Origin of the sequence: Sphaerisporangium album (assembly GCF_003323745.1) — a bacterium.
GTDB classification, from domain to species: domain Bacteria; phylum Actinomycetota; class Actinomycetes; order Streptosporangiales; family Streptosporangiaceae; genus Sphaerisporangium; species Sphaerisporangium album.
The window spans coordinates 1-115,343 of sequence record NZ_QOIL01000009.1 but is presented as its reverse complement, the minus strand read 5'-3'; the positions used below and the strand labels follow the sequence as shown (position 1 = coordinate 115,343).

99 protein-coding genes (1 of these 99 running past the window's edge) are annotated in these 115,343 nt (G+C 70.9%); 47 read left to right on the top strand and 52 right to left on the bottom strand.

What is annotated here, in order from left to right; all coding sequences use genetic code 11:
• The 3 genes in view from DQ384_RS17410 to DQ384_RS17400 are tightly spaced (at most 36 nt apart) and all read right to left on the bottom strand, a layout consistent with a single transcriptional unit that may run on beyond the window.
• On the bottom strand, nucleotides 1–181 hold the start of the coding sequence (locus DQ384_RS17410; RefSeq protein ID WP_147268811.1) for a hypothetical protein. Its footprint begins 1,163 nt before the window's first position; 181 of the gene's 1,344 nt are visible here — the first part of the coding sequence; its start codon is at nucleotides 179–181; its stop codon lies off the left edge, out of view.
• Nucleotides 182–217: 36 nt separating this feature from the next.
• Nucleotides 218–1,144 carry a hypothetical protein gene (locus DQ384_RS17405; protein WP_114029885.1) on the bottom strand — a complete coding sequence of 309 codons (927 nt, stop codon included), beginning with the start codon at nucleotides 1,142–1,144 and terminating at the stop codon, nucleotides 218–220.
• Entirely contained in the window at nucleotides 1,144–1,725 is a 582-nt protein-coding gene (locus tag DQ384_RS17400) for a hypothetical protein (RefSeq protein ID WP_147268810.1), read from the bottom strand. Before DQ384_RS17400 ends, DQ384_RS17405 begins: the two co-directional genes overlap by 1 nt.
• A 465-nt stretch (nucleotides 1,726–2,190) precedes the next feature.
• Here DQ384_RS17400 and DQ384_RS17395 point away from each other — a divergent pair, with 465 nt between their 5' ends.
• Nucleotides 2,191–2,628, top strand: a complete 438-nt coding sequence (locus DQ384_RS17395; protein WP_114029883.1) for a hypothetical protein — start codon at nucleotides 2,191–2,193, stop codon at nucleotides 2,626–2,628.
• Between the two features lie 3 nt (nucleotides 2,629–2,631).
• Here DQ384_RS17395 and DQ384_RS17390 read toward each other — a convergent pair whose 3' ends face one another.
• The 4 genes from DQ384_RS17390 to DQ384_RS17375 form a co-directional block, all read right to left on the bottom strand.
• Nucleotides 2,632–3,015: an Ada metal-binding domain-containing protein gene (locus DQ384_RS17390; protein WP_114029882.1), complete on the bottom strand. Its 384-nt coding sequence runs from the start codon at nucleotides 3,013–3,015 to the stop codon at nucleotides 2,632–2,634.
• 84 nt (nucleotides 3,016–3,099) lie between these two features.
• Nucleotides 3,100–3,714: a methylated-DNA--[protein]-cysteine S-methyltransferase gene (locus DQ384_RS17385; RefSeq protein ID WP_114029881.1), complete on the bottom strand. Its 615-nt coding sequence runs from the start codon at nucleotides 3,712–3,714 to the stop codon at nucleotides 3,100–3,102.
• Entirely contained in the window at nucleotides 3,711–4,214 is a 504-nt protein-coding gene (locus DQ384_RS17380) for an RNA polymerase sigma factor (RefSeq protein ID WP_114029880.1), read from the bottom strand. Before DQ384_RS17380 ends, DQ384_RS17385 begins: the two co-directional genes overlap by 4 nt.
• 40 nt (nucleotides 4,215–4,254) lie before the next feature.
• Nucleotides 4,255–4,755, bottom strand: coding sequence for a methylated-DNA--[protein]-cysteine S-methyltransferase (locus DQ384_RS17375; RefSeq protein ID WP_114029879.1), 501 nt, complete (start codon nucleotides 4,753–4,755; stop codon nucleotides 4,255–4,257).
• A 192-nt stretch (nucleotides 4,756–4,947) separates the two neighbouring features.
• Here DQ384_RS17375 and DQ384_RS17370 point away from each other — a divergent pair, with 192 nt between their 5' ends.
• Both DQ384_RS17370 and DQ384_RS17365 read left to right on the top strand, forming a co-directional pair.
• A complete protein-coding gene (locus tag DQ384_RS17370) occupies nucleotides 4,948–6,141 on the top strand; it encodes a cytochrome P450 (RefSeq protein ID WP_114029878.1) in 1,194 nt (397 codons plus the stop codon).
• Nucleotides 6,142–6,241: 100 nt separating this feature from the next.
• Entirely contained in the window at nucleotides 6,242–7,438 is a 1,197-nt protein-coding gene (locus tag DQ384_RS17365) for a Gfo/Idh/MocA family protein (RefSeq protein WP_181871263.1), read from the top strand.
• A gap of 56 nt (nucleotides 7,439–7,494) precedes the next feature.
• Here the strand turns inward: DQ384_RS17365 and DQ384_RS17360 are convergent, their stop codons facing one another.
• Nucleotides 7,495–8,901, bottom strand: a complete 1,407-nt coding sequence (locus DQ384_RS17360; protein ID WP_114029876.1) for a M1 family metallopeptidase — start codon at nucleotides 8,899–8,901, stop codon at nucleotides 7,495–7,497.
• A 199-nt stretch (nucleotides 8,902–9,100) separates the two neighbouring features.
• Nucleotides 9,101–9,535, bottom strand: a complete 435-nt coding sequence (locus DQ384_RS17355; RefSeq protein WP_114029875.1) for a response regulator — start codon at nucleotides 9,533–9,535, stop codon at nucleotides 9,101–9,103.
• A 143-nt stretch (nucleotides 9,536–9,678) separates the two neighbouring features.
• Between DQ384_RS17355 and DQ384_RS17350 the strand changes: the two genes are divergently transcribed.
• The 4 genes from DQ384_RS17350 to DQ384_RS17335 all read left to right on the top strand — a co-directional run bounded on the left by DQ384_RS17350 (nucleotide 9,679) and on the right by DQ384_RS17335 (nucleotide 13,161).
• Nucleotides 9,679–10,020, top strand: a complete 342-nt coding sequence (locus DQ384_RS17350; protein WP_114029874.1) for a helix-turn-helix transcriptional regulator — start codon at nucleotides 9,679–9,681, stop codon at nucleotides 10,018–10,020.
• Nucleotides 10,021–10,170: 150 nt separating this feature from the next.
• On the top strand, nucleotides 10,171–11,031 hold the full coding sequence (locus DQ384_RS17345) for a glycosyltransferase family 2 protein (protein WP_245966554.1): 861 nt from the start codon (nucleotides 10,171–10,173) through the stop codon (nucleotides 11,029–11,031).
• Nucleotides 11,028–11,933 (top strand): glycosyltransferase family 2 protein, encoded by a 906-nt coding sequence (locus DQ384_RS17340; RefSeq protein ID WP_114029872.1) that lies wholly within the window; start codon nucleotides 11,028–11,030, stop codon nucleotides 11,931–11,933. Before DQ384_RS17345 ends, DQ384_RS17340 begins: the two co-directional genes overlap by 4 nt.
• Before the next feature lie 229 nt (nucleotides 11,934–12,162).
• The gene (locus DQ384_RS17335) at nucleotides 12,163–13,161 is read left to right on the top strand and encodes a Ppx/GppA phosphatase family protein (protein WP_114030067.1); all 999 of its coding nucleotides are present in this window, start codon (nucleotides 12,163–12,165) and stop codon (nucleotides 13,159–13,161) included.
• 125 nt (nucleotides 13,162–13,286) lie between these two features.
• Here DQ384_RS17335 and DQ384_RS17330 read toward each other — a convergent pair whose 3' ends face one another.
• The 5 genes from DQ384_RS17330 to DQ384_RS17305 all read right to left on the bottom strand — a co-directional run bounded on the left by DQ384_RS17330 (nucleotide 13,287) and on the right by DQ384_RS17305 (nucleotide 21,400).
• Nucleotides 13,287–14,009 carry a class I SAM-dependent methyltransferase gene (locus tag DQ384_RS17330; protein ID WP_114029871.1) on the bottom strand — a complete coding sequence of 241 codons (723 nt, stop codon included), beginning with the start codon at nucleotides 14,007–14,009 and terminating at the stop codon, nucleotides 13,287–13,289.
• Nucleotides 14,009–14,959, bottom strand: a complete 951-nt coding sequence (locus DQ384_RS17325; RefSeq protein WP_114029870.1) for a TauD/TfdA family dioxygenase — start codon at nucleotides 14,957–14,959, stop codon at nucleotides 14,009–14,011. The genes DQ384_RS17330 and DQ384_RS17325 overlap by 1 nt, the downstream gene beginning before the upstream one ends.
• A gap of 3 nt (nucleotides 14,960–14,962) precedes the next feature.
• Nucleotides 14,963–16,549 carry an AMP-binding protein gene (locus DQ384_RS17320; RefSeq protein ID WP_114029869.1) on the bottom strand — a complete coding sequence of 529 codons (1,587 nt, stop codon included), beginning with the start codon at nucleotides 16,547–16,549 and terminating at the stop codon, nucleotides 14,963–14,965.
• Between the two features lie 51 nt (nucleotides 16,550–16,600).
• The gene (locus tag DQ384_RS17315) at nucleotides 16,601–17,281 is read right to left on the bottom strand and encodes a thermostable hemolysin (protein ID WP_114029868.1); all 681 of its coding nucleotides are present in this window, start codon (nucleotides 17,279–17,281) and stop codon (nucleotides 16,601–16,603) included.
• 765 nt (nucleotides 17,282–18,046) lie between these two features.
• Nucleotides 18,047–21,400: a glycosyl hydrolase family 95 catalytic domain-containing protein gene (locus tag DQ384_RS17305; protein ID WP_245966553.1), complete on the bottom strand. Its 3,354-nt coding sequence runs from the start codon at nucleotides 21,398–21,400 to the stop codon at nucleotides 18,047–18,049.
• Between the two features lie 516 nt (nucleotides 21,401–21,916).
• Here DQ384_RS17305 and DQ384_RS17300 point away from each other — a divergent pair.
• From DQ384_RS17300 to DQ384_RS41295, 7 genes are all read left to right on the top strand, one after another.
• Nucleotides 21,917–22,429: an ester cyclase gene (locus DQ384_RS17300; protein WP_114029866.1), complete on the top strand. Its 513-nt coding sequence runs from the start codon at nucleotides 21,917–21,919 to the stop codon at nucleotides 22,427–22,429.
• A gap of 156 nt (nucleotides 22,430–22,585) precedes the next feature.
• Nucleotides 22,586–23,614, top strand: coding sequence for a LacI family DNA-binding transcriptional regulator (locus DQ384_RS17295; protein WP_114029865.1), 1,029 nt, complete (start codon nucleotides 22,586–22,588; stop codon nucleotides 23,612–23,614).
• Nucleotides 23,615–23,680: 66 nt separating this feature from the next.
• Nucleotides 23,681–24,916 carry a sugar ABC transporter substrate-binding protein gene (locus tag DQ384_RS17290; protein WP_114029864.1) on the top strand — a complete coding sequence of 412 codons (1,236 nt, stop codon included), beginning with the start codon at nucleotides 23,681–23,683 and terminating at the stop codon, nucleotides 24,914–24,916.
• Nucleotides 24,916–25,848 (top strand): carbohydrate ABC transporter permease, encoded by a 933-nt coding sequence (locus tag DQ384_RS17285; protein ID WP_114029863.1) that lies wholly within the window; start codon nucleotides 24,916–24,918, stop codon nucleotides 25,846–25,848. Before DQ384_RS17290 ends, DQ384_RS17285 begins: the two co-directional genes overlap by 1 nt.
• Nucleotides 25,845–26,660 (top strand): carbohydrate ABC transporter permease, encoded by an 816-nt coding sequence (locus tag DQ384_RS17280; RefSeq protein ID WP_114029862.1) that lies wholly within the window; start codon nucleotides 25,845–25,847, stop codon nucleotides 26,658–26,660. The genes DQ384_RS17285 and DQ384_RS17280 overlap by 4 nt, the downstream gene beginning before the upstream one ends.
• Nucleotides 26,661–26,691: 31 nt before the next feature.
• Nucleotides 26,692–28,791 (top strand): glycoside hydrolase family 31 protein, encoded by a 2,100-nt coding sequence (locus DQ384_RS17275; protein WP_245966552.1) that lies wholly within the window; start codon nucleotides 26,692–26,694, stop codon nucleotides 28,789–28,791.
• Complete coding sequence (locus DQ384_RS41295) at nucleotides 28,788–30,971, top strand: hypothetical protein (RefSeq protein ID WP_181871262.1); 2,184 nt, start codon at nucleotides 28,788–28,790, stop codon at nucleotides 30,969–30,971. The genes DQ384_RS17275 and DQ384_RS41295 overlap by 4 nt, the downstream gene beginning before the upstream one ends.
• 158 nt (nucleotides 30,972–31,129) lie before the next feature.
• Here the strand turns inward: DQ384_RS41295 and DQ384_RS17265 are convergent, their stop codons facing one another.
• Nucleotides 31,130–32,242 (bottom strand): ricin-type beta-trefoil lectin domain protein, encoded by a 1,113-nt coding sequence (locus DQ384_RS17265; RefSeq protein WP_114029861.1) that lies wholly within the window; start codon nucleotides 32,240–32,242, stop codon nucleotides 31,130–31,132.
• 680 nt (nucleotides 32,243–32,922) lie between these two features.
• Between DQ384_RS17265 and DQ384_RS17260 the strand changes: the two genes are divergently transcribed.
• Nucleotides 32,923–34,041 (top strand): glutathione-independent formaldehyde dehydrogenase, encoded by a 1,119-nt coding sequence (locus tag DQ384_RS17260; protein WP_342769411.1) that lies wholly within the window; start codon nucleotides 32,923–32,925, stop codon nucleotides 34,039–34,041.
• 1 nt (nucleotide 34,042) lies between these two features.
• Here DQ384_RS17260 and DQ384_RS17255 read toward each other — a convergent pair whose 3' ends face one another.
• A complete protein-coding gene (locus DQ384_RS17255) occupies nucleotides 34,043–34,585 on the bottom strand; it encodes a phosphate-starvation-inducible PsiE family protein (RefSeq protein ID WP_114029859.1) in 543 nt (180 codons plus the stop codon).
• 246 nt (nucleotides 34,586–34,831) lie between these two features.
• Complete coding sequence (locus DQ384_RS17250; protein WP_147268809.1) at nucleotides 34,832–38,125, bottom strand: amidase family protein; 3,294 nt, start codon at nucleotides 38,123–38,125, stop codon at nucleotides 34,832–34,834.
• Between the two features lie 763 nt (nucleotides 38,126–38,888).
• Between DQ384_RS17250 and DQ384_RS17245 the strand changes: the two genes are divergently transcribed.
• Nucleotides 38,889–40,709: an RICIN domain-containing protein gene (locus DQ384_RS17245; RefSeq protein ID WP_114029857.1), complete on the top strand. Its 1,821-nt coding sequence runs from the start codon at nucleotides 38,889–38,891 to the stop codon at nucleotides 40,707–40,709.
• Between the two features lie 96 nt (nucleotides 40,710–40,805).
• Here the strand turns inward: DQ384_RS17245 and DQ384_RS17240 are convergent, their stop codons facing one another.
• Nucleotides 40,806–41,522 (bottom strand): hypothetical protein, encoded by a 717-nt coding sequence (locus tag DQ384_RS17240; RefSeq protein WP_147268808.1) that lies wholly within the window; start codon nucleotides 41,520–41,522, stop codon nucleotides 40,806–40,808.
• 386 nt (nucleotides 41,523–41,908) lie between these two features.
• On the opposite strand from DQ384_RS17240, the gene DQ384_RS17235 reads away from it, so the two are divergent.
• Genes DQ384_RS17235 through DQ384_RS17225 form a run of 3 tightly spaced genes read left to right on the top strand, consistent with a single transcriptional unit; the run spans nucleotide 41,909 to nucleotide 44,534 of the window.
• Nucleotides 41,909–42,838, top strand: a complete 930-nt coding sequence (locus DQ384_RS17235) for a metal ABC transporter solute-binding protein, Zn/Mn family (protein WP_245966551.1) — start codon at nucleotides 41,909–41,911, stop codon at nucleotides 42,836–42,838.
• Between the two features lie 11 nt (nucleotides 42,839–42,849).
• Complete coding sequence (locus DQ384_RS17230) at nucleotides 42,850–43,647, top strand: metal ABC transporter ATP-binding protein (protein WP_114029854.1); 798 nt, start codon at nucleotides 42,850–42,852, stop codon at nucleotides 43,645–43,647.
• Entirely contained in the window at nucleotides 43,644–44,534 is an 891-nt protein-coding gene (locus tag DQ384_RS17225; RefSeq protein WP_114029853.1) for a metal ABC transporter permease, read from the top strand. Before DQ384_RS17230 ends, DQ384_RS17225 begins: the two co-directional genes overlap by 4 nt.
• Here DQ384_RS17225 and DQ384_RS17220 read toward each other — a convergent pair.
• The 8 genes from DQ384_RS17220 to DQ384_RS17185 form a co-directional block, all read right to left on the bottom strand.
• Nucleotides 44,506–45,300, bottom strand: a complete 795-nt coding sequence (locus DQ384_RS17220) for a TIGR03943 family putative permease subunit (protein WP_245966579.1) — start codon at nucleotides 45,298–45,300, stop codon at nucleotides 44,506–44,508. The two genes, DQ384_RS17225 and DQ384_RS17220, sit on opposite strands and share 29 nt — an antisense overlap.
• A gap of 5 nt (nucleotides 45,301–45,305) precedes the next feature.
• A complete protein-coding gene (locus tag DQ384_RS17215) occupies nucleotides 45,306–46,319 on the bottom strand; it encodes a permease (protein WP_114029851.1) in 1,014 nt (337 codons plus the stop codon).
• A gap of 113 nt (nucleotides 46,320–46,432) precedes the next feature.
• Complete coding sequence (locus DQ384_RS17210) at nucleotides 46,433–48,826, bottom strand: glycoside hydrolase family 2 protein (RefSeq protein WP_114029850.1); 2,394 nt, start codon at nucleotides 48,824–48,826, stop codon at nucleotides 46,433–46,435.
• A 123-nt stretch (nucleotides 48,827–48,949) separates the two neighbouring features.
• Nucleotides 48,950–49,957 (bottom strand): LacI family DNA-binding transcriptional regulator, encoded by a 1,008-nt coding sequence (locus DQ384_RS17205; RefSeq protein ID WP_245966550.1) that lies wholly within the window; start codon nucleotides 49,955–49,957, stop codon nucleotides 48,950–48,952.
• A 152-nt stretch (nucleotides 49,958–50,109) separates the two neighbouring features.
• Nucleotides 50,110–51,000 carry a carbohydrate ABC transporter permease gene (locus DQ384_RS17200; protein ID WP_114029848.1) on the bottom strand — a complete coding sequence of 297 codons (891 nt, stop codon included), beginning with the start codon at nucleotides 50,998–51,000 and terminating at the stop codon, nucleotides 50,110–50,112.
• Entirely contained in the window at nucleotides 50,997–51,929 is a 933-nt protein-coding gene (locus DQ384_RS17195) for a carbohydrate ABC transporter permease (RefSeq protein WP_114029847.1), read from the bottom strand. The genes DQ384_RS17200 and DQ384_RS17195 overlap by 4 nt, the downstream gene beginning before the upstream one ends.
• Before the next feature lie 8 nt (nucleotides 51,930–51,937).
• A complete protein-coding gene (locus DQ384_RS17190) occupies nucleotides 51,938–52,918 on the bottom strand; it encodes an ABC transporter substrate-binding protein (RefSeq protein WP_220182995.1) in 981 nt (326 codons plus the stop codon).
• A 515-nt stretch (nucleotides 52,919–53,433) separates the two neighbouring features.
• On the bottom strand, nucleotides 53,434–54,462 hold the full coding sequence (locus tag DQ384_RS17185) for a LacI family DNA-binding transcriptional regulator (RefSeq protein ID WP_114029846.1): 1,029 nt from the start codon (nucleotides 54,460–54,462) through the stop codon (nucleotides 53,434–53,436).
• Nucleotides 54,463–54,759: 297 nt separating this feature from the next.
• Between DQ384_RS17185 and DQ384_RS17180 the strand changes: the two genes are divergently transcribed.
• The 8 genes from DQ384_RS17180 (at nucleotide 54,760) to DQ384_RS17145 (ending at nucleotide 64,507) form a co-directional block, all read left to right on the top strand.
• A complete protein-coding gene (locus DQ384_RS17180) occupies nucleotides 54,760–56,184 on the top strand; it encodes an NAD-dependent succinate-semialdehyde dehydrogenase (RefSeq protein WP_114030064.1) in 1,425 nt (474 codons plus the stop codon).
• A 147-nt stretch (nucleotides 56,185–56,331) separates the two neighbouring features.
• The gene (locus DQ384_RS17175; RefSeq protein ID WP_181871260.1) at nucleotides 56,332–57,783 is read left to right on the top strand and encodes a glycoside hydrolase family 76 protein; all 1,452 of its coding nucleotides are present in this window, start codon (nucleotides 56,332–56,334) and stop codon (nucleotides 57,781–57,783) included.
• A 185-nt stretch (nucleotides 57,784–57,968) separates the two neighbouring features.
• A complete protein-coding gene (locus DQ384_RS17170; RefSeq protein ID WP_181871259.1) occupies nucleotides 57,969–59,060 on the top strand; it encodes a sulfite oxidase in 1,092 nt (363 codons plus the stop codon).
• A 318-nt stretch (nucleotides 59,061–59,378) separates the two neighbouring features.
• Nucleotides 59,379–60,776 (top strand): sensor histidine kinase, encoded by a 1,398-nt coding sequence (locus DQ384_RS17165; RefSeq protein WP_245966549.1) that lies wholly within the window; start codon nucleotides 59,379–59,381, stop codon nucleotides 60,774–60,776.
• Nucleotides 60,777–60,849: 73 nt separating this feature from the next.
• Nucleotides 60,850–61,629, top strand: coding sequence for a COG4705 family protein (locus DQ384_RS17160; RefSeq protein WP_220182990.1), 780 nt, complete (start codon nucleotides 60,850–60,852; stop codon nucleotides 61,627–61,629).
• 26 nt (nucleotides 61,630–61,655) lie between these two features.
• On the top strand, nucleotides 61,656–62,321 hold the full coding sequence (locus tag DQ384_RS17155) for a response regulator transcription factor (protein WP_114029843.1): 666 nt from the start codon (nucleotides 61,656–61,658) through the stop codon (nucleotides 62,319–62,321).
• Nucleotides 62,318–63,673 carry an ATP-binding protein gene (locus tag DQ384_RS17150; protein ID WP_114029842.1) on the top strand — a complete coding sequence of 452 codons (1,356 nt, stop codon included), beginning with the start codon at nucleotides 62,318–62,320 and terminating at the stop codon, nucleotides 63,671–63,673. Before DQ384_RS17155 ends, DQ384_RS17150 begins: the two co-directional genes overlap by 4 nt.
• A 135-nt stretch (nucleotides 63,674–63,808) precedes the next feature.
• A complete protein-coding gene (locus tag DQ384_RS17145) occupies nucleotides 63,809–64,507 on the top strand; it encodes a sulfotransferase family protein (RefSeq protein WP_181871258.1) in 699 nt (232 codons plus the stop codon).
• 79 nt (nucleotides 64,508–64,586) lie between these two features.
• Here DQ384_RS17145 and DQ384_RS17140 read toward each other — a convergent pair whose 3' ends face one another.
• The 9 genes from DQ384_RS17140 to DQ384_RS17100 form a co-directional block, all read right to left on the bottom strand.
• Entirely contained in the window at nucleotides 64,587–65,150 is a 564-nt protein-coding gene (locus DQ384_RS17140; protein ID WP_114029841.1) for a type 1 glutamine amidotransferase domain-containing protein, read from the bottom strand.
• Nucleotides 65,151–65,260: 110 nt separating this feature from the next.
• Complete coding sequence (locus tag DQ384_RS17135; protein ID WP_114029840.1) at nucleotides 65,261–66,595, bottom strand: glycoside hydrolase family 36 protein; 1,335 nt, start codon at nucleotides 66,593–66,595, stop codon at nucleotides 65,261–65,263.
• Nucleotides 66,592–67,422 (bottom strand): carbohydrate ABC transporter permease, encoded by an 831-nt coding sequence (locus tag DQ384_RS17130; protein WP_220182989.1) that lies wholly within the window; start codon nucleotides 67,420–67,422, stop codon nucleotides 66,592–66,594. Before DQ384_RS17130 ends, DQ384_RS17135 begins: the two co-directional genes overlap by 4 nt.
• Complete coding sequence (locus DQ384_RS17125; protein WP_181871257.1) at nucleotides 67,419–68,363, bottom strand: carbohydrate ABC transporter permease; 945 nt, start codon at nucleotides 68,361–68,363, stop codon at nucleotides 67,419–67,421. The genes DQ384_RS17130 and DQ384_RS17125 overlap by 4 nt, the downstream gene beginning before the upstream one ends.
• Nucleotides 68,364–68,367: 4 nt before the next feature.
• On the bottom strand, nucleotides 68,368–69,672 hold the full coding sequence (locus DQ384_RS17120) for an ABC transporter substrate-binding protein (protein ID WP_114029839.1): 1,305 nt from the start codon (nucleotides 69,670–69,672) through the stop codon (nucleotides 68,368–68,370).
• Nucleotides 69,669–70,979 carry an alpha-L-fucosidase gene (locus tag DQ384_RS17115; RefSeq protein ID WP_114029838.1) on the bottom strand — a complete coding sequence of 437 codons (1,311 nt, stop codon included), beginning with the start codon at nucleotides 70,977–70,979 and terminating at the stop codon, nucleotides 69,669–69,671. Before DQ384_RS17115 ends, DQ384_RS17120 begins: the two co-directional genes overlap by 4 nt.
• Before the next feature lie 78 nt (nucleotides 70,980–71,057).
• Nucleotides 71,058–72,068: a LacI family DNA-binding transcriptional regulator gene (locus tag DQ384_RS17110; protein ID WP_114029837.1), complete on the bottom strand. Its 1,011-nt coding sequence runs from the start codon at nucleotides 72,066–72,068 to the stop codon at nucleotides 71,058–71,060.
• A 324-nt stretch (nucleotides 72,069–72,392) separates the two neighbouring features.
• A complete protein-coding gene (locus DQ384_RS17105; RefSeq protein ID WP_114029836.1) occupies nucleotides 72,393–72,656 on the bottom strand; it encodes a LuxR C-terminal-related transcriptional regulator in 264 nt (87 codons plus the stop codon).
• A gap of 63 nt (nucleotides 72,657–72,719) precedes the next feature.
• Nucleotides 72,720–74,558, bottom strand: a complete 1,839-nt coding sequence (locus tag DQ384_RS17100) for a BTAD domain-containing putative transcriptional regulator (RefSeq protein WP_181871256.1) — start codon at nucleotides 74,556–74,558, stop codon at nucleotides 72,720–72,722.
• 488 nt (nucleotides 74,559–75,046) lie between these two features.
• On the opposite strand from DQ384_RS17100, the gene DQ384_RS17095 reads away from it, so the two are divergent.
• From DQ384_RS17095 to DQ384_RS17065, 7 genes are all read left to right on the top strand, one after another.
• On the top strand, nucleotides 75,047–76,024 hold the full coding sequence (locus DQ384_RS17095) for an ABC transporter ATP-binding protein (protein ID WP_114029834.1): 978 nt from the start codon (nucleotides 75,047–75,049) through the stop codon (nucleotides 76,022–76,024).
• Between the two features lies 1 nt (nucleotide 76,025).
• On the top strand, nucleotides 76,026–76,838 hold the full coding sequence (locus DQ384_RS17090; protein WP_114029833.1) for an ABC transporter permease: 813 nt from the start codon (nucleotides 76,026–76,028) through the stop codon (nucleotides 76,836–76,838).
• Between the two features lie 22 nt (nucleotides 76,839–76,860).
• Nucleotides 76,861–78,012 carry a YcaO-like family protein gene (locus tag DQ384_RS17085; RefSeq protein WP_114029832.1) on the top strand — a complete coding sequence of 384 codons (1,152 nt, stop codon included), beginning with the start codon at nucleotides 76,861–76,863 and terminating at the stop codon, nucleotides 78,010–78,012.
• Nucleotides 78,012–79,334, top strand: a complete 1,323-nt coding sequence (locus DQ384_RS17080; RefSeq protein WP_114029831.1) for a TfuA-like protein — start codon at nucleotides 78,012–78,014, stop codon at nucleotides 79,332–79,334. Before DQ384_RS17085 ends, DQ384_RS17080 begins: the two co-directional genes overlap by 1 nt.
• A gap of 49 nt (nucleotides 79,335–79,383) precedes the next feature.
• Nucleotides 79,384–80,640: a cytochrome P450 family protein gene (locus tag DQ384_RS17075; protein WP_114029830.1), complete on the top strand. Its 1,257-nt coding sequence runs from the start codon at nucleotides 79,384–79,386 to the stop codon at nucleotides 80,638–80,640.
• Between the two features lie 13 nt (nucleotides 80,641–80,653).
• Entirely contained in the window at nucleotides 80,654–81,688 is a 1,035-nt protein-coding gene (locus DQ384_RS17070) for a methyltransferase (RefSeq protein ID WP_114029829.1), read from the top strand.
• Between the two features lie 150 nt (nucleotides 81,689–81,838).
• Nucleotides 81,839–82,540 (top strand): response regulator transcription factor, encoded by a 702-nt coding sequence (locus DQ384_RS17065; protein ID WP_181871255.1) that lies wholly within the window; start codon nucleotides 81,839–81,841, stop codon nucleotides 82,538–82,540.
• Here the strand turns inward: DQ384_RS17065 and DQ384_RS17060 are convergent.
• From DQ384_RS17060 to DQ384_RS17045, 4 genes are all read right to left on the bottom strand, one after another.
• On the bottom strand, nucleotides 82,494–83,927 hold the full coding sequence (locus DQ384_RS17060; RefSeq protein WP_114029827.1) for an NAD(P)/FAD-dependent oxidoreductase: 1,434 nt from the start codon (nucleotides 83,925–83,927) through the stop codon (nucleotides 82,494–82,496). The genes DQ384_RS17065 and DQ384_RS17060 overlap by 47 nt on opposite strands.
• 45 nt (nucleotides 83,928–83,972) lie before the next feature.
• Entirely contained in the window at nucleotides 83,973–84,251 is a 279-nt protein-coding gene (locus DQ384_RS17055; RefSeq protein ID WP_114029826.1) for a PqqD family protein, read from the bottom strand.
• A gap of 12 nt (nucleotides 84,252–84,263) precedes the next feature.
• Nucleotides 84,264–85,724 (bottom strand): StsB family radical SAM/SPASM domain sactipeptide maturase, encoded by a 1,461-nt coding sequence (gene stsB, locus DQ384_RS17050; RefSeq protein WP_114029825.1) that lies wholly within the window; start codon nucleotides 85,722–85,724, stop codon nucleotides 84,264–84,266.
• Nucleotides 85,725–85,821: 97 nt separating this feature from the next.
• Nucleotides 85,822–86,100, bottom strand: coding sequence for a StsA-related sactipeptide RiPP (locus tag DQ384_RS17045; protein ID WP_114029824.1), 279 nt, complete (start codon nucleotides 86,098–86,100; stop codon nucleotides 85,822–85,824).
• Between the two features lie 290 nt (nucleotides 86,101–86,390).
• Between DQ384_RS17045 and DQ384_RS17040 the strand changes: the two genes are divergently transcribed.
• The 7 genes from DQ384_RS17040 to DQ384_RS17010 all read left to right on the top strand — a co-directional run bounded on the left by DQ384_RS17040 (nucleotide 86,391) and on the right by DQ384_RS17010 (nucleotide 94,841).
• Nucleotides 86,391–86,591, top strand: a complete 201-nt coding sequence (locus DQ384_RS17040) for an aroma-sacti cluster domain-containing protein (RefSeq protein WP_114029823.1) — start codon at nucleotides 86,391–86,393, stop codon at nucleotides 86,589–86,591.
• A complete protein-coding gene (locus DQ384_RS17035) occupies nucleotides 86,588–89,614 on the top strand; it encodes an ATP-binding protein (RefSeq protein WP_114029822.1) in 3,027 nt (1,008 codons plus the stop codon). Before DQ384_RS17040 ends, DQ384_RS17035 begins: the two co-directional genes overlap by 4 nt.
• Nucleotides 89,611–90,489 carry a S8 family serine peptidase gene (locus tag DQ384_RS17030; protein ID WP_114029821.1) on the top strand — a complete coding sequence of 293 codons (879 nt, stop codon included), beginning with the start codon at nucleotides 89,611–89,613 and terminating at the stop codon, nucleotides 90,487–90,489. Before DQ384_RS17035 ends, DQ384_RS17030 begins: the two co-directional genes overlap by 4 nt.
• Nucleotides 90,479–91,078: a GAF domain-containing protein gene (locus DQ384_RS17025; RefSeq protein ID WP_114029820.1), complete on the top strand. Its 600-nt coding sequence runs from the start codon at nucleotides 90,479–90,481 to the stop codon at nucleotides 91,076–91,078. Before DQ384_RS17030 ends, DQ384_RS17025 begins: the two co-directional genes overlap by 11 nt.
• Nucleotides 91,079–91,183: 105 nt before the next feature.
• Nucleotides 91,184–92,233 carry an iron ABC transporter substrate-binding protein gene (locus tag DQ384_RS17020; protein WP_114029819.1) on the top strand — a complete coding sequence of 350 codons (1,050 nt, stop codon included), beginning with the start codon at nucleotides 91,184–91,186 and terminating at the stop codon, nucleotides 92,231–92,233.
• A 74-nt stretch (nucleotides 92,234–92,307) separates the two neighbouring features.
• Entirely contained in the window at nucleotides 92,308–93,792 is a 1,485-nt protein-coding gene (locus tag DQ384_RS17015; protein ID WP_220182988.1) for an ABC transporter permease, read from the top strand.
• Nucleotides 93,789–94,841, top strand: a complete 1,053-nt coding sequence (locus tag DQ384_RS17010; protein ID WP_114029818.1) for an ABC transporter ATP-binding protein — start codon at nucleotides 93,789–93,791, stop codon at nucleotides 94,839–94,841. Before DQ384_RS17015 ends, DQ384_RS17010 begins: the two co-directional genes overlap by 4 nt.
• A 3-nt stretch (nucleotides 94,842–94,844) precedes the next feature.
• Here DQ384_RS17010 and DQ384_RS17005 read toward each other — a convergent pair whose 3' ends face one another.
• Genes DQ384_RS17005 through DQ384_RS16995 form a run of 3 tightly spaced genes read right to left on the bottom strand, consistent with a single transcriptional unit; the run spans nucleotide 94,845 to nucleotide 98,022 of the window.
• Entirely contained in the window at nucleotides 94,845–95,741 is an 897-nt protein-coding gene (locus DQ384_RS17005) for a carbohydrate ABC transporter permease (protein WP_114029817.1), read from the bottom strand.
• A gap of 2 nt (nucleotides 95,742–95,743) precedes the next feature.
• Nucleotides 95,744–96,670: a carbohydrate ABC transporter permease gene (locus DQ384_RS17000; protein ID WP_245966548.1), complete on the bottom strand. Its 927-nt coding sequence runs from the start codon at nucleotides 96,668–96,670 to the stop codon at nucleotides 95,744–95,746.
• Nucleotides 96,667–98,022, bottom strand: coding sequence for an extracellular solute-binding protein (locus DQ384_RS16995; RefSeq protein ID WP_245966547.1), 1,356 nt, complete (start codon nucleotides 98,020–98,022; stop codon nucleotides 96,667–96,669). The genes DQ384_RS17000 and DQ384_RS16995 overlap by 4 nt, the downstream gene beginning before the upstream one ends.
• 355 nt (nucleotides 98,023–98,377) lie before the next feature.
• Here DQ384_RS16995 and DQ384_RS16990 point away from each other — a divergent pair, with 355 nt between their 5' ends.
• From DQ384_RS16990 to DQ384_RS16980, 3 genes are all read left to right on the top strand, one after another.
• Nucleotides 98,378–100,828, top strand: a complete 2,451-nt coding sequence (locus tag DQ384_RS16990; RefSeq protein WP_114029815.1) for a glycoside hydrolase family 3 N-terminal domain-containing protein — start codon at nucleotides 98,378–98,380, stop codon at nucleotides 100,826–100,828.
• Complete coding sequence (locus tag DQ384_RS16985; RefSeq protein ID WP_114029814.1) at nucleotides 100,812–101,870, top strand: LacI family DNA-binding transcriptional regulator; 1,059 nt, start codon at nucleotides 100,812–100,814, stop codon at nucleotides 101,868–101,870. The genes DQ384_RS16990 and DQ384_RS16985 overlap by 17 nt, the downstream gene beginning before the upstream one ends.
• A 133-nt stretch (nucleotides 101,871–102,003) precedes the next feature.
• Entirely contained in the window at nucleotides 102,004–102,717 is a 714-nt protein-coding gene (locus DQ384_RS16980; RefSeq protein ID WP_147268807.1) for a COG1361 family protein, read from the top strand.
• On the opposite strand, the gene DQ384_RS16975 is transcribed toward DQ384_RS16980, so the two are convergent.
• The 5 genes from DQ384_RS16975 to DQ384_RS16960 all read right to left on the bottom strand — a co-directional run bounded on the left by DQ384_RS16975 (nucleotide 102,718) and on the right by DQ384_RS16960 (nucleotide 104,976).
• Nucleotides 102,718–103,152, bottom strand: coding sequence for a hypothetical protein (locus DQ384_RS16975; RefSeq protein ID WP_114029812.1), 435 nt, complete (start codon nucleotides 103,150–103,152; stop codon nucleotides 102,718–102,720).
• 297 nt (nucleotides 103,153–103,449) lie between these two features.
• Nucleotides 103,450–103,863, bottom strand: coding sequence for a response regulator transcription factor (locus tag DQ384_RS42210; RefSeq protein ID WP_147268806.1), 414 nt, complete (start codon nucleotides 103,861–103,863; stop codon nucleotides 103,450–103,452).
• Nucleotides 103,860–104,102, bottom strand: a complete 243-nt coding sequence (locus tag DQ384_RS16970; RefSeq protein WP_114029811.1) for a hypothetical protein — start codon at nucleotides 104,100–104,102, stop codon at nucleotides 103,860–103,862. Before DQ384_RS16970 ends, DQ384_RS42210 begins: the two co-directional genes overlap by 4 nt.
• 47 nt (nucleotides 104,103–104,149) lie before the next feature.
• Nucleotides 104,150–104,689: a hypothetical protein gene (locus DQ384_RS16965; protein WP_147268805.1), complete on the bottom strand. Its 540-nt coding sequence runs from the start codon at nucleotides 104,687–104,689 to the stop codon at nucleotides 104,150–104,152.
• Complete coding sequence (locus DQ384_RS16960; protein WP_114029809.1) at nucleotides 104,686–104,976, bottom strand: hypothetical protein; 291 nt, start codon at nucleotides 104,974–104,976, stop codon at nucleotides 104,686–104,688. Before DQ384_RS16960 ends, DQ384_RS16965 begins: the two co-directional genes overlap by 4 nt.
• Before the next feature lie 578 nt (nucleotides 104,977–105,554).
• Between DQ384_RS16960 and DQ384_RS16950 the strand changes: the two genes are divergently transcribed.
• Both DQ384_RS16950 and DQ384_RS16945 read left to right on the top strand, forming a co-directional pair.
• A complete protein-coding gene (locus DQ384_RS16950) occupies nucleotides 105,555–106,901 on the top strand; it encodes a helix-turn-helix domain-containing protein (RefSeq protein ID WP_114029807.1) in 1,347 nt (448 codons plus the stop codon).
• A 659-nt stretch (nucleotides 106,902–107,560) separates the two neighbouring features.
• A complete protein-coding gene (locus DQ384_RS16945) occupies nucleotides 107,561–108,367 on the top strand; it encodes a sporulation protein (protein WP_245966546.1) in 807 nt (268 codons plus the stop codon).
• Nucleotides 108,368–108,545: 178 nt separating this feature from the next.
• On the opposite strand, the gene DQ384_RS16940 is transcribed toward DQ384_RS16945, so the two are convergent.
• From DQ384_RS16940 to DQ384_RS16920, 5 genes are all read right to left on the bottom strand, one after another.
• The gene (locus tag DQ384_RS16940; RefSeq protein ID WP_114029805.1) at nucleotides 108,546–109,817 is read right to left on the bottom strand and encodes a cytochrome P450; all 1,272 of its coding nucleotides are present in this window, start codon (nucleotides 109,815–109,817) and stop codon (nucleotides 108,546–108,548) included.
• 1 nt (nucleotide 109,818) lies between these two features.
• Nucleotides 109,819–110,019: a ferredoxin gene (locus tag DQ384_RS16935; RefSeq protein ID WP_114029804.1), complete on the bottom strand. Its 201-nt coding sequence runs from the start codon at nucleotides 110,017–110,019 to the stop codon at nucleotides 109,819–109,821.
• Nucleotides 110,016–110,633 (bottom strand): TetR family transcriptional regulator, encoded by a 618-nt coding sequence (locus tag DQ384_RS16930; protein WP_114029803.1) that lies wholly within the window; start codon nucleotides 110,631–110,633, stop codon nucleotides 110,016–110,018. The genes DQ384_RS16935 and DQ384_RS16930 overlap by 4 nt, the downstream gene beginning before the upstream one ends.
• Nucleotides 110,634–110,748: 115 nt before the next feature.
• Entirely contained in the window at nucleotides 110,749–112,629 is a 1,881-nt protein-coding gene (locus DQ384_RS16925; protein ID WP_114029802.1) for an ABC transporter ATP-binding protein, read from the bottom strand.
• Entirely contained in the window at nucleotides 112,626–114,428 is a 1,803-nt protein-coding gene (locus DQ384_RS16920; protein WP_114029801.1) for an ABC transporter ATP-binding protein, read from the bottom strand. The genes DQ384_RS16925 and DQ384_RS16920 overlap by 4 nt, the downstream gene beginning before the upstream one ends.
• Nucleotides 114,429–115,022: 594 nt before the next feature.
• Between DQ384_RS16920 and DQ384_RS16915 the strand changes: the two genes are divergently transcribed.
• Nucleotides 115,023–115,343, top strand: a 321-nt coding sequence (locus DQ384_RS16915) for an endo-1,4-beta-xylanase (protein ID WP_147268804.1), incomplete at its 3' end; no start/stop codon positions are given.

Genomic DNA, 115,343 nt, shown 5'->3' with positions numbered 1-115,343 from the left:
TGGCGGGAAGGCTGAAGTCGCCGTTGATGACGGCGACCTGCACGGGGGCGTACCCCGCGGTGTGCTCGGCGTGTGCGGGAGACGTGGCGGCGGCCAGGCTCAGGCACAGGGCGGCGGTGACGCCGGACGCCCGGACCGCGCCGGTCCGGACACGGGTATCGCGTATGTACGGTCTCTTCACGGTGATCTCCACGGGTGAATGCTGGGAGGGGACGGGTCAGGGACGCTCGGCGGCGAACACCACGTGCTCCCGCAGCCGCGCTCCCGGCGGCACCGCGGGCAGCTCCGTCAGCCCTCCCGTGCCGCGGGCGAGCCGTTTCGGGGTGTCGTCGGCCGCGGTCCTGCCCTGGGGCCGCAGGCGCTGGCACGTGCCGCCGGGCGCGGTGAAGGTGTCGGCGACGAAGGTGCTGGTGTTGACGCTGGACGGGCCGTCGACGGCGACGTTGCGCACCTTGAGGCCGCCCACGGTGAGCGTCCCGGCGATCCGCTGCATGGCCGAGCTGGCTCCGAACGTCAGCACGTCTCCGGACCGCACGGTCACGTCGTAGCTCGTGGACTCGGTCTGCTCGGTGGTCCAGGTCCGCTGGTACTGCAGCCGGAACGCCCCCTCGAAGGCGCCCTTGACGCCGAGCGAGCCCGTGATCTTGCCGCTGCCGTTCGCGCCGGCCTTGGCTCCGACCGTGGCTGACGGGCCCTGCTGCTTGTTCGGGGTGTCGAAGCTGCCGCTGCCCTCCGCGTTGACCCCGGCGCTGAGCTCGCCGGACCCGTTGATGGTCCCCTCCGCGGAGATCTTGCCGGTGATCTCGCCCCCGAGGTTGTCGGAGCTGCTCGTGCGCAACGTGACCTGACGGGTCACCTTGATCTCGTCGAGCGTGCAGTTGATGACCGCGTTCCCGAGGGACTTGACGGCGCTGTAGTACTCGCCGGAGGCGGCCGCGTCGATCGCGAACCGGCAACTCCGCGGGCGTTCGGCGCATCGCCTGACGGCCTTGCCCGCCGAGGCCAGCGGCTTGCCGCCGTCGAACGCGCTCACCGCGGGCACCTCGGGCAGCGGGGTGGCGGACGCCGTCGCCGGGACGAACGCGACCAGGGCGGCGGCGGGAAGCAGGGACATCCGGCCGATACGGGATATCTTCGTGATCATCACTTCATCAGCTCGCAGATGCCGGTCAGCAGGGCGGGGTCTCCCTGGAACAGAGGGGCCAGATCGGCGGCGAACGCGTCGCACGTCCCGGCGACGGCCGTCGCGGCGTTGTCGGAGGGCGCGGGCTTGAACTCGCTCAGCGCCCGCTTGGTGTCGTCCAACCCCTTCTGCTGGTCGGCGCCGTCACCGATGAGGTTCGTCATGCAGCCCTTCGCCTCGGTGGAGTCCGGGGCGCACTTCTCGGCCTTGTCCTTGGCCGCGGCGATGTCCTTCTTGGCGTCCTCGCCGGCCTTCTTGGCGTCCGCGCGCCCTGACTCGACGCTGCCCCGCTCCTCCGCAGGCGCGCCACAGGGCTTCGGCTCCCCGCCGGGACAGGGCTGCTCCTCGGGAGGCGGGTCGTCGGCCCCGGCGATATGGACCGGCGAACCCGTGTCCGTGGGAACCGGCGAACCCGTGTTCATATGGACCGCCGAACCCGCAGCCGCGGACGCGGCGCCCGCCGGGCCGAGAGCACAGACGGCGGCGGCCGTCACCGCCGATACGAGCATGACCAAGCGACCGGTCAAATGAATGGTGCGCATGTCCTTCTTTCGGCTTCGAGTGGATCGATCGGTGGCATCGAAAAGACGCATGCACAAGGTAGTGATCCTGACGCGCATAGTCATGATCGCCACGCCCGGTCGTGTCACGCAGTGTCACCCACCGTCACGTTCCGCGGCTTCGTGCTCATGAGACCTGCTGATCTTCTGAGCCCTTCAGGGGGTTCGATGTCTCTCATTCGTGCAGGTCAGGGCCTGGTCGTCGCCGCGGCTCCCGTGGCGGGGCCGTTCTGGCGGGGTCGATGGCGGATGCCGGGGCCGGCCGGTGGGCCCGGTGCCCGTGCCGCCAAAGTTTCGGCCTGACGGGAATTGGGCAGGCCGCGCGATATGCTCCGGACACGCTTTACCGAAAAGGTGTGAGGATATTTCCGGCATTTCCGGCCGGTCGGTGAGAAATAACCATCCCCCTGAAATTTCCATATATCGCTCAGGGAGAGAACCATCGCCGTGCGAAACAACATCCTCAAGGCCGCCGTCGTCGGCGCCGTGCTGTCGTCGGCCCTGACCGCGTGCTCCTCGCCGGCGCCCCCCGTGGGCACGGCCACGCCGACGCCCGTCCCGGCGTCGCCGCCGCCGCAGGTCAGCCCGCCCAAGGCGATCCCGAACGAGCCCGGCCAGCGCAAGAACGTCAAGCAGACGTCCTGCGCCGCCGTCCCGGGCGGCTGGGCCGCCGAGGGGACCGCCGCGAACAGGGGGACCACGCCCGTCACCTACTCGATAACCGTCTTCTTCACGACGACGGCGGCCACCGTCCTGGACTTCGCGAAGACCGAGGTGTCCGTGAAACCCGGCGAGGTCGCGAAATGGAAGGCCAGCAAGAATTTCGAGGCCCCGGACAAGGTGCTGTGCCCGATGCCCGGAATCACCGCGTCCCGCGCACAGTGAGTTTCACACCCGTGCCCTCGGAAAAGCGGGTATACCAACGCGAACTTCCCGAGCTAGATTCGGCCGTGCCGTGCCGTGCCGGGGCGGGTCCGGGGGCAGGTGCACGATTTTCAAAATCGTCGGCGGGGTTCCTGCCTTCCAGGCTTGGTATTCGGCCGGTAGGCAGGTGGCGCAGGGGCGGAAGCCTGCGGCGAGGGCGGTGTCCTCGTCGGCGAAGAAGACGCGGTCGCGGACGTACCCGCCGCGGGCGCGGGCGCGCTCGGCCGAGGGGCAGTCCAGCCGTCCGTAGATCTTGCTACGCCGGTGCCCGCCCAGCGTTCCGGCGACCTGGCTCTCGTACGGCCTGCGGTCCGCACCCAGCAGGGTGTACGTCTTGGCGCGCGTCATCGTTCCCTTCCCCGCTTCCGTGGTGGGCTTCCGTGGTGGGCTTCGCGGTGGGTGATTCGTCAGGGAGGTTCGTGGTGGTGGTGTTCATGCTGCCGTCTCCAGGTTGAGGAGGAAGTGCTTGGCCTCGGCGCCGCCGGCGTACTGGCCGGCCGTCCCGTCGGAGCGCACCACCCGGTGGCAGGGCACCACGACCGGCAGCGGGTTGGTGGCGCAGGCGGTGCCGACGGCGCGGACCGCCCGGGGGCTGCCGGCGGCCAAGGCCACCTGGGCGTAGCTCTCGGTGCGGCCGTAGCCGATGTCGCGCAGGTGGGTGAGCACCGCGCGCCGGAACCCCTTGGACAGCCGCCAGTCCAGCGGCAGGTCGAACCGGGTGCGACGCCCCGCGAAGTACTCGTCGATCTGTCGGCTCGCCTCGTCCAGGCGGCGCGGGGCGTTCAGGATGCGGGGGCTGATGCTGCCCGCGAGATGCGACAGGACGGCGTCGTGGTCCTGGACGGCGAAGGCGACCTTCACCAGGCCCTCGTCGGTGGCCGCGAGCAGAAGGTCGCCCACGGGGGTCTCCAGGGTGCGGTAGGCGATGTCGAGGATTCCCTCGCGCTGCGCCTGGTCGGCGAGCCGTTCGCGTAGCCGGGCCATCGCGGGCCCGTCCTGCGCGGGGAGCGCCGCGAGCAGGCGCCCGGGGTCGGACGGGGACGTCATCGGGCCACTTCCTTCTGTTCGGTGTCCACGGGATCGCCTGGATAGGTGGTGCGCAGGGTCTTGATGCCGTCGGCCGCGGCCCTGCGCGCGGCGTCGGCCGTCCCGCCGAGGAGGGCGGCGATGTCCTTGTACGGCAGCCCGGCGAGGTAGTGGTAGGCCACCGCCTGCCGCTGCCGGGCGGGCAGTGCCTTGAGCGCCTGCCACAGGTCGCCGTCCCAGTCCTCGGGCCGCCCCGTGCGGGCCGGCCGGTCCGGCAGCGTCTCCACGGGGGTGGGACGGCGGGCGGCGGCGCGGGTCACGTCGATGGCCTTGCGGTGGGCGATCGTCACCAGCCACGCCTCCACGTTCGCCTCGGGCGGCAGGTCCGGGTACGCCTTGATCGCCGAGAGGAAGGTCTCGGACCAGGCGTCCTCGGCGTCGTGGGGCCCGAGGACGGCTCGGCATACGCGCAGCACCATGGGGCCGTACTCGGTGACGATCTGCTCGAAGGGTCGTCGCATGGTCACATCCTGGGGAGGTCCGGCCCGGCGGTACCGGCGTTCAGAACAGTCTTGCCGCCTTCCGCTCGGCCGGCTCCTCCAGGTCCAGCAGGTACCGCTTGCGCTCCAGCCCTCCCGCGTACCCGGTCAGCGAGCCGTCCGCCCCCACCACCCGGTGGCACGGGACGATCACGCAGACGGGGTTGCGCCCGCACGCGGCGCCCACCGCCTGGGCCAGGGTCACGTCGCCCAGGTCCCGCGCGAGGTCGCCGTACGTCCGGGTCTGCCCGAACGGGATCTCCTCCAGCAGTTTCCAGACCTTCTGCTGGAACCCGTCCCCCTGGGCGGCCAGCGGGAGGTCGAACGCGGTCCGCTCCCCGGCGAAGTACTCGCCGAGCCTGCGGCGGACCTCCTCGAACCCCGACGGGCTCGGCTCGCCCAGGTCCTCCGGCTTCGGGTGACGCCGCTGCCCTGCGAAGTACAGCCCGCACAGCACGCCGTCCTCGGCGACCGCGGTGAGGTCGCCGACCGGTGAAGCGATGACCGTATGGGTCCTTGCCATGGTCGCCTGGCCTTTCCGGAACTCGCGGGACCGCCGGCGCGGCCCCTCACTCCGAAGACGCCGGGGGCGCCCGAAACGTGAGATCGCGGGCGCGGCTATACGGGGTGCGACGTGGGGAGTAAAGTCCCCAATGGATCAGCTGTTGGGCCCATGGCCTTGAATCTGCCGTCCCCGACCACGTCAGGGGGTCGTATGAGCGAGGCTCCGGCCACGCAGCTGCACACGAGCAGGGCGGGGTTCGGCCCGGCGCCGGAGCTCACGGCGCTGCGCGACGGCGAGGGCGTCAGGCGCGTCACGATGCCGTTCGGCGCCGACGTCTGGATGGTCACCCGGTACGCGGACGTGCGCGAGGTGCTGAGCGACCACGGCCGGTTCGCCATGGCGGTCGAGAGTGATTTCCTCATGCCGGTGGCGCAGCCGAGCGAGGAGAAGAAGGCCCAGATGCGCGCGGGCAACCTGCTCGCGTTCGACCCTCCCGAGCACACCCGCCTGCGGCGGATGCTGACGCCGGAGTTCACGGCCCGGCGCATCAGCCGTCTGGAGCCACGCGTCGGCGCCCTCGTCGAGGAGCATCTCGACGCGATGGAACGCGCGGGCGCGCCGGCCGACCTGGTGCCGTCGTTCGCGATGCCGATCCCGTCGCTGGTGATCTGCGAGCTGCTGGGCGTGCCGTACGCGGACAGGTCGGGCTTCGGGGATCGGGCCCGTCGCATCCTGGACCTGCGGCTGTCGCTGGAGGAGCGGGCCGCGGCGCGGGTGGAGTCGCGCCTGTACATGATCGACCTGGTGACCCGCATCAAGGCGGACCCGGGCGACGAGCTGCTCGGCATGCTGCTGCGCGAGCACGGCGACGACCTGACCGTGAACGAGATGGCCGGTATCGGCAACCTGCTGCTGCTCGCGGGCCACGAGACCACCGCGAACATGCTGGCGCTCGGCACGCTGGCCCTGCTGCGCAACCCCGACCAGCTGGAGCTGCTGCGCGAGCAGCCCGAGCTGATCGAGCCGGCGATCGAGGAGCTGCTGCGCTGGCTCTCCATCGTCCACTCCGGCACGATGAAGATCACCCGTACGGAGGTCGTGATCGCGGGGCAGGTCATTCCGCCCGGCGAGTTCGTGATGTGCGTGCTGCCCGCGGCGAACCGCGACCCTGCGCTGATGTCCGACCCCGAGCGGCTGGACATCACGCGTGGCACCCCCGGCCACGTGGCCTTCGGCCATGGCGTGCACCACTGCCTGGGCGCGCCGCTGGCCCGCATGGAGATGCGTATCGCGTTCCCGGCGCTGCTGCGGCGCTTCCCCGGCCTGCGGACGGTCGGCGCCGAGGCGCACTTCCGCGACTCCAGCGTCGTGTACGGCGTGACGTCGCTGGACGTCACCTGGTGATCGTCGGCCGTCTCGTGGCCGGCCTCCGATCCCGGCCGGCAGCGGCGCGCGACGGATGCCGTTCAGGCTCCAAACCATGACAAATGAGAGAATTCGGCGCGTGACCTCCCCCCTCAGCTCTCCGCTCCGCGTGGGCGTCCTCGGCCTCGGCGCCGTGGCCCAGGCGGTCCACCTTCCCCTGCTGGCCAAGCGCCCGGACCTGTTCGCCGTCGCGAGCGTCTGCGACGTCGCGCCCGAGGTGACCGACGTCATCGGCCGCCGGTACGGCATCGCCGAGAACCGCCGGTTCACCGCACTCGGCGACATGCTCGACGCGGGCGGCATCGACGCGCTGATGATCCTGTCGCGCGGCTCGCACGCGCCGGCGGTCCACGCCGCGTTCGCCCGCGGGCTGCCGGTGTTCTGCGAGAAGCCGCTGGCGTACACGACCGCCGAGGCGGACGGCCTCATCGCCGCCGAGCCCGATCTCGGGCACCCGGCGATCCTGCTCGGCTACATGAAGCAGTACGACCCGGCCGTCGTCGAGGCGGCGCGGCTGCTCGCGGACGTGGACGACATCCGCAGCGTCGAGGCGACCGTGCTGCACCCCACCGGCGCCTCCCAGCTCGAATTCGCCCGCGTGGTCGGCCCGAGCGCGCCGCTGCCGCCGCGCGTGCGGGCCGACGCCGACGCCGAGGAGCGGGCACTGCGCGCCGCCGCGGTCGGCGACGCCGACGAGGCGCTGTGGCGGGCCTACCGCGGCGTGCTGGTGAGCAGTCTCGTGCACGACCTGTCGATCCTGCGCAGCCTGGGCTCACCCCCCGAGACCGTGGACTTCGCCGACATCTGGCGGCAGACGTCCCGGCACGCCGTGCGGGACGCCGTCCGCGACCACGAGGCCTTCGGCCACCCCTCGCCGTCCATCACCGCCACGGGCACGCTCGCCACGGGCGGGCGGTTCGCCCTCTCCTGGCACTTCCTGCCCGACTTCCCGGCCTACCGGGAGACGGTTCGCGTCGTGCACGGGCGGGGCACGGTGGAGCTGGTCTTCCCGTCCCCGTACCTGATGCACGCGCCGACCGAGCTCACCGTCACCACACTCGACGGCGACGCCGAGCGGCGGGCGCTGCGCCGCAGCATCACCGAGGCGTTCGAGACCCAGCTGGAGGCGTTCCACGCCATGGTCCGCGACGGGGTGGAACCCCGGTCCGGGCTGGAGGCCGGGCGGGCGGACATCCTGGACTGCCAGCGGATCATCGCGGCCTTCGCCGGCCGCACCGGCACCCCGGTCGGCGGCGAGGTGGGCCGGCTCCTCTGAGTTCCGGTCCGGGCCCGGAAGCCGGAACCCGTGCGGGCAGGGTCAGCGGGAAGTGCTCACCACGCGGTCGGCTTGCCCTTCTGGTACAGCCACACGTCGAAGAAGCCCTTCAGGTCCTTGCCCGACACGCGCTGCGCCTGCGCGACGAACTCGGCGGTGGTCGTGTTGCCGTACTTGTGCGTGGCGGCCCAGTCCTTGAGCAGCCGGAAGAACGCCGCGTCGCCGATCTTGCCGCGCAGGGCGTGCAGCGTCATCGCGCCCCGGTTGTAGGGGACGTTGCCGAACATGTCCACCGTGCCGGGGTCCGTCGCGACGATCTGCCAGAAGGACGAGGTCGCGGCGCGCCCGTAGTTGCTCGCGCCGTCGAACGTCTGCTGCGTGGTCGCGCCGCCGTTGTGCTCGGTCCACAGCCACTGGGCGTACGTCGCGAAGCCCTCGTTCAGCCAGATGTCGGACCAGCGGCTGAGCGACACGCTGTCCCCGTACCACTGGTGGGCGATCTCGTGCGCCATCGTGCCGAGGCCGGGGGCGCTGGAGAAGATGGGCTTGGTCTGGCTCTCCAGGGCGTAGCCGACGTTCGGCGCCCGGTCGATGATCGCCCCGGCGGAGGCGAAGGGGTAGGGGCCGAAGAGGGAGCTGAAGTACTCGATCATGTCCGGGATCCGCGCGACGGCGGCCGCTGACTGAGCCGCGAGCCGCGGGTCGACGGCGGTGTAGACCGGGATCCCGCTCGGCGTCCTCGTCTGGGTGACCTGGAAGTTCCCGATCGTCACGGTGGCGAGGTAGGTCGCCATCGGCTCGGTGGAGTCCCACACGAACGTCGTACGCCCGTTGCTCGTCTTCTGCGACAGCAACTGCCCGTTGCCGACCGCGGTGAGGCCCTCCGGCACGGTCGCGCGGAAGGTGAACGTCGCCTTGTCGGTCGGGTGGTCGTTGCCGGGCAGCCAGGCGGGGGAGCCCTGCGGCTCGCCCGGGACGAACACGCCGTCGTCGGTCGGCACCCATCCCTCGATGGACTCGTCCGGGTCGGTGATGACCGGTGGTGTGCCCGCGTACTTCACGGTCACCGTGAAGCGCTCGCCGGTCTTGAGCTTCGGGCGCGGGGTGACGACGAGTTCCTGCCCGTCCCGCCGGAACGACGCCGGGTGCTTGCCGACGGTGAGGGAGCTGATCTGCGGCCCCCGGAAGTCCAGGTCGAACTGGTCGAGGTCCTGCGTGGCCACCGCGGTGAGCGTGGTGCTCGCGTCCATGTACCTGGTGGCGGGATCGTAGGAGAAGCCGACGTCGTAGTGCTGGACGTCGAGGCCGCCGTTGCCCGCGTCGGGGAAGTACGAATCCCCGACGCCGGGCGCGCCCGCCGAGTAACGTCCGTGGCCCTCCGGGGAGGCCAGCGCGGGCTGCGCTCCGACCAGGACGGAAAGACCGGCCACGACGGCCGCGCCACGCAAAGCAGGGAACTTCATGCGATTCCTCTCAGCGGTCTCGACCGGAACCGGGGCCGGGGACGCCCCAGAGCGAGAGGGCGCGTCTCCGGCTACGACGCCGCGGTGGCGCTGGTCAAGACGCTGGAGATCGTATAAAGCACCTCGAAACCGGTCAAGGCTGGTCGAAACGGAAATCTGCCGGTCGCGCGACCGGAAAAGGGGGGCCGTCGTCACGTCTTCAGGCGGGCGGGACGCGCGCGGCGGTCCCGCGGTAGAACGCGTCGATGCTGCGCACGGCGTTGGTGAACGCGTCCAGTTCCACCGGCTTGACGATGTAGGCGTTGGCGTGGCGGCGGTAGGCGGAGGAGATGTCGTCGGGGGACGAGGAGGTGGTCAGCATCACGACCGGGATCGTCTTCAGGTCCGGGTCCGACTTCAGGATGCCCAGGAGCTCGGTGCCGTCCATGCGGGGCATGTTCAGGTCGAGCACGATCAGATCGGGACGCGTGGCCGTGCCGCCGCGCAGGTACTCCAGCGCCGCCACCCCGTCGGGCGCCTGCACGACCGAGCGGGGCGTGCCGCCGGTGGTGAGGGCCTCCTCGATCAGGAGCGCGTCGCCGGCGTCGTCCTCGACCAGCAACACGTGATACGGCCTGGCCGTCTGCGTGATCATGCTCGCTCCTTCACCCCGCGGGCCAAATGGCAGGAGTCGCCGCCACACCGATAGGCGTAGCATGTTACGCGAAACATTATTCACCAAAGTTGTTTCGTAGAATAGCCGGGGTACGGATGTCGGCGGAGGCGTGAGGTGATGGCGTGGGAACCCCCCCAGCTCCTGGAGACGGCAAGGCGTGGACCTTTCTCACCAACCACGCCCGCGTGCTGATCCGCATCGCCCGCTCGCCCGACATCCGCATGCGCGACATCGCCGACGCCGTCGGCATCACCGAGCGCGCCGCCCAGCTCATCGTCGCCGACCTGGAAGAGGCCGGGTACCTGACCCGCAGCCGGGTCGGCCGCCGCAACACCTACACCATCACGCCCGGCCGGCCCTTCCGGCACCCCGCCGAGGCCGACCACGACATACATGCGCTCATCGCCCTCTTCACCCGGGCGGAAGCCGAAAACGATCCCTCGGACGTCGACGCCGGGGTCTGACGCCGCGCGGGCCGCGGCGCCCTGCCGGGACGCCGCCGTCAGAGGCCGCCGCGGGCCGTTGAACCGGGATTTCGCGCGTCGAGACCGGGCAGGCAAGAGGACATGGACCAGTCACGGGCGCCCCACCTCCGGCGACGGCGCGGACCGTCCGTGCCGTCGCCGGAGCCCGGGCGCGACGCCCGGGTGACGGTCGTGGTGGCGACCCGGGACCGCCTGCACGGCCTGGCGCGCTCGCTGCCGCACCACGACGGGCGGGTCATCGTGGTGGACAACGGCTCGGCCGACGGCAGCCCCGCGATGGTGCGGCGGCGGTTCCCGCACGTCGAGGTGGTGGAGCTGGGCGAGAACCGCGGGGCGACGGCGCGCAATCTCGGCGTCCACCTCGCGCGCACGCCCTATGTCGCCTTCGCCGACGACGACTCGTGGTGGGCGCCGGGCGCGCTCGGCAGGGCCGCCGACCTGTTCGACGCCCACCCTCGGCTCGGGCTGCTCGCCGCGCGCGTCCTGGTCGGGCCCGAGGAGCGGCCGGACCCGATCTGCGCGCGGATGGCCCGCTCGCCGCTGCCCGTGGAGCCCGGCCTGCCCGGCCGGAGCGTCCTCGGGTTCCTGGCGTGCGGCGTGGTCGTCAGACGGGACGCGTTCCTGGCGAGCGGAGGCTTCGACGACGTCATCTTCTTCCTCGGCGAGGAGGAACGCCTCGCGGCGGACATGGCCGCCGCCGGATGGGGGCTGTGCTACGTCCCCGGCGTCGTCGCCCATCACCATCCGTCCCCGCCGCGCGACCCCCGGGCCCGGCAGGCGCTCGCCCTGCGCAACGCCGTGCTGAACGCCGTGCTGCGCCGGCCCTGGCGGGTCGTGGCGCGCCGGGCCGTCGCGGCCGCCCGGAGCGGGGACGCTGGCCGCCGCGGGCTGGCCCAGGCCGTACGGCGGATCGGGCCCGCGCTGGCCTGCCGCCGGCGGTTGCCGCCGGCCGTCGAGGCGGCGTTCGCGGCCCTGGAGACGCCCGGATGACCGAAGAGGGCGAGCGGCGCGTCGGCGTCGTCGTCATCACCTGGAACCGCAGGCAGGAGGCGCTCGCGTCGGTGGGCAGGCTGCTCGCGCTGCCCGAGGGCCCGCGGGTCGTGCTGGTCGACAACGGCTCCGACGACGGGACGGCCGAGGCGGTGGCGCGGGCGTACCCCGAGGTGGACCTGGTCGCGCTGAGGGAGAACCTCGGCGCGGTCGGCCGCAACATCGGTGCCGCGCGCCTGGACACGCCCTATGTCGCCTTCTGCGACGACGACACGTGGTGGGACCCCGGCTGCCTGACCCGGGCGGCCGACGTGCTGGACGCGTGCCCGCGCCTGGCGGTCGTGACCGCGCGCATCCTCGTGGAGCCCGGCGGGCACGAGGACCCGATCGTCCCCGAGCTGCGCGACTCGCCGGTGCCCCGGCCGGACTGGCTACCAGGACCGGCGCTCGGCAGCTTCCTCGCGGGGGCGTCGGTGGTGCGCAGGCACGCCTTCCTCGGCTGCGGCGGCTTCCACGCGCGGCTTTGGCTCGGCGGCGAGGAGGAACTGCTGGCGGCCGACCTCGCCGCGGCGGGCTGGGAGCTGTGCTACCTGGAGGAGCTCACCGTCCACCACCAGGCGTCCACGATCCGCGACCCGCACGCCCGCCGCCGCGCGGGGCTGCGCAACACGTTGTGGTTCACGTGGCTGCGGCGGCCCCTGCGTCCGGCGCTGCGCCGGACGTCCCATCTGATCCGCACGGTGCCGCGCGACCGCGTCTCGGCGCTGGCGTTCCTGGACGCGCTCCGCGGCCTGCCGTGGGTGCTGGCGGAGCGGCGGTCCCTGCCGCCCCACGCCGAGCTCCGCTTCGCCGCCCTGGAGGAGTCCCAGTCCCGCTCGACAGCCCGCCGCTACATCAGCTGACCCCGGCGCGCGCGGGGCGGGGCCGCCTGCCGGCGCGAACGGGCCGCAACGGTGTCGGGTTGCGTGCGGTAGCCCTTGCTGCGCTTGGGTAAAGGCATTGGAATGGCCATGAATGACCGTGCTTGTCAGTAAGTGTCAGGGAGCGATTCGTCACACGGCCGCGCTCGACGCCCCCGCACGGGACCATGGAGGCGCCATCGACGCTCCATCGAGAGGAAAGGTGGTGGTGATGCGCCACGCGGGGGTGCTGGACGTCGGGTGTCACAGCGCGCTGCTCACCGTCGTCAGGCGGCCGGCCGCGGACACCCGGCTGGACACCGGGCTTGACACCGGGTTGGAGACGGTGACGTCCCGCAAGGTCCGCCTCAGGCTCAACGAGATGCTCGGCCCGGACGGACGGGTGACCGAGCGCGGGGTGCGCAGCCTGCAACGCGCGGTCGCCGAGGCGATGCGCACCGAACACGGGACGCGGGTGCCCGAGGGGGCGGAGGTGTTCGCGTTCGCCACCTCCGTCATCCGGGACGCGCCCAACCGCGACGAGGTGATCGCCCGCATCGCGAAGGCCACCGGCACCCGGCTGCGGGTGCTGTCAGGGCAGGAGGAGGCCCGGCTGGCCTACGTGGCCGCCCGCCAGTGGGCCGGCCCGCCGACCGGCCGCCTGCTGGTGCTGGACATCGGCGGCGGCACCGTCGAGGTCGCCTCCGGCTTCGGCGCGCACCCCGAGACCGTGCACTCCCTGCCGCTGGGCGCGCGTACGGTCACCCGCCAGTGGCTGCCCGGCGGCGTCGCCCGCTCCGCCGCGCACCTGCGCGAGGTGCGCAGGCGTCTTCGCCACGCCTTCGCCGAGGTCGCCGACCTGCCGTCGGTGGTGCCCGGCGGGCGCGTGCTCGCGTGCTCCAAGACGTTCACCCAGCTCGCCCGGCTCGGCGCCGCCCACGCGGGCCCGCCGGCCACCCGCCGCCGTCTCACCACGCGCGCCCTGCGCGCGTCGCTGGCGCTGCTGGCCCGCACGGACCCCGGCGACCGCGGCCGGCTGCCCGGCATCAGCGCCCACCGCGCCGAGCAGTCACTGGCCGGAGCGCTGGTCGCCGAGGCCCTCATGCACGCCTGCGGCGCCACCCGCGTCGAGATCTGCCCCTGGTCCACCCGCGAGGGCCTCCTCCTGGAACGCCTCGCCGCCCTCCACCGCCTCACCCCAGCGCGGAGCTCGCCGTCCCCAACAGGGTGAACGGCGCGCGTGTGGTCCGGCACAGGAGAGGCCAGTGGAGGCCCGGTCGCGGGGACGGGCCTCCACTGGCGCGGAAGGCGGATCTCAGGGGATGGCGACGACCGTGGCCCGTGGGTCGCCGGGCGTCACTTGACGGCCCGGATGCCCACGATGGTGGGGTTGGTCCGGAAGTCGTCCCAGAAGGTGTCGGCCGGGTCGGCGGGCAGGGTGGCGGGGACGAGCTCCACCGAGCGGAAGCCCACGTCCCGCAGGGCGGCGACGATGGGCTCCTCCTCCCAGAAGCAGGCCTGGAACGTGATGGGCGGGTCCACGTGGGCGGTGACCGTCAGCTCCTTTCCGCCGGGGAAGTCGGCGTCGGGCCGGTGGGTCAGCCCGTACTTGGTGGCCTTCGGCCCCGCCCAGTCGAACCGCGGGTTCATCTCCACGCCCGCGTACACGCCTCCCGGGGCCAGGTTGGCGTAGACGGCGCCCGCCATGGCGGACAGGTCCAGCGGGTTGCGGGCGTAGCAGAGCAGCCAGACCGCGGTGACGAGGTCGAACCGGCCGGTGACGCCGAGCAGCCGGGCGTCACCGGCTCTGTACCGGACGCCCAGCGGCTCGCGGGCCTCGGCGCGCTCGGCGACGGCGACCATCTCGGCGGAGATGTCCACCCCGAGCACCGACGCCGCGCCCGCGCGGGCGAGGATCCTGCTGTACCAGCCGGTCCCGCACGCCAGGTCCAGCACCGACCTGCCCGCGACCTCGGCGGTCAGCGCCTCGAACGTGGCACGCTCCGGCCCTCTGGCCAGGGGCATCTCGTGCTTGAGCCGCTCGTACGACTGGCCGATGTCGTCGTACTGGGTGCGCATCACGCCGCCTGGTGACCGGAGGTCAGGTCGCGGACGGCGCCGACCAGGTCCTCCCTGGCGTAGCTCTGCGCGTTGTAGAGCGAGCGCAGCGGGTCGCGGATCTTGCGCCTGCCGTGCATGAGCCGGCTGTTGTCCACCAGCGCGACATCGCCCGTGTGCCAGTTGATCTCGTCGGTCTCCAGCTCCGTGGCCTCGATGACCTGGCGCATCAGCATGGCGTCCAGCGGCCGGCCGTCCTCGAACTCGATCACCGGGGGCTCGTAGTTGACCGACGGGGTCAGGATGCTGTTGGCGAACGCGATGTCCGAGCCGAAGAGCGTGGTGTGGGCGGCGTAGGTGTAGTACTTGTAGTGCACCGAGCCGTCGGGGCGGAGCTGGTACTTGACGTCCACGTCGTCGTCGGTCACCGCGAACAGGTCGTCCAGGGTGACCTCGTCGGCGGTCTTGGCGCCGTCCAGCAGGCGGACGACGAGGTTCTTCCACTTGTCCTCGGGCATCGGCCTGGCGAACGTGATGCGGGTGGACAGGAAGAGCTCCTGGGTGCGCTCGGGCAGCCGTTCCCACGCGTAGAGCCCGTCGCAGATGGTGGTCTGCGATCCGACCTTGGCAGGGGTCTCGCAGTAGAACCACACCAGGTCCGGCACCCACGGCGTCGCGCCGTTCTCCATGTGCAGGCCCTGTGGCACCAGGCCGGCCTCGATCTTCTGCGCGACGTTGCCGCCCGCGAACTTGCGCGCCGGGTCCAGGGTGATGCGCGAGGACACGCTCTGGATGAGCGCCGAGAAGGTGGTGGGGTCGGACTCGAAGCCGCGCAGGAGGACGTAGCCGTGCTCGGCGAGCGCGGTCAGCAGCTCGACGCGGTCGATCGTGTCGAACCCGGCGCGGTCGCCGGCCGTGACGACCAGGCCCTTGCCGTCGGTGTGGTCGGTCGTGGCGAAGCTGTCCAGCATGTCTCAAACCTCGATTACGTCGAATCGGCCGGTGGTCAGCGCGTCCTTGATCTCTTTGCGGCGAGGGCGTCCGGTGACGGTGAAGAACTCGGCGTAGAACGTCTCGTCGGCCTCCACCAGCGCGGCGCTGCCGACCTGCTCGATCTCCGAGAGCACCTCGGCGTTGACGTGGCGGATCTCGGCGAGCGCGGTGGCCTGGTCGGCGCCGCGCCTGACGACGAAGACCGCGATCAGCCGCTCCATGTTGTCGCCGAAGACGGCGGCCGCCTCGATGCTGGGCCGGCTCTTGTACTGCGCCTCGACCCACTCCGGGCTGACGTTGCGCCCGTTGGAGGTGATGATGATGTTCTTGAGCCTGCCGGTGATGGTGACGTAGCCGTCGGCGTCGATGTCGGCGATGTCGCCGGTGTGCAGCCAGCCTTCGGCGTCCAGGGGGAGCGCGGTCGGGTCGTCCGACCCGAGGTAGCCGGTGAGCAGCGAGGAGCTGCGGATGAGAAGCTCGCCCGAGTCGGACCTGCGGACCTCGCAGTGCCGCAGGGGCTTGCCGACCGTGCCCAGGCGGACCAGCCCGGGGCCGTTCAGCGTGGCGACCGAGCCGTTCTCGCTCAGGCCGTAGGCGACGTACACGGGCAGGCCGCGGTCCCACATGACGCGCAGCACCTCGTCGGACACCGGGGCGCCGCCGCTGAACAGCAGCATCGGGTCCTCCCGGCCGTACACCGCCAGCGAGAGCTCGCGGGTGCTCGCCTCCGGGGTGGTCTTCGCGCGCGCCGCGATGGACTCCACCAGGGACGGCGGCACCAGCGACACCGTGGGCCTGGCCGTGGCGAGCAGCCCGCGGACCTGCTCGACGTCGCCGCCCGCGGTGCCGAGCGGCTTGACCTGCTCGGGCAGGAAGACGACCGTGCCGCCCGCGAGGAAGGTCAGGTAGACGGCGAAGACCTGCTCGACCAGCAGGCTCAGCGGCACGACGGAGACGTACCGCTGCCACGCCTCGACGCCGATCCGGCTGGTGATGGAGTCGATCAGGTCGTCCACGGCGCCCCGGCGGAGCATGACGCCCTTCGGGGTCGAGGTCGTGCCGGACGTGTGGACGATCTTGCAGATGGCGAACTCGTCCAGGGCCGCCGCCTGCCGCACCCTGGTGGCGATCTCGTCCGGATCATGTCCTCCCTCGACGGTGACGGGGATGATCTCGCAGCCCTCGGGCAGGATCTCGCTCTCGCCACCCCACTCGGCCAGCCGTTTGCGCCCCTGCTCGTCGACCAGGCAGACGACCGAGTGCGACAGCAGGTGGCGGGCCTGGTCGCGGCCGAACGCGATCGGGATGGGCACCGATCGGACGCCGGTGAGCAGGCAGGCCAGGTCGCCGACGATCCCCTCCACACCGTTGCCGGTGAGGATGCCGATCGTGCTGGTCTCGGTCTCTCGTCCTCGTGCCGCGGCGACGATCGCGTCGCCCATCCGGACGGCCGCGCCCAGCACGGTCCCGTAGGTGTGGAGGCGTGGCGGGCCGGATGGCCGCAGTTCCTCGACGGCCACCGTCTCCAGTGAGCCGAGGCGGCGAAGGGCATGGTCGAGCCAGCGCATCGGCGGACTCCTTTCGCGCGGTCGGATATCGGTGCTCTGGAAGGGCTTTCTCTAACCGATGGCGTGCGGGGTGACGCTCTGTCCGCAGTGGAGGATCCCGGTGCGGGGTTTCGTGGAGTAATAGGTGCCCCAGTCGGCGGAGTGGGTCGCGGTCAGGTCGGCGCGGCGGGCGTTGGTGAGGGTGTGGAACTCCCAGCCCGCGGCCCTGGCCAGGTCGTGGAGTTTCTGGGTCAGAGTGGACAGCAGGTAGTCGTAACCGAGGTGGCGGGCGATGCGCGGCAGCCCGCGCATGAGGAACATCCCGGTGCCGGGATGGAAAGAGGCGAGCGGGCCCATCTCCGCGATGCGGCCGCGGTCGACGCGCGCCCCGGATGCCACACCGGCGCAGGCCTGCTCGACCGGGACGTCCAGGTAGTTCTCCGACAGCAGCCCGCGCCCGGCGGCGGCGGTGAGCCCCGCGACGCCCAGCGTGCCCTCGAACGTGGGCGACGGGCGGGCGGCGTCCCACACGACGACGAACAGGTCGGGACGGGGGTCGACGACGGCGCCGTAGTGGTCGAGGTACTTGCGCTTCACGCGGTCGACGCAGATCTGGTAGCGCGCCGTGCCGGGGTGAGCGAAGCCGGTCTGGAAGCGGAGGGGGCCGGGGTGGATCGCCTCCGCCTGGGGCGTGGGCACGGGCCCGGACGCGGAATCGGTTCCGGTGCTGATCGTCGTCGCATTCGAGTTCACCGCTCACCTCCATTCCTACGCGCGACCACCCCGATATCGGCCGCATCGACAGACTTGCATTGCGGGCGCGGCGGCAGCTTCTTCAAAAATGCTATGCAGCAAGCTGACAATCGATCATTGAATCGATATTCAAGATTGGCAGGAAGATGTCAAATCATCCGAACTGCGCGCCGGTTACTATGGCCGGCGGCCGGGGGATTCACCCCGCACCGCCGGTCGACGTGGCCGTCTGACTAGGCGATCAGCCGCCGTCAGGGACGGGCTGACTCGTATGACCGCAGTTAGTACGGGATACGTCCACCGTGCCGGCCGCGAAAATGGAGGGAACACAAACGACGAGGGCGCCCCCGCGTATTCGCGCGTTCGTGCGGCCGGTCCGGCCTGACAACGTCCCGGGGGTCATGGCGATCGTCCTGGTCGAACACGGACGGTGACTCAGGCGAGGCGGGACATGTCACCGGTTCAGTGGTCACATGCTGAAAAACCCTGATTCGTTCCGCCGCGTCGTCGCGGGGTCCGCGCTCCTGGCCTGGCCCGTCCTGGAGTTCCTCGCGTTCGTGACCTCCCCGCCCGGCACCGAGCACACCCCGCCGCCGCCCCCGGACTGGAAGACGGCGTCGAGGTGGCTCACGACGAGGACGTATCCGCCGGAAGGCGGGGACATGGTCCCGGCCGCGCGGGGATCTCCGGGGACGAGCAGAGGCCCCGGGGCAGGGAGCGCCCCGGGGCCGTGGGTGGGTGGTGAGACCGGTCAGAAGGCGCGATCTAGAAGGCGCGGTCCTTCCAGGTGGTGATCTCCTCGGCCGAGAGCTTCCCGGCGAAGATGGCGGCGCGGTCGACGCCGCCCGTCAGGCGCTGGCCGCCGCCCTGGTCGGCGGCGAAGCGCAGCGAGCGGGCGGTGCAGCCGGTGATGCCGTCGCTGGTGGCCTGGCCGGTGGCCTTCTGGACGCCGTCCACGTAGACGGTGATGGCACCGGTGCGGTCCAGCGTGACCACCAGGTCGATCCAGCGGCCGGTCGGCAGCGCGGTGTTGATGCCGACGTTCTGGCCGGCGCCGATGAACCGCAGGGTGTTGGAGGGGGTCAGGTCGATGATGATCCCGTCCGTGCCGGGGTTGCCGGACGGCTGGGAGTCGAACAGGCGGCGGTACCCGCTGCCCGCGATCCTGACCTCGGCGGCGAAGGTGGCCTCGGGCAGGTATCCGAGGGTCGTGTCGCCGGTGACCATGTAGGTGTTCCCGTCGAGCACCAGGCCGCTGCCGGTGGGCGCGGTGCTGTCATAGGTGGCGGTGCCGCCGGTGACGGTGGCGTCGCGCTTGTTGCCCGAGGAGTCGGTCACGGTGCCGCCCTCCTTGGGGTCCCAGGCGACGAGCACCGATCCGGCCTGCGGCATCGCGCAGGGCGACATGGTGAGCACGGCCCTGGACGACCCCGTCCAGGTGTCGCCCTTCGCGGTGGCGGCGAGCACCGCGCTGCGCGAGCCGTCGGACGGGCCGGGGGTGACGGTGAACGTCGCCGTGCGGCCGCCTCCGGGCGGGGAGGCGGGCAGGGAAACGGACGCCGGGGTGGCGGTCCAGCCCTTCGGCAGGGTCAGCGTCACGTCCGAGGCGGGCACGGTGCGCCTGCGGAGGGCGGTCACCGTGACCTCGGCCTGGAACGCCGTGCCGGGGCTCGCCGAGGCGGGGGCCTTCAGCACGACGGCGGCCTCGTTCTGGATCGTGTACGCCTTGCCGGCGACGGCGAACCAGCTCAGCGTGTCGCCGTCGCGGTGCGGGCCGACCTCGTGGCCCCTGTCGTCGTAGACGCGGTAGCGTCCGGCGATGAAGGGCGACCTGACCTTGATCGGGCCGGTCTTCCCGGGGTGGATCGTCACCGTGTCGGCGGCTCCGTTCTTCCACGCCGCGTCGACGGTCACGTCCCCGCGGGCGCGCAGGCCGGAAACCGAGCCGTTCTTCCACGCGGAGGGCAGGGCGGGCAGCACGTGCACGATGTCGTCCTGGCTCTGCACGAGCATCTCGGCGATGCCGGAGGTGGCGCCGAAGTTGCCGTCGATCTGGAACGGCGGGTGCGTGTCCCAGAGGTTGGCCAGCGTCGAGCTCTTGAGCTGCTCGCTGAGCATCTTGTGGGCGTGGTCGCCGTCAAGCAGCCGCGCCCAGAAGTTGATCTTCCACGCCTTGCTCCAGCCGGTGCCGCCGTCGCCGCGCGCCGTGAGCGAGACCTTGGCGGCCTCCGCCTCGGGGGTGCCCGGAACGATCTGGTGGCCCGGGTGCAGCGCGTACAGGTGCGAGACGTGCCGGTGGTCGTCGGTCCTGGAGTCCCAGTCGGTCTTCCACTCCTGGAGCTGGCCCCAGGAGCCGATGCGGATGCCCGGGTCGAGCTTGGCGAGCGCCGCGCTCACCCGCTTCTGGAAGTCCTTGTCCACGCCGAGCTTCCTGGCGGCGGCGAGGGCGTTGCCGAACACCTCGTACACGATCTGCTGCGACATCGACGCGCCCGCCGAGAAGTCGCCGTGCTCGGGCGAGTAGCTGGGCGACACGACCAGCTTGCCGTCGCGCGGGTCGGTGTGCAGGAAGTCCAGCCAGAACTCCGCAGCGCCCTTGATGACCGGGTAGGCGGTCTTCTTCAGGTACTTCACGTCGCCGGAGAACCGGTAGTTGTCGTACATCTGCGAGGTCGTCCAGGCCGCCGCCTCGGGGAACCAGAACGAGGTCGCCCAGTTGTGCAGGCCGGTGAAGCCGAACGGGTTGGTCTCGTTGTTGACGACCCAGCCGTGCGCGCCGTAGATCTCCTGCGCGGTCTTGGCGCCGGGGGCCACCATGTTCGCGATGTACCTGTCGTACGGCCTGGTGGTCTCGTCCAGATTCGTCTGCTGGGCGAGCCAGTAGTTCATCTGCAGGTTGATGTTGACGTGGTAGTCGGCCGACCAGGGCGGGTTGGTCGAGTTGTTCCACACGCCCTGCAGGTTGGCGGGCAGCTCCTCGTTCTCACGCGAGGAGGAGATCAGCAGGTAGCGGCCGTAGGCGAAGAACATCGCCTCCAGCGCGCGGTCGTCCGCCGAGTCGCCGCCGGTGTACTGCGCGCGCAGCCGGTCGGTGGGGATCGCCGGCGTGCTCTGGCCGAGGTCCAGCTTCACGCGGTCGAACAGGCGGTGGTAGTCGGCGAGGTGGGCGCGCTTGAGCCGGTCGTACCCCTGGCGGGCCGCGGCGTCGACGGCGGCGGTGACCGCGGCGTGCGGGTCCGCGCCCCGGTAGGCCGGGTAGGCGCCCGAGAAGTCGGTGCCTGCCGACAGGACGAACATCGCGCTGTCCGCGCCGGTGACGGTGATCTTGTCCCCGGCGTCGGTGCGGGTGCCGCCCTGGGTGACCACCTGGACCTGGGCCTCGAACTTCATCTTGTTGTCCGAGAGCGCGCCGCGGATGGTCAGCCGGCCGTTCGAGGCGGTGACCGTCTTGTCGTCGCGCGGTGAGGTGTGCCGCAGCGTGAACGAGACCTTGCCCGCCTGGTCGGCGGAGACGCGGCCGACGATCACGTTGCCGGGGTGGCTGGCGAAGTACTCACGCGAGTAGCCGACCCCGTCGGCGGTGTACCCCACCTTGGCCACGGCGTCGCGCAGGTTCAGGTCCCGCCGGTACCCGGTGGGGTTCTGCGGGGCGCCGGGGATGTCGAGGAACAGGTCGCCGAAGGTCTGGTAGGAGCCGAAGCCGGTCTTGCCCTGGCCGAGCTTGGCCGCCACCGCCTCCGGGGACATCCTGCCGTCGCGGTCGATCTGCTGCTGGACCTCGGCGATCGCGTTCGGCCTGGGGGTCTTCCAGTTGCCGAAGTCATAGTTCGGGGAGCCGGGGCCGCCGGTCCACAGGGTCTTCTCGTTGAACTGGATCTGTTCGGTCGCCACGCCGCCGAAGATCTTCGCGCCGAGGGGGCCGTTGCCGATCGGCAGGGCCTGGCTCTCCCAGTCGGTGGCGGGCTTGTCGTACCAAAGCGTCAGGTCGCCGGGTGTCGAGGTGGCACCGGCGGAAGGAGTCGGGTCGCCGTACACCGGACCCGGGATGCTCACCCCGGCGGCGAGGGTCAACGCCGCGATGAGACCGGCCTTGAGGCGCCGTCGTTGGGGAGGGGCCAACGGATTCCTCCGATCAAAGGATGCGTTGACCAAGGAAATAGCATCGAAATGTCACCGTAACAAGGGGTTGCGTCGGAACTTCCTCGACATGTGATCGGATGTCTGAGCCTTGCATGCATCCCACCTGCGGTGGGAGACGGCCTCGCGCCGTGCGGGGAGAGGGTGGCGGCGTCCCGCGGGCCGCGGTGCGAGGCGGCGCGCGTGTGCGGGTCGCCGTCCGGCCGGGCCGGCGCCGGACGGAGCCCTCCGCGCCTCCACGGCGCCCGCCCGCGAGCCGTCCGGAAGCCCGTTGTCATCGCCGTAAATTGACACGCCCGCCCGTAACGGCCACCTCACTGACGGGCTATCTTCCGTTTCTTGACCAATCCCATACCGGGCAGCGTCCTAGTGTTCGGTGCGAAAAGCTCTAAAGCCGCTTTACTCGCTAAGCGGCGCTATCGTGATGAAATATGACAGATCTCCCTAGGTGATCGGGCGACGTATCTGGACGCATCTGTACGGCAAAGGACCCTCTCGATGTCTGATCCTCTGTTTGTCCTGGACCGGCTGCGCAAGGCCTTCAACCGGCATGATCTCGACACGCTGGCCCAGTGCTTCAGTCCCCGAGCCGTGCTGGTCGCCCCGGACGGGATCGGCGAGGACAGGGAAGAGATCGCCTCCTACTACGGGCAGTTCATGGAGGCGTTCCCCGACTCCAGGTGCACCCCGCAGACGGTGACCGTGCTAGGGGACACCCTGATCGCGGAATACACGCTGACCGGTGTTCACAAGGGCCCGTGGCTGATGCCCGGAGGAGGAATCGTCGAGCCCACGTCGCGCCCGATCACGGTGCGTGCGTGCAGCCTGTCGTTCGTCGAGGACGGCTTCATCGTCAGTCACCGGATCTTTTACGACCAGTTCGAACTCGCCGCGCAACTCGGGGGCCGCCTCTCGTTCGACGAGTGCGAGGACGAGCCGCTGAGCGACGGCGGCCCTCCCGAGATGAGCCTTCGACCCCCCACCCCGGTCCGGGTGGCGGGGCTCATGTGACGGCCGCGTCCCGCCTGCCGGTGGCCGGACGGTGAACCGTCCCGGGTCGGCCCGCCGCTCGCGCCGGGGGCTCCTCAGACTGGGTCTTGTGGGCATGTCAGCCGGGTGTTACGTTGCCGAAATCGAATCAGTTCGACAGCGTGCGGGGAGCCGGGCATGGCGGTGACGATCGCGGACGTGGCGAGGCATGCGGGGGTCTCCCGCAGCACCGTCTCGTACGTGCTGAGCGGCAACCGGTCGATCTCGACCGAGACGATCAAGCGGGTCGAGCGCGCCATCGAGGAGCTGCGGTTCCGGCCGCACGCGGGGGCCCAGTCGATCAGGACGCGACGGTCGGGCGTGATCGCCATGGCGCTGCCGCTCGTGCACGGGCCGCACAACCAGGTGCAGATGCCCTACGTGTGGGCCGCGCTCTCGGCCGCGCAGGACGCCGGGCTGAAGCTGCTCATGCTCACCGACGACGACGGCGAGAAGGCGATCCGGGACGCGGTCGCCAGCGCGCTCATCGACGGCGTGATGCTGATGGAGGTGCAGCAGCGGGACCCGCGGGTGGAGCTCCTGGGGTCCCTGAAGTCCCCGGCCGTCCTGGTGGGCACCCCCGACGACCCCGCGGGGCTGTGCCACGTCGACTTCGACTTCACGCTGTCGGGACGGCTCTGCGCCGAGCACCTGCTGGACCTCGGGCACACCGACGTGGGGTTCCTCGGCCAGCCGCCCGAGACGTACGCGCGCGGGGGTGCGTACGCGGCGCACGCCCGCGACGGCGCGCTGGAGGCGCTGGAGAGGCGGGGCGCGCGGGCGGCGTGGCAGCCGTGCGAGCCCTCCTCGGCCGGGGTGGTCGCGGCCCTCGACGCACTCTTCGCGATAAATCCGGACATGAGCGGTCTGATCGTCTACAACGAGTGGGCGCTGCCGCTGGTGGTGGACCGGCTCGCGGGCATGGGACGCCGCGTGCCGCAGGACATCTCCGTCGTCGCGATCTGCTCCGACGACGTGGTGGAACGGATGACCCACCCCGTCACCTCGCTGGCGCTGCCGGTCGAGGACCTGGCGCGCACGGCCGTGCAACGCCTGGCCGGTCTGATCCGCGGCGAACCACAGCCGCCGGTCACCATGCTCGCACCCGAGCTGAAAGTTCGTGAAAGCACCCGCACCTATCGGCGTCCCCGGCGGAAGCGAGGTTAGACGCCGGGGCGTCGCCCGGCGAGCCGCACGCGCGGCATCGTCGAATCAATTCGAAAGGCCCTGACCATGTCATATTCAGCACCCCCCCTCGCCCGGCGCCGTGCGGTCGCCGCGGGCGCGGCCGTCGTCGCCACCCTCGCCATCGGCGGCTGCGGCGAGAGCGCCGCCCCCGCGGCGAGCACGGACACGCTCACCGAGATCGACTACTACGAGGCGGCGCCGCAGAACACCAAGCTTCCCGAGATCCTCGCCGCCTGCGGCACCGAGGCGGGCGTGAAGATCGAGCACCAGCAGGTGCCGCGCACCCAGTTCATGCCCAAGCTGCTCCAGCAGGCCTCGTCGAGGTCCCTGCCCGACCTCGCCCTCATCGACAACCCCGACCTGGCCCAGCTCGCCGCGACCGGCGGCCTGGTGCCGTTGTCCGAGGCCGGGCTGAGCACCGAGGGGCTGTTCCCCTCGATCGTCGACGCGGGCCGGTACGAGGGCAAGACGTACGGCATCGCACCCGGCGTCAACGGCCTGGCCCTCTACTACAACAAGAAGCTGTTCACCGAGGCGGGCCTCCAGCCGCCGAAGACCTGGGACGAGCTGACCACCGCCGCCAAGAGCCTGACCAAGGGCAAGCGGTACGGCATCGCGTTCTCCGCCGTGGGCACCGAGGAGGGCAGCTTCCAGTTCGAGCCGTTCTTCTGGACGGCGGGCGCGAGCCTCAAGCAGCTGGACTCCCCGCAGGCCGTCCAGGCGCTGACCCTGTGGAAGACCCTGGTGGACTCGGGATGGGCCTCCAAGTCGGTGGTCACCTGGACCCAGGCCGACATCAACGACCAGTTCATGGCCGGGAACGCGGCGATGATGGTCAACGGCCCGTGGCAGCTCCCCACGCTGAACGGGAACAAGGACCTGGAGTTCGGCATCGTCCCGATTCCCATTCCCTCGCCCACCGCCAAGCCGGTGACGCCGCTCGGCGGGGAGGTCTGGACGATCGGCCACAGCACCCCCGAGCGCGAGAAGAAGGCCGCCGCCGTGCTCAAGTGCCTGCTCGGCCAGGAGAAGAGCCTGGAGTGGTCGAAGGCGGCCGGGTACATCCCCAGCAACGAGGCGGCGGCGAAGCAGCTCGCGGCGAGTGACCCGCAGCTCGCGCCGTTCGCCGAGGAGGTCGCCACCGCGCTGGCCCGCACCGCCGAGCTGGGAACGGCCTATCCGAAGGTGAGCGAGGCGCTGTTCAACGCGATCCAGGCGGCCCTGGCCGGCGGGAAGTCGCCGCAGGAGGCGCTGGCCGCGGCGCAGGCGGCAGTCAAGTAATGCCCGCCCTGGTCTCGGCCCGCAGGACCACCCCCGGCGCGCACGCGGCGGGGGTGCGGGGGCGTACTCTCGGCGCCCGGTGGGCGGCGTTCGCGTTCATCGCCCCGACCTGCCTGTACGTCCTCGTCTTCTACGTCTACCCGCTCGCCGGCAATCTGCGGATGGGCTTCCAGGACTACACGGTGAAGTCGTTCTACACCGGCGTCGCCCCGTTCGTCGGATGGGACAACTACCGCGCCGTCTGGCAGGACCCGGCCTTCGGCGGGACCGTCCTCAACACGGTGCTGTTCACGGCCGGGTCGCTGGCGGTGCAGTTCGCCGCCGGACTGGCCCTGGCGATGTTCTTCCACCGGCGCTTCGCGCTGAACGGCGTCCTGCGGTCGCTGCTGCTCGTGCCGTGGCTGCTGCCGCTGGTGGTGTCGGGCACGGCCTGGCGGTGGATCCTGGAGACCGACTCCGGGGTGCTCAACCAGACCCTCGGCCACCCCGTCCCCTGGCTGGCCAGCACGGACCTGGCGCTGCTGTCGGTGACGCTGGTCAACATCTGGGTCGGCATCCCGTTCAACATGGTCATCCTGTACGGCGGCCTGCAGGGCATCCCGGCGCAGCTCTACGAAGCGGCCGGGCTCGACGGGGCCAACGCCTGGCAGCGGTTCACGCGCATCACGCTCCCGCTGCTGCGCCCCGTCACCGTGGTGGTGCTGACGCTCGGCCTGATCTACACGCTGAAGGTCTTCGACGTGATCATGGTGCTCACGCAGGGCGGCCCGGCCGACTCCTCGCAGACGCTCACGACGTTCTCCTACGACCTGTCCTTCCAGCAGCTCGCGTTCGGGCGCGGGGCGGCCGTGGGCAACATCCTCATCGTCGTCGCGGTCGTCTTCGCGTTCGTCTACCTGCGGGCCACCCGCGACGCGGAAGGCCGGCGATGACGGCCCGGCGGCCGGCGTCCACGGCGGCGGCGCTGGTGATTCTCGCGGTGATGCTGTTCCCCCTGTACTGGATGATCAACGCCTCGCTCCTGCCGTCCACGGAGCTGATCGGCGACAGCCCGACCTGGCTGCCCCTGCACGGGACGCTCGACGGGTACCGGCAGGCGCTGTCCACCCAGGGCGCGCACCTGGTCACCAGCCTGGTGGTCTCGCTCGGCACGGTGGCGCTCACGCTGCTGATCTCCGTGCCGGCCGCGTACGGGCTGGCGCAGCTCCGCGCGCCGGGTGGGCGGGCGCTGCAGTTCGCGCTGCTCGTCGCGCAGATGATCCCGGGCATCGTCATGGCCAACGCGCTGTACGTCGCGGCCGGCGACCTGGGCCTGATCAACTCGCCGTTCGCGCTGATCCTCGCCGACTCCACACTGTGCGTGCCGTTCGCGATCCTCGTCCTGCACGCGTTCATGCGGTCCATTCCCGGCGAGCTGCGCGAGGCGGCCGCGATCGACGGCGCGTCCCGCCTGCGCACGCTCGTCGCCGTGTTCCTGCCGATCAGCAGGAACGCCGTGATCGCCGCGAGCCTGTTCTCGTTCCTGTTCGCCTGGGCCGACTTCCTGTTCGCGGTGACGCTGACCACGCGGGACGACTCCGCGCCCGTGACCGTCGGGATCTACCGGTTCATCGGCGCCCACATGACCGACTGGAACAGCGTGATGGCCACGGGGGTCATCGCGTCCGTCCCCGCGGCGGTGCTGCTCGTGATCGCGCAGCGCTACGTCGCCGCGGGCATCGCCGACAGCGCCGTCAAAGAGTAGTGCGGTCAAAGAGCAAAGACTGGAGAGTTCCTTGTCCCTTCCGTTCTTCCGATCCGGCGACGAGCTGATGTGGAGGCACGAACATCACCTGCTGACCGTGCGGCCGTGGGGCCGGGACAGCGTCCGGGTGCGCGCCGGCGTCCACCGCCTGCGCGACGACCTGCCCGGGGCCCTCGAACCCGAGCCCGCCCCGCAGGAGGCCGAGATCCACATCGGCGCGGACTCCGCCACGCTGACCAGCGGCCTGCTGCGGATTACCGTCACCGCCGCGGACGGGCTGCTGACGGCGACCCGCGCCGACACGGGCGCGGAGTTGCTCCGCGAGGAGCCCGCGCACTTCTGGTGGCCGGGCGCGCGCCACTTCGAGGCCCTCGGCGGGGGCGTCCACCGCATCGAGCAGCGCTTCGCCGCCTACGACGACGAGCGGATCTACGGCCTCGGCCAGTACGGGCACGGCCGGTTCGACCAGAAGGGCATGGTGCTGGGGCTCCAGCAGCGCAACGGCGAGGTCAGCATCCCCTTCGCGGTGTCCAGCCGGGGGTACGGCCTGCTGTGGAACAACCCGGCGGTCGGCCGGGTGGAGCTGGCGGCCAACGGCACCCGGTGGGTCGCCGACCGGGCCCGGCAGCTCGACTACTGGCTCACGGCCGGCGAGACCCCGGCGCGCGTCCTCGGCAACTACGCCGACGCCACCGGGCACGCCCCGAGGTTCCCCGCCTGGGCTTCCGGCTTCTGGCAGAGCAAGCTGCGCTACTCCAGCCAGGACGAGCTGCTCGGCGTGGCCCGGGAGTACGCCGCGCGCGGCCTGCCGCTGTCGGTCATCGTCGTCGACTACCTGCACTGGCGGCACCTCGGCGACTGGAGCTTCGACCAGCGGCACTGGCCGGATCCGCGCGCGATGGTAGAGGAACTGCGCGGGATGGGCGTCGAGGTGGCGGTGTCGGTGTGGCCGTCGGTCAGCCCGCTGTCCTCCAACCATCCGCCGATGCGCGACGCGGGGCTGCTCATCGCGGGGGAGGGCGGCTCGACGGCCCACGCCGAGTGGCCCGACATCGAGCCCACGCCAGAACCCGGCGCGGGGGGCGGCACCGAGCCCGGTACGCAGCCCGGTACGCAGCCCGGTACGCAGTCCGTTGCCGGGGCCGCTGCCGGGCGCGGAGCCGCGTCCGACGTCGCCGTGGCCTTCTACGACGCGACCGACGAGCGCGCCCGCGCCTGGCTATGGGACCGGCTGCGCGAGAACTACTACGACCTCGGCATCCGCGCGTGGTGGCTGGACGCCTGCGAGCCGGAGATGCGCCACCCCGAGCACCACTCCTACGCGGCCGGACCCGGCGCCGAGGTCGCCAACCTCTACCCCCGCGAGCACACGCGCGGCGTCTACGAGCACATGCGGGCGCAGGGCGAGACCGAGATCCTGTCCCTGGTCCGCTCCGCCTGGGCCGGGTCCCAGCGCTACGGCGCGGCGCTGTGGTCGGGTGACATCCCGGCCACGTTCGAGGCGCTCGCGTCCACCGTCCGGGCGGGGCTGAACGTCGCGATGAGCGGCATGCCGTGGTGGGCCGCGGACATCGGCGGGTTCCACGGCGGCGACCCCGGCGATCCCGCCTACCGCGAGTTGATGGTCCGGTGGTTCCAGTACGGAGCGTTCTGCCCGCTCTTCCGCCTGCACGGCCATCGGGAGCCGCGCGAGACGCGCAGCTTCGTGGGCGTCGCGGGCGGACCCAACGAGGTCTGGTCCTTCGGCGACGAGGCGTACGCGGCGATGACCTCGGTCATGCGCCTGCGCGAGCGGCTGCGGCCGTACCTGCACGCGCAGTTGCGCGAGGGGGAGCGTACGGGGCTGCCGCTGATGCGCCCGCTGCTGCTGGAGTTCCCCGGCGACCCGGCCGCCTGGGACGTCGACGACCAGTTCATGTTCGGACGCGACCTGCTGGTCGCGCCGGTCACCGAGCCCGGCGCGCGCACGCGCCCGGTGTATCTCCCCGACGGCGCCACCTGGACCCACACCGACGGCAACACCCGCTACAAGGGCGGCGCCCGCGTCACGGTCGACGCTCCGCTCGACCGCATTCCCGTTTTCGTCCGAGACGACGCCCACACCCCCCTGTCCTTGGAGGAACCCACATGATCCGCTTACGAGTCGCCGCCGCGGCGGCCCTCGTCCTGGCCGCCGCGCTGCTGACCTCCGCTCCCGCCGAGGCGGCCGACACCACCGTCACCGTCAACCTGGCAGAACGCGGCAAGGTCCCCACCCGCGCGGGCGCGGGCTTCCTGTACGGCCTCACCCAGAACGGGGCCGGGCCCGCGGACAGCCTGCTGCAACCTCTGCGGCCGACGCTGTTCCGCGGCGGCGGCGCGCGCATCGCCGGGCACGGCTGGCTCGGCGACGGCTACACGGCGGGCAACGGCTACCGCGTGCGGCTGAACTCCGCGCTCGACCAGGCCCGCCGGGTCACCGCCGCGCCCTACGACGCGACGTACCACCTGCTCGTCTCCGACGTCTGGGGCGCGGACACCGAGCAGCCCGCCAACACCGTCTACCCCTGCGACAACGGCGACTGCTCCAACTGGCGGACGTTCGTCAACCGGCTCGTCACCGACGTGCGCGCCTCGGGGCTCCGGGTGCGGTACGACATCTGGAACGAGCCGGAGGGGACGGGCTTCTGGCCGCGCGGCGTGAACAGCCCGCAGTACTACCAGATGTGGAACACGGCGGTGAACGAGATCCGCCGCCTGGACCCGTCCGCCGTGATCGTGGGCCCGTCGTACGGCGGCTACAACCGCACCTGGCTGGGCGACTGGCTCACCCGCACCAAGGCAGACGGAACCCTGCCGAACGTCCTGAACTGGCACTTCAGCGGCGACCCCGTGGCCGACGCGAACGACGCGGCCGGGCTGCTGTCCGCGCGCTCGATCCCCGCGATGCCGTTCACGATGGACGAGTACCTCTTCTCCCAGCAGCAGAACCCGGGCTACCTCGCCTGGTACCTCGACCGGCTCGCCGTCTCCTCGGTCACCGCGGCCGCCCACGCGATCTGGTCGGACTGCTGCGTCGCCGGGACGCTGGACTCCGTCCTCACCCCCGACCAGCAGCCCACCGGGCAGTACTGGGTCTACCGGGCGTACGCCCAGATGACCGGCACCCTCGTCACGACCACCAACGGCAACGGCGTCGCCGTGGCCGCGGCCGTGGACCAGGCGCAGGGCAGGGCCGTCGCGCTGCTCGGCAACAACGCCGGGCAGACGGGCAGGACGACCGTCACGATCAACGGGCTGTCCTCCACGCCGTGGCTGGTCAACAACGGGGCGGTGCGCGTCCGTGTCGAGCGCATCCCGCACCAGAGCCCGCTGTCGGGGCCGATCGTCGTCTCCGACCAGAACGTGACCGTCTCGGGCGGCGCCGTCACCGTCCCGGTCACCCACCTGTCCGGCACCGACGCCTACACCGTCACGCTGACCCCCGGCGGTCCGGGCGGGCCCGGCGGCGGCACCGTCATCGTGGACGCCAACGCCACCGGCACCGGCACGAACCAGTTCCAGTACGGCGCGGACTGGGGGGTCACCACCGGCGTCGCCGACATGTACGCCGGGACGGCCAACTGGAGCCACGTCGCCGGGGCCACCGCGACCTTCCGCTTCACCGGAACGCAGGTGGCGCTGCGGGCGGTCCGCGACGTGGACCAGGGCAGGATGACGGTCGCCGTGGACGGCGGCGCGCCGCAGACCGTCGACGACTACGCGGCCTCCCGCAACGCCTCCGGCGTCGTCTGGACCAGCCCGGTCCTGGCCAACGCCGCGCACACGCTCACGATCGTCAACACCGGTCAGCGTAACCCGTCCAGCACGGGCATCAACATCGCGCTCGACCGGGCCGACGTCACCACCGCGCCGGCGCAGCCGCCTGCCACGATCACGGTGGACGGCAACAGCACCGGCACGGGTCCCAACCAGTTCAGCTACAGCTCCGGGTGGGGCCTGACGACGGGCGTGCCGGACATGTACGCCGGGACGGCCAACTGGAGCTACACCGCGGGCTCGACGGCCACCCTCGCGTTCAACGGCACCCGCGTCGCGCTGCACGCCGTGCGGGACGTCGACCAGCAGATCATCGCCGTCTCCGTCGACGGCGGCACGGAGACGATGGTCGACGACTACAGCCCGGCTCGCAACGCCTCGGGGGTCGTCTGGACCAGCCCGGTCCTGCCGAACGGCGCCCACACGCTGCGGGTCCGGGTGACCGGTAACCGCAACGCGAGCAGCTCGGGGTTCAACGCCGCGCTGGACAGCGCGGACATCACGACCGGCTGACGCCCGTAGCCGCCGGCGGTGGGGAGACGCTCGACGCGAGCGCCTCCCCACCGCCTCGGCGCGTGTCGGACCGGCCGCGCCGTACGGGTGTGCCTTTCGATCAGCACGCCGTACGGGTGCGCGTCCCGATCACCGCGCCGTCTGGACTCGCCTGGTGGTCACCGCGCGGTCCAGCGCTGCGCCCCGGTGCCGTTGCACTGGTACAACTGCACCAGCGTCCCGTTCACGGTCCCGCTGGCCGCCACATCGAGGCACTTGCCCGACCCGGCGCCCACGATGCTCCCGTCGGCGTTGAACGTGAACCGCTGTGCCGTCGAGCTGTTGCAGCTCCAGATCTGGATCTTCGTGCCGTTCGCCGTGCCGTTGGCGTTCACGTCGAGGCAGCGGTTGCCGTAGACGCGCAGCTCACCGGCCGCGGTGCGGGTCCAGCGCTGGTTGGTCCCGCCGTGGCAGTCCCAGATGTGCACCTGCGCGCCCTCGGCGGTGGAGGCCCCGCTGACGTCCAGGCAACGGTTGGACTGCGGGTTGACCACCGAGACGGCGGTGCCGACCGGCGGGACGGTCACCTGGGGCGTCAGGCTGCCGGGCACGGACTGCAACGCCGAGAACCACCGCGCGGCCATCTTGTCGTAGCCGCCCTGGTTGGGGTGAAGGCCGTCGGCGAGGTCGGCGGTGGTGAAGCCGGTGTGCATGTCGACCAGGTGGGTCATCGGACCCTTCTGCGCGACGACGCCGGGGACGGCCGCGTTGAACGCCTGGATCCGCGACTCGAACGCCGGGTCGGCGGCCGGCGTGACCTGCGCGACGAAGAGCTCCACCGTCGGCACGGTGGCCCGGATCTTGTCGATCAGTGCGGACAGCCGGGCCGGCGCGTTGGCGACGTCGTAGTTCTGACCCATGTCGTTCGTGCCGATGTGCAGCAGGATCGTGCGCGGGGTGTAGCTGCGCAGCCAGGCGACGATGTTCGCGTCGATCTGGTCGATGCGCCACCCCGAGTGGCCCTCGTGGTCGTGGTCGCCGAGGGACGCCGGGCCGTTGAACCCCGACCCGACGAAGTCGACGGTGTAGCCGCCCGAGGCCATCCGCTGCCACAGGTTGATCCGGTACCCGCCCGGCACGTTGAACCCGTCGGTGATGGAGTCTCCGAGCGGCATGACGCGCACGCCGCCGTTCGACTCGGCCTGCGCGGGCGCGGCCGTCGCCGTCGCCGTTCCGATGGCGAAGGCGAGCCCGAGCACGGCGGCGCAGAGCAGCCTGAATGTACGTCGCATGCTGATCCTTTCGGCTGCGCCCATGCCGAACAGGGCGGGCCGCGTGACGGGGGCGACCTGCCTGGTCGGGGGAGCGGGCGCGTGGGGAGAGGGGGGTGGAAAGGCACGTCGCGCCGGGGCGATCGATGTCGTCGCAGATCACCGTTGACGGACCACACCGAACACAGCACGACGATTACCATCGAAAATCGACATTGATCGGATGTCAACGCCCCAGTAAGGATCTTTGGGCAGAGAGCGTCGCCTGCTTCAGCGGAAAGATCGGAGGGCCGGGCCACGCGGGCGGTGTGGCCCGCGGGCGTCGACCGTGAGGACCTGGTGGCCCGGCTCCAGCGTCCGTGCGCTCGCCCCTCTGAAAGCGCTGGACACGCGCCCGGCTTTGGGCGACGGTCCGGAGCCGGGTTTGGCGTGATGGGTGACTTGGGGGACATTTGGAACGGTTGCGGGGTTTGCGTCGTTTTGCGCACTTTCATGGCCGGGTAGGGGTGGGCGTGCGGAATGTCTGTATGCAGGCGGCGCCGATGCCGTTTCAGGCCGGCGACCGAGTAGTCACCGCCTGGCCCCGGCGCCCCCCTTGAACGGCGAGGCGTCCAGGCCCGAGGCGGTGTCGCTTCGATCCTTCGCGATCAACTGGATGCGAGAGAACAATGAAAGCCGTCGTCTACGAGGGACCTCGACAGGTGAGCGTCGAAGACGTTCCCGACGCCCGGATAGAGCGCCCAACCGATGTCCTCATCCGTGTCACCACGACCAACATCTGCGGGTCGGATCTGCACATGTACGAAGGCCGGACCGACTTCGAGAAGGGACGGATCCTCGGCCACGAGAACCTGGGCGAGGTGGTCGAGGTCGGTGAGGCGGTCGACCACGTCCGCGTCGGCGACATCGTCGTCGTGCCGTTCAACATCTCGTGCGGTTTCTGCGCGAACTGCGAGAAGGGGCTGACGGCCTTCTGCCTCACCACCAACCCGGAGCCGGGCATGGCCGGAGCGGCCTACGGCTTCGCGGACATGGGGCCCTACCCCGGCGGCCAGGCCGAGTTCCTGCGAGTGCCGTACGGCGACTTCAACTGCCTCGTCCTCCCGGAGGACGCCAAGGAGAAGCAGACCGACTACGTGATGCTCGCCGACATCTGGCCCACCGGGTGGCACGCGACCCAGCTCGCCTGCGTGCAGGCGGGCGAATCGGTCGTCATCTACGGCGCGGGGCCGGTCGGCCTGATGGCCGCCTACTCCGCCACGCTCAAGAGCGCGGCCAAGGTGATGATCGTGGACCGTCACCCCGACCGGCTCGCCAAGGCCGAGGAGATCGGCGCGATCCCGATCGACGACTCCAAGGTCTCGCCGGTCGACCAGGTCATGGAGCTCACCAACGGGCTGGGAGCCGACCGCGGCTGCGAGTGCGTGGGGTACCAGGCGCACGACCCGGAGGGGCACGAGCACCCGAACATGACGCTCAACAACCTGGTCAAGTCGGTCAAGTTCACCGGGACCATGGGCGTCGTCGGCGTCTTCGTCCCCTCGGACCCGGGGAGCCCGGACGACCTCTACAAGCAGGGCGAGATCGCCTTCGACTACGGCATGTTCTGGTTCAAGGGCCAGACCATCGGCAACGGCCAGTGCAACGTCAAGAACTACAACCGGGCGCTCTGCAGCCTCATCCACGAGGGGAAGGCCAAGCCGTCCTGGGTCGTCTCGCACGAGTTGAACCTGGACGACGCGCCGACCGGCTACGAGCACTTCGACCACAGGGACTTCGGCTGGACCAAGGTCGTCATGCATCCCGGCAAGCTCAACTGAGCTACGGCGCGGGTCCCGATGGTTCCCGGTCGGCCATCCGCTGGGACCATCGTGCGATGGCCAGGGCCGCGACCAGCACGAAGGCCACCCCGGCGTACACGGCCAGTTCGATCCACTGGGCGCGGCTCTGGTCCGGGGTGAGGGACACGGTGAGCCGGACGACCACCGAGAGGATGTGCCGCACCACCGCGATGACCCCGACGATGATGAAGGGTTCCAGCTGGAGGCGGCCGCCTTCGAGGTGCGCGAGCACGGTAATGAAGATCTCCAGGACGATGAGGACGAGCAGGAGCTCCTCGATGACGATGATCGTCCTGCTCGTCCATGATCCGTGGCTCTCCAGCACCGTGACCCACATGAACACGACGATGGCCGCGCCGACGACCAGCAGCATGACCGACACCAGGTAGAGCAGCACGCGCTCGGCCCAGGCCAGGATCCGCAGGATCCGCTGGTCGGGCCCGCCGCCCGCGGTCGCGGTCAGCGAGGAACCGGGCCTGCCCTGAGGCCGCCGGTCGCCGGGGTGGTCCGGTCCCTCGTCCATCGCTCCACCGCTCGTCCAGCAGTCGTTCTCCGGGCGGCGCTCGCCCGGGGAGCGTCGTCGTCACTAGGAGGGTGACACGCCCGGCCGCCCGGACGGTGCACGCGTTCGCCCTTTTTGTGAACCCTTAGCCCGTACGCGGTCCCCGCACGCCGAAACACGGTGCCGGCTTGGCCCGCGACAGACCCGGGCGCCGGACGCGGGGCCCGCGCCGGTCGACGGCGCGGGCCCCTGGATCCGTTGGCGGCGTCAGTGGCGGTCGTGGTGGTCGCGGGACCGGAGGAGGCGGTCGCCGGGGTTGCACAGCTCCCCGGTGAAGAACGTGCTGCCGGGCACGCACCGCCACATGCCGGGGTTGGTGAAGCTCGGGGCCAGGCGGACGTTCGCCGCCTGCTCGATGGCGTAGCCGTCGGCGAGCAGGGTCGCCTCGCTGAAGGCCGTGCCGACGAGGGTGACGCCGATCGGGTTGTGGCCCGAGGAACTGGCGGTGGCTCCGTACCCGGCCGGGAGCGTCAGTGCCGGGTAGCCCGCGCGGTCGGCGTACCCGACGAGCGGGCTGCCGCTCGGGACCAGCACGGCGTCGAAGTCGTCGGACCTGTCGGCGGGCGTCCCGTTGGCGAGGATGCCGTCGATCAGCGCCTGATTGGACGCCTTGCCCGCCTCGAGGTCGGCCTTGTACGCCGCGCCGGTCGCGGGGTCGGACAGGTCGACGGCCTGGGCGGCGAGCAACTGGCCTTGCTGGTACTTGAGTCCCTCCACGGGGTTGGCGTTGTTGTAGTCGATGACGGCCTGGAGCGAACGGGCTCCGGGACCGCGCCGGATGCCGGACAGGTAGGTGTTCAGGTCGCGCCTGAACTCGCCCGGCACGACGCTCGCCGGGTCCGGGCTCGGCGTGCCGGGCGTGACCTGCGTCGTCGTGGCGCCGAGCGTCTGCAGGGTCTTCACGATCGTGGGGTACGGCTCTGCCGTGCTGGCCACGACGGCGATCTTCTTGCCCTGCAGGGCGGTCTTGGACAGGCCCGCCGTGTAGTCCTTGACGGGCGCGCCCTTGGTCGCCGGGTCGGCCGGATCGGGCCCGGCGATCACCGTGAGCGCGCTCGCGGCGTCGCGCACGGTGCGGGTGATCGGCCCCGGCGCGTCCTGCGACCGGGCGACCGGCAGGACGCCGGTGCGGCTGACCAGGCCGACCGTCGGCTTCAGTCCGACGACGCCCGCCGCGTCGGCGGGGGCCACGAGCTGCGCCGAGTCGGGTGAGGTCTCCATACCGATGGTGAACGCCGCCAGCCCGGACGCCGTCGCCGCCGCGGATCCGGCGGACGAGCCGGCCGGGGTCTTGTCGGTGTCGGAGGGCAGGAGCACCTGGCCGGCGAGCGAGGAGTACCCCTTCGGCATGTTCGCGTCGAAGACGCCGTTCAGCTCGGTGATGTTCGTCTTGCCGAGGATGATCGCCCCGGCGGCCCTGAGCTTGGCCACGACCGTGGCGTCGCGGTTCGGCCGGAGGTCCTGCAGGGCGATCGAGCCGCCCGTCGTCGCGAGCGAGTCCACGTCGAACCCGTCGTTGAGCAGCACGGGAAGGCCGTACAGCGGGCCGCGCGGCGGCTTGGGACCCTTCTTGTCCTTCCCGTTCTTGTTGTCGGCGTACCGCTCGCGGTCGAGCTCGCGGGCCTCCTTGAGGGCGTCGGTGTTGATCGCGCGGACGGCCTGGGTGGCCGGTCCCTCGGCGTTGGTCAGCGCGATCCGGTACAGGTACGCCCTGACCAGGTCCTCGGAGCTCAGCGTGCCCGCGGCGAGCCGGGCGGAGAGGCTTTCCGCCGACTCGGTCTCCAGCGAGAACGGCAGCGGCCTCGGCGCGCGGCCGAGCAGGTCCATGATCGTGTCGTGGTCGGGGTTGCAGTGCCCGCGCGCCGCGAACGGCTCCGCCGGCACCGTCCTGGCGCAGCGGTACATGCTCGGGTTCACCGAGCCGGCCGTCTGCCGCAGGCGGGTGGCCTGCTCGATGACGTAGCCGACGCCGATGAGGTCGTACTCGTCGTACGCGCCGCCGTGGACCTGCACGTTGAGCGCGCGGCGGTGCGTGGCGGAGTACCCCATGGGGATCGTCAGTGTCGGGTACCCGGCCTGCGGCCCGTTCGGGACGCCGCCGAGGATCGCGATCACCGGGTCGGCCGGCTGGGACGGGTCGGAGTTGGTGTAGGTCATCATGTCGTCGATGGCCTTGTGCCAGGCGGCCTTGCGGACGGGCAGGTTCGCCCGGTAGGTCGCCTCGTTGGCCCCGCCGGGGGTGACGTCGGCCGCGAGCGCGTTGAGGTGGCTGTTGTTGCCGAACTTCAGGGCCTGCTGCGCGTTGGCCTGGTTGTCGGCGACCTCTTCGGCCAGCGACTTGATCGGCGCCTGCGGGCCGAGCCGCTTGTAGTACTCGTCGATGGTCTTGTGCTGCTCGTACCCGGCGGGCAGGCTCGGCAGCGTGCCGACGGCCGCCTGTGGCCGCGGCACCATGACGGCGCCCGCGGCGACCAGCGCGTCGTAGGCGATCTTGAGCGGGGTGCCGTCGGTGAGCGTGCCGTTGTAGCCGATCTTCTTGCCCCTGACGAAGTTCACGTCGAGGGCCTTCATGTAGTCGGGCACCTGGGCGGGCAGGGTGGGGATGACGCCTGTGGCGAGGTAGTCGGGTCCGAAGATCGCGGTGTACTCCGCGTCGCTGCCGGGGTCGGGCCCGGCGATCGAGGCGAGCGTCATCGCCGCGTCCGACACGCTGCGGACCATCGGCCCCGCCGTGTCCTGTGACGCGCTGATCGGCGCGATGCCGTACCCGGGGACGAGCCCGACGGTCGGCCGCAGCCCGACGAGGCTCTGCGCGTTCGACGGGCTGATGATCGAGCCCGACGTCTCGGTGCCGATCCCGAGCGTGGACAGCGCCGCCGCCATGGCCGTGCCGGTTCCGGACGACGAACCACTGGGGTTCTGGTCGGCATCGATGCCGTTGAGGACCTGCCCGGTGAGGTTGCTGAAACCTGACGGCTGGTTGCCGAAGCTGTTGGCGAACTCCGAGAGGCCCAGCTTGCCGAGGATGACGACCCCGCGCTCGCGCAGCTTCTTGGTGATGCCCGCGTCCGTCGCCGGGTACGACCTGCGCAGCGAATAGTTGCCGGCCGAGGTGTACATCCCGGTGACGTCGATGAGGTCTTTCAGCAGGATCGGCAGTCCGTGCGCGGGGCCGAGGACGTGCCCCGCCGCGCGCTGCCGGTCGGCCAGCGCCGCCTCCTTCAACGCGTTGGCGTTGAGCTGGGTGACGGCGTTCAGCGCGGGTCCGCGCTTGTTCAGCGCCTCGATCCGGTCGAGGTACGCCTGGGTCAGCTCCACCGAGGTGAGCTGCCCCTTGGCCATCATGGCCTCGGCCTGGGCGCCGGTGAGCGTCTCCAGGTCGAGGACGCGTGGACGGTGGGCGGTCCTGGCGGCGGCGGCCGTCGGGGCGAGGGCCGGGGCGAGCGTGAGGGGGAGGGAGAGGGCGAGGAGGGTTGCGAGGGTGAGGCGAGTTCTGGGCACCACATGCTCCTTGAGGAACCTGGTAATGCCCGCGACGCTATAGACGATCAGTTACGGTGAAATGTCCGGAATGTTCCCGACCGGAAACCGCGTGAATTGACGTCCGAATCGACGGGACACGGCCGGGCGGGTCAAGCCGGCCGTCCGTCCCGCGCCCGCTCGGCCAGGGGTCCCGACGGCCCCACCGTTCCTTCGGTTCCGGCGTCGGCGCCCTCCGAGAAAAGGGCGGTACAAAACCATCCTCGGCGCGGAGAAAAAACGTCCGTCGCGGCCGTGGGCGGCGAAAAGCGCGTCCGGGTCGTCGAAGGTACCGGGCGAGCGAGGGAAGGCGAGGGAGGCACGGTCTCGCCCCGGCGACGTTCGGCCACGACGCGAAACCGATTTCCGTCCTCGATTTCGCGGGCTTTCGTGGGGCGGAGTTAGTGGATAAGCGGGACCATGGCGGCCCAAGGCACCGTCCGTGGTGGAGGCGTGCAGGTCGGAGGGGTGGAACGGCCGATCGGGTCCGGGTTCTCCCGCGTGAACGCGACCCCGGTCGCGAGGTAGCGCAGCGTGACAGATTGCGTCGGATAGTGGCGGTACCGGCGATAGGAAACCGGAGTTACCAGATCAAGCTGCAATTACCTGATTGACCACTTGAAATGCGCGTCGTCAACCGTTTGTGAGAAATGTAACAAACGTTCAATATTAGATGTCGGCGATGTGATCATTGCCGGTGAATCGCCCCCGGAGGGCGTCTCCGTACCGATCGGAGTTCATCGGCATGCAGCTCAGGCGAAGTCTCTCGCTGGCCGCCGCGTGGTTACTCCTCGCAGCCGGTCTGGTCGCCTCACCCCCGGCGGCGTCGGCCGCCGCACCGCCGGACGGCGGTCGCTCCCACGTCGTGTCCGACACCTTCCCCGGCGCCAAGATCGGCGAGCGCGCCGGTCCGGCGCCGCTCGCGCCGAGCCTGGCCAAGGCCCCGGTCAGCCCCCAGCTGGTGGCCTGCGACGGCGACGGCACCAGCGGCAAGCGCGTCGAGGTCCTGTACGTGCGCGAGGCGTCCATGCCGGACCGCTACACGCAGTTCCTGCCCATGTTCCGGGCCTGGCTCGCCAACGCCGACGACCAGTTCAACGACGGCGCGGCCACGTCCAACCGCAGCCGGCACATCCGGTACGTCACGACGGCCGTGACGGGCGGCTGCGCCGCCGTCGTGCGCAACCTGGTGGTCCCCGCCGGCTCGCTGGCCGACTTCTACTCCAGCGTGAGCGCCGTGCAGGCCCTCGGCTACACCAGCGTCGACCGGCACTACCTCATGCTCACCGAGGCCACGGTCATCTGCGGCATGGGCGAGATCAAGGGCGACGACCTCACGACCGGGGCCGCCAACCAGAACAACGGGCTCGCCTACGCCCGGGTGGACGCCATCCCCGGCTGCTTCGGCGCCAACGCCATCGCCCACGAGCTCGGTCACACGTTCGGCGCCGTGCAGCTCAGCGCGCCCCACTCCGACGGCAGCTGGCACTGCCTCGACCAGTGGGACCTCATGTGTTACGGCGGCACGCCGTCGTGGAACTGCCTGCAGTGGAACGACTACCGGCTGCCCGACTGCAACCGGGACGACTACTTCAACGCCAACCCCACGGCGGGCAGCTACCTGGCCACGCACTGGAACGTCGCCAACAGCGCCTACTTCATCGCGGGCGCCACGGCCGACAGCGACCCGCACCCCAAGGTGGGCAACACCTACGTCATCACGAACGTGTCGACGGGAGGCGCGCTCGAACCCATCGGCGCGTCCACCGGGACGCTGACCGAGCTGAGCCAGCGCGCCCGCGTCGACACCCCGAGCCAGAAGTGGCTGATGGGCTACACGACCGGGTTGCAGTTCATCAACGTCGGAAGCCGCCTGTGCGCCGACAGCTCCTACAGCGGCACCACGCCCGGCACGACGCTCCTGCAGTACATCTGCGCCGGCCAGGACGGCATGCGCTTCGCGTACATGTCGACCGGCGGCAACACCTTCGCGATCTTCGACTGGCTGTCCGGGCTGGCGCTGACCGCCACGGGCACCTACCCCGCGCCCGTCACCCAGCAGACCTACACCGGCGCCACCAACCAGCAGTGGGTCTTCAACCAGGTCGCGGGCGTCGCGCCGGTCAACAACAGCGTCTACTACCTGCAGGGTCACGACAGCCGCGACAACGCCGAGCCCGCCGGCGGCTCGACCGCGTCCGGCGCGCTGATCACGCACAACGCGCCGTCCGGCGCCACCAGCCAGCGGTGGACGCTCCAGGCCACGGGGACGTACTGGAAGCTGGTGAACGTCAACAGCGCCAAGTGCCTCGACCTCGTCTCGGCGAGCACGACCAACGGCGTCCAGATCAGGCAGGCGACCTGCGGCACCGCGACCAGCCAGCAATGGACGCTCCAGCGCGTCGCGGACGGGACGTTCTACCTGGTCAACCGCTTCAGCGGCAAGGTGCTCCACTCGCCGGCGGGTGGCGGCACCACCCTGGACCAGCAGACGATCACCGGCAACACCGACGGCGGCCTCGGCGTCGTCGCGGGCAACGAGATCTGGTACCTGAACCCCGTGTGACCCCCGCGGGCCGCCCGGTCTCTGCGGGCGGCCCGTGCCCATCACAGCAGGCACGTCCGGAGCGGGCGTGCCTGCCGCTCTCGTCCGGGCCGGGGCTCAGGAGCGCGTCGGCGCGCCGGACTGAGGAGGACCTTCCGGCACGCCATCGGGGGAGATGGCGCCCTCTCCGGGCGTGCTCGACAGATACACGTGCTGGTGGCCGTTGCCCGCGTCGATGTTGAGCTGGTCGAGCTGGGTCGCCGCGACGGACCACATGGCGATGCCGGCGGAGCGCTGGCGCGTGGCGAGGTCGATGATCGGCTGCCGCGCGTCGGCGGGCAGCTTCTCGGCGGCGGCGTAGGTGTCGACGGCGGCGGCCAGGGTGTTCACCGCGCTGCGAAAGCCGCCGCGCGCCACGTTGGTGGCGGTCGTCCCCGAGGGGGTGTCCGCGTGCCTCGCGACGGCCTGCTGCAGGACCCGCTGCCATTCCGCCAGGTCCCCGAGCGGCGCCGGCCCGGCCGGTCGCGGGTTCGCCGCCGGGTCCTTGGGGAACGCCGCGACGACTCCGGACAGGACGGGGTTCAGCTCCTCGGCGGTCTTGCGCGCGGAGGCGGTCAGCTCGCCGATCTGCTGGACGTCCCGCTTCGCGTCGGCCTCCTGCATGTCGGCGATGGCGACCTGGCCGGCGTCCGGGCGTCCGATCAGGTATCCGATCGGCCCCGCGATCAGGGCGGCGACCAGCGCGGTGATCAGCAAGGCGACGGGGCGGGGCGCCGGGCTCGCGGCGCCGGCTCGCTGGGAGGCCAATGGCGGTGTGACCGTCTTTCGGGCCAACGAAACTCCTCTTAACTCGGCCCCCCGTACGGCTGTGAGGTCGAAGATATCACCCTGTCCGCTTGGCCACATTTGTCCGGGCGCGGTGGATTGATCTCCCTGCGGGGACGCGGCCGGGCCTCATGTGAGCTGCGAGGTTTCTGAGGTCCGGCAGCAGGGCGAACGGGGCTTCGTGGCGTTCCTGGACGGCGGGAGCCGGCGAGGCGCTCCTCCTCGGTGAGCGGGCAGGAGGCCGGCAGCCCATGGAGGTGCTCGCGCGGCTCGACCCGAAGGTCAACATAAGTGCCTTTATGCCATGGGTCGACCTGCGGCGATGGCGACTGCTACGGTTGCAACTGATTGTCATTATCATTCTGGAAAGGCCTGGTGTGCGTACCCTCCGCCGCGTGCCGCTCGCAAGTTTGATGGCCGGGCTGGCCATCCTCGTCATGTCCTCCTGCGGGTCCTCCGAAGGGGGATCCTCCGCGGCCTCGCCGGCCGCCTCCGCCCCCGCGTCCTCGCCGGAACGCGTATCGGTGGTCGCGTCCACCAACGTGTACGGCGACATCGTCCAGCAGATCGGCGGTGACAGGGTCGACGTGGTGTCGATCATCAGTGATCCCTCGCAGGACCCGCACTCCTTCGAGGCCAACGCGCAGACCCAGCTCCGCCTGTCCACCGCCAAGATCGTCGTCGAGAACGGCGGCGGATACGACGACTTCGTCGACACCATGCTCAAGGCCGCGGCCAACCCCGGCGTTCAGGTGCTCAACGCCGTCACCGTCTCCGGGAAGACCGCGAAGGCCGGCGAGACGCTCAACGAGCACATCTGGTACGACTTCCCGAGCGTCGGCAAGCTCGCCGACGAGCTGGCGGCCGCGCTCGGCAAGGCCGACTCCGCCGGCGCCGCCCAGTTCACCGCCAACGCGTCGGCTTTCAAGGCCAAGCTCCAGGCACTGGAGACGGCGGAGGCCGAGGTGGCGGCGACGGCCAAGGGGCAGGGTGTCGCGATCACCGAGCCCGTCCCGCTGTACCTGCTCGCCGCGTGCGGGCTGGTCGACCGTACGCCCGCGGAGTTCAGCGAGGCCGTCGAAGAAGGCGGCGAGATCCCCCCGCGCGCGCTGCGGGAGACGCTGGCCCTGCTCACCGGCAAGCAGGTCGCGGCCCTGGTCTACAACGAGCAGACCGCCGGGCCGGAGACCGAGCAGGTGAGGCAGGCCGCGCAGAAGGGCGGCGTGGCCATCGTGCCGGTCACCGAGACCCTGCCCTCGGGCAAGGACTACATCGGCTGGATGACCGACAACGTCGCCGCGGTCCGCAACGCCGTGTCCCGATAAGTCAGGTCGAGATGATCAGTCTGAAGGAAGCCGCGCTGTCCTACGGAGAGCGCGTGCTGTGGAGGGACCTCACCCTCGACGTCGAGCCGGGGGAGTTCCTGGTCGTCCTCGGCCCCAACGGCTCGGGGAAGACGAGCCTGCTGCGGGCACTGCTCGGTGAGGTCCCTTTGTCGGCGGGCACGATGACGATCGGAGGGCGGCCACCGCGGCGCGGCAGCCCGCTGATCGGGTACGTCCCCCAGCAGAAGGCGATGTCCCCGGCCATGCCGCTCCGCTCGCGCGACCTGGTGCGGCTCGGCATCGACGGCCACCGCTGGGGCATGGGAAGGGCCGGCCGGGCGGTCCGCGCGCGCGTCGACGAGCTGCTCGCCGAAGTCGGGGCCGAGTCGTACGCCGACGTCCCGATCGGCACGCTGTCGGGCGGCGAACAGCAGCGCCTCCGGATCGCCCAGGCGCTGGCCACCGACCCGCGCATCCTGTTGTGCGACGAACCCCTGCTGTCGCTCGACCCGCACCACCAGCAGGCGGTCGCCGAGCTGATCGACCGGCGCCGGCGCCGGCACGACACCGCGGTGGTGTTCGTCACCCACGAGATCAACCCCGTCCTGCCGATGGTGGACCGGGTGCTCTACTTCGTCGACGGCCGGTTCCGCGCCGGAACGGTGCGCGAGGTCATGACCTCCCACACCCTGTCGGACCTGTACGGAACCCCCGTCGAGGTGATCAGGGCCGGCGGCCGGATCCTGATGGCCGGCGCGCTGGACGCCGCGGGTCACCACCACCCCGGCGGCGAGGAGCACGGCCCGTGAACGACGTGTGGCACCAGATCTTCAACTTCACCGACTACGGCGCGCTGCTGGCCCTGGTGAGGAACTCGCTGATCGCCGGGGCCATCCTCGGGATCGTCGGCGGGCTGGTCGGCGTCTTCGTGATGATGCGCGACCTGCCGTTCGCCGTGCACGGCATCAGCGAGCTCTCCTTCGCCGGCGCCTCCGCCGCGCTGCTGATCGGCGCCAACGTGGTCGCCGGGTCGCTGGTCGGATCCGTGGTCGCGGCCTCGATCATCGGCGCGCTCGGCATGCGCGCGCGGGACCGCAACTCCATCATCGGGGTGCTGATGCCGTTCGGGCTCGGGCTCGGCGTGCTCTTCCTGGCCCTGTACAAGGGCCGGGCGGCCAACAAGTTCGGCCTGCTCACCGGCCAGATCATCGCCGTGGACACCCCTCAGCTGTCGTGGCTGGCCGCGACCTCGGCCGTCGTGCTCGTCGCGCTCGCCGTCCTGTGGCGGCCGCTGACGTTCGCCAGCGTCGATCCGGAGGTCGCCGCCGCGCGGGGCGTGCCGGTCCGCGCGCTCGCGCCGATCTTCACCATCGTGCTGGGCCTGGCGGTCGCGATCTCCATCCAGATCGTGGGCGCGCTGCTCGTGCTCGCGCTGCTGTGCACGCCCGCCGCCGCCGCTATGCGCGTCACCGCCTCGCCGGTGAGGGTCCCCCTGCTCAGCGTGCTCTTCGCCACCGTCTCCATGCTCGGCGGCACCCTGCTGGCGCTCGGCAGCAGCGTCCCCATCAGCCCGTACGTCACCACCATCTCGTTCCTGATCTACCTCGTCTGCCGGGGCATCGGCGCGGCCCGGAGCCGGGGCGCCTGGACCCGGCGCGGAGCGGGCGCTACTCGTACGGCTGGGCCGGTTCTGTGATGTTCTCGACGCTCTCGGCCGTCAGCTCGGGGATCACCATCCCGGTGGGCAGCTTGGCCGAGGCGGACGGGACGAAGGAGCCCGTGACCCGGATCCAGTGGTTGGCCGGCGGGGACTCCGCGCCCCGCACGCGCACGGTGAGCGCGACCGCGTCGGCGGCGCAGCACGCCATCTGCATCCGGCCGACGTACCAGGCTCCGTCGTCCCCCGTGGTCACGAACCCGGTGAGACGGATCGTGCGGCCGCGCATCGTCTCCGGGGCGGCCGCCGCCCTGCCGGCGAACTCGGCCATCGTCAGGTCGGCGATCCGGTCGGCGGGCAGGGGAAAGAACGCCTCCGCCGGCATGGGCGGCGTCACCGGGCGTCCCGCCGTCCGCACGGCCGCGTACGAGCCGAGCGCGGGCGGGGCGATCACGAAGATGGCGAGGACGGGCAGGCAGAGGAGCCAGGCCACGCTCGGGCCGCGGCCGTGGTCGTGACCCGCGTCGTGATCGGCGTCGTGATCGGCGTGGTCGTGATCGGCGTGGCCGGAGGGCGCCGGGTTCGGCTCGGACGCCTTCTCGGGTGCGCCTTCTGCGGCGCTCGCGGCCACCGGTGACCAGAAATAGCCGAGCAGCCGGACCGCCCCCAGGACCAGCATGCTGATGCCCGCGGCGATGAGGAAGGGCCGGAAGCCCGGCTTGACGTAGTTCACGTACGTGGACGAGAACAGCGAGATCTTCAGCGTCGCGCCGCCGAGGAGCGTGACGATCAGGCCCTGGGACATCCGGTTCACAGCAGCACCCATCCGATGACGGCGCTCACCAGAACACCGAGGACGAAGGTCAGCGGGACGAAACGCGTCACGAACCGGCGGCCGAAGGTCCCCGCCTGCAGGGCGATCAGCTTCAGGTCCACCATCGGGCCCACGACCAGGAAGGCCAGCTTCGCGGTCATGGGGAACGGCGTCAGGCTGGCGGCGACGAACGCGTCGGCCTCCGAGCAGAGCGACAGGATCACGGCGAGCACCGCCAGCGTGAGCACCGACAGCCACGGCACTCCGGCCAGGCCGGTGACCCACGACTGGGGGACTACGACGTTGAGCGTGGCCGCCGCCAGGCCGCCCACGACCAGGAACCCTCCGGCGTGCAGCAGGTCGTGCAGCATCGCCTCCGCGAACGCCGTCCATCCCCGGGCGTCGGCGGGGCGCACGGGGATGCGCAGCCATTCCGAGCGTCCGAACCGGGCCCATGCCCAGCCGGCCAGGACGGCGACCAGCAGCGAGGCGGCGAACCGGGCCACGACCATGAGAGGCGTGCCGGGGAAGGCCACCGCCGTCGCCACCAGCACCACCGGGTTGATCGCCGGGGAGGCCAGGAGGAACGCCAGCGCCGCCGCCGGAGTGACCCCGCGGGCCATGAGCCCGCCGGCCACCGGCACCGACGCGCACTCGCACCCCGGCAGCACGGCGCCCGCGAGCCCGGCGACCGGGACCGCGGCGGCCGGGTGCCGGGGCAACGCCCGGGCCCAGAACGTCGCCGGGACGAACGCCGTGATCGCCGCGGACAGCGCCACACCGAACACCAGGAACGGCAGGGCCTGCACACAGATCGCGACGAAGATCGTCGCCCAGGTCTGCAGCGCGGGCGACTGCACGTACGGCGTGAGCCAGAGCGGGCCGGCGATCAGCAGGCCGATGACCAGCACGTACGCCCATGGGAAACGTTCCGTCCGCGGCGGGCTCGCCGGAGGCGTGGGGGAAGGATCGCGCGTGTCCGCGGGGGAGACCACCGCCCCGTCACTCATTGGACAAGCGTGGCAGAGATCTCATGCCGGTACCTCCGGAAATGCCGACGAATCGCCGGAACCGTATGGGCGTCAGATGAACGGAGGATGGACGGCGCGTGACCTGAAGGCGCTCAGTGGCGGGCCTCGTTCACCATGCGCAGGACCGGGGGGCCGGTGAGCGCGTCGGTGTCCAGGTCGTGGGCGGTGGTGATGTGGAAGGTGGCGGTCTCGCCGGGGAGCAGGGTGAGCAGCATGTCGTCCACGGACGCGCCGGCGTGCAGGCGGTCGGGGAAGAGCGCGAGGTCGCGGAGCAGGGTGTGGGCGCGGACGGTGAGGGTGTAGCCGTCGCCGGTGCGTTCGGCGGTGGCGTCGTAGCGGGCCTCGGGGAAGCGGACGTGGGTGTCTTCGGTGTAGAAGGCGATGGTGCGGTGGTCGTCCAGGCGTGCGGTCAGCAGTTCGGCGGCGGGGTCGGTGGGTGTGCTCACGGTGGGCGGCAGGTGGACGCGTGTGGTGGCGCGGGCGGGGGTCGTGGTGGTGACGGTCTCCTTGGCGAGCGGTTCGCCCGTCAGGCTGCGGCGGACGATTTCGAGTTCGCCGTGCCAGGGCCGGTCGGTGTCGTTGACGACGGTGACGGTTTCGCCGGTGAGGACGAGGAGCCGGTCGGCGTAGAGGCGTCGCAGGGCGTGCCAGAGGGGTTTGCGGTGGCCGTCGCCGTCGACTGCGGCCCAGGAGGTGACGGGCCAGCAGTCGTTGAGCTGCCACAGGATGGTGCCCATGCAGTGGGGCATCTGGGCGCGGAAGTGCTCGATGCCGCAGGTGATGGCGCGGGCCTGGTTGAGCTGGGTGAGGTAGTGCCAGTCGTCGAAGGTGGACGGCGTGGGCAGGTGGCCGTTCAGGCCGCGCAGGAGTTTGCCGTTGCCGTCGAGGGCCTTTTGGTGGTGCAGCACCAGCGGCGCGTCGGAGGCCAGTTCGCCGCTGATCGCCCGGCGCATGGTGGCGTAGGCGGGCGGTCCCTGGAAGCCGAACTCGGCGACGAACCGGGGCCGGTAGGTGGTGTAGTGGCGGTAGTCCTCGCGGTTCCAGACGTCCCAGATGTGCACGGTTCCGCGCGCGGGGTCGTTGGGCGGGAGGCCGGGGGCGCCCGAGTAGGGGCTGCCGGGCCAGTAGGGGCGGGTCGGGTCGAGTTCGGCGACGATGGCGGGGAGCAGGTCGTAGTAGAAGCCGGCGCCCCACGTGCGGTCGCCGAGCGTCTCCCGCCATCCCCAGTCGGCGTGGCCTTCGATGTTCTCGTTGTTGCCGCACCACAGGACCAGGCTGGGGTGGGGAGTGAGGCGGGTGACGTTCTGGCGGGCCTCGGCCTCGACCTCGCCGTGGAAGGGTTCTTCTTCGGGGTAGGCGGCGCAGGCGAAGGGGAAGTCCTGCCACACCAGCAGCCCGAGGGTGTCGGCGAGGTCGTAGAAGTCCTCGCTTTCGTACAGGCCGCCGCCCCACACCCGTAGCAGGTTGACGTTCGCGTCGACGGCCTGGGCGAGGCGTTCGGCGAGGAGTTCCCGGGTGATCCGGGTGGGGAAGCAGTCGGCGGGGATCCAGTTGACCCCGCGGGCGAACACCGGCCTGCCGTTGATCACCAGACGGAACGCCTCGGTGTCCAGCTCGACGGACCGGAAGCCGATCATGCGGCTCCATTCCTGGTCGCCGAGCGTGACGGTCAGCCGGTGGCGGGCCTGGTCGCCGTATCCGCGGGGCCACCACAGCGCGGGCTCGGGCACGGTGACCACCAGCACGGCCCGGTCCTGCCCGGCCGGGACCTCGGCGCGCGCGACCTGGCCGGCGACCTCGGCGGTGACGGTGACCGGACCCCGCGCCTCCGGGGTGATCCTCACGTGCACCTCCACCCGCCCCTCCGCGGGCCGGCCGTCCTCGGCGTGCGCGGTGACCAGGGGACGGACCTCGGCCAGCCGGGCGCCGCTCCAGCTCTCCAGGGCGATGGGACGCCAGATGCCGGCGGTGACCAGGGTCGGCCCCCAGTCCCAGCCGAAGTTGCAGGCCATCTTCCTGATGAACTGGTACGGCTCCTCGTACGCGCCCGGCCGGTCGCCCACGGCGGCACGCCGCGCCTCGGCATAGTCGTAGGCCGAATCGAAGACCACCGTCAGGGTGTTGTCCCCCTCGGCCAGCAGATGACGAACCGGGAAACGATGGGAGCGGTGCTGGTTGGCCGTCCTGGCGACCTGGGCACCGTTCAGGATCACCGTCGCCACCGTGTCCAGCCCTTCACAGACCAGATCGGTGTGCTCATGGCCGTCCGGCGCCCAGGCGAACGTGGTCTCGTACGCCCACCGCGTCCGCCCGATCCACCCCAGCCGGTTCTCGTTGTCATCCAGATACGGGTCCTCGATCAACCCCGCGGCCAGCAGATCCGTGTGGACGCATCCCGGCACCTGCGCGGGCACACCGGCGATCGACACCTCGTCCGACAGGGCCGTGAGCGTCCATCCTGCGTGCAGTGTCCGGCTGGTGGTCACGAAGTCTCCTCATCGGTGGGATTTCCGCGCGTGCCCGGCACTCCACGACAGGCCCCGGGCGGCATCGGCGACGTCGGCGTGGCCGGTGAACTCAGCCGAGCTTAACCGGATAAGTAGCGAATGTCATGAGGGGGCGGCGGCGGTGCTCTCCCGCGGCAGCAGGAAGGGCGTGGCGTCCTGGAACGACCGGGCGGGCGCGCCGTCCAGGTGCGCCAGCAGGGTGCGCGCGGTGTTGACGCCGTACAGCGGGATGTCGCGCGAGAGCGCGGTCAGCGAGGGGAAGACCATCTCGCACAGCTGGGAGTCGTCTCCCGCCACGATGGACAGCTCGGCGGGCACGCTCACGCCGAGCTTGCGCGCCACGCTCAGCCCCGCGGTCGCCATCACGTCGTTGTCGAAGGTGATCGCGGTCGGGCGCGGGCCGGCGGACAGCAGCTCCTGGGTCGCCTTGGCCCCGGCCGCCCAGGTGTAGTCGGTGTCGACGACGGCGGCGGGCCGCAGGTCGTGCCGTGCGAGCGCGGTGTGGAAGGCGGCGGTGCGCACCTGGGTGTGCTCAAGCGCGGGCAGCCCGGCGACCCGGGCGATGCGCCGATGTCCCAGGCCGACGAGGTGGTCGACGGTCTCGGTCACCGCCGCGGCGTCGTCGCTCCAGACCGCCGGCAGGTCGATGCCCGGATGGGGACGGCCGACGAGGACGGCGGGGATGTTCATCGCCCGCAACTTGGGCAGCCGCGCGTCCCCGGTCCACAGGTCGGTGACGATCACGCCGTCGATGCGCCGCTCGGCCCACCAGCCGCTGATGGCCTCGATCGCCCGCTGGTGGTCGGGCACGACCTGGAGGAGCAACGCCGTGCGGGAGATCGACAGCTCGCTTTCCAGGCCGGCGATGAACTTCATGAAGAACGGCTCGACGCCCAGCGTGTCGGCGCTGCGGGCGATGACGAGCCCGACCGTGTGCGCCCGCGACTCCGAGAGGCCGCGCGCCGCCGCGCTCGGGCGCCACCCCATCTCGTCGGCGATGGCCAGGATGCGCCGGCGGGTCTCGCTCGACACTCCCGGGCGGTCGTTCAGTGCGAACGACACCGCGCCGATCGAGACCCCTGCACGCTTGGCGATATCACTGATCGTCACTCGCTTCACGCTTCAGATTTCCTTAGGCCGGCGATAGCGGCCGCCGGAACTCTGACCGTCACGGGGGCCTGCCATCTGCGTGGTGCTGATATTACCCAACACGGCGGTGCGCGGGTTCGTCCGCCCTCTTTCTCTTCCTGCGGCCGGGCACGTCATTTCACGGCACCCGCGGTGAATCCGTTGTAGATGAAACGCTGCAAAGCCAGGAAAATGACGAGCGTCGGCAATATGACGAGCACGGCTCCGGCGGAGATGATCTCCCAGTGGGCGCCGAAGGGTCCCTTGAAGCGGAACAGCGACGTGGAGATGACGCCCAGCTCCTCGGACGGCATGTAGAGGAACGGAATGTAGAACTCGTTGTACACGGTGATCCCTTTGATGATGACCACGGTGGCGATGGCGGGTTTGAGCAGGGGCAGGATCACCGAGCGGTAGATCTTGAGGGACGAGGCGCCGTCGAGGCGGGCGGCCTCGTCCAGGGACACGGGAATGTTGCGGATGAACTGGAGGAATATGTATATGGAGACGATGTCGGTGCCCATGTAGAGCAGAATGGGGCCCCAGCGGGTGTCGAAAAGGCCGAACGCGTCGATCACCTTGAACGTGGCGACCTGGGTGGTGACGCCCGGCACCAGGGTGGCCATCAGGAACAGGGCGATCACCAGCCGTTTCATCCGGAAGTGGAAGCGGTCGATCGCGTAGGCGGCCATCGTGCCGATGACGATGGTGCCGGTGACGGAGAAGACCAGGATGAACGCCGTGTTGCCGAACGCGACCAGCATGTTCCCGTTCTCGAACGCGGTGAGGTAGTTCGAGAGGTTGAGCCAGTCGCCGGGAAGCGAGAAGACGCCGCCCCTGGCCAGCTCCCGCGGGGTCTTCAGCGAGGTGAGGAAGACGGTCAGCAACGGCCCCACCACCACCCCCGCGGCGGCGACCAGGGAAATATAGGTCAGGATCCGCGAGATCCGGCGCGCCGACGCGGCGGTGCGCCACAGGGGCGCGAGCCTTCCCGCCGGACCCGTGGGAATCGTTCGCGTCGTCATCGCGTCTCGGGCCTTTCCTCGGGGATGAGACGGCGCTGGACCCAGGTGATCAGCAGGATCGCCACCAGCAGCACCACCGCCGACGCCGACGCCAGACCCATCTTGTTGAACTGGAACGCCAGCTTGATCGTCTGGATCACGAACGTCCTACTCTCCCCCGACCCGCCCGTCATGACGTAGGGGATCTCGAAGACCGACAGCGCCCCGGACACCCCGAGGATCACGCTGAGGCTGATGATCGGCCGGATGCTCGGCACGATGATGTGCCGGAACACCTGCGTCCGGCTCGCGCCGTCCAGCTCCGCGGCCTCGTGGATCTCCGCCGGCACCGACTGGATCGCCCCCAGGAAGAGCACGAAGTTCAGCCCGAGAAAGCGCCAGATCGACACCCCCGCCAGTGAGACGTTGACCAGGTCGGGGTCGCCGAGCCAGAAGATCTTGGCGTCCACGCCGAACAGGCGCAGCAGCCCGTCCAGCGTGCCGCCGGGCTGGAACACGTAGAGGAAGACGAACGCCACCGCGACGCCGTTGAGCAGGTAGGGGAAGAACAGGACGCCCTTGAACAGGTTGCGCAGCCGCAGCCTGAAGCTCAGCACCGTGGCGAAATACAGCGCCAGCGCGATCTGCGCGAAGGACGCGACGAGGTAGAAGAGGCTGACGGAGAAGACCTGGAACAGTTCCGGGCGGGTGAACAACTGCGCGTAGTTGCCCAGGCCGACGAAATCCTTGTCCGGGCTCACGCCGTCCCAGTCGGTGAAGCTGTAGGAGATCATGTTCGCGACCGGCACGTAGGTGAAGGTCACCAGCATGATCAACGGGACGGCGAGGAACAGCCACGGGGTGATCCACCGCCGGCCGGGGCGCGTGGGCGCGGCGGGCACGGACCGCGGGGGCGAGGCGCTCGGTGAGCTCAGGCGGGTGAGGGCCATCGCCGCCGCTATCCGCCCATCTTCACGGCGTCGGCCCACCTGGTCGTCAGCTCGGCGAAGACCGACTTCGCGTCGCCGGGCGCGGCGCCGCGGGCGACGTCTATCAGGCGCTGGCGGTAGTCGGGCTTGTTGAGGCCGACCTCCGAGGCGTTGTCGATGGCGTTGACCTGTCCGGCCTTGACCTGGGACAGCTCCACGAGCTGGACGCCCGCGTCGCCGAACGGCTTGAGGGCGGTCGGCAGCGGTGCTCCACGGACGCTGGAGATCGCCTGGTTGGCGTCGGCGAACCCGGACTCGTCCAGCATCCACCTCAGCCAGGCGTGCGCGGCGGCCTTGTTCTTGGAATGCACGTTCACGCTGTACAGGTAGTCCGGGGTGACCATCGAGCAGAACTTGCCGTTCACCTGCGCGGGGAAGGGCATGTACCCGATCACCGACGGGTCCTTGCCCGCCTTCTCGGCCGCGTCCCGCATCTGGACGATCGCCCAGGACCCCAGCCACATGCCGGCGATCTTCCCGGTGGCCAGTTGTCCTTTGGAGTCCTCCCAGTTGGTGGTGGTGGGGTCCTCCTCCGACAGCTTCTTGTTCACGATGTCGAACAGCAGGGAGTCGCCGACGTTGAGATCGCCGCCGGTGGCCCAGGGGTCGGTGGAGGTGGCCAGGGCGTCGCCGGCCTTGGCGTCGCAGGAGGGCGAGCCGAGCACGCTGGTCCAGGCGGTCAGCGGCCAGCCGTCCTTGTAGTTGGTGTAGTACGGGATCGCGTCGGTCCTGTCCTTGATGGCCTGTAGGTCGGCCAGGAACTCCGCGGGGGTCTTGGGCCAGTCGGTGATGCCGGCCTTGGCCCAGACGTCCTTGTTGTAGACCCAGCCCGTTGGCGGAGTTGAACCCCGGAATGCCGTAGACGGCGCCGCCGACCTCGCCCTTCTGGGTGTACATGTACTTCCTGCCGATCTCGGTGGCCGGGCCGAGGGCGTCGAAGAACTTGGGATAGTCGTCCCTGGCGATCGTGTTGGGGATCAGCAGCACGTCACCGTAGTTGTCGGTGTTCATGCGGATCTTGACCTCGCCCTCGTAGTCGGTGATCCCCTCGAACTTCACCGTCACCTTCGGGTAGGTCCTGCCGAACTCGGCGGCGTACTTCTTCAGCGTCCCGTCGGTCACCAGGTCGGTCCTGTTGGTCAGCACCGTGATCTCACCGGTGAGGGTGGCGGGGTCCGCCGGCGCCGTGGGGGCCGGGGCGCCGGCGTCCGGAGTGGTCTGGCCGGCGCCGCACGCGGTGGCCAGCGGGAGCGTCGCGGCCAGAACGATTCCGGCCAGGGTCCTGTCGAGGCTGCGTAATTCCATGTCGTCCGTCCATAGGGATTTCCCGGCACGCGGAAGTGCCTTGAGGCGGTGGTATATAAAGCGCTTTATCCCAAGTGAGCGAAATGGTGCGCGCAGCGGGCGGCACGTGTAAAGCGGTCGGCGGCCCTTGATGTGGAACCGTTACAACCAGGTTTCCTGACTAGGGGCGGGAGCCCTGCGGCGGCGGGGCGGTGCTGCCCCGCGGGCTGAGGTGGGCGGGCTCGTCATGGACGTCCTCGACGGGCGAGCCCTCCATGGCGCTCAGCAGCATTCTGGCCGCCTGGACGCCGTGCGCGCTGATGTCGCGGCTCAGGGCGGTCAGTGGCGGGCCGACCAGCCGGCAGAGCGGCGAATCGTCCCAGGCCACGATGGAGAGGTCGGCCGGGACGCGAAGCCCGAGCTCATGGGCGACGCCGAGGCCCGCGATCGCCATGATGTCGTTGTCGTAGACGAGCGCGGTGGGCCTGGCCTGCCTGCACAGCAGAGCCCGGGTGACCTGGGCGCCGTTCTCGCCGGTGTAGTCGGTCGAGACGGTCGTCGCCTCCGTGATGCCCAGCCGTTCGCAGGCCTCCCCGAAGGCCCGCGTCCGGATCGCGGTGTGGGCGAGCCGCGGGATGCCGCCGACGCGGGCGATCCTGCGATGACCGAGCGCGACCAGGTACTCCACGGCCTCCGTCATCGAGATCTGGTCGTCGGACCAGATGCTGGCCAGGCCCCCCGCCGAGCTCGGCGGGCCGATCACGACCGCCGGCAGGCCCAGCTCGCGAAGGATCGTGACGCGCTGGTCGTGGACGCGCAGGTCGCAGACCAGCACCCCGTCCACCCGGCTCTCGCTCCACCAGCGCCGGTACAAGCCGATCTCTCCGGTCTCGTCCGGAACCGTCTGCAGCAGCAGGGCGTACGAGCGCGTGGACAGCTCGGCTTCGAGGCCGCTGATCAGCTCCATGAAGAACGGCTCGACGCCGAGCGTGGCGGGCGGGCGCGGCAGGGCCAGGCCGACGACCTTGGCCTGGGCGCCCGCCAGAGCCCGTGCGGCGCTGTTGGCGCGGAACCCGAGCTGGTCGGCGATGGCCAGGATGCGCCGCCGTGTCTCGTCGGAGACCCCCGCCCGGCCGTTGAGGGCGTAGGAGACGGCGCCCTTCGACACTCCCGCCTCCCTGGCGATGTCCGCCATGGTCGGTCGCTTCACTGCGGGACCTCCGGCGACTGAACTTCCTCGGTTCAGCAATCGTAAGCTGGGCGGAGACTCGTGTCCCGTACACGCCTACGGCCGGCTCGACTTAAGCGGTTTTTCCCCAGCTTCTGCGCGCGGGGCGGTGCCGGGCGGGTACGACATGCGGACCGGCGGCCGTGACCTGCCCTGATAGCATCGAAACAACGACATTTCGCCGGTGAGATGACCGGGCGACGGCACGAGGGGCCGGCCGCCGTCCACTGGCAGAAACGGTTCATCCAACGCCGGCGGTCCGCTGAGCGGAGGAAGATCATGACCGCCACGCCGTCCGTCACGCGCACGTCGATCTCCAGCGTCAACCCGTACACCAACGAGGTGATACGCGAGTTCCCCGCCATGACCGAGGAGGAGCTCGACCGGGCCGTCGAAACGGCGCACGACGCCTTCCAGAGCTGGAGGTGGCTCGCCGCCGCCGAGCGCGCGGCGGTCGTCCGCATGGCCGGCGAGCTGCTGGTGGAGCGCAAGGACGAGTTCGCCCGCACCATCACCCTGGAGATGGGCAAGCGCATCGGCGAGAGCTACGACGAGGTCGATCTCGTGGCCGACATCCTGCGGTACTACGGGCAGCACGGGCCGGGCATGCTCACCGACCGGACGGTGCCCGTCGACGAGGGATCCGCAGTGGTGGCCAACCGGCCGCTCGGGCCGCTCCTCGGCATCATGCCGTGGAACTACCCGCTCTACCAGGTCGCCCGCTTCGCCGCGCCGAACCTCGTGGCCGGGAACACGATCCTGCTCAAGCACGCCAGCAACTGCCCGCAGTCGGCCATCCTGCTCGAACGGCTGTTCCGCGACGCCGGCGCCCCGGAGGGCGTCTACACCAACCTGCTCGTCCCGGCGGCGGGGATCGGCCGCGTCATCGACAACCGGCTGATCCAGGGCGTCTCCCTGACCGGGAGCGATCGCGCGGGCGAGAGGACGGCCGAGCGCGCCGGACGCAACATCGAGAAGACGGTGCTCGAACTCGGGGGCAGCGACCCGTTCATCGTGCTCGACGGCAAGGACTTCGACCGCACCGTGGAGGCGGCGGTCGTCGGGCGCATGTCCAACATGGGGCAGAGCTGCGTGAGCGCCAAGCGCATGATCATTGTGGGTGACCTGTTCGTCGAGTTCGTGGAACGGCTGCGCGACCGGTTCGCGGAGTTCGCCCCGGGGGACCCCCTCGACCCGGCGACGACGCTCGCGCCCCTCTCCTCGGAGAAGGCCGCCGAGAACCTCGCGGCGCAGGTGCGCGACACCGTGAGCCAGGGCGCGACGCTCGTCATCGGCGGCGGGCGCCCCGACCGGCCCGGCGCGTTCATGGACGCCACGATCCTCGTCGACGTGCGGCCCGGCATGCGGGCGTACGACGAGGAGCTGTTCGGGCCGGTGGCCGTGGTGTACCAGGTCGCCGACGAGGACGAGGCCGTCGCGCTGGCCAACGACAACCCGTACGGCCTGGGTGGCGCGGTCTTCTGCCGTGACCTGGACCGGGCGCGCCGGGTCGCCGAGCGGCTGGACACCGGCATGGTGTGGATCAACCATCCGACCTCCTCGCGTCCCGAACTGCCCTTTGGTGGCATCAAGTGCTCCGGGTACGGCAGGGAACTGTCCGATCTGGGGATCCAGGAGTTCCTCAACAAGAAGCTGATCCGCAGCTTCGAGACCACATCGGCGATCGGCTTCTCCCACGGCTGACGGGCACCGGTCGCGTCTCCTCACCATCGCCGGTGACCGGCGTGTGTGACAACGTTGACATGCGGCCGTAATTCATCTTTCGTTACGCGTGTCGCATCGCTCGTCGGACTGGTTCACCCCCCAGTCTGGTCCGATCTTGGAGCCGCATTGAAGACACGATGGCGCCTTCCCCTCACGATCCCCGCGTTGCTCCTCGCCGCTCTGGTGCCGACGGCGCTCGCCGTCGTCCCCGCCGCTCCGGCCGAGGCCGCGACGATCTGCAACCGCTACTGCGACGGGCGCGACCCCGCGCTCTCCCCGTCCGACCGGCAACCCGTGTCCGGCACCCTGTACGGGCGGCGCTTCGTCGTCCACGTCAACGACACCGACGCCATGGCCTGGGCGTCCGTCGAGACCGGCAACCCCGGAGACGAGGTGTGGCTGGACCGCTCGTTCGACGGCGGCCGCACCTGGGTCGACAGCCGCCTCGGCGCCACCGCGATCCCGGCCGGGTCGCGGGGCTGGCGCACCGCCATGTTCAACGTCGACGACTGGGCGAACCAGGGCGTCGGCGCCCTGCGGGCCTGCGGGAAGGCGGGCGACCGGCCCGAGATCACCTGCACGCCCTGGACCCGCAGCACCTGGAACGCGTGGGACCGGCGCACGGCGGCGGCGACCGCGCTGATGATGCGCTACGACCGCGGCACCGGCCTGTTCGACGGAAACGGGTGGTGGACGGGCGCGAACGCGCTCACGGCCCTGATCGAGAACATGCGGCGCAGCGGCATGGGCAGCTACTCGTACGCCATCGCCAACACCTACGACAAGAACGTCAACTCACGGCAGGGGCAGTTCCGCAACGAGTACCTCGACGACACCGGCTGGTGGGGCCTGGCCTGGGTGGCCGCCTACGACATGACCGGCGACGGCCGGTACCTGAACACCGCCCGCGCCGACGCCGACCACATGTACAACTACTGGGACACCCGCTGCGGCGGCGGCGTGTGGTGGAAGACCGACCGGGCGAACAAGAACGCCATCGAGAACAGCCTCTACATCCAGCTCAACGCCGCGTTGTCCCAGCGCATCCCGGGCGACACCGTCTACCGCGGCCGCGCGCAGGCCGCCTGGACGTGGTTCCAGAGCACCGGCATGCTGAACGGCTCCAACCTGGTCAACGACGGCATCGATCTGAGCACCTGCAGGAACAACGGCGACACCACCTGGACCTACAACCAGGGCGTGCTGATCAACGCGCTGGTGCAGCTCAACAAGGTCACCGGCGACGCGAACGCGCTCGCCACGGCGCGCCGCATCGGCGACGCGCTCACCACCAGCACCTATCTCAGCCCCGGCGGCATCCTGCGCGAACCCAACGAGAGCAACACCTGTAGCGGTGACGGAGCGTCGTTCAAGGGCGCGGCGATCCGCGGCCTCGGCGCGCTGAACACCGCCACCGGCGGCGCGTACAACACCTACCTGCGGCGCAACGCCGACACCGCCTACGCCGCCGATCGCGACACCCTCGACGCCTACGGCAGCCACTGGGCCGGGCCGTTCGTCCCCACCAACCACAGCTGCCAGCACAGCGCGCTCGACCTGCTCAACGCCGCCCCCTGACGTACCCGTCCGCGGCGTCGGCCCGATCCGGCGCCGCGGACGGTCCCCGGTCCCCGCGGACGGGCCATGGGTCCGCTCGCCGTAGCCGGCGGGTACCGTTCGCGTTCTCCCTAGCTTCCGGTACCCGTCGGGTAAAACGCCGGTCGCCCGCGGATCCGGCGGAAGGACGGGGGTAGGCAGGCAGTATGACGCTGTGGGGCAAGCGGGGCGACATGGTCGTGCACACTCGGGAGCCTTTCAACGCGGAGCCGCCGCGGTGCGCGCTGGCCGGGCGTCCGATCACGGCGGTGGACACCTTCTACAGCCGCAACCACGGCCCGATCCCCGAGGTCGACGAGGGCCTGTGGCGTCTGGAGGTCGACGGGCTGGTCCGGCGGCCGTTGAGGCTGTCGCTGGACCGGCTGCGGGACGGGTTCGAGCGGCGGGAGGTCACGGCGACGCTGCAGTGCGCGGGCAACCGCCGCGCGGGCCTGCTGGAGGTGCGGGACATTCCCGGTCAGGAGCCCTGGGGGCCCGGCGCGACCTCAACCGCGCGCTGGAGCGGTGTGCGCCTGGCCGATGTCCTGGCCGAGGCGGGCCTGCTCCCTCAGGCGGCCTTCGTCGCCTTCACCGCCCCGGACGTCTCGGAGGACGCCGATCCGCCCCAGCCCTTCGGCGGCTCCATTCCGGTGGCCAAGGCGCTGGCGGACGAGGTGCTGCTGGCCTGGGCGATGAACGACCGGCCGCTGCCTCGGGTCCACGGCGGGCCGCTGCGCGTCGTCGTCCCCGGCTGGATCGGCGCCCGCAGCGTCAAATGGCTCCAGCGGATCACCGCGCGGGCCGAGCCGTCGCGCAACTACTTCCAGGCCGTCGCCTACCGTCTGCTGCCGCCCGACGCCGATCCCGCCCAGGTCCGGCCGGGCGACGGCGTGCCTCTGGGGCCGGTGGCGCTCAACTGCGACATCCTTTGGCCCGACGGCGCGGCCCCCGTGCCCGCCGGGCCGGTCGAGGTCACCGGCTACGCCTTGGCCGGCGACGACCGCGCCGTCACCCGGCTGGACGTCTCCCTGGACGACGGCCGCACCTGGGCCCAGGCCGAACTCGACGCCCCCGAAGGTCCGTGGACCTGGCAGCACTGGCGGATCACCGTCGACCTGCCCCCGGGCGAGACCGTGGTCACCGCGCGCGCCTGGGATTCCACCGCCGCCCTGCAGCCCGAATCGCCCGCGTCGCTGTGGAACCCGCTGGGCTACGTCAACAACGCGTGGGCTCGCCTCCGCCTCGCCGGCCTTGCCTGACGCCGTGCCGGGCCCTCCGCTTCTCGGCTCTACCGGAACCGAGTGGTCAAATTCACAAGGTGCGAAACGGGAGCTAACCTGACAGTGGCGAGCCGGTCCCACGGTAGCGGGCGCGACGCTCGCCGTCATTTCGCAGATCTCCCTGTGGGGCGGCCTCGGCGCCGAACCCACAGTCCAGGACGGCACGGGCCGGGTCCGCTGAGCGCGACAACCTGATCTCACCCGGAATTCGCATTTCGATCATGCTGTGCGGGGGCGAGCATGACAACCAGACCTGTCCGACATTCGCGTCTGAGATCCATCCGGGCACGGATCACCGTGCTGGTGGCGCTCATCACGGTGGTGCTCCTGGTGCCGGCGGCGCTGGTCGGCGGGCTGGTGGCGCGTACGGCGATCAGCCAGGGCGTGTGGCAGCACAGCCGCCGCCAGGCCGAGCTGACCGCCGCGGTGGCCCGGAGCGGGCGGCTGACCGCCACGATCACGCCGTCCACGCCCGGCGTCGACCTGGTGCAGGTGGTGGCTCCCGGCCGGCGGGTCATCGCCGCGTCGTCGCAGGCCCGCGGCCCGGCCCTGGTCGCGGCCTGGCCGACGGCGGAGGATCCGGCACAGGACGTACAGGTGTGCAGGCCAGGTCGTCCGTGCCTGCTCGTCTCGGCCCTGCGCGTGTCGCCCGCGTCCGGCTCGCCGGTGGTCTACGCCGGCAGGGCCGCCCCCAGCGCGGTCTCGTCCGCGAAGCTGGACGGGCTGTTCGCCGTCGAGGCGGTCCTTCTGGTCGCGCTGGCCACCTGGGCGGCGTGGACGATCTCCGGCCGCACGCTGCGCCCGGTGGAGGCCATCCGCTCCGAGCTCGCCCACATCACCGCCAGCGACCTGGCCACCCGGGTGCCCCAGCCGCGCGGCGAGGACGAGATCGCCCGGCTCGCCGGCACCATCAACCAGACCCTGGAACGCCTGGAGCGGTCGCGCGACGCCGAGCAGCAGGTACGCGCGGGGCTGCAACGGATGCTGGACCAGCAGCGCCGCTTCACCTCCGACGCCTCCCACGAGCTGCGCACCCCCCTGGCGGGGCTGCGCGCCCAGTTGGAAGAGGCCGAGCTGCATCCCGACGAGACCGACCTGCCGCACGTGCTCCAGCACGCGTTGCGGGACGTCGACCGCTTGCAGGCCATCATCACCGATCTGCTGCTGCTCGCCCAGGTGGGCGCCGTCCGCCCCGGCGATCTGTGCGTGCTCGACCTGAGCCGGCTGGTGACTACCGAGACCACGCGGCGGGCCGGCGATCGGCACCCCGTCCATCTGGACGTTCAGCCGGGCGTGTGCGTCGAGGTGGTGCCACGGCAGATCGCCCGGCTGCTGGGCAATCTGCTGGACAACGCCCAGCGCCACGCGTCCCGCCGCGTCGGGGTACGGCTGCGGGCCGGCGGCGGCCGGGCGGAGCTGACCGTCACCGACGACGGGCCCGGCATCCCCGAGGCAGATCGCGAGGTGGTCTTCCAGCGGTTCACCCGGCTGGACACCGCCCGCGGCCGTGATCAGGGCGGCACGGGCCTGGGCCTGGCCATCGCCCGCGACATCGCCCGCGCCCACCACGGCACCCTGGACATCGCCGACGCCTCCGGCCGCGGCGCCTGCTTCGTCCTGGACCTGCCTCTGGCGGACGACCACGACGGTGAGCGGGCGCCGACCCCCGTGGAGTCCACCGGCGAAACATGGTGATTCTGGGCAGAACGGTCGCGTGACGCCCCTCGCAGTCAGGTCGTGTTCAGGTGGGCCGTGCCAGTCTCCCGCCATGACGACCACGACGGCTCGACGCCGGATGCTGAACAAGGTTCCCGAGGTCACGATCTACTTCTGGATCATCAAGGTCCTGTGCACGACGGTGGGGGAGACGGCGGCCGACTTTCTGAACCAGAACCTCGGGCTCGGACTGACCGGCACCTCCCTCGTCATGAGCGTGCTCCTGATCATTGCCTTGTACGTCCAGTTCCGGTCCCCGCGGTACTCGCCAGGGGTGTACTGGATCGCGGTGGTGCTGATCAGCATCGTGGGCACGCTGATCACCGACAATCTCACCGACAACCTCGGCGTCTCGCTGGAGGTGACGACCGGCGTGTTCGCCGTCGCCCTGGCGGCCACCTTCGCGGCCTGGTACGCCCGCGAGCGGACGCTCTCCATCCACACGATCTACACGCCGCGCCGGGAGGCCTTCTACTGGCTGGCCATCCTGTTCACCTTCGCGCTCGGCACCGCCGCGGGCGACCTGGCCGCCGAGCGCCTCAACCTGGGCTACTGGCCCTCGGCGCTCATCTTCGGCGGGCTGATCGCGATCGTGGCCGCCGCCCACTTCGCCCTGCACGCCGGCGCGGTGCTGACCTTCTGGATCGCCTATGTCCTGACCCGCCCGCTCGGGGCGTCCCTCGGCGACTACCTGTCGCAGTCCCCCGACGACGGAGGCCTGGGGTTGGGTACCGTGGCCACCAGTGGGCTCTTCCTGGTCACGATCCTCGCGTTCGTCATCTACCTGACACGGACGCGCAGGGACGCGACCCCGGCGGGGACCTCCGCCTGAGCCCGCGCGGGGAACGGGGGTGACATGTGACGACGAAGATCGCGATTGTGGAGGACGATCTCACGCTGCGCCTGGGACTGGGCCGGGGCCTGCGGGAGGACGGTTTCGACGTGGTCCTGTCGGCGGGGTCCGGAACCGATCTGCTGGCGGGCCTCGGGGAGATCTGCCCAGATGTGTTCGTCATCGACATCGGGCTGCCGGACACCGACGGCCGCGACCTGATCATGGCGTTGCGCGCCCGGGGGGTCGGCGCGCCGGTGATGCTGCTGACCGCGCGCGGTCACGTCACCGACCGGCTGTCGGGGTTCCGGGCCGGCGCCGACGACTACCTTCCCAAGCCCTTCCACTTCGAGGAGCTGGTCCTGAGGCTGAGGGCCCTGGCCCGGCGCGGCCAGGGTCCGTCCGATCCCCCCGAGGGGCTCTATCTGGACCTGGCCGCCCACGAGGTCGGCCACGACGGCAACCGGGCCCCGCTCACCCCGACCGAGTTCCGCCTGCTCGCGATCCTCCTGGCCCGGCGCGGCGAGGTGGTGCGCAGGCAGGCGCTGATCGCGGCGGCCTGGCCGTCCGGGGCGACCGTCCACGACAACACGCTCGACTCGTACCTGCTCAGGCTGCGGCGCAAGCTGGCCGATCTGGGCAGGCCGGACGCGATAAAGACGGTCCGAGGCGTGGGGTACCGGGTCGGGTGATCCGCCGGAGGCTGGTCCTCAGCGCGGCGGCTCCCCTCGCCGTGGCGCTCGTCGCCCTGACCGTGGGTTTCCACGTCGTCCTGTCCTGGCGCCTGGAGCGGGACGCCGACCACGCGCTCCGGGCGCGGGCCGACGCGGCCGCGGGCGTCCTCACGGTGTCGTCGGGCCGGCTCCACATGATCGAGACCCCGTTCGACGAGGCGCTGGACAACGGGGTCTGGGTGTTCGACGCCCACGGCGCGACGGTCAGCTCGCCCGCCGCCGGCGCGCTGGACCGGGAGGCCCGCGCCCTCTCCGGCGTCTCCCGGCCGACGTTCCGCGGCTTCGGCGATGATCTTCGCTTTCTGGCCGTTCCCCTGCGGGAGTACGCCGCCCCGGGCGGCACGCTCGTGGTGGCCCTCTCGCTGGCCCCGTTCCTGGAGGCCGAGCACACCACACTGGTCGCGGCGATCGTCTTCGACCTGTTCATCCTCGGGCTGGGCGCGGTGTTCGTGCGCCGCGCCGTCACCCAGGCGCTGCGCCCCGTGGCCCGGATGACCGACCAGGCGGCGCGGTGGTCCGAACACGATCTCGACAAGCGGTTCAGCCTCGGGCCGCCGCGCGACGAGCTGAGCGGGCTGGCCGCGACGCTGGACAACCTGCTCGGCCGCCTGTCGGCCGCGCTGCGCCACGAGCAGCGCGTCACCGCCGAGATCGCGCACGAGCTGCGCACGCCCCTGAGCCAGGTCCGGCTGGAGACCGAGGTCGCGCTGCGCCGCGACCGCCCCGCGTCCGAGCTTCGCGCCGCGCTCACCGAGGTCTCGAACGCCACCGACCGCATGACGAACGCGCTGGACACGCTGATCGGCCTGGCCCAGCGCGACATCCGCCCCGCCGACGGCACCACGCCGGCCGGGAAGGTGGCGAGGGACGCGCTGCGCGCCTGCCGTGACGGCGCCGGCGGTGTCGGCGGCATCCGCCTCGACCTCGAACAGACCGGCGAGGGCGAGGTACTGGTCGGCTGTGATCACGACGTGGTGCTGAGGATGTTGCAGCCGCTGCTGGACAACGCGCTGCGCTTCGGACGCTCGGCCGTCACCCTGCAAGTGAGGCGGGAGGGCGGCGACGTGCTCTTCCGCGTCCGCGACGACGGCCCCGGCTTCGCCGAGGACGAGCTGGAAGCGGTCCTGCGCCCCGGAGTCCAGGGCCGCGCCTCACCGCCCGGCCAGGGCTCCGGCCTGGGCCTGGCGCTGGCCCGCCGCCTGGCCGAGGCGGCGGGCGGAGGCCTCACCCCCCGCGCGAGCAGGTCCGGCGGCATCGTCGAACTGCGCCTCCCTGTGGCCGCGGCGGTGGCCGGGAACCGCCACTCCTGATCGCAGTAAACCCACCCTCTGATGAATTATCCAGAAAACTGGGTACTCGACTACTTCGATCGGGAACTAGGGAACTGGACGGAGATTCGCGCGGCGCGCACGTGTCGATGCCGCCGACCCGCAGGAGGCAGAGGGATGTTGACGGTGATCGGCGCGGGCTTCCCGCGCACAGGGACCACTTCGCTCAAGGCCGCCCTGGACCGGCTGGGCTTCGGTCCCTGTTACCACATGTTCGAGGTCATAGCCCATCCTGAGCACACCGACCGGTGGCTCCCCGTCGCCCAGGGCGATCCCGTCGACTGGGAGGCGGTGTTCGAGGGGTACCGGTCGGCGGTGGACTGGCCGGCCGCCTACTTCTGGCGGGAGCTGGCGGACGCCTATCCGGACGCCAAGGTCATCCTGACCGTGCGCGATCCCCGGCGCTGGTACACCAGCTTTCGGACCCTCATCACCCGTCCGCGGGGCGGCCCCGGCGAGCCGGGCGAGACGTCCCCGATGATGACGCCGATGATCCGCATGCGGCCCGTGCTGGAGATGCTGGGGAAGTCCACCTTCGGCGACGAATGGCGGTTCGGAGAGCACGTTCCGGACGAGGAGGACGCCGTGCGGGTGTTCAACAGCCACACCGAGACCGTCCGGAACAGCGTTCCCGCCGATCGCCTGCTGGTGTTCGAGGCGAGTCAGGGCTGGGGACCCTTATGCGACTTCCTCGGCGTCGAGCCGCCGGAGGACGAGCCCTTCCCGCACCTCAACGACAGCGAATGGATGCGCCGCATGTTCGAGCGCTCGATGCGCGAAGGCCACCTGATCTTACCCTTCGACCCCGCGCGCTAGATCCGCGCGGTCAAGGAAAACGTCCGGCGGACGGCACCGCGATCGCCGCCTCGCGCGGCGATCGCGTCCGTCCGACCGTCTAACCGGGTACGCGGTGCTCGGCCTTGGCGAACTGGTCCAGGATCGCGCGGCAGAACGCCGGGAGGTCGGCGGGCGAGCGGCTGGTCGTGAACTGCCCGTCGACCACGACCTCCTCGTCGACGACCTCGGCCCCGGCGTTGCGGAGATCGGTGCGGATGCTCGGCCAGGAGGTGAGGCGGCGGCCGCGTACCGCGTCGGCCTCGACCAGCGTCCAGGGGCCGTGGCAGATCGCCGCGATGGGCTTGCCCGTGGCCACGAACGCCTTCACGAACCCGACGGCGTCACGGTTCATCCGGAGCTGGTCGGGGTTCATGGTCCCGCCGGGCAGCAGAAGCGCGTCGTAGTCGCCGGGCGAGGCGTCGGAGACCAGCCGGTCGACGGCCAACGTGCCGGCCGGGTTCAGGTCCCACTGCCGGGCCTGGATCTCGCCGGGGTGGATCGACAGCAGCTCGGTCTTCGCGCCCGCCCCGAAGAGCGCACCTCGCGGCTGCTCCAGCTCGACCCGCTCGACGCCGTCCGTCGCGAGGATGGCGATCTTCCGGCCTTGTAGTTCGTGCGCCATGGGATTCCTCCTACCGTCGTCGGCGTCCGGCACCGGGAAACGGGAGGTCCGCCACCCTGCGGAGCCGTCTGTCGGAATCACCTCCCATGCTAGACCCGGGTCTTCGGCGATCACGGCGTGACCAGCGGGAACGGGGTCGGGGGCGGGACCGTGGAGAGCAGGCGGCGGGTGGTGTCCAGGCCCCAGCCGTCGAGGTCCGCGATCCTGTCGGAGGACGCGCGCAGGCCGCCGTACCGCTCGACGACCAGCGACCAGTCCTCACGGTGCTGGACGGCCGGCCGGGCGAGCAGGCAGTCCGGGTCGTTGACCCACAGGCGGCCGTGCTGCCAGGAGCGGCCGGTCGTCGTGAGCGCCGCCGCCCGCTGGGCGGGGTCGGACAGGTCGCCGGTTCCGGCGTCGTAGTGCGGGGCGATGTCGGGGGCGACCCGCATCGCCTCCACCAGCCCGACGCTCGGCAGTATCGGCGCGCCGCTGCCCAGCATGTACGGCCCCGGCCCCACGGCCTCGCGGACGAGCGCCAGCCCCTCCCGGTACGCGGCGATCGGCGACGCCCCCGAGTGCCGCCGCCCGGCCACCGCGCTGGCGTACAGGAAGTCGAGCTTGAAGTAGTCGAATCCCCAGCCGCACAGGGTCTGGAAGACCTCGCGCAGGTACGCGGCCGCGCCCGGGTGCGTGACGTCGAGCCCGTACAGGTCCTGGTCCCAGTTGTGCCCGGCGTCGCCCACCAGCCACTCGGGGTGGGCACGGGCGAGCGCGCTGCGCGCGCCCACCACGAACGGCGCCACCCACAGCCCGGCCCGCCTGCCCTCGGCGTGGACGCGCGCGGCCAGGCGCGGCATCGAGGAGAAGCGCCCCGACGGGGTCAGCCAGTCGCCGATCGCGGCCTGCCACCCGTCGTCGATCTGGACGACGTCCACGGGAAGGTCGTGCGCGCCGATCTCGCGGAGGTTCTCCAGGACGTCGTCCTCGGTGACGTTCTCGTAGTAGTGGTACCAGGAGCACCACACGGTGGGCGGCGTCCGCGGCGGGCCCACACCGGCCCCGGCGCGGAGACCGTCGGCGAAGGCGGCGAGCGCCGCGTCGAGCGGCCCCGGGAACGATTTCTCCACGACCTCGTCCGGCTCGTCGGCGGTGACCGTGAGCCGGTCGCCCACGAGGCGGGCGCGGATCGAGGGCACCGCCGCCAGGCCGTCCCGGGCGGTGAACAGCCGGACCGGCCCGTCCGGGCCGGGGGCCACCGCGAGCAGCCCCTCGCCCTGGAAGCCGTCGCCGGGGGCGGGAAGCCCGGGGCGGTAGCGCATCGTCTGCATGATCGGGAGCACGGGGCGGAAGCCCCGGCCGGTGACGGGCAGCGTGGTGGTCGGCGTCCAGCTCTGCCAGCCGTGCGCGTGCACCAGCCCGCGCACGGGGTCGACGGGGACGTCGGCGATCGGATGAAAGATCATCCTTTGGTGGCTCCTCCTGTCAGGCCTTTGACGAAGTGTTTCTGCAGGAACAGGTAGAAGATCAGCACGGGGAGCGTCGCCAGGAACATGAGGGCGAAGACGGTGCCGAAGTCGGCCTGGTACTGGCCGATGGACCGGTAGATGCCGGTCGTGATCGTGGTCCCCTGCGACGGTCCGAGGATGACGAGCGGGTCGATGAAGTCGTTCCAGATCCAGACGCCCAGGAAGATGAGGACGCTCGCCGTGGCGGGACGGAGCAGCGGGAAGACCACGCGCCAGAAGACGCGCGAACGGCTCGCGCCGTCGATCGCGGCGGCCTCCTCCAGCTCGATCGGGATGCCGCGCAGGAACCCGGAGAACACGAACACGCCGAACGGGATGTAGTAGCCGACGTTGAACAGCACCAGCCCCTGCACCGTGGTCATGAGGCCGAACGCCCGGAGCACCTGCGTGACCGGCATGAGGATCACCTGCGGCGGGATCATCAGGCCGGACAGCAGCAGGAGCGTGGCCACCCGCGCCCACCTGCCGCGCGTCCGGGCCAGGTAGTGGCCGAGCATGGCCGACAGGATCGTGAGCAGGATGATCGACAGCGTCGTGACGACGACGCTGTTGGTCAGGCTGGCCCAGAACAGGTCGTCCGTCCGGGTGAGCAGCCCGGTGATGTTGTCCAGCGTCGGGGGCGCCGGCAAGGACGCGGGCGACTGGGTGATCTTCTCGCCGCGCTTGAAGACGTTGACGAGGATCATGTAGAGCGGCACGAGGAAGAACGCGCTGATGACCAGGGCCACGACCGGCCGCAGCCAGGGGAGGCGGGCATCCTTCAAAGGTTCACCTCACGGCGGTTGAGCACGCGGAGCGTCACCGTGGCGGCGGCCGCGATGATCACGAGCATGACGATGGCCGTCGCGGACGCGTACCCCTGCCGGTTGGCCACCAGGCCCGTCTGCAGGACGTTGTAGGCGATGGTCGCGGTCGTGCCGGTGCCGGGGCCGCCATGGGTGATCACCTGGATGTGATCGAAGATCTTGAACGCGCTGATCAGCAGGACCACCGTGTTGATGGTCAGCGCGGGCGCGAGCAGGGGCCAGGTGACGGACCTGAACCGCCGCACCGGGCCGGCGCCGTCGATCGCCGCGGCCTCGGACAGCTCGACCGGCACGCCCTGGAGCCCCGCCAGGTACACCACGACGCAGAACCCGAGCATCTGCCAGGACAGGATGATCGCGATCGAGTACAGGGCGAGCCCGGGGTCGGACAACCAGCCCGGCGGCCGCGCCACCCCGAGGGCGCGCAGCGACTGGTTGACCAGGCCCTCGTCGTCCAGCATGCGCGTCCAGACGATGCTCACCACCACCGAGCTGAGCACCATCGGGGTGAAGAACACCGTGCGCAGGGCGTTGTAGAGCCAGCCCCTGCGGTCGAGCAGGACGGCGATGCCGAGCCCCGCCACGTTCGGGACGATCACCACGATGACCGTGAGGATCGTGGTCACCCGCAGGGAGGTCAGGAACTCGGCGTCGGTGAACAGCGTCTGGTAGTTGCGCAGGCCCACGAACCTCGTCGGCGGGTTGAACGGGTTGTGGTTGGTAAGGCTGTACCCGAAGCTGATCACGATGGGCGCGAGCACGAAGCAGATGTAGACGAGCAGGCCCGGGGCGCCGAACAGGGCGAAGGCCCGCAGCCTGTCCAGGGCCGGCCGGCGCGGCCCGCGCGAGCGCCGGGTCGCGGAGGCCGGCACGGCAGTCCTCTTGACGTCGACGGCCATGGGGTCAGGAGGCCTTGGCCCAGTCGTCGTCGAGGGAGGCGAGCACCTGGTCGACGGTCCTGCTCCCGGTGACCAGGTCCTGCGCGGCTGCGCGCCACTTGTCGACCACGCCGGGCGGCATGCCGTCGTCCCCGGCCTCCCAGCCGAACGCCTGGGTTACCCTGTCGGCCTGGACGCCCTGCCGGTACAGGTCGTAGCCGAGCTTGAACACCGCGCCGGTGTCGGCCGGCGGGGTGTAGCCCTTGATCGCGGGATACAGCCCGTCGTTGTGGACGGAGTTGTCGAGGTTCGCCGTGTCGAGCGTGTAGGCCAGCGCGAACTTCTTGGCCTCGGCCAGGTGCTTGGCCGAAGCGCTCACCGACAGGCCGCCGCCGGTGAACGCGGGCACGACCACGCTCGCGTCGTCGCTCGGCCAGGTGAAGGCGCCGATCTCCCACGACGGCTTGCGCTTGGGGTCGTCCCCGGCGGCCGCGAACCAGTTGCCCATCGGGTACATGGCGCCCTTGCCGTCCAGGAAGGCCTGCTCGGTCGCCGCGTAGTCGCGCGAGACGTCCTTCTTGTCGATGTAGCCCTTCGCGGCGAGGTCCGCGAACTTGGTCGTGGCCTTCACGAAGTCCGGGTCGGTGAACTTCACGCTCCCCGCGCGCCGCCTGGCCATCCAGTCCGGGGTCTTCGCGTAGACGTCGGTGGCGATCGTGGCCGTCCAGGCGAGCGTCGAGGCGAACGGGTCCTTGCCGCCGCCGATCACGAACGGGGTGATGTTCTCGGCCTTGAGCTTGGCGCAGGCGTCGAGCAGCTCGGCGTACGTCCTGGGCGGGGCGCCGATGCCGGCCTTGGCGAACAGGTCCCTGTTGTAGTAGACGACCGGGATCGTCTGGGTGTTGGTCGGTAGCTGGTAGACCTTGCCGTGGACGGCCCCGTTGCCGGGGAACTGGAAGTCCTTGAGCTCGTCCGGGGTGAAGGCGGCCATGGCCCCGCTCTCGGCGAAGCCCGCGGGGGAGACGGCGATCATGACGTCGGGGAACTGGCCGGAGGCCAGGAGCTGCTTGGCGTACGAGACCCGGTCCTCGCTCGGGGCCACCAGCTTCTTGACCGAGATGTCCGGGTACTTGTCGGTCACCCGCTTGATCGCGGCGTCCCATACCTGGGGCGTGAGGTTCGGGGTCTCGAAGACCAGGAAGGTGATCTCCTTCTTGGCCGCGGCGCCACCCGCCCGCGGGGTCTGCTCCTGCCCGACAGTGCATCCGACGGTGCACCCGGCGAGTGCGACGGCGGCGGCGAGAGCCGTCGGTAAAGCCCTGTGCTTCATGACGAGTTGCCTTCCGATCGGTGATGAGGGATGTTCTCCGGCGCCGCTGGACGCGGCGAAGCGGTCCCCGATGGTGTGCGGGCCGTCCTCAGCGCGAAGACCGTGTCGTGGGCGTCCCAGGCGGTGATTCCGCTGATCGTGAGGTGGCCGCCGGACTGCGCGAACGCCAGGCTCTCGCCGGTGCGCACGTCGCGCACCGAAAGGACCCGCGGGCCGCAGTCCTCGACGCGGATCGCGTCCCCGGACGGACGGCCGAGCACGTGGAGGTAGTGGCGGCCGGCATCGTCCCTGCGCGCGGTGGCCACGATGGTGACGGCGTCGCCCTGCCGCGCCCCCCCGAGCAGGACGTGGCCGCGGACGGAGCCGCGGCCCTCGGTGCCGCCGACGGACTCCCAGATCGCGTCCAGGTAGGACGCCGCGAAGCCGATGAAGGACTCCTGGTTCGGCGGGAACCCTCCGTCGTGCCGCGCCCCGAACGCGAGCAGCGACTTGGTGGAGGACCCGGCGTTGGCGATGATCCGCCCGATGACCCGGCCGTGGTCGACCGCCGGGTCGCCGCCGGCGTGCCACCAGCCGCCCGTGACGGTGAAGCACGACTCCGTGAGGTGGGGGACGTCGGCGCTCGCGGTGACGCCGGGGGCGACGACGTCCATGGTCGCGTCCCCGGGCGGATGGTCCTGGTCGTTGCTGACCAGGAGCCACTCCGGGCGTTCCGCGCGAATGCGGTCGTACAGGCCGCTGCGCCTCCAGTAGGCGTTCTCCCTGTCGATCCAGAAGCCGGCCAGATCCGGATAGAGCCGCATGACCTCGGCGAAGTTGTCGTAGGCGAACGCGCCGAACCCGTCGCGCGTGGTCAGGTCCACGGGCGCGCCCTTGTGCGCCGAGTAGGCCGCCGAGTCCAGGAGCCCGACGCCGGTCTCGTCGTGCCAGCGGGGGTCGTCGGTCATGTAGAGCAGGACTCGCACGCCCTTGGACCGGGCGGCCGAGACCAGCTCTCCGAGGAAGTCCCTGCGGGTGGACGGGCTGCCGGGGACCCGGGACGGCCAGACCCTGACGTAGCCCAGGCGGCTGTGGAAGGACGCCAGGACGAGGTGGCTCGCGCGGAGGGCGACGGCCCTGTCGACCCAGTGGCCGGCGTTCCACCCGCCGGCCGTGACGGCGGCCTCCCACGCGCGGACGTCGGTGTACGGAGGCGAGGTGCGCATGCCCCAGTGGAGGAACAGCCCCAGCACGCCGTTGCGCAGCCATTCCTGCCGGGCGAGGGCCAGGGCGCGGCGCTGAGAGCTGGTCTCGCTCGGCCCCGTCATGCCGCCTCCCTCGTTACCGCTCACGTGAGCGATCACGGTGACCTTCTTCCAACGAGGGCGGAATGTCAATAGTGAGGATCAGACGGAGGCGCGGATGGCGAGTTGCGGTTCGATGACGGCCTCCGGCACCTCGTCCGCCTCGGCGCCGTTGAGCAGCAGCGCCGCCTGCTCCACGGCCAGCTCGCCCAGGCGCCGCTTGTCGATGTGCAGCGTCGTCAGCGGCGGCTCCACCAACTCGCCGATGCTCAGCCCGTCGAAGCCGAGGAAGGCCAGGTCCTCCGGCACGCGAAGGCCGAGGTGACGCGCGCGGAGCTGCGCGCCGATGGCGATCACGTCGTTGTAGGCGAAGACCGCGGTCACGTCCCGGTGCACCGCCAGCAGCCGCTCCAGCGCCGCCGCCCCGCCGTCGATCGAGTTGTGCGCGGGCTGGATCCAGTCGCTGTTCACGGGGAGCCCGTGCTCGCCCATGACCTTGAGGTACAACTCCCTGCGCGTGTTGGGCGCCTGCGCCACGCGGGAGGACTCGTCGTCGAGCATCGCGATCCTGCGGTGACCCTTGGAGACCAGGTATTCGAGGCCCTGCCGCGTCCCGCCCTCGAAGTCGATGCGCACGCCCGCGACCGCCGGCGCCCGGCCGCCCTTGTCCAGCAGGACGAACGGCATGTTGCTCGTCGCCGCCTTGACGATCGCGTCGTGGTGGAGCAGGAACGCCACCCCCGCGTCCACCTGATCGGTGAGCATGTCGACCACCTCCAGTTCCTTGCGGTACTCGGAACCGGTGTTGTAGACCACGACCTGCCAGCCCCGGCGCTCTGCGGCCTCCAGCACCCCGGCCGTCACCTCCGGGAAGAACGGGTTGAGCACGTCGGCGATCACGAGCCCGATGGTGATCAGGTCCTGCCGCACCAGGCCCCGGGCGAAGCGGCTCGGGCGGTATCCCATCGTCCGCGCCGCTTCGAGGATCCGCTGCCGGGTGTCCGGGTCGATCTCGGACTTGTTGTTGATCGCCCGGGACACCGTCTGCCGGGAGACACCGGTCGCGCGCGCCACATGGTCGATGGTGATCCGGGGTTTTCTGTTGGTCGGCACGATGGGACTGTAACCGCCGCGGGGCGTTCGCGCCTTCCCGTCCACCGTGAGCGTTCACGGGTCTGCGCACCGTGACGGCGGGCGGCTCCCGCCTGCGCCGCGCGACGGGCCGGCCCCGGCTCCGGCCATGCCGGGGTCGGCCGTGCTCGGAAACTATCGGCCGACTTTCGGAGTGGAAAGAGTAGTTATGGCCTGCTTTTCTCACGTCGCGGTGAGCTGCGGGAACGTTCCGTACGGTTGACCGCGGACTGAATCTTTCGGAGACCCGCCTCGACGACCCTGGGGCACCCGCGTCCGGTGTCGTGCCGGCCCGGGCGCCCGGACTCAGAACACGCCCTCGCCGATCACGTTGGGGGCGCTGGGAGGCCAGATACCGACGCGCAGGAGCTCGTGGGCGTAGGAGTACGCGACGAGCTGGCTGCGGTTGCTGCAGGCGAACTGGTCGAGAAGCTTGCTTATCCGCTCCGCCACCGTATATCTGCTGAGGTGCATCTCGCGGGCGATTCTGGTTGTCGTGTAACCCCGGGCCAGCATGACGATCAGTGATCTGTCGCGATCATTTATCAGGTCTTCGGAAGTGAGACTCATGTGAATTCCTTGGTCCGATCGCCGTGACTGGAGGCGGCTGGTGGAAGTGCCTCTGAATCGACTCTAGAAAAGCCCGCTTAACCGCCGGTATGGCGTTGCCGTGCGGCCGGTTACGGCGCCGGGCCGGCAGGGCGCGTCGCCCCTGAGGATCTCCTCGTACAGGTTCCTGAGGACGGGGCTCGGGGTGATGCCGAGCTCGGCCGCCAGATACAGGCGCACGGTCTCGAACTGGGAGAGCGCCTCGGGGGCGCGCCCGCAGCCGGCCAAGGCGGTCATCCTCGCCGCCACGAGCCGTTCACGCCCGGGGAAGAAGGGCACCAGGTCGTCGAGGCCGTTCAGGACCTCGATGTGCCTGCCCCGCTCGATCTCCAGCTCCGCCCAGTCCTCGTTGATCGTGAGGTACAGCTCGGTGTACCGGCCGACCACCTCGTCGATCAGGCGGACACCCCGGAACTCCGCGAGCGGCCGGCCGCGCCACAGGCGGGTGGCGTAGTGCAGCAGGGTCAGTGCCGCGTCGGCGTCGCCCTTGCGCCGCGTGTCGCGGGCGGCGCAGGCGAGGTCCCGGAACCGGAGCAGATCGAGGTCGTCCGGCCCGGCGTCGAGGCGGTAACCCCACCCCTCGTAGGTGATGCGGTCGCCGATCTTCCTGCGCAGCGCCGAGACGTGAACCTGGAGGTTCTTGCGCGCCGTGGGGGGCGGTCGTTCGTCCCACAGGGAGTCGAGGAGCTGGTCGGTGGGAACCACCTGGTTCGGCCGGGAGAGCAGGATGGCGGCCAGGAGCCGGGCCTTCCTCGCGCTGAGGTGGACGCTCGCGTCGTTCACCCGGATCTCCAGCGGCCCGAGCAGGCAGGCGTCCATGCTCGGCGTCCTGGCCCGCGCATGTCCCGCGCGGTCGGTGCCGAGCGCGAGGAACCCGGCCAGGTCGATCGCGGACGGGCCCTTCCGCGCCGCCTGGCGGTGCAGCGTCCGCACCATGGACAGCGCGGAGATGGAGACGTCGTCGACTCCGGCCCTGGACTCGAACCACCGCCAGTCACCGTCGGGGTTGACCTCGAGGAAGACCGGCCCGTCCCCGGTCAGCAGGAAGTCGAAGGCGCCGTAGCGCAGCCCCCACAGCTCGGTGAGCGTGCGCACCGCCTTTTCCACAGGCTCGGGCACCGGGACCGGCGAGACCGTGACGGAGGCCGCGTCGCGCCAGAGCGCCTCGGGCGACGATTTGCCGACGCGAAAGGCCCGGATCTCGCCGTTCACGTAGTAGACGCGCAGCTCCGCCTGGTGCTCCACGTACTCCTGGACGATCATGGGCACGTCTCGCACGGCCAGGTGCCTGGCCGCGGCGCCGTCCACGATCTCCGGGAAGATCCCCTCCAGGGTGCCCGGCGCCGGTTCGACGAAATGCCGGTGGAGGGCCTTGACGATGACGCGGTCGCTCGACAGGTCCGCGCTCGCCGCCCCCGGATGGGTGGTGACGATCGTCCGGGGAATGCGGATCCCCGCGCGCGCCGCGCCGTCGAGCTGGACCAGCCGCCCGGGATCGGCGCCGCCGGGCAGGTGGACCGCCGACAGCGACGACACCTGGTCGACGAGGCCGCACCACGACTCCGCCCGGAACAGCGCGGGCGCCGAGCCGTGTCCCGGGGGGACGGCCCGCGGCGAGAAGTGCCGTACCCAGGTGACGGTCGGGATGACGCGGCGCCCGTCCACCGTCAGCGACCCGTCCTCGTGCAGGGTGAAGACGCGCAGGTCGGCGATCGACCCGACGTCGATCCGCAGGCTGGGCACGCCGAGCGTCCGCAGCCCTCGCTGGAGCGCGGCGAACTCGGTGAGACCCGCGCGGTCGGCGAGGACGACGCAGGGCAGGGGGATCGCGGGGTCGGTCTCCTCCGGTAGGTGCCATGTCACGCCGGGACCTCCGGCGGGCATTCGCAGGGTGTACGGAGCATCGCCGGGTCGCTGATCGAGGTTCACTGGCAGTCCACCGCCTCGGGTCTCCCAAACGGACGTGGCTTCGAGGGGCGGTGGATCAGCTTCGATCCACGTGCGCTCCGATCGCCGGCGGCGGAGTGCGGCTGATCAGCGGTTCACGCCGGCCGCTCGCGGTGTAGTCGTCCATGCGCCGATGGTCAACGGACCGGCGAGGCGGCACAATCACTCCTCTGTCGTTCGGCATATGCGGCGCGGCCCGGATTTCGTTGAATAAGGGTTGACCTGGATTGACGGGCATCCGAGATGAGAATTTCGCCCCTGGTCAAAAATGTCCGTCGGCACGCGTCCGGTTCCCGACGAGCCCGGGAGCGATATTGGTAGCCCACGTTCGTGGGGTTGTGTCACCTATTTATCGCCAGGTCATACTCGGTCTGCGACACATCCCCAGGGAAAAAGAGGCCGGGATGACCACAGCGGAGGGCGTAGTGAGGGGTGGGGCCGTGCCGGGCGATGTGGTGACGGCCGTGGGGCTGACCAAACGCTATCGGAACAGCGACAGACCCGCCGTGGACGACGTCTCGTTCGAGATCGCCCGTGGGGAGACCATCGGGCTCCTCGGGCCCAACGGAGCCGGGAAGACGACGCTGATCAAGATGATCTGCGGGGTGACCGTCCCCACCTCGGGCCACATCCGTGTCTTCGACGCCGATCCGGTGCGCCGGCCGGTCGCCGCCAAGAGCGGCATCGGGGCGATGCACCAGACCGGTCCGTTCGACATGATGCTGCCGGGGCTCGACAACCTGCGGATCGCGGCCCGCTTCCGCGGTCTCAGGTGGCGCGACGCCGAGCCGTGGGCGCTGGAGGTCGCCGATTTCCTCGGCCTGACCGGCGCCCTGCACCGGCTGTGCTTCCAGATGTCGGGCGGCCAGCGGCAGCGGTTGCAACTGGTACGGGCACTGCTCACCATTCCGCGGTTGCTGATCCTCGACGAGCCGTCGGCGGGGCTGGACGTGGCGGGGCGGCGCCAGGTCGAGCGCTTCGTGACCTGGTTGCGCGAGGAGCACGGGGTGACCGTGCTGTGGACCAGCCACCACATCGACGAACTGGAGCGCAACAGCCAGCGCGTCCTGGTCATCGACCGGGGCCGCGTGCTGCGCTTCGCCAAGCCGCGCGAGATCGTCGAGGAGTTCGGCACCACCCACCTGCTGGTGACCGTCGAGGATCCCGAGGCGAGCCGCGTCGTCGCGGCCTGGGCGGACGCGGCCGGGCTCACGACCACGGTCTCGGACTTCGAGGTACGCCTCGAGGGCGCTCGGGCGCGGGATGTGCTGACCGAGCTGTCCCGGCACTGCCGGGACCACGGAGTCGCGATCTCGGGCGTCTCCACGGTCGCGGACTCGCTGGAGCAGGCGTTCCTCCGGATGACCGAGAACGAGCGGTGAGATGACCGAAAAACTGCAGTTCACCCACACTCCACCCGTCGCGGTCGCGAAGACGGCCGACCTGTCGGCGGTGGTCTACCGCGAGTACGCGCTGCTCGCCCGCAACCGGGTGTACCTCATCCTCGGCCTGACGCCGATGCTGGTGTACCTGCTGCTGGTGAACACCTCGCTGAGCAACCTCGTGCAGGTCGTCGGCTACAAGGGCGTCCAGGTCGGGTTCGCGGTCTTCCTCCTGCCGATGACGCTGGGGATGTCGGTCGTCAGCGCGGCGGGCACGTCCGGCATGGCGCTGTTCCAGGAGGAGCTGAGCGGGGTGGCGACCCAGCTGTGGTCCTACCCGATGCGCAGGTCGCGGTTCCTGCTGGGCAAGATGATCGCCGGAGTGTCGCTCGTGCTGGGCCAGAGCCTGCTGGGCCTCGCCGCGGCGGTGCTCATCTTCGACTTCCCATTCGGCTGGGAGGGCTGGGTGGGCCTGCTGGCCGCGCTCACGCTGGCGGCCCTGGCCTTCAACGGGCTGTACCTGGCGGCGGCCATCACGATCACGGACTTCCAGGCGTTCATGGTGCTCTCGAACGTGTCGATGCCCGTCCTGGTCTTCAGCGCCCCGTCGCTCTACACCTTCGACAGCATGCCGACGGTGCTGCAGTGGGTGTCGGTGGTCAACCCGCTGACGTACGCGATCAACGGCATGCGGGACGCCGCGATCTTCGGTTTCGGCGACGCGTGGCCGGACCTGCTCGTGCTGGCCGTCATGGCGGCCATCGGCTACACCGTGGGCGGCCGTGGCCTGCTCAACCGCGCGCGCAACATCTGACCCCGTACAAGGGCAAGGGACGATGCGGACAGACAACTCCTCCTTCTCGTGGATCTTCTCCGACTCCGACCGCTCCAAGGTGCGGCTGCCCGGCACGGACAGAGCCCACGATCCGGCGGCCACGCTGGAGATGGCCGGTCGTGCGGCGCGGAGGGTCGGCGTCACCCGGGTCGCGGACATCACCCTCCTCGACACCATAGGAATCCCGACCTTCCAGGCCATCAGACCGACGTCCAGGACGCTCGCCGTCTCGCAGGGCAAGGGGGTCACTCCGGAGCTGGCGAGGCTGTCGGCGATGATGGAGGCCGTCGAGCTGTGGCACGCGGAGCAACCCCTCTGCCCCGTGGCGACGGCGCCGCCGCGCGAGGTCGCCGGGCGGCTGGGCTACGACGTCCGCGACCTGCCGCTCTCCACGCCGACCGTGCTGCACGATGGGCTGCCGCTGGACTGGGTCGCCGGCAGGTCGCTGGTCGACGGCGCGGAGACGCTCGTTCCCGCGGACGTGGTGGGGTTCTCGCTGGTGCGCAGGGCGGGCTGGAACCCTCCGGCGTTCTTCGAGTCGACCAACGGCCTGGCCAGCGGGAACACGGTGGCCGAGGCCGTCCTGCACGCGTTGTACGAGGTGGTCGAGAGGGATGCCGTGACGACGGCGATCAGCGGCGGCGACCGGGGCGTCCTCGTCGACCCGGAGACGTCGGGGTCGCCGGTCGTCGGCGAGCTGTGCGCGATGACGGCGCGGGCCCGGGTCCGGCTGGAGGTCAGGTCCCTGCCGTCGCCCACGGAGCTGCCGTGCTTCCTCGCCCGCGTCTCCTGCGATGACTACCCTCCGGGGTTCGTGGGGTACGGCTGCCATCTCAGCTCCGAGATAGCGCTCACCCGGGCCGTCACCGAGGCCGCGCAGGCGAGGCTGGGCTACATCTCCGGCGCGCGGGACGACCTGCTGCCGGACTTCCACAAGGACGCGGCGCCCGTCCCGGCGGCGGGTCCCGGCGAGCCGATCCAGACGCTGCGGGCGCACGGGAGCCTGGTAGACGACCTGGAGGACGTGGTCAAGCGGGCGGCGGTCGCGTTCGCGCACGCGCCCGTCGTCATCGACCTGACCAGGGAGGACATCGGGGTCCCCGTCGTCCGTGTGGTGGCGCCCGGCAGCCGCGTGCGCCCGGAGGTGTTCTGATGAGCCCCCGCAAGGTCGTCGTCTACGCCGGTCCGACGATCTCCGAGGACCAGGTGCTCGGCGTGGTCCCGGAGGCCCGGGTGCGGCCACCCGTGGCCCGGGGGGACCTGCTCAGGGAAGGGTGGAACCGCGACGACACCGCCGTCATCATCGACGGCTACTACCGCGAGCGGCTTTCGGTGGGCCACAAGGAGATCCTGTGGCTGCTCGACGAGGGCGTGAACGTCATCGGCGCGGCGAGCATGGGCGCGCTGCGGGCGGCGGAGCTGAGCCCGTACGGCATGAGGGGCGCCGGGGCCGTGTTCCGCATGTACGCGACGGGGGAGGTCGACGGGGACGACGAGGTCGCGGTGCTGCACGGGCCCGCCGACGTGGGCTACCCCGTCGGCACGGTGGCGATGGTGAACGTCCGCTACGGCTGCCAGGAGGGTGCGAGGACCGATCTCGTCCCCGCCGCGGCCGGTGAGCGGATCGTCGAGGCGGCGAAGCGCCGGCCCTTCACCCACCGGACCTGGCATGAGCTGGAACAGGAGCTCGGCCCGGAGGACCACGAGGCGCTGAGCACGCTCCGGCGGATGATCGGCTCGGGGGAGTGGGACCTGAAGCGGCTGGACGCGGTGGCCGCGCTGAGAGCGGCCGGCGACCGCCCGGACGAGGCGTCCACGGCGTGGGAGGCCCGGTCCGCTCTGACGGGGATCACCCACTACGAGGCGCTGAAATGGCGGTCGACGCGCGAGTACGCGCCCGGCCGGTGGATGTCCGATCTCGACGCCCTGAACGCGGCGCGGCTCTTCGGCGACGACTACCCCCGGCTGCACGAGGAGGTCCTGACCGGTCTGCTGGAGGACTTCGCCCGCGAGCGCGGCACGGACGTGGAGGCGTACGCCCGCGCCAGGCTCGGGGCCGACGGCCGCTCCGCGCCGCCGCCCGCCCTCGCGTCGTGGCTCACCGGGACGGAGCCGGACACGCTGCCCCCCGCCGAGCTGCTGCGGACGGTCATGGTGCGGGTGTGGCCGGTCTGGCAGTCGGCCGACTGGAGGCCGCACGTCCTCGCGCGGCTCCGGGAGTCGGGCCGCCTGGACGAGTGGGCCGCGACGGTGGCCCGCGCCGACGAGGTCGCCGAACGGACGCGCGACCGGGTGGTCGTCCCGTCGCCGGAGATCTGCGGAAGGTTCTTCCTGCGCCGCTGGCAGCGGAAGGGCACGTCGGCGCAGGTCGAGATGGCCAGGCGGGGGTTTCGCGGGCTGGAGGACCTGGGCCGCGTCGCCAGACGGTTCTTCGCCCTGGACGTCCAGAACGCCCGCGCGTCGACCGGGCGTTGAGCGATCGTCGCGCGCGGCCGGGTGGCCGCGCACGCGTGAGGAGAGGCCGATGACCGCGACCACGCTCGGCCGGTCGTTCGACCCGACCGCCCCGCGGCACCGTCCCGACCCGCATCCGCTCTTCCACCGGATGCGCGAACGGGCCCCCGTCCACCGCCACGCGAGCCCGGCGACCGGCCGCGCGTTCTGGTACCTGACCCGGTACGCGGACGTGCGGCGCGCGCTCCTCGACCCGGAGATCGGGCGGCAGCTCGACCGGCTGCCCGACGAGCTCGCCGCGCTCCACCGCGGGCAGGACGGTGACCCGCTGGCGATGGTGAGACGGAACATGTTCAACCTCGATCCGCCGGACCACACCCGGCTGCGGCGGCTGATGGCGCCCGCGTTCGGCCCCCGGGCGACGGCGGCGCTCGACCGGCGCGTCCGCCAGGTCGTCGCCGGGCTCGCCGACGACCTGGCGGACCATCTGGCCGACGACCCGGCGGGCGCGGACGGCGAGGTGGACCTCATCGAGGCGCTGGCCCTGCCGCTGCCGATCCTGATCGTCGCCGAGCTGCTCGGCTTCCCGCACGCGGACCGGGCGCGGCTGCGCCGGTGGAGCGACGACATGCTGCGCGGCCGGGACGTGGCCCGGGTGCGCGCGGCCGGGATGGAATTCGTCGCGTACGTCGAGGAGAGGATCGACGAGCGGCGGGCCCGCCCGCGGGAGGACCTGCTGTCCCGGCTGCTCCAGGCCGAGCGGACCGGCGACATCAGCCACGTCGAGCTGATATCCAGCGTGTTCCAGTTGCTGTTCGCCGGAGACGAGACGACGGTCAACCTCATCGGCAACGGAGTGCTCGAACTGCTGCGCCACCCCGAACAGCTCACGCGGCTGCGCGCGCGACCGGGGATGATCGACTCCATGGTCGAGGAGGCCGCGCGGTTCAACGGCCCCGTCGGGCACTCGCGGCCGCTGTACGCGCTGGCCGACGTCGAGATCGGGGGGACCGTGATCCCCCGCGGTGACATCGTCGTGCCCGTGCTGCTGGCGGCCAACCGCGACCCGGCGGTGTTCCCGCGGCCGGACGTCTTTGACATCGGCCGCGACCCGAACCGGCATCTGGGCTTCGGCCACGGCATCCACTTCTGCCTCGGCGCGGCCCTGGCGCGGATGCAGGCCCGGGCCGCCATCGGCACGCTGGTGCGCCGCTTCCCGGACCTGGCCCTGGCGGTCGACCCCGCCGACCTGCGATGGACGCCGGACCTGTTCCTGCACGGGGTACGCCGCCTGCCCGTGCTGGTGCGGCGCCCTCGCGAACGTTGAAAGGGAGCAGCCGATGACCGACCACGTCCCGCCCCGCGAGGCGTACGCGACGCTGTCCCGGATGGCGTTCGGCTTCACCGCCTCGCAGATCCTGTACGCGGCCGTCCGGCTGGGCGTGCCGGACGCCCTGGCCGCCGGCGCGCTGCCGATCGGGCGGCTGGCGGACGCCGTCGGCGCGGACCCGGGGGCGCTGCGCCGGCTGGTGCGGGCGCTGGTCGTGCTGGGCGTGGTCGCCGAGGAACCACCCGGGCACTACGCGCTGGCCGAGATGGGCCGGCCGCTGCTCGCGGGCCACCCGCGGTCGATGCGCTCCGGCGTGCTGCTGCTCGGCGACCCCGCGACGTGGCGGGCGTGGGGGGCGCTGACCCACGCCGCGCGTACCGGCGAGGCGGCGTTCGACCACGTGCACGGCCGGCCGCTCTTCGACCACCTCGCCCGCGACCCGGAGTTGTCCGGCATCTTCAACACGGCGATGCGCGAGGGCACCGGGCAGATCGCGCCCGAGGTCCCCAAGGCGTACGACTTCTCCGGCGCGCGGACCGTGGTCGACATCGGGGGCGGGAACGGCGCCCTGCTGGCCGCGATCCTGGCGGCCGCGTCCGACGCCCGTGGCGTCCTGTTCGACACCGCCGAGGGGGTGGCGGGCGCGGCCGAGACGTTCCGCCGCGCGGGGGTGTCCGATCGCTGTTCGATCCGGACCGGCGACTTCTTCGAGGCCGTGCCGGAGGGCGACCTGCTGCTCGTGAAGGGCGTCCTGCACGACTGGGACGACGAGCGGTGCGTCACGCTGCTGCGCGGGTGCCGCGCGTCGATCGCCGCCGGCGGGCGCCTGCTGGTGCTGGAACCGGTGCTGCCGTCCAGGATCGGCACGCCGGAGGGGGCCGCGGTCGTCATGAGCGACATCGCCATGCTCGTCTACACCGGTGGCCGGGAACGCGACCGGGACGAGTTCCGGCGCCTGCTCGCGGCCGGCGGGTTCGCGCTGGCCGGGGTCACGCCGCCGCTCGGGGGCTCGGCGGTTCGGATCCTGGTCGCGGATCCGGTCTGAGCGCCCGGAAAACGTCAGGGCCGATCCACCAGGGCGGGCGGCATGAGTACGCTCCGTGCTCTGGTGGTCCGACGCGGTGAATGCGCATAATGAGCCGGTCGCGCAAACTCGCTCAAATCGGAAGGTCACTTGACACAACGGGGCGAATGGGTGGCCGCAGGTGAGGCGATACCCGCCCTGCGGGTCGTCGTCGGAGACCCGGACCGGGTCTTGCGCGCCAAGCTCAGGGGCCTGCTGCACATGGGCAACGGCTTCTACGTGGTAGGGGAGGCCGGCGCCACCCAGGCGCTGAGCGATCTGGTCGTCCGGCACCGGCCGAGGGTCGCGGTGGTGAACGCGGCGCTACGGCTGCCGGGCGGCGCCGAGGTCGCCCTGGCCGTCGCGGCGCAGACCAGGAACAGGACGCAGGTGGTGCTGGTCTCCGAAGCGCTGGACGAGGAACTGCTCGGGCGCGCGCTTCGTGAGGGGGTCGGCGGCTTCGTCCACAGGGAGTCGCTGCTGGAGGAGATCGTGCCCGCGATACGGCTGGTCTCCGCGGGCCACACGTTCATCTCCACTTCGATGATCACGCTGCTCCGCGACCGCATCGCCGCCGTGACCGCCGGGGTCGACGACCGGCTCGCGGCGCTCACCCGCCGCGAGGCCGAGGTGCTGGCGCTGGTCGCGACCGGCCTGTCCAACGCCGGTATCGCCGAGAAACTGGGCATCGGCGCTGGAACGGTCCGTTCCCACCTCGCCCGCATCCTCACCAAGCTGAAGGCCGCCAACCGGGCGCACGCGGTCGGCATCGCGTACGAGTCCGGCTTCATCGCCGGGGGATCTCACCGCCCACGGGCACGCGGACCGGCGTGACCGGCGGGATCGACCGCGAGAGCCACCACGCGTGAAGGCCCGGGAACTGCGCGATCGCCTCCGGCGACGAGAGCAGGGGATCCGGCTCGCCCCTGAGCGCCCGCGACCGCGACGACGTGTCCGTCCGGGCCTCCGCCTGGATCAGCGTCTGGGCGTGGAAGAGGTCGGCCGCGAGTTCCGGGCTGCTCAGCGCCGCCCGGGCCAGACGGGTCCGGATCCGGCGCTCGAACGCGGACGCCTCCCGCCGCTCGTCCGCTCCGCCGGCGTGCCCGCCGTCCTGCCGGACGGCCATCCGCCACGACGTCTCCGCCTCCGCCGCCACGGCGGCCTGAAGGTCCGGGGTGAGGGACGGGTCGAACCCGCGCCGGGTCAGCTCCCTGTCCAGCCTGAGCGCGCCCAGCGCGGCGACGGACATCCCGTGCGAGTGGACGGGGTTCACCGCGACGACCGCGTCGCCCGTCGCGAGGAAGCCGGCGGGCAGGCGGGCGCGTTCGTAGAAGCGCCGCCTGTTCGCGGTGTCGCGGTAGGGCCTGACGCCGCCGAGGGGCGTGGCCGCCGCCATGAGGTCCGCCACGATCGGGTGGCGCAGGCAGCGCGCGAAGCGCGTGAAGCCCTGCTCGTCGGCCGGCGGCTCGCCACCCCTGGTGCCGGTCAGGGTGACGACCCACCGGTCGTCCTCGATCGGGAACAGCGTCGCCCCCTGCGCCGGCCGCCCCTGCGCCGGGCCGGGATGGATCATGATCGCCGGTACGCCGCCGGCGAGTTCGGGAGGCGCCTGGTAGACCCGTGTGGAGTACGCCAGGCCCGAGGTGACGCCGGCCTCCTCGACGTCCGGTGCTCCGAGCTCGGCCAGCCACCGGGGCGCCTTGGACCTGCGCCCCGTCGCGTCCACGACGAGATCGGCCTGGAAGGTCCGCGCCGGACCTCCCACGCGCCCGGCACGGACGCCGGTGACCCGGGTCGCGTCCCCCACCAGCCCCAGCGCCTGCGCCCCCTCCCACACCGAGACGGCGCCGCCGCCCAGCGCCCGCTCCCGCACCACCTGGTCAAGCAGTCCCCGGCTGCACGCGACGAGGTAGGCCTCGGTGTCGATGCGCCGGAACCATCCCTGCGCGGCGAGGATCAGCGCACCGCCGGACAGGCCCCGCCGGTGCGCCCCGCGCGCGTAGAGCGCCTCAAGGGTGCCGGGAAGCAGCGCCTGCAGCGCCCTCGCGCCGCCGGTCACGAGCACGTGGTTGTGGTGGGACTGGGGCAGCCCCCGCCGGGGGCGGGGGCCGGGCGGGTAACGGTCGGTCTCGATCAGGATGACGTCGTCCGCGTGCCGGGCCAGCACGGCGGCGGCCAGCACCCCCGCGAAGCCCCCGCCGAGGACGATCGCCCTGTTCACGGGCGCGCGGTCAGCACGGCCGGCCGGGCCGGGTCGGTGGCCGCCTCATGCCGGGTGCTCTTCGACCAGCTTGCGCTCGATCATGGTGCCGAGGAAGTCCTGCACGTCCGCCCGGATGCGCCTGCTCACCGCGGTGTTGCCGCCGGCGAACTCCTGGGAGAGCTTCGAGACGATCGGCTCGCGTTCCCCGTCGCTGTCGATGAGCATCCAGATCCTGGCGGCGGTCGCGTTCAGGGTCGTGAAGGCGCCCGTGTCGATGTCGTACAGGGAGACGCCTTCCGCGGTCTCCTGCCATACGACGGAGTCGTTGATCCGCAGTGACACACTCCACCTCCGCTATGCCGGCGTTATGGGAAGCAGCTCGCCGATCCTGACGGCTTTGGGCGAGGGGGGAACATAGGTCTTCCAGTCGTCGAAGACCGGGTGCACGTCGTCGTTGACGACCAGGTGCGGCGTCGTCATCGTGAAGTTCTTCTTGGCGAGCTCGGAGGGGCTGACGCCCGCCTCCAGCCAGAGCTGCGTGGCGACGCCGTGCCGCAGGATCCGGCACTGGTGGCGGCTGTTGCGCCGCAGGTCCTTGGACTCCGCCATGTGCGCGGCGCGGCAGCCTCCGCCGCAGGACGCCTTGATGTAGCACTTCGCGCAGTCGGCGTGGTAGTCGCCGCCGAACACCGTGCTGGTGCGCATGTCGCGAAGGACCGGGCTGGCGAAGACCTCCGACAGCGACTGCCGCCTGACGTTGCCCGCGTAGTGCGCCCGCCCGGTGACGAGCTTGCACGGGTAGACGTCGCCGAGCGAGTTGATGTAGATCTCGTTGCCGCCCATCCCGCAGTTGCCCCTGACCGAGCACGGCGAGACGGGTCTCGGCCCGTCGGGCCTCAGCTTGCCGGCGGCCGGCGACGTCCAGGCGATCTCCTGGATTTTCAGATGGTCCTGCCAGCCGAAGTCGTAGTCGTCGGTCTCCCCGCGGCCCAGATTGTTGTGGTACATCAGCCGGATGCTGTCGACCTCCAGCCCCTCGACGAAGAGCGCGAAGTCCTCCAGCTCGTCGACGTTCTCCGAGGTGACGATGTGGTTGATCTTCGGCACCACACCGGCCTCGTTGAGCAGTTGGAGGGCGCGATGGGTCTTCGCGAAGGCGCCGGCGCCCCGGGTGCGGTCGTGCGTGTCGGCCGTGCCGCCGTCCACGCTCACCGTCACGGAGTTGAACAGCTCGGCGAACCGCCGCGCCGCCGCGGGCTTCCTGATCATCGTGGCGTTGGTGACGATGTTCGACTTCAGGCCGCGGCCGTTGGCGTGCTCGACCAATTGGAACAGGTCTTTCCTGAGCATCGGCTCGCCGCCGGTGAAAATCAGGACCTCGGCCCCGAAATCGGCGATCTGGTCGATCAGGGCGAGCGATTCCGCGGTGGTGAGCTCGCCCGGCAGGCATTTCTCGGACGAGGCGTAACAGTAGGGGCAGCGAAGATTACAGCCGTCGGTGACGGCGTAGTACACCTGCCGCAGCGGAGGTTCTACGAACCGGCTCTGCGGGCGAATTCCGTTGTAATAGACGATCCAGTTCAGGATCATTCTTCCGAGGGCCCGATCGGTTTCGCGGGTCTCTTCGAGCCGCGCGTGCTCTCCGCTCGCCCGGGGACGGGCCAGGGCCTGGAGGATGGCGAACTCACGCGCGTCGAGGACACACCGGCCGCCCACATTCGGGTTGACCACCAGGTAGTCCTCGTCGTGCACGAAGTAGGTGAGGTCTTCTGGTACATCGAACAAGGCGGGATTTCTCGCCAGCTTCCCGGACATCCGTTCCCCTTCGTGATCCAGCGGTGGAGGCGGCCCCGGACCGTTCTGTCCCGCGACATGCGGCCGGGGCCGCCTCCGTTCAACCGTTCGGACCGGATCAGCCCGATCCGGACCCGGACCAGGCGCCGCACATGCACGATCCGCCTATGCTCGGGGCCTCGTCGACGTGCGCCACCACCTCGGGGGTGGCCCACTCTCCGGCCTGCGGGGAGCGCGCCAGCACCTCGGGCAGGACGGCGGGGAGCCGGGACTTCAGGGAGATGAGCAGGTCGACTTCCTCATGGGTCAAGGTGGCGAACGCCTCCTCGACCTCCGCGGCGATCGGGTCGCTCAGGACACCCGCGTCCCGCAGAGCTTCCCTCGGATCGAAGGCCATGCCTTCACCTCTCTATCTGGTGAGATGTGTTGCAGGTCGAGTATGGGCCGGTCGCGACAAGGTGACACAACCCCACGAACGTGGGCTGATCCGTACCGGTTTCCAAGCCGTGGCGCCTGCTCGGGAATGCAAATCGAAAACCACACGAATGTGGGTTTCCGGCTCGCTTGCGATCACCGGCGGGCCGTTTCAGGCTGGGCGGGCGGAACGATATCCGCGCCTCGGAGTTTCCATGGCGCCGGCACCCGGAAATCGCCCGGCGAACCGGCCGCCGACGAAAGGAAGACTCGATGGACAGAACCGGATCGGGCGCGTTCGACGCACTGGGCAGGCTCCGCGCCGCCGGGCATCCCATCGACCTGCTCGACGAACGGCAGCGACGGGTGTTCGCCGAGCTCTCCGAGACCGAGGTCGCGTTGCTGAACTCCATCAAGAAGCGCCTGGACGACGCCGCGGGTGAAGTGGAAGGACAGGAGTTCAAGATCGTATGACCGGCAGGGGCCCGCGACCCGCCCGTCGTCACATCGCGGTGCTGTTCATCGACATCGTCGGGTCGACGGAACTCGCCGAGCGCCTCGACCTGGAGCTGCTCCTGCGGATCCTGGAGCGCTACTACGCCGCCTGCAGGACGGAGATCGTCGAACACGGCGGCGTCCTGGAGAAGTACATCGGCGACGCCATCATGGCGGTGTTCGGTGTTCCCGTCAGCCGGGAGGACGACGCGCTGCGGGCGGCCCTCGCCGCGTACGCGGCGATGTCGGCGGTGCACCGCCTGAGCGCCGAGATCGCCCCGACCCACGAGATCCGGCTGGACGCCCACTGCGGCATCGCCTTCGGCGAGGTCGTGGTCGTCGCCGCGTCCGCCTCGGACGTGCGCGTGATCGGTGACGCGGTCAACACCGCGAGCCGCCTGCAGTCCGCGGCCGAGGCCGGCGAGATCCTCGTGGGAGACGAGGTCGCCCGCCTCGTCCGGCACCACGCGGTGCTGGACGAGGTACCCCCGCTGAGGCTCAAGGGCAAACGCGATCCCGTGCGGGCGTGGCGGCTGGTCGCCGTGGAGCCGGATCGCGCGGAGCCGGGAACCGGCGCGATCCCGCTGATCGGCCGCGCCGGGGAGCTGCGCCGGCTGACGCGGCTCCACGAACGCGTCGTCCGCGACCGGCGGTTCGGCATGGCGACCCTGCTCGGCGCGCCCGGCATCGGCAAGTCGCGGCTGGCCAGGGAGTTCCTGCACAACCTGCCCGACGGCGTCGCCGTTCTCACCGGCCGCTGCCCGTCGTACGGCATCGGCGCCACCTACCGGCCGATCGCGGAGATGCTCGAAGCCCTCAACGGCGACTGGCCCGCCATCGCCGAGGCCGTGGGCCCGGACGCCGAGCGCGCGTTGCGCGGGCTGGCCGGCTCGGGCGCCGCGGACTACGGGGACACCTCCGGGGTGGCGGAGATCGCGCAGGCGGTGCGGTCGTTCTTCGAGGTCCTCGCCCGGCGCCGGCCGCTGGTCGTGGTGCTGGACAACCTGCAGTGGGCCGGGCCGACACTGCTCGACCTCATCGAGGACTGCGCGACGTGGCTCGCCGACGTGCCGGTGCTCCTCGTCTGCGTCGCCCGGCCCGAGCTCTACGACATCCGTCCCTCCTGGGGAAGGAACATGGCCGGCGCCGTGTCGCTGGAGCTCGGCCCGCTGAGCCGGCCGGACCTCGCGCGGCTGGTCGCCGAGCTCTGCGCCGCACGCGCGGACGTCGTCGCCCACGACGACGCCATGGACCGGACGGCCCGGCGGGTGATCGACGGCTCGGACGGCAACCCGCTCTTCGCCGAGCTGATGCTGGAGACCCTCGCCGAGGGCGCCGCCTCGCTGCCGCCCACCATCCAGGCGCTGCTCGGGGCCCGGCTGGGCCGCCTGGGCGACGCGGAGCGCGAGGTCCTCGAACGGGCGGCGACCATCGGGCAGACCTTCACGCTGGAACAGGTGGAGGCCCTGCGCGACGCGACCGCCCCCGCGACGGCGGTGCCCCTGCGACGGCTCCAGCGCGACCGGCTGATCCGGCGCGGCGCGCTGCCGGGGGCGTTCGAGTTCACCCAGACCCTCACCCGGGAGACCGTCTACGCGATGACCAGCAAGGAGGCGCGCGCGGACTGGCACCGCAGGCTTGCCGACTGGTTCGGCGAGCGGGCCCGCGCCGCCTCGGACGACGTCCCGTTCCCGGGGTCGACCTCGGGAGACGTCAGTCAGCACCTGCTGGCGGCCTGCCGGCTCACCCGCGAGGTGCGCCCCGGCGATCCGTGCCTGCCCGAGCTGACCGACCGGGCCGCGGACTCGCTCATCAGGGAGGGCGGTCAGGCGTTGCACCGCAAGGACCTGCCCGCGGCGATCGCGCTGCTGGAACGGGGCCGCGAGATGCTCCCCCGGGGCAGGGAGGAGCACCGCCGGCTCGCCGTGCGCATCAGCGACGCGGAACTGGCACGAGGGGACGGCGCCCGGGCGCTCGCGGCCCTGGACTGCGCGGAGGACCTGCTGCCGGACGATCCGCGCAACCTGCTCAGCTGTGCGATCCAACGCGAGATCCTGGCCGTTCGCTCGGGCGCCCGCAGGACGGAGCTGCGGCCGCTCCGGGAGCTGCTGGAGCTCGACCCCATGGACGAGCTGAGCTGGTGCCGGTTCCACCAGCTCGAAGCGTGGGTCCACATCGAGGACGGACGTTTCGGCGCCGCCGACCGGGCACTGCGCGACGGGGTCCGCCGGGCCGGGGCGATGGGGGACCGCTACGAGGAGGACCGCCTGCTCGGCGGGCTGTGCGAGCTGGTGCAGTGGTCGCCCACTCCGGCGCGGGAGGGGCTCGCGCTCTGCGCCGACCTGCTGGGCCGATTCGCCGGCGACCGTGCTCTGCTGGTGCCGGTGCTCGTCACCAGAGCCCGCCTTCTCGCGCTCTCCGGCGACCTCGTGACCGCCCGTGAGACGCTCGGTACGGCCGCCCGTTACGTGGACGAACTCGACCTCGGCCTGTCGGCGATCGCCGTCGTCCAGGTACGGGGGCTGGTGGAGTCCCTGGACGGGGACCACGAGGCCGCGCGCGGCCTGTTCACGCATGCCGCGGGCGTCCTGCGTACGGCGGGACACGAGGCGCCCGCCGCCACCCTGGAGGTCTACGCGGCGCGCGAGACGCTCCGGCGGGGGGACGCGCGGCAGGCGGCCCTGGAGCTGGCGCGGCCCGAGGCCCGGCCGCGTCAGCGCCGCGGCGAAGTGGTGGCCGTCGCGACGAGGGCCGCCATCGCGTCCCGCGACGGCGCGCACGCCGAGGCGCTCGGCCTCGCCGGGCGGGCCAGCGAACTGCTCGAATCGACCGACGACCCCTGCCTTCGGGGGGACGTCCTGTTCGAGGTCGCCCGGATCCACCGGGCGGCCGGCCGCGACCCGGCCGGCGCCGCCCGGCGCGCACGCGACGCCTATCTCGGCAAAGGCGCGACCCTGCCGGCGCGCAGAGTCCACGACTGGATGGGGGAGCCGTGTCCATGACGCCCACGAGCACACCGCCCTGGCGCAGGGAGAAGCGTGCCCACTTTCCCGGGGTGCCCGCGTGGGGGCTGGCCACCGCCCGGCAGGCCCCCGAGCGTTTCGAGGTCAGCCCGCTGGCGGGGGTCACCAAGGAGTGGGCCTGGGGCGGGGCCGACGGCACCGGTGCGCGCGTGTGCGTGGTGGACACGGGCGTGGACGCGGACCATCCCAGGATCGGCGGCGTGGAACGGGCGTACGAGGTCGTCAGCGGCGACGGGGGCGGGCTCACGGTCGCCGGCTGCGCCCCCGCCGACCCCGCCGGGCACGGCACGGCCTGCGCCGGAGTGATCAGGTCGATCGCTCCCGGCGCGTCGCTCACCTCGCTGCGCGTGCTCACCGACGGGAAGACCGGCAGCGGCAGTGCCCTCGTCACCGGGCTCAGATGGGCCATCGACGCGGGGTTCGACCTGATCAACCTCAGCCTTTCCACCACGAGGTCCACCTTCAGGGAATCCCTCCAGGAACTGGCCGACCGCGCGTACTTCCGGCGTTGCCTGCTGATCGCCGCGGCGCACAACATGCCCGTGCTCAGCTTCCCGTGGACGTTCTCGTCGGTGGTCTCCGTGGCCAGCCATGACCTGGCCGACCCGATGACGTACTTCTACAACCCCGCGCCGCCCGCGGAGTTCCACGCGCGCGGGGTGAAGGTGCCGGTCGCGTGGCCCGGCGGTCGGGAGATCCGCAGCACCGGCAACAGCTTCGCCGCGCCGCACATCACCGGCATCTGCGCCCTCATCCTCAGCAAGCACCCCTGGATGACGCCGTTCCAGCTGAAGACGGTCCTCTATCTGGCGGCGGACAACACGATGCAGAACGGAGAGGCACATGTCCCCTGACGACTTCGACGGCACCGAACGCAAGTTGCTGCAGTCCATCGTCGAGGTGGCCCGCCACATGTTCGGCGCCGCCGCCGCCTCCATCTTCCTGGTGGACCCGGACACCGGTGAGCTGGTCTTCGAAGCCGTCTCGGGCCAGGGGGAGAAAGAGCTGGTCGGGAGCCGCTTCCCGGCGGGAACCGGGATCGCCGGCTGGGTGGCGGCCAGCGGGCAGTCCATGGTCGCCGACGACGTGTCGGAGGTGACGCAGTTCGCCCAGGACGCCGCCGAGTCCACCGGTTACGTGCCGCGCACCATCATGGCCGCGCCGCTCATCCGGTTCGAGGAGTGCGTCGGCGTCCTGGAGGTGCTGGACCGCGCGGAGTCCCGGAGCGATCTGGACGACATCGACCTGCTGGGGCTGTTCGCCACCCAGGCCGCCTGCGGCCTGGAGTTCCTGCTGCGGGTGCGGAACAGCCGGCGCGAGCCGGAGGGCGACCCGTACACGCTCCTCAGGAGGATCGGCGAGAGACTGCCGGGACGGGCCCGGCCGTCGGACGCGGCGGCCGTCCGCCTCCTCGCCATCGCCGACGACCTTCTGTCATTCTGACCGCATTTCGGCCGCGCGTCATCGAGCGATCCGGATTGGACAGGACGTCCCATGCCGCCTTAGGTTAGGCTCACTTAACTTTGCCTTGCCTTAGGGGGATGTGGGATGCGTGGATTCGGCCGGGTCATGCTCGCCGCCGGGACGCTGGCCGTCGCGCTGGCGGCGGCCGGGTGCGGAGGGACGGACGACTCCGGCACGGCGGGTTCGTCGCCCGCCTCGCCCGGGAAGGCGGCGATCACGCTCTACAACGCCCAGCATGAGGACCTGATGAAGCTCATGGTGGACGCCTTCACCAAGGAGACCGGGATCAAGGTGGACATGCGGTCGGGGGAGGACCCCGACATGGCCAACCAGATCGTCCAGGAGGGCTCCGCGTCTCCCGCCGACGTCTTCGTCACCGAGAACTCGCCGGCGATGACCCTGGTCGCGAGCAAGGGCGGCTTCGCCAAGGTCGACCCGGCCACCCTGGCCCAGGTCGGCAAGCGGTACGCGCCGTCGACGGGCGACTGGGTGGGGTTCGCGGCCCGCTCGACGGTCCTCGCCTACAACTCCCAGCAGCTCACCGAGGACCGGCTGCCGGCGTCCATCATGGATCTGGCCAAGCCGGAGTGGAAGGGCAGGTTCGGCGTCGCCGCCGGCGGCGCCGACTTCCAGGCCATCGTCAGCGCCGTCCTCGCCGTCAAGGGGGAGAGGGCGACCGCCGAGTGGCTGGGGGGCCTCAAGGACAACGCGAAGATCTACCAGGGCAACGGGGCGGCGATGCGGGCCGTCAACGCCGGCGAGATCCAGGCGGCCGTGATCTACCACTACTACTGGTACCAGGACCGCGCCGAGGCGGGCACCAACAGCAAGAACGTCGAGCTGCACTTCTTCCCGGACAAGGACGCCGGCGCGTTCGTGGGCGTCTCCGGCGCGGGCGTGCTCAAGTCCAGCAAGCACCCGGCCGAGGCGCAGGCCCTGGTGAAGTTCCTTACCGGCAAGAACGGCCAGCAGGTGCTGGCCGACAGCGACGCGCTGGAGTACTCGATCTCCGCCGACGTGCCCACCAACCCCAAGCTGAAGCCGCTCGGCGAGCTGAGCCCGCCCGACATCGAGCTGTCCTCGCTGAACGGGCCCAAGGTGATCGAGCTGATGCAGCAGACGGGCCTGCTCTGACCGGCACGGCGCTTCGCGGGATCGCGGGACGGAGGGTACGCCGAGACGGGGCGTACCCTCCGCTCCTGCTCGCCGTGTGCGGGGCCGTCGCCCTCGTCACCGCCGTCCCGCTGCTGTTCGTCGTCGGCTACGCCGTGAGCGTCGGCTGGGACGAGGCGTGGCGGCTGATCGTGCGCCCGCGCGTGGGCGAGCTGCTCGTCAACACCACCGAGCTCACGCTGGGCTGCATGCTCCTGTGCGCCGTGCTCGGCTCGGCCGCGGCATGGCTGGTGCACCGCACCGACCTGCCGGGCCGCAAGGTCTGGCACGTACTGCTCGCCGCGCCGCTGGCGGTCCCCGCGTTCGTGACGAGCTTCGGCTGGGTCTCCGTCACCGGCGCGGTCGAGGGCTACGGCGGCGCCCTGCTCATCGTGACCCTGGCCTACTATCCCCTGGTGTACCTGCCCGTGGCCGCGACCCTGCGGGGCCTGGACCCGGCGCTGGAGGAGACCGCTCGCTCGCTGGGGCTCGGCTCGTGGGCCGTCTTCGCCCGCGTCGTGCTGCCGCAGCTTCGCCCGGCCGTGCTCGGCGGTGCGCTGCTCGTCGGGCTGCACCTGCTGGCCGAGTTCGGCGCCCTGCAGATGCTGCGCTTCCCGACGTTCACCACGGCGATCTACGACCAGTACCGCTCCGCCTACGACGCCCAGGCCGCCAACATGCTGGCCGGCGTGCTGGTGGCGTGCTGCGCGGTGCTGCTGTTCGCCGAGCTGCGGCTGCGGGGCCGCCGCCGGTACGCCCGCCTCGGCTCGGGCGCCGCCCGGATCGCCCCGCCGGCCCGCCTCGGCCTGTGGTCGGCGCCCGCGCTGCTCGCCGTGCTCGGCGTCGTCGCGCTCGCGCTCGGCGTCCCGCTGGCCAGCCTGGCGCACTGGCTGTGGGTCGGCGCCTCGACCGCGTTCCCGATCGAGACCCTGCTGCGGACGACGGGTACGGCGCTGGGGCTCGGCGTGATGGCCGCGCTGGTCACGACGGCGTGCGCGCTGCCGGTGGCGTGGCTGGCGGTCCGCCACCGCGGCCGGGTCGCCAGCACGCTGGAGCGCAGCACCTACATCGGCAACTCCCTGCCCGGCATCGTGGTCGCGCTGGCGCTGATCACGGTGTCCATCCGCTTCGTCCAACCGGCGTACCAGACCACGGGGCTGCTGCTCGCCGCGTACATGATCATGTTCCTGCCGCGGGCGCTGGTGAGCGTCCGCGCGGCCATCGCCCAGGCGCAGCCGGTCCTCGACGACGTCGCGCACTCGCTGGGCGCCGGCACGGTCGCGACGCTGCGCCGGGTGACCCTGCCGCTGGTGGCGCCGGGCGTCGCCGCAGGCGCGGCGCTGGTGTTCCTGGCGGTCGTCACCGAACTGACCGCCACCCTGCTGCTGTCGCCCACGGGCACGCACACGCTGGCCACCCAGTTCTGGAGCGAGGTCCGCGACGTGGACTACGGCGCCGCCGCCCCGTACGCCGTGCTCATGGTGCTGATCTCTGCGCCGGCCACCTACCTGCTCACCGCGACCGCGAGGAGGTCCACATGACAGGCCTGACCATCCGCGGGCTCACCAAGAACTTCGGCGCGGTGGCCGCGCTGGCGGGCGTCGACCTCGACGTGCCCGCGCGCAGCCTGACCGCGATCCTGGGTCCGTCCGGCTGCGGAAAGACGACGCTGCTGCGCCTCGTCGCCGGCTTCACCACGCCCGACGCCGGTACGATCCGCTTCGGCGACCGGCTGGTGTCCGAGCCGCACACGGCCGTTCCGCCCCAGCGGCGCCGCATCGGGTACGTGCCGCAGGAAGGCGCCCTGTTCCCGCACCTGCGCGTCGCCGACAACATCACCTTCGCGCTTCCCCGCGCCGCCCGCCGGTCGCGGGACCGCCTGGCCGAGCTGCTCGACCTGGTGGAGCTGGACGCCTCCACCGCCGACCGGTACCCGCACGAGCTGTCGGGAGGCCAGCAGCAACGCGTCGCGCTCGCCCGGGCGCTGGCCCCGGATCCCTCGATCGTCCTGCTCGACGAGCCGTTCTCCTCGCTGGACGCGAACCTGCGCCTGTCGACCGGGCGGACGGTCGCGCAGGCGCTGCACGCCGCGGGCGCGACGGCGATCCTCGTCACCCACGACCAGGACGAGGCGCTGTCGCTCGCCGACCAGGTCGCCGTCATGCGCGCGGGCCACCTGGTGCAGGTCGGCCCGCCCGGCACGGTGTACGCCACCCCCGCCGACCCCGCGGTGGCGCGTTTCGTCGGCGACGCGGTACTGCTGCCGGCCGTCATCACCGGCCGGACGGCGCGGTGCGCGCTCGGCACGGTGACGGTCCGCGACGGTTCGGCCGACGGGCGGGCCCAGGTGCTGATCCGCCCCGAACAGATCGAGATCCTCGACGGCGGCCCCGGTGTGCCCGCCACCGTCGGCGCGGTGACCTACTTCGGCCACGACGCCACCGTCACCATGACGCTCCAGCCGGACGGCCCGGACATCACCGCCCGCGTCACCGGCACCCGCACCCCTCATCCGGGCAGCAGCGTCCACCTCACCGTCAACGGCCCGGCCACCGCCTTCCCCGCCCTGGCGAGCACGGCGTCGTCCTGAGGGTCACTTGCCGAAGCCGGCGGTCAGGCCGCTGAGCAACTGGCGGCGGCCGAGCACGTACAGGACCAGGATGGGCAGCGTGGTCAGCATGACGGAGGCGAGCACGGCGGGCACGTTCACGCTGTACTGCCCCTGGAAGCTCCACAGCGCGAGCGGCAGCGTGCGCTTCTCGGGGCTCTGGGTGAGGATCAGCGGCAGCAGGAACCCGTTCCAGATCGTCAGCGCGTTGTAGATCGTCACCGTCACCACGGCCGGCCGGGTCAGCGGAAAGGCCAGGCGCCAGAGCGTCATCGTCTCGGTCGCGCCGTCCAGCCGCATCGACTCGAACAGCTCCTTGGGCACGTCGCGGATGAAGTTGGCCAGGACCAGCACCGACAGCGGGATCGCGAACGCCATCGACGGGAGGATCAGCGCCGTCAGCGAGTCGTAGAGGCGCAGCCGGATGATGATCAGGTAGATCGGGATGATCGTCGCCTGCAACGGGATGGCCAGGCCCATGAGGAACAGCGAGTTCACCGCGCGCAGGAAGCGGCCGGCGCGGCCCCGGACGATGGCGTACGCCGCCATGAACGCGAACGCGACCGCCGGGACGACCGCGCCGACGGTGACGATGAGGCTGTTGAGGAAGTACAGCGGGAAGTCGGACTCGATGACCAGCTTGTAGTTGGCGAGGGTCGGCTCGCCGGGCGGCGCCAGCGGGTTGGTCGCGTAGTAGGTGCTCTGCGACTTGAAGCTGGTGATGACGATCCAGTAGATCGGCACGACCACGACCACCAGCCACAGCCAGCCCGCGGCGCCACCCAGCCAGTTCGGGCGCTCGCCCCTCGGGCGCGGCGGGCGCCGGTGGGTCCTGGAGGACGCGGCGGCCCGGTCGAGCCCCGTCGTGTGCGTCACGCCCATGGTCAGGCCCCTTCCAACTGGCTGGCGCCGGTGTCGCGCCCGCCGAGCCGGCGCAGGAACAGCGCCAGGGCGAGGCCCACGAGGACGAGGATGACGGCGATGGCGCTGGCCGGCCCCATGAGGTTGGCCTGGAACCCGCGCTTGTACATGTCCAGCGCGAGCACCCGGGTCGCGTCGCCGGGACCGCCCGCGGTCAGCACGAAGATCAGGTCGAAGAAGGTAAGGGAGCCGACGACCATGAGGGTGGAGGACGTGATGATCGTGTACTTGAGCTGCGGCAGCGTGATGCTGAAGAACTTGCGCACGCGGCCCGCGCCGTCGATCTCGGCCGCCTCGTACATGGTCCGCGGGATCTGCCGCACGCCGCCCTGGTAGATCAGCGAGTGGAACGGGATGAACTGCCACGACACCACGAAGATCACGACGCTGAACGCGAGGACGGGCTCGCCCAGCCAGTCCTGGGTGAGGAGCCCGATGTGCAGGCCGGCGCCGAGCCCGAAGTTCGGGTCGAGCAGCGCCTTGTAGGTGATGGCGATGGCGGCGGAGCTGAGCAGCAGCGGGATGAAGTACAGCACCGCCAGCACCGCGCGGTAGCGCTGGTGCCCGGCCAGGAACACCCCGATCAGGATGCTGGCCGGCGTCTGCACCGCCCACGAGGCGGCCATCACCAGGAACGTCACCCACAGCGCGTGCGGCAGGCCGGGGTCGGCGAGCACGGCACGCCAGCTCGTGAGCCCGGAGATCTGGATCTCCCCCAGCCCGTCCCAGGACGTGAAGCTGAGGAGCAGGACCCCGATGAGCGGGATCACCCCGAAGGCGACGAACACCGCCAGGGCCGGCACGGCCAGCCACGGGAGGACGCCGTCGCGGGCGCCTCTCGTGGCGGTCGGCGGCGTCCCCCTGCGGCCGGAGGGCGCGAACGCGGTCACTTGCCGATGACCGCGTTCATGTTCGACGCGAACTGCTGCGGCGAGATCGAGAGCTGGAACAGCTTGGCGATGTTGTCCAGCAGCACCTCGGCCGCGGTCGGGCTGAGCGCCTGGTCCCAGGACTGGGCGAACGACGTGGCGTTGCTGGCGATGCCGTAGACGAACTTCAGGAAGTCGGCGTCCTTGGAGGAGGCGAACGAGCTGTCGGCGCCCTTGACGATCGGCACCGCGCCGGTGTCGGCCCACTCCTTCGCTTCCTGGTCGGTGAGCACACCGGTGGCGAAGAACTTCTTGGCGATCTCCTTCTGCTCGGGCGTCGCCTTGGAGGAGATCGACAGGTACTGGCCGGGGTTGCCGACGGTGTTGCTCGGGTCGCCCTTGCCGCCCTCGACCGGCGGGAAGTTCATGTAGCCGAGGTGGCCGCCGGAGACGAAGTCGCCGCCGTCGGTGGACATGCCGCCGTACGTCCAGCCGCCGTGCAGCATCATCGCGGCCTTGCCGGTGTACAGCAGCGCCTGGTCGGCGTTGGAGTCGGCCGTGATCGAGGAGAAGCCCTTGATGAAGCCGTTCGCCTTGATGAGCTCCTGCATCTTGGTCAGGCCGTCGATGGCGGCGGGGTTGTTCCAGGCGTCCTTCTCGGCGTCGAACACGGCCTGGAACACCTCGGGGCCGCCGATGCGGTCGAAGAGGAACTCCAGCCACATCATGTTCGTCCAGCGGGACTGGCCGCCGAGGGAGAACGGGGCGATGCCGGCGGCGTTGAACTTGGGGACCAGGGCCATGATGTCGCCCCAGGACTGCGGGGGCTCCGCGCCGACCTTCTCGAAGACCGTCTTGTTGTAGTAGAGGACGATGGGCTGCACGGTCTCGCACGGCATCGCGTAGATCTTGCCGTCGATCGTCGCCGCGCCGAAGGAGGACGGGAACAGCCGGTCCTTCACGGCGGCGTTCTCGCCGAACCACGAGGTGAGGTCCTCGACCTGGCCCGCCTGCACGTACGTGCGCAGCGTGCCGCCGCCCCAGCCCCAGATGATGGTGGGCGCCTGGCCCGCGCCGATCGCCGTCTTGATCTTCGTCTTGTACGCGTCGTTCTGGAAGGCCGTCCCGGTGATCTGGCCGCCGGGGTTGGCCTTGTTGAACCGCTCGACCGCCCTGGCGCGCACGCCCTCCTGCGGCTGGACCGACAGGTACCAGTAGGTGGCGTTGCCCGCGCCGCCCCCGCCGCCCCCCGCGCTCCCGGTCGCGCTGGGCTTGGCCGGGCCGGAGGTGCCGCAGGCCGCTAACGCGGCGCCCACGGGGATGCCCATGGAGAGACTGAGGAAGGTGCGGCGAGAAGGTGTCCTGGATTCCACGCTGATCTCCGTATGTTGAATGCCGAGGCCGTCGCGGCTCCATGTGAAACATCAGAGGTGGTGGCCGGCGGTCGTGGAGCAGCACCTACCGGTCCCCGCGTCCGCTCCTCCTCGGGCTCGGATTGTCGAAACATTTTCGAAACAGGCCGCGTGGCACGCCAATTTAGGTTTCCCCTACGTACCTGTCAAGGGTGGTCTCGGACTCTCGTCAACGCCTGATGAGGGGCGTGTAAGGTACGCTGCGTAGGGGTTTCAGCTGCTGATCTTCCGAGATCCGGGGTCGTCGGCGAAGCCGCTGCCAAGCACCGAAATGTTTCGGATAGTTGCGGAACAGGTTCTTTCTTGAGGAGAGCAGATGACAGATCCGACCTCTGCGGCCGACCAGAAGCTCCGGCCGTGGCAGGACCCGGCACTCTCCGTGTCCGACCGGGTCGACGCCCTCCTCGGGGAGCTGACCCTGGAAGAGAAAATCGGGCAGCTCGGCAGCCGTTGGATCGGCAACGACATGCCGTTCGAGCAGAACGACGAGCCCGCCGACGAGACCGCGGGCCAGCTGAACGTCGCCCCGATGCAGGACGTCTTCGCGGCCTCGGGCGCGGTGCCCTTCGACGTGGCGATCCGCCACGGGCTCGGCCACCTGACGCGGGTGTTCGGCAGCGCTCCCGTGACCGCGGCGGAGGGCGCCGCGGAGGTCGTGCGGCTGCAGTCCGAGGTGGTGAAGAACTCCCGGCTCGGCATTCCGGCCGTCGTCCACGAGGAGTGCCTGACCGGCTTCACCACCTACGGCGCGACCGTCTACCCGGCGGCCATCGCCTGGGGCGCGACGTTCGACCCGGACCTGGTGGAGCGCATGGCCGCCGCCATCGGGCGGGACATGCGCGCCGTGGGCGTCCACCAGGGCCTGTCGCCGGTGCTGGACGTCGTGCGCGACTACCGCTGGGGTCGCGTCGAGGAGACCATGGGCGAAGACCCGTACCTGGTCGCGATGCTCGGCGCGGCCTACGTCCGCGGCCTGCAGAGCGCCGGGATCATCGCCACGCTCAAGCACTTCGCCGGGTACTCCGCCTCCCGGGCGGCCCGCAACCACGGTCCGGTGCCCATGGGGCGGCGCGAGCTGATGGACATGATCCTGCCGACCTTCGAGACCGCCATCGTCGAGGCCGGCGCGCGGTCGGTCATGAACTCCTACTCCGACGTGGACGGCGTGCCCGCCGGGGCCGACTCCTGGCTGCTGACCGACCTGCTGCGCGACGAGTGGGGGTTCACCGGGACGGTCGTGTCGGACTACTGGGCGGTCCCGTTCCTCGCGACGATGCACCAGGTCGCCGCGGACACCGACGAGGCCGGGGTGCTGGCCCTGACCGCGGGCATCGACGTCGAGCTGCCCGACACGCTCGGCTACGGCGGCCACCTGGTCGAGCGCGTACGGCGGGGCGAGCTGCCGGAGTCCCTCGTGGACCGGGCCGCCCGCCGCCTACTCACGCAGAAGGTGGAGCTCGGGCTGCTCGACCCGGACTGGACGCCGGAGAAGTCGGTGGCCGGGGCGGGGGCCGTCGACCTGGATTCGCCGGACAACCGGGCGCTGGCCCGCGAGCTGGCCGAGCGGTCGATCATCCTGCTCGACGCGGGCACCGCGCTGCCGCTGCTCGGCGAGGGGCGTCCTGAGCCGCGCCGGGTCGCCGTGGTCGGGCCGTGCGCCGACGACCCGCGCACGTTCATGGGCTGCTACGCCTTCCCCAACCACGTGCTGCCCCGTCACCCGGGGCTCGGGCTCGGCGTGGACGCGCCCAGCCTGCTCGACGCGCTGCGGCACGAGCTGCCCGGCGCCGAGCTGGTCCACGAGCGCGGGTGCGAGGTGTCGGGCGACGACCGCTCCGGCTTCGCCGCCGCGCTCCGGGCGGCCCGCGAGTCCGACCTGTGCGTCGCCGTCGTCGGCGACCTGGCCGGGCTGTTCGGGCAGGGCACCTCCGGCGAGGGCTGCGACGCCGAGGACCTGCGCCTGCCCGGCGTGCAGGAGCACCTGCTGACCGAGCTGGCCGCCACGGGCACGCCGGTCGTGGTGGTCGTCGTCTCCGGCCGCCCGTACGCGCTCGGCGCGGTGTCCGGCGGGGCCGCCGCGCTCGTCCAGGCGTTCATGCCCGGCGAGGAGGGCGGGGCGGCCATCGCCGGAGTCCTGTCCGGCCGCGTGCAGCCCAGCGGGAAGCTGCCGGTGCAGGTCCCGCGCGTCCCCGGCGGGCAGCCGGGCACCTACCTGCAACCGCCGCTCGGCTCCAACAGCCACGGCATCAGCAACCTGGACCCGAGCCCGCTGTTCCCTTTCGGCCACGGCTCCTCGTACACCACCTTCGAGGTCGGCGACCTGCATGTCGGTGACGCCGAGGTGCCCACCGACGGCGAGTTCACCGTGTCCGTGCGCGTGCGCAACACCGGCGGCCGGGCGGGCGAGGAGGTCGTCCAGCTCTACCTGCACGACGTGCTCGCCCAGGTCACCCGGCCGGTGCTCCAGCTCGCCGGTTTCACCCGGGTCCGGCTGGAGCCCGGCGCGAGCGCGCGGGTGACGTTCACCGTCTCGGCCGACCGCACGGCGTTCACGGGGCGCGACCTGCGGCGCGTCGTCGAGCCGGGGGACATCGAGGTGTTCGCGGGCACGTCGGCGTCGAACCTGCCGTGCCGGGGCCGCGTACGATTGACCGGCCCCCTGCGCCACGTCGGCCGCGGCCGGCGGCTGGTCACGCCCGTGGACGTGGAACCGGCGCCGGGCTCGGGCGCCGCACACCGGGGGGGATCAGATGCCGGCGAGTCGTAGACGGGCCACCCTGGCCACGGTCGCGGCCTCGGCGGGCGTGTCGGTCGCGACCGTGTCGAAGGTGCTCAACGGCCGCAGCGACGTCTCCGCGGCCACCCGCTCCCTCGTCGAGTCGTTGCTGCGGCAGCACAACTACGTCGCGTCGGCGCAGCGCCGGGGGGAGGGGGCCGCGCTCGACACGGTCGAGATCGAGCTCGACGCCGACCTGAACGCGTACTCGACCGAGATCGTCCAGGGCGCGGTGCGGGCCGGGGCCGAGCTGGACGCGGCGATCGTGGTGAGCATCCGGACGAACGCCGACCGCTCGGGAGCGTGGGCGCGCGGCCTCGTCACGGCCGGGCGGCGGGCGCTGATCGCCGTCACGGGCGACCTGACCGCGGGGCAGCTCGCCGCCCTGTCCCGCGCGCAGCTTCCCCTGGTCGTGATCGACCCGCTGAACCTCCCGCAGGCCGAGGTCACCAGCGTCGGCTCGACGAACTTCGCCGGGGGCCTGGCCGCGACACAGCACCTGCTCGCGCTCGGGCACCGGCGCATCGCCTACCTCGGCGGCCCGGCCACCGCCGCCTGCAACCAGGCCCGGATGCACGGCTACCGCGCCGCCATGGAGGCCGCGGGCGCCCCCGTTCCTCCTGGCCACGTGCGGACGGGGCACTTCCACTACCAGGACGGCGTGGCGGGCGGCGCGGCCCTGTTCGACCTGCCGGAGGTGCCCACGGCCATCTTCGCGGGCTGCGACGAGATCGCGCTCGGCGTCATGGAGGCCGCGCGGGCGCGGGGGTTACGCGTGCCGGAGGACCTCAGCATCGTGGGCTTCGACGACACGCAGGTCGCCCGCATGGCCTCGCCCCCGCTGACCACCGTGCGCCAGCCGCTGCGCGAGATGGGCGGCGTCGCGGTGCGCACGGCGCTGCGCCTGGCGGCCGGGGAGCGGGTCGACTCCCACCACGTCGAGCTCGCCACCGAACTGGTCGTCCGCGGCTCCACCGCCCCCGCCTCGCTGGGCCTGGGCTCCACCGCGCCCGCCTCCCCGGGCCTGGGCTGAGCCGTTCCTCATCGCCGGGCTCTCGCTCTCGCCCTCTTCCTGACCGGGTGACGAAATCCTGCAACTGGCTGTATGCCCCCTCTGCACCCCTTACGATCGGCGATCGGCCGGTCATCGATCGTAAGGAGGGGTTATGTCACCAGACCCGGGTGGACCTGCGTGGACCGACATCGTCACAACGATCGTCACGGTGGTTGCTGTGGGAGTTGCCCTGTGGGCGGCGTGGAAGGCCAGCCGGCAGGCGGACATGGCTGCGGACTCGGCACGGTTCGCGGGAACGCAAGCCGACGCCGCCAAGGAGCAGGTCGCCGTTGGGAAAGACCAACTAGATGTCGCCTCGCGGCAGCTCGAACTCGAGGTGGCGATCCGCCGAGAGCAACAGGAACCCCACGTTGTAGTCGACATCGTTCCATCACCACACGCCATCAAGGTGTTCATTCTAGTGATCGAGAACATAGGCCCCACGGTCGCTCGCAACGTACGCATCGCGTTCGAACCGCCGATTGAGCGAGCAGCGGAGAGGAATCCTCACCAGCATGTGCTGCGCAACTCTCGAATCTTCACCGAGGGCATCTCTCATATGCCCCCCGGACGTCGTATCGAGCTGCTCTTCGACCAGACGCCTGAACGCCATGATGCCCAGCTTCCGATGCAGTACGCGGCCACCGTGGACGCCGAATGGACTGGTGGCCGCGTCGAGACCATGACCTACAACATCGACCTTTCGATCTACTACGACGTCACCTTTCATGGCGTGCGGAACCTGCATGACGGCGTGGAGGTGCTCGAGAAGGTCAAGAAGGAGCTCGACGAGATCAAGAAAAAGATGCCGGCGCCGCCTGGCTAATCAATCACTGCGGATCGTGATGAGCCCTGATGTACCTCCCGTACGGCCGTCATCGCCGACGTGGTGGCCGCGCTGAAGGCTGGCAAACGCCCGACCGGACGTGGTGGCGCACTCGCCATTCATGGACGCGTACGTGCGCAAGATCGCCGGGGAGAACGGCATCGAGCCCGCTAAGAAGGGCAAGGGCGCCTGACCGGAGGCTGCGGACTTGCCTCTGGGAGGAGTGCCCACTGTGGCGAAGCCCAGAGGGTCGACGATCGCCGCTGCCAGCGTCTCGTCCTTGTCCAACTGTCTGAAGGTCCCCTTGGCGGACAACAGTTCTTTGGCCAACGTCGTCTTGCCGACCTGGCGGGGACCACCGACGATGACAACACGGTACGCGCTGAGCGCGCGCTCGATCCGAGCTCTCAACTGTCGTGGGATCTGGTCTGACATGCCGCTGACCTCGCAAACCTTAATTTCGCGGTCGCCCTGGTAGGCAGTTTGCCAGAGGTCTGGTAGTCATTTCGCGGTTCTCCCGGTAGTCATTTTGACGATCTTGATCGTGTCGATCGCGGGTGATGTGCGCTACCCCAAGGCGCGAAGGGCGCGGCCCTCGTCCACTCCCTGGACCCGCCCGAGCTCACCCGCGCTCTCAAGGCGGCCACCCGAGCCCTGATCCGCGAACTGCACGCCACGGATCCCGGCCTCGCCGAGTCCCTGGAGAAGCCGTTGCTCAACCTGACGGCGATCTCATAAGGCGGCCCGGGGGCCGTCCCGCGTGGTATCTGGTGGAGGTGGCTCGGCGGGGTGTGCGTGCAAGAGCGCGGTGTCGACGGCGTTACGCAGTTCGGGGAAGCGGTCCAGGTGGTTTCTTACGGTTATAGGGCTTTCGTGTAATTGGCTGGCTGCTTGACGGGTGGACAGGCCGGCGGCGAGCAGTGGGGGGAGTCGGGGATGCCAGCTGGTGTCAGGAGGGGGGCCGTGCAGGCGGCGAGCGCGGTGGGCTCTGGCCTTGCCGTGGAACGTCCGATCGGCGTGGAAGTGCTTGTTGAGAGTGGCCGGGCTCACGCCCAGCTTTTCCACGGCGGCTTTGAACGTCAGTCCGGCTTTCACCAGGCGCAGGAACTCCGCATGCCAGGTGGTGTCGCGGCGGCGGGCCATCATCGGGCACGTCCGAGGAGGAGCTGTTCCCACAGGTCGGCGATCTGCGCGTACCGCAGGCGAGGGCTCTGGACGGTCGTGTGGCCGGGGTCCGTGCGCTCGATGTAGCCCTGGCCGCCCGCCGTGATCAGGTAGTACACCACTGGCCTGCACTCACAGGTCCAGCGCAGCACGCGCCGCCGGTCCTCGGCCTGCGTCGCGGGTTGCCAGTCGATCGGCGCCGAGCTGGAGTCCGGCTCCATCACATGAAACCCGTGGCCCGCTGAGCCCTCCGTCGGTTTGAGTGGGGTCATGATTGTCCGTCCCGGCTCGCGCGGCCGGTGACGACCACGGCACAGTCCTGGCACATCCGCACGCCCGGCATCCAGATGACCCGCGACCTGGCGATGTCCGCGACGGTCGCGAGGACGCCGCACGCGGCGGCGGCCTCGCTCCGAGGGACGGCGCCGGGCCACGGCACGGCATGCTCGGCGAGGGAGCCGGTGACCAGCGCCACGGCGTACAACTGCCGGGCGCGGAACCGGCCGGCGTCCGGCCGACCGGTGCGCAGTGGGTCGGTGTGCGCTGGATCGGTGTTCGGCCGGCCGGTCTGCGCTCCGTGGGGGTTCGGCCGGTCACTGTTCGGCCGGTCATCGTATGGCCGGTCGAGGTCGAGCGTGTCGCCCGCGCTCTCCGGCCGTTCCCGCGTGCGTTGCCCGGTGGTGGGCGGGAAGTAGCCGCCCACCGAGATCCACGCACCCGGCCCGAAGCCGTACGGATCACGGATATCAGGGCTAAGGGACTCTGCGGCCTTGGCTGGTTCGGGCGTGTTCTGGTCCGGGGTCGTCATGCCACCCACGCCCATCCCCGGTTGAGCCCTGCCAGTGGACCCAGCTCGGCCTCGCGCATCAGCTCCCGGAGTTCTTCCACCGTGGCGGCTTCGACTCGCAAGGGCGACGGCGCGTTCCAGACGGCGATGGCGACGAATCTGCGGATGCCGACCCCGTACATGACGAACCAGGCGGGTTCCATCTGGTCGACCTGGCAGGCCGCCGCCTGCTTGGCCAGATCCCACCGCCGAGGCTCCACCCGGACGACCGGCCCCCCGATACGGTGCCGCCCCGCTTCCCGGCTCACGCCGCCTCCTCAGACCAGTACGCCGGGGTGCCGCACGGCTCGCGCTGATACGGCCCACGTGGGCCGGGCGGGACCCGGTCGGGGGAGCGGCGTCCACCGGACGAAGCCGGGACCGGCAGGGGGCGCGCGTGCCTGCCGGGACGAGGTGCCATAGGTGGCTGGAGCTTCAGCGGACGTACGGGGGCCGCCGCCGGGAGCGACACGCCCAGCCCCAGGCGACGCCGGGCGTCCAGCCGGGCGCGCATCTGCGCCGGAGTCGGCTGCTCCCACTGGTGGTGACGGCGGTGGGGCAGGCTGGAGGCGTCGTGCGCGTAGGGCGGGTGCCCGCACCAACGACACCCGAGCGGCAACGGCGGCGCTTCCGCTCCCCAGCGAATGCGGATGACTCTAGGCTTCCTCACGGTCGGACCTCCACTGTCCGATCGGGACCCGTCCGGTGTTGTGAGCGCCGGGCGGGTCCGCTGTTTACGGGGATTTTGTTTGGTTGTCGATGTCATAGTGGAGGAGCTTCGGGGCGCGTCCAACGAAAACATTGATGGGGGCTTGGCCTCCATCAACCCATCACCCGGGAGTCCTTAATGCCGCGTGCGAGCGATCCGATCAAAGTGGATGAATCACCCTGGCATCTGCTCGGCGCCACACTGCGTCATTGGCGTGAGGACGTTCGCGATCTTACGCAGCGAGAATTGGCAAAAGCCGCATTTGTCGATCAAGGGGAGCTTTCGAGGTGGGAGCGTGGTCTGGCTCGCCCGCATGCCGATCACGTCAAGGGCATTGATGATGCCCTTGGGGCATGTGGCCAGATTGCGGCACTGCATGCCATCGCAATAGAGCTTGACCGTTTTAGGGCGGGTACAGTTGATTCGGATTCCTTTCCCTCAGCATGTGATGAGGTCGCCGTGGAACGCCGTACCCTTCTTCAGCTCCTGGCGATGTTCGGTGCCGGTGTTAACGTCCCGGCTTCGGCTATCGATGCCCTACATGCCGGTCTGCGGCAGGCCATAGGCGTAGCGGCCGAGAACAGTGTGGAAGATTGGGAACAGGTCGCCTGGGATTACGCGCAAGGCGTTTGGACTGAACCACCGGGTTCGCGCATCACCGACCTCGCGGGCGACATCCGGGCTCTGGAGCAGCGTCTGTCCCGGACGATGGAGGGACCGGAGCGCGCCGCTCTACTGCGGGTTTACGCGCAATTGGCGGCTTTCATGGCCATGGATCTGTCGCACGGCGCCGTTCGGATGTGCTGGCGTTCCTGGCGTGCCGCACGCTCGGCCGCCGATGCGTCCGGTGATCGTGATCTCCAGGTATGGGTGCGAGCCGAAGAGGCATCGGAATCCTTCTACCTACACCGGGCCGGGCCGGCTGCGGGCGACCTCGTTGAGGACGCCCTTCGTTTGGCGAATGGCAGACCGAGCCTGGGGCTGACAGAGGCCCTGAAGATCAGTAGTCGTATGCACGCGACCGTAGGACAGGCCGAGCAGGCTCGCGACGCGCTCGGTGCTCTTGAGCACACCTTCGAGCGGCTACCGCCCGCCGTGACCCGTGACCGGATCTCTGTCTGGGGCCAATCGCTGGACACTGTTCAGTTTGCAGAGGCGTACGTACTCATCAAGCTTGGAGACACCGAACAAGCCATGCCATTGGTCGAACAGGCTCTCGCGGCGTGCCCGCGCGAGAAAGTGGGAGGAAGGGCCAATGTGCGGCTCCTACAGGCCTGGACTCTGGTGCAGGATCGCGATGTCAATGAAGGGCTTGGGCATGCGCTCGACATCGTGAGCCCGCTTCCCGTCACGGCCGCTCGCCGCAGACTGGCGGATGAGATCCTGGACAGCCTGCCCGAGAAGGCCGCCGCCCTCCCTGCCGCCCGCGACCTCCGTGCCCTTACCGCGTCAAGGACCAACTCTCCAAAAGGTTCCGCCGCATAGTCAGCCGAGGCGGACGGTCGCTTGTAGGTCCAGGCGCACGCTCGCTGGGCTACCGAGTTGAAGAAGGTCGAGACCGCCTGGACGCGTCCGGTTTCGACCTCGCGTCGCAGGTAGTCGTGGAGATCGGTGTCCACAGTGATCGTGATCGACTTGGTGTTCATACGTTCGTCATTTTGGCTGGGGCCGGTGGATGTTCCGCAAACGATCCTACGAACGCGACTTAACGCTCCAGTTTTCCGATCTGAGACTCGGGGCTTGTGGGTAGCGGGAGTTCGAGGGCCGTGCAAACAGCCGTCCGGTTACCGTGGCAGAGTTGACCTGTTGCTCTCCGTGTCGAGTCAATGTGGTCAACCCGTAGATCCCCCAGGACAGGCGATGACGATTACCTTGGGTGAGCGGATGCGAGCCCTCAGTCCGGCGTCATGGACGCCCGGCGCGACGGAGCTCCTAGCGCGCTGCCCACCACGGAGAAGGCGCCGAACGCGTCAAGGCCGCCCTCGCACGCCCGCGCTCTGCGCCGGGAAGGCCCAGGGGTACGGAAGGCGGGCCACCACGACGCCCCGCGGGTATGTACCGGTTGAACGTGGCATGACCTGGTACTGACCGGAGCCGCCCCCGCGCACGGATCGCCGGCGCGGGGGGCCTCAGAGCGTGATGCGATGGGAGTAGTCGTGGTCTTCAAACGGATCCTGGGCGCGTTCGGTGTCGGCGCCCCGTCGGTGGACACCGTTCTCTCCGGCCCTCGGGTCGAGCCGGGAGGGGTGCTGGCCGGTGACGTGCGGCTCAAGGGCGGTGACTTCGACGCCCACATCGAGCACATCACCCTGGGCCTGGTGGCCCATGCGCAGGTCGTGCCCGAGGATGACGTGCCGCGGCCTGACGACGACGAGTTCCTCCGCGTCCAGGTCTCGGGCCCCTTCACCTTGCGCGCCGGCGAGGAGCTGGCGGTCCCCTTCGAGATCGAGATGCCGTGGGAGAGCCCCATCAGCGAGGTCCGCGGCGGGCGGCTCGCCGAGATGGCGCTCGGCGTGCGTACCGAGCTGGCCATCGCCAAGGCGGTCGACAAGGGCGATCTGGACCCGCTCGCCGTCGAGCCCCTGCCCTCCCAGATGCGCGTTCTGGAGGCGCTCCTGAGCCTGGGCTTCCAGGTCCAGGCGGCCGAGCTGGAACTCGGCTACAACTTCGGGGTGAGCCAGGAACTGCCGTTCTACCAGGTGATCGCGTTCGCCCCGCCGCCCCGGCTCGCCGAGGTCGTTGACGAGGTGGACCTCACCTTCGTGGCGGACCCCGCCGGGCTGCTGATCATCCTGGACGCCGTCGAGCACGTCGCCGGACAGTTGCCCGCCGACGCCGGCGCCCGCTTCCAGGTCGGCCACGAGGAGGCGCTGGGCACCGACTGGGACGCCGAGCTGGGCCGATGGCTGGCGGGCCTGACCGGCCACGGCGCCGCTCAGGGGGCGATCTGACCCGCGGCCTCGGCTGTCTTCGTGGCGGCGGAACCTGCTGCCGGCCGCGAAGGTGCGAGGCGACACCGCCTTCGGTTCGGTTGTGTCACGGACCTGAGCGTGCCGGCCCCCACGCTCAGTTCGCGCGGCACGGTATCGCCCGGCTGGATGGAACCCTGCCGGGCAAGGGTTCCCCGTTTCAGCGGATGCGGATCGGGAGCGTGCGCGGCCCGCGGACCTGACCGGGGGCCCAGGTCACGGCCGACGGGTCTTCCAGGCTGAAAGCCGGAATCCGCTCCAGCCAGACCTCCAGGGCCACCCGGAGCTCCATGCGCGCCAGGTGGGAACCCACGCAGCGGTGGATGCCCAGGCCGAACGCCGCGTGCCTGTTGACCTCCCGGTCGATGACGACCTCGCCCGCCCGGTCGAACTGCGCCGGGTCGCGGTTGGCCGCAGGGAACGACAGAAGGATCCAGTCGTCGGCCTTCATGTCGACGCCCCGCCAGTGCATGTCCTCCTTGACCAGCCGTGCCATCGTGACCGGCGCGTAGACCCGGAGCAGCTCCTCCATCGCCGTCGGCAGCAGCCCGGGTTCGGCGACCAGCCGCTCGCGGTCCGCCGGCGTCTTCGCCAGGTGCCACAACGACGCGCCGATCGCGCTCCACGTGGTGTCGATGCCGGCGATGAGCAGCAGGGACATGGTGCCGGCCACGTGGGACGGTTCCAGCTTCCGGCCGTAGATCTCGGCGTTCATGAGGTACGTCGTCAGGTCGTCGCGCGGGTTGTCGACGTGGTCGCGGATCTGCGCGTACAGGTAGTCGAACAGCGTTTCCATCCGCTGGATACGCTCGTCCGGCGGCCGGTTGACGCCTTCCAGCGCGTTCTCGACGAACTCGCGGAACCGCGGCCCGTCCTCAGGGGGGAACCCGAGCATGTCGGCGATGACCCGCACCGGGATGTGCTGGGCGTAGTCGTGGGCCGCGTCGACGACGTCCTGTCCCTCCATCGCGTCGATGAGCGAGTGGCAGAACGCGCGCGTCGCCTGCTCCCGCCGGGCGACCGCGGACTTGGTGAACGCGGGCAGCAGCAGCTTGCGCGCGTCGTGGTGGAACGGCGGGTCCGAGGAGATCGGCGGGGCGCCGCCGATCGGCGCCAGCTCCCGGGGCGGCCGGAAGTTGCTCATGATGATCGCGCGTGACGAGAAGCGCTCGGTGTCGTAGGCGATGGCCGAGACGTCCTCGTACCGCGTCGGCAGCCAGCCGCCCCCGAACCGGTCGGTGTGCGCGATCGGGCAGCGCTGCCGCAGGTCGTCCTGGATCGGGTACGGATCGGCGGCCCACTCCGGCTCGGTGTGGGAGAAGTCGGTCGCCCAGTCCGAGACCGGGCCGGTGATGACCTCGTTGCGCGTCCCGAGGGGGCGGTCGCTGAGCGTCTCCCGGAAGTCCCGGCTGAAGCGGTCCTCGACGGCCATGTCACGCCTCCTGGTGGATCTCGATCGCTCTTTCCGGGCAGTTGGACACGGCCAGGCGCGCGGTCTGCTCCTCGCCCGGCGGCACGACGCCGTCGCCGAGAACCCGCCCGTAACCCTCGTCGTCCTCGCCGAACAGGCCGGGGGCCAGGTCGTAGCAGCGGCCGTGTCCCTGGCATCGCTCGGGGTTGATCGTGACTCTCACTCCGGCGCCTCCCTCTGTGCTGTGGTGTCGGCAGGGGCGAAGGCGGCGCCGACACGCGTGAGCAACATGGTCCACTCCTCGTCGTCGACCGCGTGCAGGTCGGGTGTGACGAGCGCGCCGCCCATCGCGAGCAGCAGGCAGAAGTGGGCCAGCGCGCCCGGAGACAGCGCGGGATCCAGTTCGCCGCGGCTCTGGGCGACGCGCACGAGCTCGGCGAGCCGGTCCGCGCGTTCGCCGACGTAGTCCCGCATCGGCCCGGCGACGTCCTCGTCACGACGGGCCGTGACGAGCGCCTCGACGATCAGAGAGCTGGTGGCCGCGCGCCGGTGCGGGAGCCGGCGGCCCGCGGCGACCAGCAGATCGATGACCGGCCGGTGCGGGTCGGCGGCCAGCAGGTCGGCCAGCAGCCTCGGCCCGTGCGCGCGCAGCGCGGCCACGAGCAACCCCGCCTTGGAGGCGAAGTGCGCGTACAGCGCGCCGTTGCTCACCTTGGCGGCCGACGCGATGTCGGTCACACGCGTGCCGTCGTATCCCCGCTGCGCGAAGACCTCGGCGGCCGCGTGCAACAGCCGCTTGCGCGTCTCGGCGGCGGTGACGCCTGCGATCCGCCCCATATGGAAATTAAATGACCGTTCATTTGATACGTCAAGGATTGTCGTGATCTTTCCTGTGTGACCTCACCCTTGATCAGGCTGTTCCGGTCCCGGTCGTGCCGCCGGTACAGGTCGCTCACGACAGGCTGTCGAGCCAGGCGCGGTGAAGGCCGGCGTAGCGGCCGGCCTCGGCGATGAGGCGGTCCGGGGGGCCGTCCTCGACGACGCGGCCGGCGTCCATGACGAGCACCCGCTCGGCGATCTCGACGGTGGACAGGCGATGGGCGATGATCAGCGCGGTGCGGCCGGTCAGGACGGTGCGCAGGGCGCGCTGGACGAGTCGTTCGCTGGGGACGTCGAGACTGGACGTGGCCTCGTCGAGGATCACCACGGCCGGGTCGGCGAGGAAGACCCTCGCGAACGCCACGAGCTGCCGCTGCCCCGCCGACATGCGGCCGCCGCGCTTGCCGACCTGGGTCCGGTACCCGTCCGGCAGCGCCGCGATGAACTCGTGGGCGCCGATGGTCCGGGCCGCCTCCTCGATCTGGGCCGGGGTGGCGTCCGGGCGGCCGAACCTGATGTTGTCCGCCACCGTGCCGGTGAACAGGAAGTTCTCCTGGGTCACCATCACCACGGCCCGGCGCAGCGTGGCATCGTCGAGGTCGCGCAGATCGACGCCGTCGAGCAGGACGCGGCCCGCCGTCGGGTCGTAGAAACGCGCGATCAGCTTCGCCACCGTCGTCTTGCCCGCGCCGGTCGCGCCGACCAGCGCGACGATCTGCCCGGGGGGTATCTCCAGATCCAGCCGGGGCAGGACCGGCACGCCGTCGAGATAGGAGAACTCGGTCGCCTCGAACCGCACCGCGCCGCGCGGGCGCGCGAGTGGCACCGGATGGCCGGGCTCGGCCACCTCGGGCCGCTCCTCCAGCACGCCGGAGAGGTTCGAGAGCGCCGCACCGGCCGACTGGAGCGTGTTGTAGAACTGGGAGATCTCCTGCATCGGCTCGTAGAACTGCCGCAGGTACAGCAGGAACGCGGCGAGCACGCCCACCGTGACCGCGTGGTGGAGCGCGAGCCAGCCGCCGTACAGCAGGACCACCGCGACCGTGAGGTTGCCGATCAGCTTGATGCCCGGCATGAACACCGCGACGAGATACATGCCGCGCGCGCCGGCGTCACGGTAGCCGGTGTTGAGCTCCTGGAAGATCTCCTGGTTGCGCGGCTCCCTGCGGAACGCCTGGACCGCCCTGATCCCGGTCATCGACTCGACGAAATGGACGATGACCAGCGCCACCGCCTCGCGGGTCCGCCGGTAGACGATGCTCGACTCACGCCGGAACCACCGGGTGAACAGCAACAGGATCGGCAGCGGCACCAGCGCGACCGCGCCGAGCGGAACGTCCAGCACCAGGAGCAGGACCGCGGTGCCGAACATGGTGAGGACGGCGGTGACGATGCTGTCGAACCCCGACTGCAGCATCTCGGCGATCGCGTCGATGTCTGAGGTGAGCCGGGCGATGACCCGCCCCGAGGTGTACCGCTCGTGGAACGCCGGCGACAGGCGCTGGAAGTGGTCGAAGACGCGGCGGCGCAGCTCCAGCAGGATGTCCTGCCCGATCCGCCCGGATATCTGGAGGAACGCCCGACGGGTGAACGCCTGGGTGAGTGCCGCGGCCAGGATCGCCGCGACGGACGCGAGCAACGTCCCCGTGCCCTCGTGCCGCAGCATCGGGGGGATCCCGGCGTCGATGCCGACCTTCACCAGGTACGGGATCGCGAGGCCGGCCGCGTTCGAGACCACGATGACCGCGATCAGCAGGGCGATGGCCCGCCGGTGCGGGCGCAGCAGGTCGCCGAGCAGCCGCCGGGACCGCGCCCGCAGCAGCACCGACACCTTGTCCGGCAGTTCGTCCTGCTTCTCGGCGGCGACGCCACGCCAGCGTCCCGGTTCGACGGACGCGTTCGCCCGCGCGCCGTCCTGCGCGCCGTCCTGCGCATCGGTGGCCGTCCGGCTCATCGCAGCGCCTCCTCGTGGTCGAAGTCGGCGTCCTGCGCCAGGAGCTCCCGGTACTCGGGAACACGCGACAGCAGCTCCTGGTGCACGCCGAGGTGCGTGATGGTGCCGTCACGGAGCAGCGCGACCTTGTCGGCGAGCAGCACGGTGGACGCGCGGTGCGCCACGATTAGGCCGGTCGCGTCGGCGAGCACCCCGCGCAGCGCCCGCTCGACCAGAGCCTCGGTCTCGACGTCGAGGGCGGAAAGGGTGTCGTCCAGCACGAGGATCCGTGGCTTGCTGAGCACCGCGCGGGCCAGTGCGAGCCGCTGCCGCTGACCGCCCGACAGCGACATGCCCTGTTCGCCGATCCGGGTGTCGAGCCCCCACGGGAGTTCGTAGGCGAAGGTGGCCTGGGCTGTTTCGAGGGCCTCGCGCAGTTCCTCCTCGGTCGCCTCGCCCCGGCCGAGGGTGAGGTTCTCCCGCACGCTCATCGAGAACAGCGTCGGCTCCTCGAAGGCCGTGGCCACCATCGAGCGCAGCGCCGGCAGCGTCAGGTCGCGGACGTCCCGCCCGTCGATCGTGACCCGGCCCGCGGTGACGTCGGCCAGCCTCGGTACCAGCGCGGTCAGCGTCGTCTTGCCCGAACCCGTGGCCCCGACGATCGCGACCGTCTCGCCCGGCCGCACGTCCAGCGAGACGTCCCGCAGCACCGGCCGGTCTCCGCCGGGGAACCGGAAGCCGACGCCCTCGAACCGCAGGTGCCCGCGCGGCCGCTCGATCACCTCGGTGCCGCCGACGATCTCCGGCTCGGTGTCCAGCACTTCCACGACCCGGTCGGCGGAGGTCATCGCCTCCTGAGCCATCGCCAGGATGTAGCCGAGCGACGCGATCGGCCACACGAGCTGGAGCATCAGCGTGATGAAGGCCACCAGGGTGCCGAGCGTCAACGTGCCCGCACCGGCGGCCAGCGCGCCGAGCAGGAGCACCATGGCCAGGGTGACGTTGGGGATCACCTCCAGGAAGGTGAAGAAGCGGGACGCGAGCCGCACCTTGTCCATGGAGACGAGGTGGACCTTGCGCGCGGCGGCGTCGAACTCGGCGAACACGTGCGGCCTGCGCCCGAACGCCTTGATCGTACGGATCCCTAGCGCCGCCTCCTCGACGTAGGTGGCGATGTCGCCCTGCATGTCCTGCACCTGGCGGGAGATGCGGCGGTACTTCTTCTCGAACCGCAGCGACACGGCGAAGATGGGCACCGCGGCCGCCACGATGAGCAGGCCGAGCGGCCAGTACATCCGCAGCAGCAGCACGATCACGATGATCAACTGCACGATGTTCATGACGAGGAACAGCAGGCCGAACCCCGAGAACCGCCGGATGGTGGACAGGTCGGTCGTCGCGCGGGACAGCAGCTGGCCCGACTGCCAGTCGCCGTGGAAGCTCATCGGCAGCCGCTGCAGGTGCCGGTAGAGGTCGTCGCGGATCGCGGTCTCCAGCCCGAGCACCGCCTTGGTCTGCGTCCAGCGGCGTACGAAGGTCAGGAACGCCTCGGTGGTGCCGAGGGCCAGCGCGAGCAGCCCCAGGGGGAGGAGCGCGTCGCCGCGGCCGTGGCCGACCGGGCCGTCGATGATCTCCTTGCCCACCAGCGGGATCGCGACGCTGGTGGCGAGGCCCGCCATGGTGGCGAGCCAGATGACGATCAGGCGCGGGACGTAGGGGCGCAGGTAGGGCGTGAGCCGCCGCAGCGACCGAGTTCTGCCGCTACGGGGTTTCTCTGGGGGGTTGGGGGCAGGGACGGCGTCATTTCCGTCGGAAGGCATGAACGAGGGCACTCCTTACGAGTCGGCGCGGATGGGCGCGACGGACGGGGCGGAGGCGCTGAGGGGTCGCGCGAAACGGGGACGCGCGAGAAGCCCCAGGCTTCAACGTTCCAAGCCTGGTGCTCCCCGATCAACCGGTTTTGCCGGTGCGACGCTGGGGACCGCACCGGCCCTGGCATGACGGTCACGTTCCCATGGTCGAGGGGCGTTCGGCAGAGGGCGGCCCATTGGTGTCATCGGGGATCGCCGCACCTGATCGATGAGGGCGCTGTGCTGAAACTTTCATCGACCATGTCCGGCCCCGGTGCGACGAAGCCGCGAGGTTTCAGGAGGCAGGGACGGAGGTTGGAACACGGGCGAGCGGGCTGCGACGAGCGGAGTTGCCGAAAGTTTCAGGATTGCCTTGACACATTTCGGACAGGTTTCCACACTGAGTCCCCAAGCCGTTCTCCCGCCAGGCAGGTGGTGCGCGGCAGGGGGCCGCCGTCCGCGACGCCCCGGCGGTGCGCCACCCCCGGAAATGGGGCGCGGTGTCGAAGTCGCGGGGTGTCCCCGTGTTTCCGCTTTCCGTTGTTCAGTTATGGAGGCTTAGGAATGGGCGAAAATGCCACACCCCCGCCCGGAACCCGGCGACCCTTCAGCGATCTGCGCCGGGTACTGATCGCCGGCGCCCTCGGCGTACTCGGCACGATCACGGCGCTGACGATCCCCACTCCGTCCGACGCCGCGGCGAGCACGCTCGGCGCGGCGGCCGCGCAGAGCGGGCGGTACTTCGGCACCGCGATCAGCGCCGGCAAGCTCGGCGACTCGGCGTACACCACGATCGCCGGCCGCGAGTTCGACATGGTGACGGCCGAGAACGAGATGAAGATCGACGCCACCGAGCCCAACCGGGGCCAGTTCAACTTCACCAAC

Coding starts and splice junctions, on each gene's coding strand:
- DQ384_RS17285 (WP_114029863.1), top strand. CDS start 24,916: ATGCCCGCCCTGGTCTCGGCCCGCAGGACCACCCCCGGCGCGCACGCG.
- DQ384_RS17325 (WP_114029870.1), bottom strand. CDS start 14,959: ATGCTGGACAGCTTCGCCACGACCGACCACACCGACGGCAAGGGCCTG.
- DQ384_RS17170 (WP_181871259.1), top strand. CDS start 57,969: ATGACGCTGTGGGGCAAGCGGGGCGACATGGTCGTGCACACTCGGGAG.
- DQ384_RS17005 (WP_114029817.1), bottom strand. CDS start 95,741: ATGGGCGTGACGCACACGACGGGGCTCGACCGGGCCGCCGCGTCCTCC.
- DQ384_RS17180 (WP_114030064.1), top strand. CDS start 54,760: ATGACCGCCACGCCGTCCGTCACGCGCACGTCGATCTCCAGCGTCAAC.
- DQ384_RS17360 (WP_114029876.1), bottom strand. CDS start 8,901: ATGAAGTTCCCTGCTTTGCGTGGCGCGGCCGTCGTGGCCGGTCTTTCC.
- DQ384_RS17390 (WP_114029882.1), bottom strand. CDS start 3,015: ATGACGCGCGCCAAGACGTACACCCTGCTGGGTGCGGACCGCAGGCCG.
- DQ384_RS17355 (WP_114029875.1), bottom strand. CDS start 9,535: ATGATCACGCAGACGGCCAGGCCGTATCACGTGTTGCTGGTCGAGGAC.
- DQ384_RS17145 (WP_181871258.1), top strand. CDS start 63,809: ATGTTGACGGTGATCGGCGCGGGCTTCCCGCGCACAGGGACCACTTCG.
- DQ384_RS17290 (WP_114029864.1), top strand. CDS start 23,681: ATGTCATATTCAGCACCCCCCCTCGCCCGGCGCCGTGCGGTCGCCGCG.
- DQ384_RS16920 (WP_114029801.1), bottom strand. CDS start 114,428: ATGCCTTCCGACGGAAATGACGCCGTCCCTGCCCCCAACCCCCCAGAG.
- DQ384_RS16925 (WP_114029802.1), bottom strand. CDS start 112,629: ATGAGCCGGACGGCCACCGATGCGCAGGACGGCGCGCAGGACGGCGCG.
- DQ384_RS17040 (WP_114029823.1), top strand. CDS start 86,391: ATGGACAGAACCGGATCGGGCGCGTTCGACGCACTGGGCAGGCTCCGC.
- stsB (WP_114029825.1), bottom strand. CDS start 85,724: ATGTCCGGGAAGCTGGCGAGAAATCCCGCCTTGTTCGATGTACCAGAA.
- DQ384_RS17160 (WP_220182990.1), top strand. CDS start 60,850: ATGACGACCACGACGGCTCGACGCCGGATGCTGAACAAGGTTCCCGAG.
- DQ384_RS17140 (WP_114029841.1), bottom strand. CDS start 65,150: ATGGCGCACGAACTACAAGGCCGGAAGATCGCCATCCTCGCGACGGAC.
- DQ384_RS17115 (WP_114029838.1), bottom strand. CDS start 70,979: ATGACGGGGCCGAGCGAGACCAGCTCTCAGCGCCGCGCCCTGGCCCTC.
- DQ384_RS16980 (WP_147268807.1), top strand. CDS start 102,004: ATGTCACCAGACCCGGGTGGACCTGCGTGGACCGACATCGTCACAACG.
- DQ384_RS16990 (WP_114029815.1), top strand. CDS start 98,378: ATGACAGATCCGACCTCTGCGGCCGACCAGAAGCTCCGGCCGTGGCAG.
- DQ384_RS17030 (WP_114029821.1), top strand. CDS start 89,611: ATGACGCCCACGAGCACACCGCCCTGGCGCAGGGAGAAGCGTGCCCAC.
- DQ384_RS17265 (WP_114029861.1), bottom strand. CDS start 32,242: ATGCGACGTACATTCAGGCTGCTCTGCGCCGCCGTGCTCGGGCTCGCC.
- DQ384_RS41295 (WP_181871262.1), top strand. CDS start 28,788: ATGATCCGCTTACGAGTCGCCGCCGCGGCGGCCCTCGTCCTGGCCGCC.
- DQ384_RS16950 (WP_114029807.1), top strand. CDS start 105,555: ATGCCGCGTGCGAGCGATCCGATCAAAGTGGATGAATCACCCTGGCAT.
- DQ384_RS16970 (WP_114029811.1), bottom strand. CDS start 104,102: ATGGAGCCGGACTCCAGCTCGGCGCCGATCGACTGGCAACCCGCGACG.
- DQ384_RS17405 (WP_114029885.1), bottom strand. CDS start 1,144: ATGATCACGAAGATATCCCGTATCGGCCGGATGTCCCTGCTTCCCGCC.
- DQ384_RS16940 (WP_114029805.1), bottom strand. CDS start 109,817: ATGGCCGTCGAGGACCGCTTCAGCCGGGACTTCCGGGAGACGCTCAGC.
- DQ384_RS17255 (WP_114029859.1), bottom strand. CDS start 34,585: ATGGACGAGGGACCGGACCACCCCGGCGACCGGCGGCCTCAGGGCAGG.
- DQ384_RS17105 (WP_114029836.1), bottom strand. CDS start 72,656: ATGAGTCTCACTTCCGAAGACCTGATAAATGATCGCGACAGATCACTG.
- DQ384_RS17280 (WP_114029862.1), top strand. CDS start 25,845: ATGACGGCCCGGCGGCCGGCGTCCACGGCGGCGGCGCTGGTGATTCTC.
- DQ384_RS17080 (WP_114029831.1), top strand. CDS start 78,012: ATGAGCCCCCGCAAGGTCGTCGTCTACGCCGGTCCGACGATCTCCGAG.
- DQ384_RS17400 (WP_147268810.1), bottom strand. CDS start 1,725: ATGCGCACCATTCATTTGACCGGTCGCTTGGTCATGCTCGTATCGGCG.
- DQ384_RS17330 (WP_114029871.1), bottom strand. CDS start 14,009: ATGCGCACCCAGTACGACGACATCGGCCAGTCGTACGAGCGGCTCAAG.
- DQ384_RS17195 (WP_114029847.1), bottom strand. CDS start 51,929: ATGGCCCTCACCCGCCTGAGCTCACCGAGCGCCTCGCCCCCGCGGTCC.
- DQ384_RS17085 (WP_114029832.1), top strand. CDS start 76,861: ATGCGGACAGACAACTCCTCCTTCTCGTGGATCTTCTCCGACTCCGAC.
- DQ384_RS17215 (WP_114029851.1), bottom strand. CDS start 46,319: ATGAGTGACGGGGCGGTGGTCTCCCCCGCGGACACGCGCGATCCTTCC.
- DQ384_RS16945 (WP_245966546.1), top strand. CDS start 107,561: ATGGGAGTAGTCGTGGTCTTCAAACGGATCCTGGGCGCGTTCGGTGTC.
- DQ384_RS17120 (WP_114029839.1), bottom strand. CDS start 69,672: ATGAAGCACAGGGCTTTACCGACGGCTCTCGCCGCCGCCGTCGCACTC.
- DQ384_RS17010 (WP_114029818.1), top strand. CDS start 93,789: ATGACAGGCCTGACCATCCGCGGGCTCACCAAGAACTTCGGCGCGGTG.
- DQ384_RS16965 (WP_147268805.1), bottom strand. CDS start 104,689: ATGACGACCCCGGACCAGAACACGCCCGAACCAGCCAAGGCCGCAGAG.
- DQ384_RS17220 (WP_245966579.1), bottom strand. CDS start 45,300: ATGTCCCAGGGCCTGATCGTCACGCTCCTCGGCGGCGCGACGCTGAAG.
- DQ384_RS17200 (WP_114029848.1), bottom strand. CDS start 51,000: ATGACGACGCGAACGATTCCCACGGGTCCGGCGGGAAGGCTCGCGCCC.
- DQ384_RS16985 (WP_114029814.1), top strand. CDS start 100,812: ATGCCGGCGAGTCGTAGACGGGCCACCCTGGCCACGGTCGCGGCCTCG.
- DQ384_RS17025 (WP_114029820.1), top strand. CDS start 90,479: ATGTCCCCTGACGACTTCGACGGCACCGAACGCAAGTTGCTGCAGTCC.
- DQ384_RS17090 (WP_114029833.1), top strand. CDS start 76,026: ATGACCGAAAAACTGCAGTTCACCCACACTCCACCCGTCGCGGTCGCG.
- DQ384_RS17045 (WP_114029824.1), bottom strand. CDS start 86,100: ATGGCCTTCGATCCGAGGGAAGCTCTGCGGGACGCGGGTGTCCTGAGC.
- DQ384_RS17095 (WP_114029834.1), top strand. CDS start 75,047: ATGACCACAGCGGAGGGCGTAGTGAGGGGTGGGGCCGTGCCGGGCGAT.
- DQ384_RS17075 (WP_114029830.1), top strand. CDS start 79,384: ATGACCGCGACCACGCTCGGCCGGTCGTTCGACCCGACCGCCCCGCGG.
- DQ384_RS17020 (WP_114029819.1), top strand. CDS start 91,184: ATGCGTGGATTCGGCCGGGTCATGCTCGCCGCCGGGACGCTGGCCGTC.
- DQ384_RS17385 (WP_114029881.1), bottom strand. CDS start 3,714: ATGACGTCCCCGTCCGACCCCGGGCGCCTGCTCGCGGCGCTCCCCGCG.
- DQ384_RS17035 (WP_114029822.1), top strand. CDS start 86,588: ATGACCGGCAGGGGCCCGCGACCCGCCCGTCGTCACATCGCGGTGCTG.
- DQ384_RS17380 (WP_114029880.1), bottom strand. CDS start 4,214: ATGCGACGACCCTTCGAGCAGATCGTCACCGAGTACGGCCCCATGGTG.
- DQ384_RS17375 (WP_114029879.1), bottom strand. CDS start 4,755: ATGGCAAGGACCCATACGGTCATCGCTTCACCGGTCGGCGACCTCACC.
- DQ384_RS17370 (WP_114029878.1), top strand. CDS start 4,948: ATGAGCGAGGCTCCGGCCACGCAGCTGCACACGAGCAGGGCGGGGTTC.
- DQ384_RS17125 (WP_181871257.1), bottom strand. CDS start 68,363: ATGGCCGTCGACGTCAAGAGGACTGCCGTGCCGGCCTCCGCGACCCGG.
- DQ384_RS16975 (WP_114029812.1), bottom strand. CDS start 103,152: ATGTCAGACCAGATCCCACGACAGTTGAGAGCTCGGATCGAGCGCGCG.
- DQ384_RS17245 (WP_114029857.1), top strand. CDS start 38,889: ATGCAGCTCAGGCGAAGTCTCTCGCTGGCCGCCGCGTGGTTACTCCTC.
- DQ384_RS17230 (WP_114029854.1), top strand. CDS start 42,850: ATGATCAGTCTGAAGGAAGCCGCGCTGTCCTACGGAGAGCGCGTGCTG.
- DQ384_RS17340 (WP_114029872.1), top strand. CDS start 11,028: ATGACCGAAGAGGGCGAGCGGCGCGTCGGCGTCGTCGTCATCACCTGG.
- DQ384_RS17335 (WP_114030067.1), top strand. CDS start 12,163: ATGCGCCACGCGGGGGTGCTGGACGTCGGGTGTCACAGCGCGCTGCTC.
- DQ384_RS42210 (WP_147268806.1), bottom strand. CDS start 103,863: ATGATGGCCCGCCGCCGCGACACCACCTGGCATGCGGAGTTCCTGCGC.
- DQ384_RS17295 (WP_114029865.1), top strand. CDS start 22,586: ATGGCGGTGACGATCGCGGACGTGGCGAGGCATGCGGGGGTCTCCCGC.
- DQ384_RS17320 (WP_114029869.1), bottom strand. CDS start 16,549: ATGCGCTGGCTCGACCATGCCCTTCGCCGCCTCGGCTCACTGGAGACG.
- DQ384_RS16930 (WP_114029803.1), bottom strand. CDS start 110,633: ATGGGGCGGATCGCAGGCGTCACCGCCGCCGAGACGCGCAAGCGGCTG.
- DQ384_RS17070 (WP_114029829.1), top strand. CDS start 80,654: ATGACCGACCACGTCCCGCCCCGCGAGGCGTACGCGACGCTGTCCCGG.
- DQ384_RS17300 (WP_114029866.1), top strand. CDS start 21,917: ATGTCTGATCCTCTGTTTGTCCTGGACCGGCTGCGCAAGGCCTTCAAC.
- DQ384_RS17135 (WP_114029840.1), bottom strand. CDS start 66,595: ATGATCTTTCATCCGATCGCCGACGTCCCCGTCGACCCCGTGCGCGGG.